Annotated in this window: 94 protein-coding genes, 8 pseudogenes and 1 riboswitch (1 of these 103 running past the window's edge); of the genes and pseudogenes, 66 read left to right on the forward strand and 36 right to left on the reverse strand. The window is 60.9% G+C overall.

Annotated features, from left to right (window positions below; translation table 11 throughout):
- Positions 1–179: the 5' end (the start) of a hypothetical protein gene (locus ACSQ2Z_RS21750; protein WP_436083336.1), read on the reverse strand. The gene continues 319 nt to the left of window position 1, outside the view; the window shows 179 of its 498 coding nt (coding positions 1–179); its start codon is at positions 177–179; its stop codon lies beyond the left edge, outside the window.
- Between the two features lie 84 nt (positions 180–263).
- On the opposite strand from ACSQ2Z_RS21750, the pseudogene ACSQ2Z_RS21755 reads away from it, so the two are divergent.
- Positions 264–508: pseudogene (locus ACSQ2Z_RS21755) on the forward strand (RidA family protein); the annotation flags it as partial.
- 22 nt (positions 509–530) lie between these two features.
- Complete coding sequence (locus ACSQ2Z_RS21760) at positions 531–1,394, forward strand: MurR/RpiR family transcriptional regulator (RefSeq protein WP_436083337.1); 864 nt, start codon at positions 531–533, stop codon at positions 1,392–1,394.
- Positions 1,395–1,523: 129 nt separating this feature from the next.
- Here the strand turns inward: ACSQ2Z_RS21760 and ACSQ2Z_RS21765 are convergent, their stop codons facing one another.
- Entirely contained in the window at positions 1,524–4,154 is a 2,631-nt protein-coding gene (locus tag ACSQ2Z_RS21765; RefSeq protein WP_436083338.1) for an AMP-binding protein, read from the reverse strand.
- Between the two features lie 137 nt (positions 4,155–4,291).
- On the opposite strand from ACSQ2Z_RS21765, the gene ACSQ2Z_RS21770 reads away from it, so the two are divergent.
- The 3 genes from ACSQ2Z_RS21770 to ACSQ2Z_RS21780 all read left to right on the forward strand — a co-directional run bounded on the left by ACSQ2Z_RS21770 (position 4,292) and on the right by ACSQ2Z_RS21780 (position 8,241).
- Positions 4,292–5,347, forward strand: coding sequence for an ABC transporter ATP-binding protein (locus tag ACSQ2Z_RS21770; RefSeq protein ID WP_436083339.1), 1,056 nt, complete (start codon positions 4,292–4,294; stop codon positions 5,345–5,347).
- Between the two features lie 123 nt (positions 5,348–5,470).
- Positions 5,471–6,493, forward strand: a complete 1,023-nt coding sequence (locus ACSQ2Z_RS21775; RefSeq protein WP_436083340.1) for a Fe(3+) ABC transporter substrate-binding protein — start codon at positions 5,471–5,473, stop codon at positions 6,491–6,493.
- Between the two features lie 146 nt (positions 6,494–6,639).
- Positions 6,640–8,241 carry an ABC transporter permease gene (locus ACSQ2Z_RS21780; RefSeq protein WP_436084120.1) on the forward strand — a complete coding sequence of 534 codons (1,602 nt, stop codon included), beginning with the start codon at positions 6,640–6,642 and terminating at the stop codon, positions 8,239–8,241.
- A 174-nt stretch (positions 8,242–8,415) separates the two neighbouring features.
- Here the strand turns inward: ACSQ2Z_RS21780 and ACSQ2Z_RS21785 are convergent, their stop codons facing one another.
- The 4 genes from ACSQ2Z_RS21785 to ACSQ2Z_RS21800 all read right to left on the reverse strand — a co-directional run bounded on the left by ACSQ2Z_RS21785 (position 8,416) and on the right by ACSQ2Z_RS21800 (position 11,292).
- On the reverse strand, positions 8,416–9,213 hold the full coding sequence (locus ACSQ2Z_RS21785; protein ID WP_436083341.1) for an inositol monophosphatase family protein: 798 nt from the start codon (positions 9,211–9,213) through the stop codon (positions 8,416–8,418).
- Positions 9,214–9,468: 255 nt separating this feature from the next.
- Positions 9,469–10,152 carry a DUF2161 domain-containing phosphodiesterase gene (locus ACSQ2Z_RS21790; RefSeq protein ID WP_436083342.1) on the reverse strand — a complete coding sequence of 228 codons (684 nt, stop codon included), beginning with the start codon at positions 10,150–10,152 and terminating at the stop codon, positions 9,469–9,471.
- Positions 10,153–10,254: 102 nt separating this feature from the next.
- Positions 10,255–10,731 (reverse strand): GreA/GreB family elongation factor, encoded by a 477-nt coding sequence (locus ACSQ2Z_RS21795; RefSeq protein WP_436083343.1) that lies wholly within the window; start codon positions 10,729–10,731, stop codon positions 10,255–10,257.
- A 123-nt stretch (positions 10,732–10,854) separates the two neighbouring features.
- Positions 10,855–11,292 carry a low affinity iron permease family protein gene (locus ACSQ2Z_RS21800; protein ID WP_436083344.1) on the reverse strand — a complete coding sequence of 146 codons (438 nt, stop codon included), beginning with the start codon at positions 11,290–11,292 and terminating at the stop codon, positions 10,855–10,857.
- A gap of 430 nt (positions 11,293–11,722) precedes the next feature.
- On the opposite strand from ACSQ2Z_RS21800, the gene ACSQ2Z_RS21805 reads away from it, so the two are divergent.
- The 3 genes from ACSQ2Z_RS21805 to ACSQ2Z_RS21815 are packed head-to-tail and all read left to right on the forward strand — an operon-like array spanning position 11,723 to position 16,694.
- Entirely contained in the window at positions 11,723–12,325 is a 603-nt protein-coding gene (locus tag ACSQ2Z_RS21805) for a TetR family transcriptional regulator (RefSeq protein ID WP_436083345.1), read from the forward strand.
- A gap of 60 nt (positions 12,326–12,385) precedes the next feature.
- Entirely contained in the window at positions 12,386–13,525 is a 1,140-nt protein-coding gene (locus ACSQ2Z_RS21810) for an efflux RND transporter periplasmic adaptor subunit (RefSeq protein WP_436083346.1), read from the forward strand.
- Positions 13,526–13,556: 31 nt separating this feature from the next.
- The gene (locus tag ACSQ2Z_RS21815) at positions 13,557–16,694 is read left to right on the forward strand and encodes an efflux RND transporter permease subunit (protein ID WP_436083347.1); all 3,138 of its coding nucleotides are present in this window, start codon (positions 13,557–13,559) and stop codon (positions 16,692–16,694) included.
- Positions 16,695–17,098: 404 nt separating this feature from the next.
- On the opposite strand, the gene ACSQ2Z_RS21820 is transcribed toward ACSQ2Z_RS21815, so the two are convergent.
- Positions 17,099–20,155, reverse strand: a complete 3,057-nt coding sequence (locus ACSQ2Z_RS21820) for an aminotransferase class III-fold pyridoxal phosphate-dependent enzyme (RefSeq protein WP_436083348.1) — start codon at positions 20,153–20,155, stop codon at positions 17,099–17,101.
- Positions 20,156–20,283: 128 nt separating this feature from the next.
- Here ACSQ2Z_RS21820 and ACSQ2Z_RS21825 point away from each other — a divergent pair, with 128 nt between their 5' ends.
- From ACSQ2Z_RS21825 to ACSQ2Z_RS21850, 6 genes and pseudogenes are all read left to right on the forward strand, one after another.
- Positions 20,284–20,718 (forward strand): Lrp/AsnC family transcriptional regulator, encoded by a 435-nt coding sequence (locus tag ACSQ2Z_RS21825; protein WP_436083349.1) that lies wholly within the window; start codon positions 20,284–20,286, stop codon positions 20,716–20,718.
- Positions 20,719–21,128: 410 nt separating this feature from the next.
- Positions 21,129–22,421: pseudogene (locus ACSQ2Z_RS21830) on the forward strand (NCS2 family permease).
- 200 nt (positions 22,422–22,621) lie between these two features.
- Positions 22,622–22,918, forward strand: coding sequence for a DUF1778 domain-containing protein (locus ACSQ2Z_RS21835; protein ID WP_436083350.1), 297 nt, complete (start codon positions 22,622–22,624; stop codon positions 22,916–22,918).
- 6 nt (positions 22,919–22,924) lie between these two features.
- Positions 22,925–23,449 (forward strand): GNAT family N-acetyltransferase, encoded by a 525-nt coding sequence (locus ACSQ2Z_RS21840; RefSeq protein ID WP_436083351.1) that lies wholly within the window; start codon positions 22,925–22,927, stop codon positions 23,447–23,449.
- A 104-nt stretch (positions 23,450–23,553) separates the two neighbouring features.
- Positions 23,554–23,916, forward strand: a pseudogene (locus ACSQ2Z_RS21845) (amidohydrolase family protein); the annotation flags it as partial.
- Between the two features lie 850 nt (positions 23,917–24,766).
- Positions 24,767–25,792, forward strand: a complete 1,026-nt coding sequence (locus tag ACSQ2Z_RS21850; protein WP_436083352.1) for a glycoside hydrolase family 25 protein — start codon at positions 24,767–24,769, stop codon at positions 25,790–25,792.
- 173 nt (positions 25,793–25,965) lie between these two features.
- Here the strand turns inward: ACSQ2Z_RS21850 and ACSQ2Z_RS21855 are convergent, their stop codons facing one another.
- Positions 25,966–26,823 carry an IclR family transcriptional regulator gene (locus ACSQ2Z_RS21855; RefSeq protein WP_436083353.1) on the reverse strand — a complete coding sequence of 286 codons (858 nt, stop codon included), beginning with the start codon at positions 26,821–26,823 and terminating at the stop codon, positions 25,966–25,968.
- A gap of 505 nt (positions 26,824–27,328) precedes the next feature.
- On the opposite strand from ACSQ2Z_RS21855, the gene gcl reads away from it, so the two are divergent.
- The 5 genes and pseudogenes from gcl (at position 27,329) to ACSQ2Z_RS21880 (ending at position 32,670) form a co-directional block, all read left to right on the forward strand.
- Positions 27,329–29,116 (forward strand): glyoxylate carboligase, encoded by a 1,788-nt coding sequence (gene gcl / locus ACSQ2Z_RS21860; RefSeq protein ID WP_436083354.1) that lies wholly within the window; start codon positions 27,329–27,331, stop codon positions 29,114–29,116.
- 21 nt (positions 29,117–29,137) lie between these two features.
- Positions 29,138–29,953: a hydroxypyruvate isomerase gene (hyi, locus tag ACSQ2Z_RS21865; RefSeq protein ID WP_436083355.1), complete on the forward strand. Its 816-nt coding sequence runs from the start codon at positions 29,138–29,140 to the stop codon at positions 29,951–29,953.
- A 5-nt stretch (positions 29,954–29,958) separates the two neighbouring features.
- Positions 29,959–30,843, forward strand: coding sequence for a 2-hydroxy-3-oxopropionate reductase (locus tag ACSQ2Z_RS21870; protein WP_436083356.1), 885 nt, complete (start codon positions 29,959–29,961; stop codon positions 30,841–30,843).
- Between the two features lie 60 nt (positions 30,844–30,903).
- Positions 30,904–32,171, forward strand: a pseudogene (locus ACSQ2Z_RS21875) (glycerate kinase type-2 family protein).
- 85 nt (positions 32,172–32,256) lie between these two features.
- Positions 32,257–32,670 carry a DUF4174 domain-containing protein gene (locus ACSQ2Z_RS21880; RefSeq protein ID WP_436083357.1) on the forward strand — a complete coding sequence of 138 codons (414 nt, stop codon included), beginning with the start codon at positions 32,257–32,259 and terminating at the stop codon, positions 32,668–32,670.
- A 4-nt stretch (positions 32,671–32,674) separates the two neighbouring features.
- Here ACSQ2Z_RS21880 and ACSQ2Z_RS21885 read toward each other — a convergent pair whose 3' ends face one another.
- Complete coding sequence (locus ACSQ2Z_RS21885; protein WP_436083358.1) at positions 32,675–33,886, reverse strand: TIGR03862 family flavoprotein; 1,212 nt, start codon at positions 33,884–33,886, stop codon at positions 32,675–32,677.
- 360 nt (positions 33,887–34,246) lie between these two features.
- Here ACSQ2Z_RS21885 and ACSQ2Z_RS21890 point away from each other — a divergent pair, with 360 nt between their 5' ends.
- From ACSQ2Z_RS21890 to ACSQ2Z_RS21930, 9 genes are all read left to right on the forward strand, one after another.
- A complete protein-coding gene (locus ACSQ2Z_RS21890) occupies positions 34,247–35,410 on the forward strand; it encodes an isovaleryl-CoA dehydrogenase (RefSeq protein ID WP_436083359.1) in 1,164 nt (387 codons plus the stop codon).
- Between the two features lie 40 nt (positions 35,411–35,450).
- Positions 35,451–37,055, forward strand: a complete 1,605-nt coding sequence (locus ACSQ2Z_RS21895; protein ID WP_436083360.1) for a carboxyl transferase domain-containing protein — start codon at positions 35,451–35,453, stop codon at positions 37,053–37,055.
- Between the two features lie 10 nt (positions 37,056–37,065).
- Positions 37,066–37,449: a RidA family protein gene (locus ACSQ2Z_RS21900; protein WP_436083361.1), complete on the forward strand. Its 384-nt coding sequence runs from the start codon at positions 37,066–37,068 to the stop codon at positions 37,447–37,449.
- Between the two features lie 12 nt (positions 37,450–37,461).
- On the forward strand, positions 37,462–39,447 hold the full coding sequence (locus ACSQ2Z_RS21905; RefSeq protein WP_436083362.1) for an acetyl/propionyl/methylcrotonyl-CoA carboxylase subunit alpha: 1,986 nt from the start codon (positions 37,462–37,464) through the stop codon (positions 39,445–39,447).
- A complete protein-coding gene (locus ACSQ2Z_RS21910; RefSeq protein WP_436083363.1) occupies positions 39,447–40,328 on the forward strand; it encodes a hydroxymethylglutaryl-CoA lyase in 882 nt (293 codons plus the stop codon). Before ACSQ2Z_RS21905 ends, ACSQ2Z_RS21910 begins: the two co-directional genes overlap by 1 nt.
- On the forward strand, positions 40,325–41,116 hold the full coding sequence (locus ACSQ2Z_RS21915) for a crotonase/enoyl-CoA hydratase family protein (protein ID WP_436083364.1): 792 nt from the start codon (positions 40,325–40,327) through the stop codon (positions 41,114–41,116). The genes ACSQ2Z_RS21910 and ACSQ2Z_RS21915 overlap by 4 nt, the downstream gene beginning before the upstream one ends.
- Positions 41,117–41,192: 76 nt before the next feature.
- Positions 41,193–41,564 (forward strand): antitoxin Xre/MbcA/ParS toxin-binding domain-containing protein, encoded by a 372-nt coding sequence (locus ACSQ2Z_RS21920; RefSeq protein ID WP_436083365.1) that lies wholly within the window; start codon positions 41,193–41,195, stop codon positions 41,562–41,564.
- Positions 41,530–42,072 (forward strand): RES family NAD+ phosphorylase, encoded by a 543-nt coding sequence (locus ACSQ2Z_RS21925; RefSeq protein ID WP_436084121.1) that lies wholly within the window; start codon positions 41,530–41,532, stop codon positions 42,070–42,072. Before ACSQ2Z_RS21920 ends, ACSQ2Z_RS21925 begins: the two co-directional genes overlap by 35 nt.
- Positions 42,073–42,121: 49 nt before the next feature.
- On the forward strand, positions 42,122–42,931 hold the full coding sequence (locus tag ACSQ2Z_RS21930; protein ID WP_436083366.1) for a phosphate/phosphite/phosphonate ABC transporter substrate-binding protein: 810 nt from the start codon (positions 42,122–42,124) through the stop codon (positions 42,929–42,931).
- A gap of 244 nt (positions 42,932–43,175) precedes the next feature.
- Here ACSQ2Z_RS21930 and ACSQ2Z_RS21935 read toward each other — a convergent pair whose 3' ends face one another.
- The gene (locus ACSQ2Z_RS21935) at positions 43,176–43,838 is read right to left on the reverse strand and encodes a TetR/AcrR family transcriptional regulator C-terminal domain-containing protein (protein ID WP_436083367.1); all 663 of its coding nucleotides are present in this window, start codon (positions 43,836–43,838) and stop codon (positions 43,176–43,178) included.
- 207 nt (positions 43,839–44,045) lie between these two features.
- On the opposite strand from ACSQ2Z_RS21935, the gene ACSQ2Z_RS21940 reads away from it, so the two are divergent.
- The 6 genes and pseudogenes from ACSQ2Z_RS21940 to ACSQ2Z_RS21965 all read left to right on the forward strand — a co-directional run bounded on the left by ACSQ2Z_RS21940 (position 44,046) and on the right by ACSQ2Z_RS21965 (position 51,915).
- A complete protein-coding gene (locus ACSQ2Z_RS21940; RefSeq protein WP_436083368.1) occupies positions 44,046–45,248 on the forward strand; it encodes a multidrug effflux MFS transporter in 1,203 nt (400 codons plus the stop codon).
- Between the two features lie 170 nt (positions 45,249–45,418).
- Entirely contained in the window at positions 45,419–46,213 is a 795-nt protein-coding gene (locus ACSQ2Z_RS21945; RefSeq protein WP_436083369.1) for an SDR family NAD(P)-dependent oxidoreductase, read from the forward strand.
- 79 nt (positions 46,214–46,292) lie between these two features.
- A riboswitch (cobalamin riboswitch) is annotated at positions 46,293–46,533 on the forward strand.
- Between the two features lie 35 nt (positions 46,534–46,568).
- Positions 46,569–47,630 carry an ABC transporter substrate-binding protein gene (locus ACSQ2Z_RS21950; RefSeq protein ID WP_436083370.1) on the forward strand — a complete coding sequence of 354 codons (1,062 nt, stop codon included), beginning with the start codon at positions 46,569–46,571 and terminating at the stop codon, positions 47,628–47,630.
- A 92-nt stretch (positions 47,631–47,722) separates the two neighbouring features.
- Positions 47,723–48,682, forward strand: a complete 960-nt coding sequence (locus ACSQ2Z_RS21955) for a FecCD family ABC transporter permease (RefSeq protein WP_436084122.1) — start codon at positions 47,723–47,725, stop codon at positions 48,680–48,682.
- A 41-nt stretch (positions 48,683–48,723) separates the two neighbouring features.
- Positions 48,724–49,443, forward strand: a complete 720-nt coding sequence (locus ACSQ2Z_RS21960) for an ABC transporter ATP-binding protein (RefSeq protein WP_436084123.1) — start codon at positions 48,724–48,726, stop codon at positions 49,441–49,443.
- 281 nt (positions 49,444–49,724) lie between these two features.
- A pseudogene (locus ACSQ2Z_RS21965) lies at positions 49,725–51,915 on the forward strand (Ig-like domain-containing protein).
- Between the two features lie 89 nt (positions 51,916–52,004).
- On the opposite strand, the gene ACSQ2Z_RS21970 reads toward ACSQ2Z_RS21965, so the two are convergent.
- The 3 genes and pseudogenes from ACSQ2Z_RS21970 to ACSQ2Z_RS21980 all read right to left on the reverse strand — a co-directional run bounded on the left by ACSQ2Z_RS21970 (position 52,005) and on the right by ACSQ2Z_RS21980 (position 55,059).
- On the reverse strand, positions 52,005–52,958 hold the full coding sequence (locus ACSQ2Z_RS21970) for a glycoside hydrolase family 26 protein (RefSeq protein ID WP_436083371.1): 954 nt from the start codon (positions 52,956–52,958) through the stop codon (positions 52,005–52,007).
- Between the two features lie 119 nt (positions 52,959–53,077).
- A pseudogene (gene galE, locus ACSQ2Z_RS21975) lies at positions 53,078–54,055 on the reverse strand (UDP-glucose 4-epimerase GalE); the annotation flags it as partial.
- Entirely contained in the window at positions 54,055–55,059 is a 1,005-nt protein-coding gene (locus ACSQ2Z_RS21980) for a UDP-glucuronic acid decarboxylase family protein (RefSeq protein ID WP_436084124.1), read from the reverse strand. The pseudogene galE and the gene ACSQ2Z_RS21980, both read right to left, overlap by 1 nt.
- Before the next feature lie 362 nt (positions 55,060–55,421).
- Between ACSQ2Z_RS21980 and ACSQ2Z_RS21985 the strand changes: the two genes are divergently transcribed.
- A complete protein-coding gene (locus tag ACSQ2Z_RS21985) occupies positions 55,422–56,579 on the forward strand; it encodes a helix-turn-helix transcriptional regulator (protein WP_436083372.1) in 1,158 nt (385 codons plus the stop codon).
- Positions 56,580–56,667: 88 nt separating this feature from the next.
- Here ACSQ2Z_RS21985 and ACSQ2Z_RS21990 read toward each other — a convergent pair whose 3' ends face one another.
- Positions 56,668–57,588 carry a helix-turn-helix domain-containing protein gene (locus tag ACSQ2Z_RS21990; protein WP_436083373.1) on the reverse strand — a complete coding sequence of 307 codons (921 nt, stop codon included), beginning with the start codon at positions 57,586–57,588 and terminating at the stop codon, positions 56,668–56,670.
- A 208-nt stretch (positions 57,589–57,796) separates the two neighbouring features.
- Entirely contained in the window at positions 57,797–58,996 is a 1,200-nt protein-coding gene (locus tag ACSQ2Z_RS21995) for a LuxR C-terminal-related transcriptional regulator (protein WP_436083374.1), read from the reverse strand.
- Positions 58,997–60,012: 1,016 nt separating this feature from the next.
- Here ACSQ2Z_RS21995 and ACSQ2Z_RS22000 point away from each other — a divergent pair.
- From ACSQ2Z_RS22000 to nuoG, 14 genes are all read left to right on the forward strand, one after another.
- Positions 60,013–60,513, forward strand: coding sequence for an NADH-quinone oxidoreductase subunit J (locus ACSQ2Z_RS22000; RefSeq protein ID WP_436083375.1), 501 nt, complete (start codon positions 60,013–60,015; stop codon positions 60,511–60,513).
- On the forward strand, positions 60,513–60,815 hold the full coding sequence (gene nuoK, locus ACSQ2Z_RS22005; RefSeq protein WP_436083376.1) for an NADH-quinone oxidoreductase subunit NuoK: 303 nt from the start codon (positions 60,513–60,515) through the stop codon (positions 60,813–60,815). Before ACSQ2Z_RS22000 ends, nuoK begins: the two co-directional genes overlap by 1 nt.
- 5 nt (positions 60,816–60,820) lie before the next feature.
- Positions 60,821–62,284, forward strand: a complete 1,464-nt coding sequence (locus ACSQ2Z_RS22010) for a monovalent cation/H+ antiporter subunit D family protein (RefSeq protein ID WP_436083377.1) — start codon at positions 60,821–60,823, stop codon at positions 62,282–62,284.
- Positions 62,281–62,535 carry a hypothetical protein gene (locus ACSQ2Z_RS22015; RefSeq protein WP_436083378.1) on the forward strand — a complete coding sequence of 85 codons (255 nt, stop codon included), beginning with the start codon at positions 62,281–62,283 and terminating at the stop codon, positions 62,533–62,535. The genes ACSQ2Z_RS22010 and ACSQ2Z_RS22015 overlap by 4 nt, the downstream gene beginning before the upstream one ends.
- Entirely contained in the window at positions 62,528–64,288 is a 1,761-nt protein-coding gene (locus ACSQ2Z_RS22020; RefSeq protein ID WP_436083379.1) for a Na(+)/H(+) antiporter subunit D, read from the forward strand. Before ACSQ2Z_RS22015 ends, ACSQ2Z_RS22020 begins: the two co-directional genes overlap by 8 nt.
- A gap of 8 nt (positions 64,289–64,296) precedes the next feature.
- Positions 64,297–65,772, forward strand: coding sequence for an NADH-quinone oxidoreductase subunit M (locus tag ACSQ2Z_RS22025; protein WP_436083380.1), 1,476 nt, complete (start codon positions 64,297–64,299; stop codon positions 65,770–65,772).
- Complete coding sequence (locus tag ACSQ2Z_RS22030) at positions 65,769–67,208, forward strand: NADH-quinone oxidoreductase subunit N (RefSeq protein ID WP_436083381.1); 1,440 nt, start codon at positions 65,769–65,771, stop codon at positions 67,206–67,208. Before ACSQ2Z_RS22025 ends, ACSQ2Z_RS22030 begins: the two co-directional genes overlap by 4 nt.
- A 155-nt stretch (positions 67,209–67,363) precedes the next feature.
- Positions 67,364–67,729 (forward strand): NADH-quinone oxidoreductase subunit A, encoded by a 366-nt coding sequence (locus ACSQ2Z_RS22035; RefSeq protein WP_436083382.1) that lies wholly within the window; start codon positions 67,364–67,366, stop codon positions 67,727–67,729.
- Positions 67,717–68,220 (forward strand): NuoB/complex I 20 kDa subunit family protein, encoded by a 504-nt coding sequence (locus ACSQ2Z_RS22040; RefSeq protein ID WP_436083383.1) that lies wholly within the window; start codon positions 67,717–67,719, stop codon positions 68,218–68,220. The genes ACSQ2Z_RS22035 and ACSQ2Z_RS22040 overlap by 13 nt, the downstream gene beginning before the upstream one ends.
- Positions 68,217–68,780: an NADH-quinone oxidoreductase subunit C gene (locus ACSQ2Z_RS22045; RefSeq protein ID WP_436083384.1), complete on the forward strand. Its 564-nt coding sequence runs from the start codon at positions 68,217–68,219 to the stop codon at positions 68,778–68,780. The genes ACSQ2Z_RS22040 and ACSQ2Z_RS22045 overlap by 4 nt, the downstream gene beginning before the upstream one ends.
- A gap of 1 nt (position 68,781) precedes the next feature.
- The gene (gene nuoD / locus ACSQ2Z_RS22050; RefSeq protein ID WP_436083385.1) at positions 68,782–69,996 is read left to right on the forward strand and encodes an NADH dehydrogenase (quinone) subunit D; all 1,215 of its coding nucleotides are present in this window, start codon (positions 68,782–68,784) and stop codon (positions 69,994–69,996) included.
- A gap of 16 nt (positions 69,997–70,012) precedes the next feature.
- Positions 70,013–70,525 (forward strand): NADH-quinone oxidoreductase subunit NuoE, encoded by a 513-nt coding sequence (locus tag ACSQ2Z_RS22055; protein ID WP_436083386.1) that lies wholly within the window; start codon positions 70,013–70,015, stop codon positions 70,523–70,525.
- Between the two features lie 4 nt (positions 70,526–70,529).
- Positions 70,530–71,795: an NADH-quinone oxidoreductase subunit NuoF gene (gene nuoF, locus ACSQ2Z_RS22060; protein ID WP_436083387.1), complete on the forward strand. Its 1,266-nt coding sequence runs from the start codon at positions 70,530–70,532 to the stop codon at positions 71,793–71,795.
- Positions 71,796–71,827: 32 nt separating this feature from the next.
- Positions 71,828–74,407, forward strand: a complete 2,580-nt coding sequence (nuoG, locus tag ACSQ2Z_RS22065) for an NADH-quinone oxidoreductase subunit NuoG (protein WP_436083388.1) — start codon at positions 71,828–71,830, stop codon at positions 74,405–74,407.
- Positions 74,408–74,445: 38 nt separating this feature from the next.
- On the opposite strand, the gene ACSQ2Z_RS22070 is transcribed toward nuoG, so the two are convergent.
- The 4 genes from ACSQ2Z_RS22070 to ACSQ2Z_RS22085 all read right to left on the reverse strand — a co-directional run bounded on the left by ACSQ2Z_RS22070 (position 74,446) and on the right by ACSQ2Z_RS22085 (position 77,222).
- Positions 74,446–74,886, reverse strand: a complete 441-nt coding sequence (locus ACSQ2Z_RS22070; protein ID WP_436083389.1) for a CBS domain-containing protein — start codon at positions 74,884–74,886, stop codon at positions 74,446–74,448.
- 45 nt (positions 74,887–74,931) lie between these two features.
- Positions 74,932–75,498, reverse strand: a complete 567-nt coding sequence (locus ACSQ2Z_RS22075) for an NADH-quinone oxidoreductase subunit I (RefSeq protein ID WP_436083390.1) — start codon at positions 75,496–75,498, stop codon at positions 74,932–74,934.
- A gap of 30 nt (positions 75,499–75,528) precedes the next feature.
- Complete coding sequence (gene nuoH / locus ACSQ2Z_RS22080) at positions 75,529–76,515, reverse strand: NADH-quinone oxidoreductase subunit NuoH (RefSeq protein ID WP_436083391.1); 987 nt, start codon at positions 76,513–76,515, stop codon at positions 75,529–75,531.
- 251 nt (positions 76,516–76,766) lie between these two features.
- Positions 76,767–77,222, reverse strand: coding sequence for a pyridoxamine 5'-phosphate oxidase family protein (locus ACSQ2Z_RS22085; RefSeq protein ID WP_436083392.1), 456 nt, complete (start codon positions 77,220–77,222; stop codon positions 76,767–76,769).
- A 503-nt stretch (positions 77,223–77,725) separates the two neighbouring features.
- Between ACSQ2Z_RS22085 and ACSQ2Z_RS22090 the strand changes: the two genes are divergently transcribed.
- Complete coding sequence (locus tag ACSQ2Z_RS22090; protein WP_436083393.1) at positions 77,726–79,180, forward strand: PAS domain S-box protein; 1,455 nt, start codon at positions 77,726–77,728, stop codon at positions 79,178–79,180.
- A 484-nt stretch (positions 79,181–79,664) separates the two neighbouring features.
- Here ACSQ2Z_RS22090 and ACSQ2Z_RS22095 read toward each other — a convergent pair whose 3' ends face one another.
- Positions 79,665–79,904: a hypothetical protein gene (locus tag ACSQ2Z_RS22095; protein ID WP_436083394.1), complete on the reverse strand. Its 240-nt coding sequence runs from the start codon at positions 79,902–79,904 to the stop codon at positions 79,665–79,667.
- A gap of 10 nt (positions 79,905–79,914) precedes the next feature.
- Positions 79,915–80,181 (reverse strand): hypothetical protein, encoded by a 267-nt coding sequence (locus ACSQ2Z_RS22100; protein WP_436083395.1) that lies wholly within the window; start codon positions 80,179–80,181, stop codon positions 79,915–79,917.
- Positions 80,182–80,460: 279 nt separating this feature from the next.
- Between ACSQ2Z_RS22100 and ACSQ2Z_RS22105 the strand changes: the two genes are divergently transcribed.
- On the forward strand, positions 80,461–81,375 hold the full coding sequence (locus ACSQ2Z_RS22105) for a hypothetical protein (RefSeq protein ID WP_436083396.1): 915 nt from the start codon (positions 80,461–80,463) through the stop codon (positions 81,373–81,375).
- A 101-nt stretch (positions 81,376–81,476) separates the two neighbouring features.
- Positions 81,477–82,832, forward strand: a complete 1,356-nt coding sequence (locus ACSQ2Z_RS22110; RefSeq protein ID WP_436083397.1) for a PQQ-dependent sugar dehydrogenase — start codon at positions 81,477–81,479, stop codon at positions 82,830–82,832.
- 480 nt (positions 82,833–83,312) lie between these two features.
- Here the strand turns inward: ACSQ2Z_RS22110 and ACSQ2Z_RS22115 are convergent, their stop codons facing one another.
- Both ACSQ2Z_RS22115 and ACSQ2Z_RS22120 read right to left on the reverse strand, forming a co-directional pair.
- A complete protein-coding gene (locus tag ACSQ2Z_RS22115; protein WP_436083398.1) occupies positions 83,313–83,543 on the reverse strand; it encodes a hypothetical protein in 231 nt (76 codons plus the stop codon).
- Positions 83,540–83,743, reverse strand: a complete 204-nt coding sequence (locus tag ACSQ2Z_RS22120) for a hypothetical protein (protein WP_436083399.1) — start codon at positions 83,741–83,743, stop codon at positions 83,540–83,542. Before ACSQ2Z_RS22120 ends, ACSQ2Z_RS22115 begins: the two co-directional genes overlap by 4 nt.
- 247 nt (positions 83,744–83,990) lie before the next feature.
- Between ACSQ2Z_RS22120 and ACSQ2Z_RS22125 the strand changes: the two genes are divergently transcribed.
- The 12 genes and pseudogenes from ACSQ2Z_RS22125 to ACSQ2Z_RS22180 all read left to right on the forward strand — a co-directional run bounded on the left by ACSQ2Z_RS22125 (position 83,991) and on the right by ACSQ2Z_RS22180 (position 94,500).
- On the forward strand, positions 83,991–84,263 hold the full coding sequence (locus ACSQ2Z_RS22125; RefSeq protein ID WP_436083400.1) for a hypothetical protein: 273 nt from the start codon (positions 83,991–83,993) through the stop codon (positions 84,261–84,263).
- Positions 84,264–84,399: 136 nt separating this feature from the next.
- Positions 84,400–84,501, forward strand: a pseudogene (locus ACSQ2Z_RS22130) (DUF2934 domain-containing protein); the annotation flags it as partial.
- Positions 84,502–84,549: 48 nt separating this feature from the next.
- The gene (locus ACSQ2Z_RS22135; RefSeq protein ID WP_436084125.1) at positions 84,550–84,945 is read left to right on the forward strand and encodes an HD domain-containing protein; all 396 of its coding nucleotides are present in this window, start codon (positions 84,550–84,552) and stop codon (positions 84,943–84,945) included.
- Positions 84,946–85,169: 224 nt separating this feature from the next.
- Complete coding sequence (locus ACSQ2Z_RS22140; RefSeq protein ID WP_436083401.1) at positions 85,170–85,538, forward strand: PRC-barrel domain-containing protein; 369 nt, start codon at positions 85,170–85,172, stop codon at positions 85,536–85,538.
- A 118-nt stretch (positions 85,539–85,656) separates the two neighbouring features.
- Positions 85,657–85,863 carry a CsbD family protein gene (locus ACSQ2Z_RS22145; RefSeq protein ID WP_436083402.1) on the forward strand — a complete coding sequence of 69 codons (207 nt, stop codon included), beginning with the start codon at positions 85,657–85,659 and terminating at the stop codon, positions 85,861–85,863.
- Between the two features lie 403 nt (positions 85,864–86,266).
- A complete protein-coding gene (locus tag ACSQ2Z_RS22150; RefSeq protein WP_436083403.1) occupies positions 86,267–86,464 on the forward strand; it encodes a hypothetical protein in 198 nt (65 codons plus the stop codon).
- Between the two features lie 290 nt (positions 86,465–86,754).
- The gene (locus ACSQ2Z_RS22155) at positions 86,755–89,850 is read left to right on the forward strand and encodes a CheR family methyltransferase (protein WP_436083404.1); all 3,096 of its coding nucleotides are present in this window, start codon (positions 86,755–86,757) and stop codon (positions 89,848–89,850) included.
- A gap of 11 nt (positions 89,851–89,861) precedes the next feature.
- Positions 89,862–90,230 (forward strand): response regulator, encoded by a 369-nt coding sequence (locus ACSQ2Z_RS22160; protein WP_436083405.1) that lies wholly within the window; start codon positions 89,862–89,864, stop codon positions 90,228–90,230.
- A gap of 555 nt (positions 90,231–90,785) precedes the next feature.
- Positions 90,786–92,096 carry an NRAMP family divalent metal transporter gene (locus ACSQ2Z_RS22165; protein WP_436083406.1) on the forward strand — a complete coding sequence of 437 codons (1,311 nt, stop codon included), beginning with the start codon at positions 90,786–90,788 and terminating at the stop codon, positions 92,094–92,096.
- Between the two features lie 331 nt (positions 92,097–92,427).
- Entirely contained in the window at positions 92,428–93,006 is a 579-nt protein-coding gene (locus tag ACSQ2Z_RS22170; RefSeq protein ID WP_436083407.1) for a cysteine hydrolase family protein, read from the forward strand.
- A gap of 133 nt (positions 93,007–93,139) precedes the next feature.
- Positions 93,140–93,725, forward strand: a pseudogene (locus tag ACSQ2Z_RS22175) (catalase HPII); the annotation flags it as partial.
- A 115-nt stretch (positions 93,726–93,840) separates the two neighbouring features.
- Positions 93,841–94,500: a DUF6766 family protein gene (locus tag ACSQ2Z_RS22180; protein ID WP_436083408.1), complete on the forward strand. Its 660-nt coding sequence runs from the start codon at positions 93,841–93,843 to the stop codon at positions 94,498–94,500.
- Between the two features lie 723 nt (positions 94,501–95,223).
- On the opposite strand, the gene ACSQ2Z_RS22185 is transcribed toward ACSQ2Z_RS22180, so the two are convergent.
- Positions 95,224–97,011 carry an APC family permease gene (locus tag ACSQ2Z_RS22185; protein WP_436083409.1) on the reverse strand — a complete coding sequence of 596 codons (1,788 nt, stop codon included), beginning with the start codon at positions 97,009–97,011 and terminating at the stop codon, positions 95,224–95,226.
- Between the two features lie 282 nt (positions 97,012–97,293).
- On the opposite strand from ACSQ2Z_RS22185, the gene ACSQ2Z_RS22190 reads away from it, so the two are divergent.
- Entirely contained in the window at positions 97,294–99,663 is a 2,370-nt protein-coding gene (locus ACSQ2Z_RS22190) for a DUF1989 domain-containing protein (protein WP_436083410.1), read from the forward strand.
- 33 nt (positions 99,664–99,696) lie between these two features.
- On the opposite strand, the gene ACSQ2Z_RS22195 is transcribed toward ACSQ2Z_RS22190, so the two are convergent.
- The 12 genes from ACSQ2Z_RS22195 to ACSQ2Z_RS22250 form a co-directional block, all read right to left on the reverse strand.
- Entirely contained in the window at positions 99,697–100,290 is a 594-nt protein-coding gene (locus ACSQ2Z_RS22195) for a PAS domain-containing protein (protein WP_436083411.1), read from the reverse strand.
- Positions 100,291–100,417: 127 nt separating this feature from the next.
- A complete protein-coding gene (locus ACSQ2Z_RS22200) occupies positions 100,418–101,755 on the reverse strand; it encodes an NAD(P)-binding domain-containing protein (RefSeq protein WP_436083412.1) in 1,338 nt (445 codons plus the stop codon).
- Between the two features lie 179 nt (positions 101,756–101,934).
- Positions 101,935–102,975 (reverse strand): heme-dependent oxidative N-demethylase family protein, encoded by a 1,041-nt coding sequence (locus ACSQ2Z_RS22205; RefSeq protein ID WP_436083413.1) that lies wholly within the window; start codon positions 102,973–102,975, stop codon positions 101,935–101,937.
- Between the two features lie 112 nt (positions 102,976–103,087).
- Positions 103,088–104,053, reverse strand: coding sequence for a PDR/VanB family oxidoreductase (locus tag ACSQ2Z_RS22210; RefSeq protein WP_436083414.1), 966 nt, complete (start codon positions 104,051–104,053; stop codon positions 103,088–103,090).
- Complete coding sequence (locus ACSQ2Z_RS22215) at positions 104,050–104,655, reverse strand: dimethylamine monooxygenase subunit DmmA family protein (RefSeq protein WP_436083415.1); 606 nt, start codon at positions 104,653–104,655, stop codon at positions 104,050–104,052. The genes ACSQ2Z_RS22210 and ACSQ2Z_RS22215 overlap by 4 nt, the downstream gene beginning before the upstream one ends.
- Positions 104,656–104,665: 10 nt before the next feature.
- Positions 104,666–105,799, reverse strand: a complete 1,134-nt coding sequence (locus ACSQ2Z_RS22220) for an aminomethyltransferase family protein (RefSeq protein ID WP_436084126.1) — start codon at positions 105,797–105,799, stop codon at positions 104,666–104,668.
- A 211-nt stretch (positions 105,800–106,010) separates the two neighbouring features.
- Complete coding sequence (locus ACSQ2Z_RS22225; RefSeq protein WP_436083416.1) at positions 106,011–107,681, reverse strand: GMC oxidoreductase; 1,671 nt, start codon at positions 107,679–107,681, stop codon at positions 106,011–106,013.
- Positions 107,682–107,765: 84 nt separating this feature from the next.
- Complete coding sequence (locus ACSQ2Z_RS22230) at positions 107,766–108,848, reverse strand: ABC transporter ATP-binding protein (protein ID WP_436083417.1); 1,083 nt, start codon at positions 108,846–108,848, stop codon at positions 107,766–107,768.
- 7 nt (positions 108,849–108,855) lie between these two features.
- Positions 108,856–109,740, reverse strand: a complete 885-nt coding sequence (locus ACSQ2Z_RS22235; RefSeq protein WP_436083418.1) for a carbohydrate ABC transporter permease — start codon at positions 109,738–109,740, stop codon at positions 108,856–108,858.
- Positions 109,740–110,627 carry a carbohydrate ABC transporter permease gene (locus tag ACSQ2Z_RS22240; protein WP_436083419.1) on the reverse strand — a complete coding sequence of 296 codons (888 nt, stop codon included), beginning with the start codon at positions 110,625–110,627 and terminating at the stop codon, positions 109,740–109,742. The genes ACSQ2Z_RS22235 and ACSQ2Z_RS22240 overlap by 1 nt, the downstream gene beginning before the upstream one ends.
- A gap of 103 nt (positions 110,628–110,730) precedes the next feature.
- Complete coding sequence (locus ACSQ2Z_RS22245) at positions 110,731–111,963, reverse strand: ABC transporter substrate-binding protein (RefSeq protein WP_436083420.1); 1,233 nt, start codon at positions 111,961–111,963, stop codon at positions 110,731–110,733.
- A 56-nt stretch (positions 111,964–112,019) separates the two neighbouring features.
- Positions 112,020–112,973, reverse strand: coding sequence for a sugar phosphate isomerase/epimerase family protein (locus ACSQ2Z_RS22250; protein WP_436083421.1), 954 nt, complete (start codon positions 112,971–112,973; stop codon positions 112,020–112,022).
- 221 nt (positions 112,974–113,194) lie between these two features.
- Between ACSQ2Z_RS22250 and ACSQ2Z_RS22255 the strand changes: the two genes are divergently transcribed.
- Positions 113,195–114,271, forward strand: coding sequence for a LacI family DNA-binding transcriptional regulator (locus ACSQ2Z_RS22255; RefSeq protein WP_436083422.1), 1,077 nt, complete (start codon positions 113,195–113,197; stop codon positions 114,269–114,271).
- Positions 114,272–114,283: the final 12 nt, after the last annotated feature.

Raw genomic sequence — 114,283 nt, forward strand, 5'->3', positions numbered from 1 at the left:
TCTCGCTTTCCGTCGATGCCGATGAAACCCTCTTCGACGAAATCCCCGGCAACTTTCGACCAGTCGGCGGCGAGGAAGGCATTGATGTCGCGTTCGACCAGTATTTGCCAGATCGCGTGGCGATCTGCGTCGGACGAAGAGAATGGATTGCGGAAAGGATCGCGCACGTTTGCTCCCATATTGAAATTATTTTCATAATGATTGCTTTTCGCTAGTAAAATTCCGCTTTCTATGGTCCGTTGTCAACGGATCAAGAAAATAATTTGCAAGGCGAAGAAACGCCCATCAATCGTTACGGGGCCGAACAGACCGGTGCTGGCGGCAAGTCGCTTCCGTTTGCTTGCGCGGTAAAGGCGAATGGCTGGCTTCGTTTCCGGTCAGGTTGCAATGGACGATGGCGGTATCATCCCGCAGAACACAAGACCATCGCGGATCTGGATTCGATTCTTGCCGAGGCGGTTATGGACCCGAGCACCTCCGTATTGGGGTCTGGCTGGGCGATCGGCGATCTCATGAAAGGTGCACTTTAAATGGACATTTTCTCAACGCTTCAGGAAGAGAAAGCCAAGCTCTCCCAAGCCGAAGGCCGTATCGCCGAGATCCTGCTCACCGATTTCGAATTTGCCGTGAATGCCTCGATCATCGAGCTCGCCGGCAAGGCCGATGTCTCGCCGCCCACCGTCACGCGCTTTTGCCGCCGCCTCGGCTGCGAGAGCTTTTCCGATTTCAAGGTGCAGCTGGCGCGCACCGCCTATGTCGGCATGCGCTACCTGAAGCCAGAGCCGAAAAGCCAGGAGCCTGCCGATGTGGCACAGGATATCGTCACCAAGGCGCAGAACGCGCTTTTCCTGCTGCATCGCAATCTCGATCTTGCGGTGATCGAACAGGCAACCGCGCGGCTTGCCGCGGCAGATATGATCTATGCCTTCGGCTCCGGTGGTAATTCCTCGATGATCGCCAGCGAAATGCAGAACCGGCTTTTTCGCCTCGGATTGCGCGTCACTGCGAGTTCCGACCACAGCATGCAATTGATGATGGCGGCGGCGGCAAAGCCCACCGACGTCCTGATCGGCTCGTCGTTTTCCGGGCGCAACGCCGAGCTCGTACGTTCCTTTACGCTGGCGCGCGAGCAGAAGGTGGCGACAATTGCGTTGACCCAGAGCGGCAGTCCGGTGTCCCGCGCCGCCGATATCACCGTGGCAGTCGATCTGCCGGAAGGCAACAACATCTACCGGCCGACCTCGACCCGCATCGCCTATCTCGCGCTCGTCGACATCATTGCCAGTCTCGTCGCCTACCACATCCGACCGCAGGCGACGGTCACGCTGCGGCGCATCAAGCAACAGCTCGTCACCCATCGCGATGGTGACGACCGCCAACTTCTCGGGGATTGACGTGCATGTTCAGGAGGGAATTGGCATGCAGCATTCGTCGCGATCGTAACGGGAGCCGAGGCGACATCGGCTGGGCCATCGCCCAAGCGATGCCTCGCTGATCCTATCCGCGAAACCCGCCGCCTGCGGTCACCGTCGCCACGCTAATCCGTTTGGCAAAAAGCGCATAGGGTGCCGGCGAAGTGCAGCAGTCGTCATCCCGAGGGGGAGGTCGCGGTGTTTGGAGAGGAATGACAAAACCTGCTTCTGCGTCCACCATGCGATGACCCCCAAGACCACGCCCCCGACAATGGAGAGTATGGAAAAAACCGGCGCCGGAATTTTTCCGGAGAACGGCAGGAGAAGCAGTTCCGGCGTGAAACGGTGGAGGAGATAGATGTGGAAACCCGCCGTGGAGACCGGCAGGACGAGCGCTTTCACCGCGCGCGGCACCGACAGTCTTGGCAGGAACAGGAGCAGCGCCAGGACAGGGATCTGCAGCAAATATTTGACCCTGGTGCCGATCCAGACGCTTTCGTAGAACGCAAAGAAGCAGAAGACGGCCGTGCCCGCCGCCATCAGCAGCAGCCGCTTCGCGGTCGTATCCGCGAAAGCCGCCAGAAAACCGATGGCCGCGAGATAGAGCATCCACGGCAATGTGAAAATCTGCCGGTTTCCAATTTGCCAGAGGTAGGGAATGATCAGGCGGGCAAGCAGCGCGACGCCCAGGAGGACCAGCCCCGACGAGAAGGGTGACCTTGCGGCCATTTTTCGAACGGGCGGAAGGGCAAAGAAACCCGCAAACAGCAAAAGCATCTGGCAGTAAGCTTCGATGAACCAATAGAGGTAGGGAAGCATGGTGTGTCGCTCCGGATCGGCAAAACCGAAATTGCCGGCCATGACAACGGACGCCCACGGCACCTCGCCCCAGGCAACCGCGTAGCCCGCGACGATAAGATAATAGGGGATCACGATCGGAAGCGCGGAGCGGAACAGGCGGACGATATCGAAATCCGTAACGGCTCGCCACTGAAAGCGGGCAATTCCGAAGCCGACAAGCAGAACCATCGCGGCTGAACCGCCCGGAATCGGCCAAAGCGTCTCGTGCTGGACGACAACGAAAAGGATGGCGAGCGCCCGGATGAGAAGGCTAGCCTCCAGTTTTGGCGCCGTTTCAGTGCGCTTGACCCTGCGAGCCAATTCCGAAACGGAAAGCTTTTCCCAATTCGGCGGCGCTTCACCGAGGATGCGCTCCAGCGCGATCGAAAGCTGGACGAAACGCAGCGAATCCCCGCCCAGCGACAGAAAGCTGTCCCGCGGGCCGACCCGGGCCGGGTAGAAGAGCTGCGCGAAAACCTCCTGGACGGTTTCTTGACGGTTGTCGCTTTCGGTGTTCTTCGCGGAAAATTGCGCCGTCAGCCGGCCATAATCGATCTTGCCCGATGAAAGGCGTGGCAGTTTCGCCCGCGACGTGGCGCCGACTTGCAGCAAGGTGAGCCCGCTTGCCGCAGCCAAGATGCGGTTTACCGCAAGTTCTTCGGCAGGACCGGCGCAATAGGCGTGGATTGCCTGGTCATCGCCGACGACGGCAGCGCGAATCCCATGTTTCTCAAGCGCCTCCTCCATCGCGTCATGGCTAATTCTCAGACCCGCGATCTTCGAAATGCGCTTCAGGCGCCCGCAGATGCGAAAAAGCCCCTGATCGTCGAGTTCGGCGAGGTCGCCGGTTTTCAGGCAGTCGAGCTCGCGGCCGTGCGCCAGGTCTCGGCGCGCGCTTGCATATCCCATCATGACGTTCGGGCCGCGATAGACGAGTTCGCCGGGCTGCCGCGGCGACAGGATCGACCGTCCTTCTTCGTCGTCCAGTGTCAGCGCACCGCCGGGGATCGCAATGCCGATCCGATCCTCGTTGCCGTCAAGCTGATCAGGCGGCACGTAGGCCAGCCGCGCCGTGGCTTCGGTCTGTCCGTACATCGCGAAGAATGCGCCGCCGTTCTCGCGCATCAGGCGATTGTAGCGGCGGATGATATCGGGCGAAAGCCGACCGCCGGCGACGGTCATGAACCGCAGGGACGCGGGCAGCTTGTTGCGGAAATCGATGCTTTCCAAAAGCTCATAGGAATAGGGCACCCCGGAGAAATTCGTGCATCCGGCCAGTTCCAGCCGCTCGCAGAACCGCGGATCCGATATCGGAATCTTCGGGAAATAGAGGCTCGCACCGGCGCAAATATGCGAATGCAGCACGGATAGTCCGTAGCAATAATGCAAGGGCAGCACCATGCAGCTGCGGTCGCATGGTGTCAGCCCGAGATACTGCGCAATCGACGCCGCATTCCCATCCAGGTTCTGGTGCGAGAGCCTTACAGCCTTGGCGCGACCCGTGCTTCCGGATGTCATGAGCAGAAGCGCCATGTCGGGATGGGGTGGAACGCCGACCTCGCCGCGGCTGCAGAGCGACCCGGTCATCTCCCACCGCCCGCCTCTCTGGCGCAAGCTGATGTCGGGCGCAAAGGCCTCTTCTATGATTGCACCTTGCGCCCGATCGTCCGGAGGGATCATGACGACGGCGTGGCCGGCCTGAAGCGCTGCGAGATAGCCGATGATGGCATGCTCGGATTGCGCCGCCTCCACCGCGACCAGCATTTTCCCCGGACCGAATGCCGCGGATTTCCGGCTGACGCGATCAGCCAGCTCCCGATAGGTGATCGGGTCGCGGTCTGGGAAAAGCAGTGCCGGCGCATCGCCCCAATTTGCCAGCGCGGACGTAAAGAGCGGTGCCATGGTAAGCGATCAGTACGATAGAGGAAAGGGAGGTGGATTTGCTCCCTATGAAATGCATGAATGCTATTGTCAAGTTATCGGCGGGGGCATAGGTGTTTTTGCAGGACCTTGGCGCATTGAACCGAGACGGAGGAGAGATGGTTGCGGCAGCAAAAGATTTTGCGCTCGAGCTTTGCAATGTAAGCCGCAGGTTTGGAAAGACCGTCGCCCTGGACGACGTATCGTTGACGATCGGGTCCGGCGAGATCATCTGTCTCGTTGGCCGTTCCGGCTGCGGGAAATCGACATTGCTGAGAATGATCGCAGGCGTCGATATGATCGATGCCGGCCGCATCCTGTTGAACGGGGACGAAGTTTCGGGTCCTTCAACCTTCGTGGAGCCGGAGGACCGCAGGATCGGTTTCGTTTTCCAGGACTACGCGCTCTTTCCTCATCTGACCGTCGAGCAGAACATCCTGTTCGGTCTCAGGGGCCGGCCGAAAAAGTCTGCCGCCCATAGGGTCGCCGAAATTCTCGAACATATCGGCATAGAGCATCTGAAGGCCCGCTATCCGCATATGCTGTCCGGCGGCGAACAGCAACGCGCCGCGCTCGCCCGCGCGCTGGCGCCCCAGCCGGATATCCTGCTGATGGACGAGCCGTTTTCCAACCTTGATCGCGGCCTTCGGGACAGGGTTCGCGATGAAACGCTGTCGCTTCTGAGAAACCTCGGCACAACGGTTATCATGGTTACCCATGACCCGGAAGAAGCCCTTTCGGCGGGCGACAGGGTTGTTCTGATGAGGGCCGGACAGATCGTCCAGACCGGGTCGGGCTACGACCTGCATGACAGGCCGGTGAACCCTTATGCCGCTGAGTTCTTCTGCGCCTTCAACAAGGTTCCCGGCGTCTACCGCCAAGGTCATGTCGAAACGGCGATCGGCCGGTTTGCCCAGAGGCTGGATCTTGGCGAAGGCAGCCCCACGACGCTCTACATCCGCCCACAGGGAATTTCGGTGTCGCGGGAGCCCGCAGACGTCAGCGGCCATGTCTACAGCCGTGTTTTTCTTGGCGATGTCGAGCAGCTCGCCGTCAAAGTGGAGGGTCTGGAGCAGCCGCTCCTGGTTCGAACGATGCAGCGTCTGGATGCTGCCACAGACACCGTCGGCTTGGCCATCTTGCCGGAGGGTTGCCTGGCATTTGCCGCTACCTGAGCAGGGGACCATGGAAACCCGATCGAGCCCGAGCGGTCTTTTACCGTAAAACCTGCCTTCTGAACTTGACTTTTTTCCTCCATTAATGCTCGAAAGTGCAGCACGGTTCATCGGGAGGATTAAATGACCACACTGGCCATCGCAAAGTCCGCACTGCTCGCAACCACCTTGCTGTTCAGCACAGGCGCGGTGTCGGCTGCGGAGCTCAATATCTACACAACCCGCGAGCCGGGCCTGATCCAGCCGCTGCTGGACGCCTTCACCGCCGCGACGGGTACCAAGGTCAACACGGTCTTCCTCAAGGATGGCCTGGTCGAGCGCGTCGCGGCCGAAGGCGAGGGTTCGCCGGCCGATATCCTGATGACGGTAGATGCGGGAAATCTCGTCGATCTCGTCGAGAAGGGCGTCACACAGCCGGTCGAGTCGGCTGTTTTGACGCAGTCGATCCCAGAGCAGTTGCGCGATGCGAAAGGCAACTGGTTTGCGCTGTCCATGCGCGCCCGCGTCCTTTATGCCTCAAAGGATCTCGATCTCGCAGCCTTCAACTACGAGGATCTGGCCGATCCGAAATGGAAGGGCAAGGTCTGCATTCGTTCCGGCCAGCATCCGTACAACACCGCGCTTTTTGCCGATTACATCGCCCACTACGGCGTTGAAGAGACGGAAAAATGGCTCTCCGGCGTCAAGGACAACCTGGCTCGCAAGGCAGCCGGCGGTGATCGCGACGGCGCCAAGGACATTCTCGGCGGCATTTGCGATATCGCGGTTGCCAATTCCTACTATGTTGGTCTGATGCGCTCGGGCAAGGGCGGCGAAGAGCAGGTTGCCTGGGGCAACGCCATCAAGGTCATCCTGCCGACCTTCAAGGATGGTGGAACGCAGGTCAACGTCAGCGGCGCTGCCGTCGCAAAACATGCGCCGAACAAGGCCGAAGCCGTAAAGCTCCTGGAATACCTCGTCTCCGACGAGGCCCAGAAGATCTACGCCGAAGCGAATTTCGAATATCCGGTGAAGGCGGGTGCTGCGGCCGACCCGATCATTGCATCCTTCGGTGAATTGAAGATCGATCCGAAACCTTTGACGGAAATCGTCAGCTATCGTAAGCAGGCAAGCGAACTGGTCGACAAGGTCGGCTTCGACAACTAAAAACGAGAAGGCGCCCGCCGTGAATGCGGGCGCCTTCTCGCTGACGAAATGGATTTGCCTTGATGACCAGCGCCGCAGGAAGCCGGCACCGGCGCTCCACTGGGTCCAGGTGGCTGGTCTGCGCGGGCGCGATCGCCGGTTTCGTCATGCTGCCGTTCGTGGCGCTCTTGCTGCAGGCGGTGCAGGGATCCGCAGGCCTGTGGTCGCACCTCATCTCGACCGTCCTGCCCGTCGCCCTCATGGATACGATCATTCTCCTCCTTGGTGTGGGCTTGATCACCGCCATTATCGGCACGACGACGGCCTGGCTGGTCACGGCCTATACCTTTCCGGGCCGCCGGCTGCTCGAATGGGCACTGTTGCTGCCGCTTGCCGTGCCGACCTACATCATCGCCTATGCCTATCTCGACATCCTGCATCCGATCGGGCCGGTTCAGGGGGCGGTGCGATGGCTGCTCGGCTATTCCAGCCCAAGGCAGTTTCGCCTGCCGGATCTGCGCTCGATGACGGGTGCTATCCTGCTTCTGGGTTTCGTGCTCTATCCTTACGTCTATGTTCCGGTACGGGCGATGTTCCTGACGCAATCCGCCAATCTGATCGAGGCTGCTCGAACACTCGGCATTTCCCGGCGCGCGATCTTCTGGCACGTTGCTCTGCCGCTGGCGCGGCCAGCGGTTGCCGTCGGCGTCAGTCTCGCGCTGATGGAAACGCTCAACGATATTGGCGCGTCCGAGTTTCTCGGCGTGCGGACATTGACCGTCTCCATCTACACCACCTGGGTCACCCGGTCCGATCTGCCGGGGGCCGCGCAGATCGCCTTGGCCTTGCTTGCGATTGTCGTGGCCCTGGTGGGGTGGGAAAGATGGGCGAGGGGAAAGCAACGCTACTCTTCCAGCGCGCAGCGCAACCGCGCTTTCGAACCCCGACGCGTTTCCCTGGCAAAAGGCTTGTTCCTGTTTTTCACCGGGCTTTTGCCCATCCTTGCAGGCTTCGCTGCACCGGCGGCCTATCTCGTCGTCGAAGCCTTGAAAAGGGTGGAGTTTGCCGGGCTTTCGCCTCGGTTCCTCACCGAAGCCGTCAACACCATAGGCCTGGCGGCCTTTGCAACGGTCATGACGGTTCTTTTCGGCCTGCTTGTCGCCTATGCCGGCCGTCTGCGCCCTGGTGCCGCGTCATCTTGGTTTCACCGTCTCTCGACGCTCGGCTATGCCGCTCCCGGTACGGTCGTCGCGATCGGAATTCTGATCGTGCTGGGAACATTTGACCGCTTTGTGGACCGCACGGCGATCGCCTGGTTCGGCATTTCAACAGGCTTGCTGGTCATGGGGTCGAGTGCAGCGCTGCTCTATGCCTATACGGTGCGATTTCTTGCCATCTCGGCCGGCGGCATAGAGGCGGGGTTGACACGCATCCCCATCTCCTTCGATCACGCCGCCCGGACCTTGGGTCAATCGAAGGCGGGTACCTTCCGATATGTCCATCTGCCGCTGTCGAAGGCGGCGATCACCGCCGCCGGCTTGCTGGTGTTCGTGGATTGCGTCAAGGAACTTCCTGCGACGCTGCTGCTGCGCCCGCTCAATGTCGAAACCTTCGCGACGCATCTCTATGGCGAAGCGGCGAGGGGCACCTATGAGGAGGCGTCGATCGCCGCTCTCGCCATTGTCGCCATCGGCATCCTGCCCGTCATCCTGTTGTCCAGAATGGGGCGCGTTTCTACCCGGCATCATGGTGGCGCGCGTCAAATATGATGCGCAAAGGGCGCTATAATACTTTGCAACTGCTGCACAATTTCATCCTTAAATCGATTCCGATTGAAGGAAGGACGAAGGGCCGGCAGGCAACTCGCGATGGCGGCAGCACGAAGCTGACGCTCACAGCGGGAAACGGCGATGAGTCAGGATCAGATGCGGCGGTGTGGCTGTTTACACTCCAGCAATTGCCTTCAGATCATCGATCGCTCCAGGTGCGGCAGCAAGCACCGGCGCACCCTTGGTCAGGTGCTCGTCGTCGACGGGGAAGGGGTGAACCCAGCCGCCGGCTTCCCTGACGAGACAATAGCCGGCAAGGCAGTCCCAGGCGTGCATGTAGGGCTCGTAGTAGCCAACCAGGCGTCCGGCGGCGACATAGGCGAGCATCAGCGCGCCGGAGCCGTTGCGGATGAAGTTGCCGCCTGCCTCAAGCAGCTTTTCGACCGTCTTCGCAACGAAGGCCGGCGTCACGTAGGTGTTCGCACCGATGCCTGTAACGGCGTTGCGAATGGTGCGGGATGGATCGAGCTTGAGCAAATTGCCGTTGAGAGTCGCGCCCCTGCCGAAAGCGCCGGCATAGAGTTCGTCATGGCAAGGTGCGCAGATGACGCCGATCACCGGTTCGCCGTCGTGCAGTATCGCGATCGAAACACACCAGTTCGGCATGCCGTTGACGAAGGGGCTGGTGCCGTCGATCGGATCGACTACCCAGGTGTAACCGGAATGCCCCGCGACAAGACCGAACTCCTCTCCGAGGAAGCCATCGCCGGCATGAACCTCCGCGACCCGCGCCCGGATCAGGCTCTCCACTTCGCGGTCGGCAATCGAGACGACGTCCTGCAGGTCACGCTTGGTTTCAACCACCAGCGTTTCGCGCTGGTTGAAATAGCCGAGCGCGACGGCGCCTGCTTCCTTGGCGATGGCCTGCGCCAGCGCGAACCGCGCGTCGAGCTCGGATATCTGCGATGTCATGGGTATGGCCCTTCCGATTGCCGCAGGGATGTCTGTTTCATAGTCGAGGTTGTCGGAAATTCTCTGACGTCAACGCCGTCTCCATATCAGCGCTCTGCAATCGCGTGCAATTTCCGTTCGAAGCAATTTAGCGGCCCTCGAACAGGGGCCGCTAAAGATATCAGGCCCCAACGATGACGCAGCTTGGGCGCCTGAATTTTCCGAGAAGCCGAGAATTTGCGGTTCGCCTACTGGACCTCAAGAGCCGCATCTCGACTACTCTGCCGCGGCCTTGACACCCTCTGTCGCCGGCAATATCGGCCAGCGGATCAGTGCTTCGGTGCCCGCAGCGGTCAGTCCATATATACCGCGGTCAATGCGTGTGAACCAGCCATAGACATTGTCGCGCAGAATATTCGCTGCCCTGGGCGCGATGGCCTTCAAGTCCTTCGGGCGCAGAGGTCCGTCCTGCAGGGCGCCGGCGCAGATAAGCGCCTGCTGCCGGTAGGCCGTCATGATCGGCGCCCTTGTGCTGCCGCCAATGGCCGGATCGCCTTTCCGGCGCCTGTGCTCGTCGACGAGGCGGGATCGTTTACGCGCATTCTTGCGCGGCATCAGCGCGATCGGACTGACGATGACATCGACCGTGCCGTTGTCGGAAACGCCGAGCATGCCGAAGCCGAGGCGGCGGCAGAGATCGCGATAGCGGCGGTCGCTTTCGCGTCCCTTTCCCCTGGCCGAAACCCGGGCGGCAATCCACACTTCGTCGCTGGCCGATGCCCTGTCGACGGCCTGCAGGATGAGTTCGAGATTGAAGCTGAGCTTGAGTTCGCAAATGACGACGACTGGCGGTTCATCCGGGCTCAAGCCCACGACATCGCAGCCGGCGATTTCGCCCTTGACGCTGTAGCCGGCAGCCTCGAGAAAGCGCTTGATCGGCAAATAGAGCGTGGTTTCCAAATCATGTCCCCGATTGTCCGGCGCCACGGTCTTTGCGCATTTTCCGGATCAAATCAACGAAGGCGCAGCTTTACCGGCACATTCCGTCGCCCAGTAGGTCCCTCATCGCGAAGCTCCGGTTACGGACAGGACGACGATTTCCTCTTGGCGTCCGGCCGCTTCGAACTCGACGACATCGCCGGCACTTGCGCCCTCCAGCGCTCGCGCAAGCGGCGATGTCCAGGCAATTGCGCCGGCTGCCGGATCGGCCTCATCCTCGCCGACGATGTGAAGCGGTTTGGTCTTGCCGCCGCGTTTGATGGTGACATGTGTTCCGAACATGACGACCGCCGGCGTTCTGCTAGGCTCGACGATCTCCATACTGGCATGGCGTGCATGCCAGTATCGCAGGTCGCGCTTGAGAGCGGCTAGCACATCGCTGTCGCCGCTTGCTTCGATTTGCTGGCTCAGCGTTGCGATCGCCTGTTCAATCTGACGTGCGCCACTCGGCGTTACGAGATTGCGGGCTGCGCTGATCTGGCGCTCCGGAACGGGCGGGGGAGGTGCGTCGTCGATTTCTCTTGTAAATGCTCGGCTCATGATCTTCTCCTCACATGGGAATGCATATTACGCTTTTGAGTTCGCCTTGGGCTGCGAAAAGGCTGGGGGCAGGAAACGTCCATGAGCCGGACAATTTCAACAGTTGAGCGGTCGCCCTTCCGTTTACCTATACCTCTTTTTCAGCTTGGTCCGGCGATCCCGGATGATGTGATCGACTTTTCCGGCAAGGACGTGATCCGGTTCGCTCTCGGCCGCTTCCCTCAAGAGCCGCGTCAACCGCTTCAGTTCCTCCTCATCGAGATGTTCGATACCCATGAAACGATTTTCCGCGTCGCCGGTGAGGATCAGCTCGTCGAGTTTCGCTTGAACCGCCCTGCTGTCCCGGTTCTGCGAGTTTTGTAATACGAAGACCATCAGAAAGGTGATGATCGTCGTTGCCGTGTTGACGACGAGTTGCCACGTCTCTGAAAAGCCGAAAAATGGACCTGTAACGGCCCAGAGGATAACGCCGGTAAGGGCAATGGCGAACGTTGCCGGCTTGCCGGTCAATTCTGCGACGCTTCCGGAAAATCTGGAAAAGAAGCTGGGCTTCGCGAACATAGTGTTCCTCCCTTGGAATCTGCATGCCAGAAATTCCCAGTGGCCGCGGAAAGTTCCAGTCGTTGCCGTCCATTCAACAAATAGAATCTGCAGCGTGCTTCATCCGCGGCTGTTCTGCAACGCTGTCGATGCCACGACCGGCAGTCATCAGCGCCGTGACCTCGTGCACGGTTGTCCTATCAGGTTGCTCCGCCGATGAGGAGGGACGTCCAATCGTCTGGCCGTCATGTCGTGCATTCCAAAGGCCGGCATATCTCGGCCAAAACGCCGCTTTGCCAGCGTTCTGGTGGTTGGGCTGTGCAGCGTCGAGCAAATCCAGCGCAGCCAGCCTCGTAATAGTGATCGTCTCTCCCGTTGACATGGACACGCTTTCGATTTACGACTGACGAAAATCAAAATTCGTCAGTCGTAAATCGAAAGCGTGTCCAAGATGAATGACGTCGCCGACAGCATCGAAGCCAACCGGCAGGAAAACATCACCCGAATCCTCGATTCGGCGGAGCGGCTTTTCCGGCACTATGGCTACTCCAAGACCACCGTCGCCGACGTTGCGCGGGATCTCGGCATGTCGCCGGCCAACATCTACCGCTTCTTTGCCTCCAAGACGGAGATCCATCAGGCCGTGTGCGGGCGTATGCTCGCGGGCAGCTATCAGCAGGCTCTTGAAATCTCCCGTCTGCCGATCAGCGCCGCCGACCGCCTGCGCAAGTATCTGCATACGCAGCATCAGCTTGTTCTGACGGCGATGCTCGATCAGGAAAAAGTGCACGAAATGGTCGTTGTCGCCATCGAGCGCGACTGGCATGTCATCGAAAAACACCTCGACCGGATGCATGGGGTGGTCGAGGGGATTATCTGGCAGGGCATTCAGGCCGGTGAATTTGCCGAGCAGGACGCTGCCGTCGCGGCCCGCTGCCTCGGCGCTGCGACAGTCAACCTGTGCCATCCGCAGATGGTGGCGCAGTGTCTTGCCAAGCAGAACCGGGCGACGCCCGAGGAACTTGTTGAATTTGCAATCAAAGCCTTGAGATGAACGCCGCCGCCCGGCGGCCCCGTTGGTAATTGTTTCTGTTTCTTTATTCAGGAGTGCGAAATGTCTTCGCCCAGCCGTACCCGCCTTCCGATGTCTTCCGTTACCCTTTTTGCTGCCGCGCTCCTCACGCTTGCCGGTTGCGCCGAGGAGAAAGCCGAGACCAAGGAAGCTGTCCGCCCAGTCAAGGTGATCGAGATCGCGCAGGCGAATAACACCCGCATGCTCAACTACTCCGGATCGGTGCGCGCCCGCGTCGAAATGAACCTTGGCTTTAGGATCAACGGCAAGATCAGCGAACGTCTCGTCGATATCGGCGAGAGGGTTAAGGCCGGCGTTTTGCTTGCCCGCATCGACCCTGCCGACTACGAGCTTTCCGTGCGCAGCGCCAAGGCGAGCCTCGATGCGGCCGAGCGGCAAGTCGAGACCACGGAGCTGGCTCGCATCCGTGCCGAACAGCTTTTTGCCAAGAACGTCTCGCCGAAGTCACAGCTGGAACAGGCGGTGCTGAGCTACAATCAGGCGGTTGCCACGCGCGATTCTGCCCGCTCTGTTCTCGATCAGGCAAAGAACCAGGTCAGCTACACCGATTTGAAGTCGGACCGGAACGGCATCGTCACCGCTATCAATGCCGATGTCGGTCAGGTCGTCAGTTCGGGAACGCCGGTTGTCACCGTCGCTGTCGATGGTGAAAAGGAAGTGCTGATCGCTATACCGGAACTGAACATCGCCCAGTTCCAGCCGGGAAAACCGGTGAAAGCCAGCTTCTGGTCGGATGCCGCCCTGACGCTGCAGGGGAGGGTGCGGGAAGTCGCAGGCAGTGCCGATCCGCAGTCGCGCACCTTCGCTGTCCGCGTCAGCCTGCCGAACGATCCCAGGGTGCTGCTGGGTATGACCGCCAATATCGAGGCTGACGCTGACAGCGCGCGCCAACTTGTCTCCGTCCCCTTGAGCGCTCTTGGCAAGAAGGATGATCAGCCGATCGTCTGGACGGTCGATCGCACCGCCGAAACCGTGCATGCCCGCGCGGTCAAGATTGCCGATTTCACCGGAGATGGCGTGCGTATTGCCGAAGGGCTGAAGCCCGGCGACGTCGTCGTTTCCGCCGGCACGCAGTTCATGACCGAAGGCCTCAAGGTGAAGCTCGAAGGTATCGCCAGCCAGCAATCGGCCGCAGCCGATAAAGCCACGCTGACGCGTTGAACCCGGTTTGATCGAGAACGGAACGAAGCCGATGTCCACCGACCAGAAGCAGTCCTTCAACCTCTCCCGCTGGGCGATCGAGCATCCGAGTATTGCGCGCTTCCTGTTCGGCCTGATCCTCATCACCGGTATTCTCGGCCTGATGCGCATGGGCCAGAAGGAAGACCCGGATTTCACCTTCCGGGTGATGGTCGTGCAGGCGATCTGGCCAGGCGCCTCGATAGAGGAGATGGAAGACCAGGTCGTCAACAAGATCGAGCGCAAGCTGCAGGAGACGCCGCATCTCGATTTCGTCCGCTCCTACACCCGCGCCGGCAGCACGATCATCACACTGCAGGTCAAGGGCGACACCAATGCCGAGCAGGTTGCCGACGCCTTCTACCAGGTTCGCAAGAAGGTCGGCGATATCGAAAACGAGCTGCCGCAGGGCCTGCTCGGGCCCTATTTCAACGACGAGTTCGGCGATACGTTCATCACGCTTCACGCGCTGAGCGGCGACGGTTACAGCTATCCCGAGTTGAAGAAATTCGCGGTCCAGGCGCGCGACATGTTGCTGACGACACCCGGCGTCGAGAAGGCCGTGATTATCGGCGACCAGGCGGAGAAGATTTATATCGATATCTCCTCCAAGGTGCTCGCCGAACGTGGGCTGACGCTGACCGACGTGCAGAATGCCATCAAGGGGCAGAACAATGTCGATCCGGCAGGCTCCGTCGATACCGGAAGCCGCTCCGTCCGGATTGCTGTCAACGGCGGCGTCACACGGGTATCGGACATCCGTGAACTGCGGCTTAAGACCGGCGATCAGGTGACCCGTCTTGGTGATATCGCCACCGTTTCCTCCGGGCTCGAAGAGCCCTATCAGCGCAAATACCGCTTCAACGGGGAAGACAGCGTCCAGCTTGGTGTGGTCATGGCCAAGGGCTTCAAGGTGACCGATGTTGGCGCCGCCGTCGAGGAAACCTACAAGCGTTTCGAGACCGCGCTGCCCTACGGCGTCAAGGTCGAGCAAATTTCCAACCAGCCCGAAGTCGTGACCGAGGCGGTCAACGAGTTCATGAAAGCGCTCGGCGAAGCGCTGGTCATCGTGCTGGTCGTCTCCTTCCTGTCGATTGGCTGGCGCTCCGGTCTGGTGATCGCGATCGCCATCCCACTGGTGCTCGCTGCCACCTTCGCCATCATGTACGAGTTCGGCATCGACTTGCAGCGCATCTCGCTCGGCGCCCTGATCATCGCGCTTGGCCTGCTCGTTGACGACGCGATGATCGTCGTCGAGATGATGGAGCGCAAGCTCGAGGAAGGGCTGCACAAGGTCGACGCGGCAAGTTTCGCCTATTCCTCGACGGCTTTCCCGATGCTGACCGGCACGTTGATCACCACCGCCGGTTTCATCCCCGTCGGCTTTGCCGCTTCGACGGCCGGCGAATATGTTCGATCGCTGTTCTATGTCGTCGGCATTGCGCTCGTCGTGTCGTGGTTTGTCGCCGTCTATTTCACGCCATGGCTCGGCTATATGATCCTCAAGCAGCGCCAGCACGCTGGCAACCATCACGACGTCTTCGATACCCGCTTCTATCGCCGCCTGCGCGCCACCGTCGGCTGGGCCGTGCGTCATCGCGTCATCGTTCTCGCTCTGACGCTCGTTACCTTCGCAACCAGCCTCTGGGCGTTCCAGTTCATCCCGAAGAACTTCTTCCCGCAGTCCTCAAGGCCTGAAATCCTTGTCGATCTCTGGCTGCCGGAAGGCGCAAGCATCAGGCAGGTCGAGGCTCAAGCCAAGGCGCTGGAAGCGAAAATGATGGATGATCCGGACAGGAAGTTCATCGCCACCTATATCGGCGAAGGTGCGCCGCGCTTCTTCCTGCCCCTCGACCAACAGTTGCGCAATCCGAACTTCGCCCAGCTTCTCGTCATGGCCAACGACGAACCGGCCCGCGAGCGGCTGATCGTCAAGCTGCGGACCATCCTTGCCGAGGACTTCCCATCGATCCGCAGCAAGGTCGATCGCCTGTTCCTTGGGCCGCCGACCGGCTGGCCGGTCCAGATGCGGGTCATGGGTCCGGATCGCGCGGAGGTCCGCCGGATCGCCGATCAGGTCAAGGCGAAGTTCGCCGAAAACCCTAAGCTCGGCGCCATCCACGACGACTGGCTGGAGCCGGTGCCGGCGATGAAGCTGGTCATCGATCAGGATCGCGCCCGCGCACTCGGTGTAACGTCGCAACGTATCCGCCAGATGCTGCAAGCCGCCATGAGTGGTGCGCCGCTCGATAATTTCCGCAATGGTGAGGAGACCGTTTCCATCGTCGCGCGCGAGCCGGAGGCAAGCCGCCATCTGCTGTCCTCGGTGGATTCGGTCTACATCCCGACGGATTTCGGCGGCTTCGTGCCGCTGTCGCAGGTCGCCAAGGTCGTCCCGGTTCTGGAACAGGGTATCGAATGGCGGCGTAACCGCCTGCCGACGATTACCGTGCGCGGCACATTGCCGGACGGCGTGCAACCAAACGACGTCGCGCTGAAGATGTATGCCGACCTGAAGCCGCTGCGCGATAGTCTGGCACCGGGCTATACGGTCGAGATCCAGGGCGGTGCCGAAGATTCCGCCGAAAGCCAGCAGTCGATCGCCGACAAGGCGCCGGTCATGCTTGCCGTCATCGTCGTGCTGTTGATGATCCAGCTGCAGCATTTCGGCAAGGCAATGCTGGTGCTGGCGACCGGCCCGCTCGGCATCATCGGTGCGGCTGCAGCGCTTTTGATCAGTGGCGCCCCCTTCGGCTTCGTCGCCATCCTCGGCGTCATTGCGCTGCTCGGCATCATCATGCGCAACTCGATCATCCTAGTCGACCAGATCGACCAGGATATCGCAGCCGGCATGGAACGATCGGAGGCAATCATCGGTTCGGCCGTGCGCCGTTTCCGGCCGATCGTGCTGACGGCAATGACTGCAGTGCTGGCGCTGATCCCGATTTCGCGGGGAGTCTTCTGGGGTCCGCTCGCTTTCGCCATGATGGGCGGCATCCTCGTTGCCACGGTGCTGACGATCCTCGTGCTGCCGGCAGGCTATGCCCTGTTCTTCGGCAAGGAGCCGACGAAACATGTCGCCGAGCCTGAGCAGACAAGCGAGGAACAGGAGCAGGAGGCGATCTATCCGGCGTCCCTGGCCGCCGAATAAGTGCTGAAATCGATAAAAACCCGGTTTAGGAGTGTTATTCGTTTTCAGCAATGCTCAATCGATTTATGGGCGGAGGAGCCATCCGCTACGCGCATAGCGCATGGCTGCTCTGCAAAATTCTGCCTACGATTTGAGCGAAATTAGTGTATATTTAAATTATCGAAGCGATGCACCTCCTCCCGCAGAGCTTCGATTGCAAGTGTCCTTACTCCTCCTCCCAGAGGGCACTTGCGGAATGGCGACACTCCTCCTCCCAGTCGCCGTTCGGTTCTATTTGAAAGCCTGCCGCACCTCCTCCCGCGGCAGGCTTTTTCGTTTTGAGCGCGTTCTTCTCTGTTTGTGCTCCGTCCCGCTGCGCGGCGCAGCAGGTTGGCGAAAGCTCCAGTTTTGGTCTTTGTCCGTGGTTAGCCACGCGCGCCGGTGACTGCCTCGAATGTTTCCCCAAGCACCGCCAGCAGATGGTCCGCGTCCCGCCTCGAGAAAATCATCGGCGGCCGCATCTTGAGCACATTGTCATGCGGTCCCTCAGTGCCCATCAGCACGCCGCGCTGCCGCGCACCGTTCGACACGGCTCGGGCGAACTCCGTGGCGGGCGCCTTGGTCTTTCGATCCGTCACCAATTCGATACCGAGGAACAGCCCCATGCCGCGCACGTCGCCGATCGCTTCATGGCGCTCCTGCATCGCCCGGAAACCGGCCATCAGATAATTGCCGACCTCCAGCGCAGTGCGGCGCAGATCCTCGCCTTCGATCACATCGAGCACGGCAAGGCCGACGGCGCAGGACACCGGGTTGCCGCCGAAGGTGTTGAAATATTCCATGCCGTTGTTGAAACTGTCGGCGATCTCCCGCGTCGTGACGACGGCGGCCAGCGGATGGCCGTCGCCGATCGGCTTGCCCATGGTGACGATGTCGGGCACGACCTGTTGCGTCTCGAAGGCCCACCAATGGCTGCCGACCCGGCCAAAACCGACCTGCACCTCGTCGGCGATGCAGACGCCGCCTGCCTCGCGCACCATGCGGTAGACTTGCCTGAGGTAACCTTCAGGCAGGCAGACCTGACCGGCGACACTGGGAATGGATTCGGCGATGAAGAGGCCGGGACCTTCCCCCTTCGCCTGCATCGCCGCGATCAGCTCCGCGACACTTTCTGCATAGCGCTTGCCGTGTTCTTCGACCGGCCAATCGGCCGGCGCGTGATAGCTGTCGGGAACCGGTGCAACATGGATGTGCGGCATCTGTCCCTTGCCGCCCTTGCGCTGGAACTTGTAGGGGCTGATATCGATCAGTTCCTGCGTCGTGCCGTGATAGGCCCAGTCGAGCACGATGGCGTTTTCGCGACCGGTATGGGTACGCATCAAACGCATCGCCAGGCTATTCGCTTCGGAACCGCTGTTGACGAAACCGGCAACCGTCAATTCCTTCGGCATCGTCGCCGTTAGCCGCTCGGCATAGGCGACGATATTGTCGTGCAGGTAGCGCGTGTTGGTATTGAGTGTCGCGGCCTGTCTCGCCATGGCCTCGACCACCGCCGGGTGCGCATGGCCGATGTGGCAGACATTGTTGAAGCAGTCGAGATAGGCCCGGCCGCGATCGTCGATCAGCCAGACGCCTTCGCCGCGCACGAACTTGATCGGCTTGTCATAGGAGATCGACAAGTTCGGCAAAAGCAGTTCCCCGCGGCGCTTGACGATTTCTTCATGAGACCGGCCCTGCCGCTCGTAGAACTCCGGTGCAATACCGGCAAACGCATTCGCATCGGGGAAAAGTTGAACCCAGACATCAAGATAGCGCTCCTCGCCTACGCCGAGAATTTCCGTCGCCGAAAGGCTGGTGTCGGTGGAAATCTGCAGATGCAGATGTGGGGCCCAGCCGCCGTTTTCGTTGGGAGTCCCCATTTCACCGACGAGCGCTCCAGCCTCCAAACGGTCGCCGGGTTCCAACCTGTCAAGCGCCTCATGGGCAAGATGTCCCCAGAGTGTGACGAAGGCCGGACAACCCTCCGGTTCGTGGCGAAGCGCGATCAGGCAGCCATATCCGAGCAGGTCCTTTTCGATCTCGACGCTGACGACGGTCGCGGCAAGCGGTGTATGCACTTTGGTGCCCGCAGCCATGAAAAGGTCGAGACCGAGATGTCGGGTGCGGCGGGTGTTGTCGATCAGCCTGGAGATGAACATCTCGCCGGCATAGACCATGCGCGCCTCGCCCCAGGGGCCGATGCCCAGATCGATGCCATGTTCGCGGCAATACTTCTCCCATATCGCCTGCGCCTCGTCCGGCTGCTTCCCGGCGGATTTTACCGTCATCGGGTGCGTGGGGTCGCCGTAGGGCACCAGATCGGCCGGATAGGTCGCCACCGGCTTTTCGAGTAGCGCAAGCAGCGACTTGCGATTCTCGGCGATCCACGCCGTGACGGCCTGCGCGCCGGGCGCGGCCTCGAAACCACAGGCGTGGCGCAGGATCGCGGTCGCAAAGCGCGGGTTCATGGCGTCGAGCTTGCGCAGCAGCGTCCACGCCGGTTTCTCGCTGATGGCGAGGTAGGGATTGCCATCGGTATGCGATCGGCGAGAGGCCGAGATCGTCACCGACGTCACCAGCCGCATGGCGATGAGATCAAAGAGGAGGTCGATTTCCTCTTCCAGCAGCGGGTATTCCGTATGGAAACCGCGCGCGATGGCGGCGGCAGCACCGATCGGATCGGCATGATCGAGCGCGGCATAGGCGGCAGCGATGGCGATCTCGGCAATCACAGGTGCATAGAGCGCATCGCCGAAATCGATCACGCCGGCGATGCGGTCATGGTCGGCGCTCTCGACGAGCACATTCCAGTCGTTGGCGTCGTTGTGGACGACCGCCGACCGCAGCTTCGGCAGCCTCGGCGCCACCTTGTCTTCGAAGCGTGCCACAAACCGCTCCAGCAGGGCGCGGTCTTCCGCAACGGCAATATGGTGCAGCCTGTCGGCGGAACGGCAGGCATTGCAAATGTTCCAGTCGAGATCGCGCAGGGCGCCTGGATGCATGAAACCCTTCAGCGCGGTATCGAAGCGGCCGAGCAGGCGGCCGAGCGATTCCAGCGCCGCGTCGCTGCGCGAGGTCTGGGCAAGCGGAACGCCGGGCACCCAGCTGACGAGCCGCAGCAAATGGCGAACGCCACCCGCGCTCGTTACTTCAGTGAGGCTGGCGCCTGAAACGGCCTTGCGGATATGTGGTACAGGCAGTTCCGGCGCGTGCTCGCCGATATGCCCGAGAAGCGCCGTCTGGAAGTCGCTTTCCACCAACGGCTCAGCGGCATTGACGATTTTCAGGATATAGGTGCCGCCGTCGCTGGCCGAGACCTTGAAATTCTGGTCGCGCTCGCTGTCGAGCGGCGAAAGCGCGCCGTCGAGCCCGTAGTGCTCGGCAAGCAACAGCTTTGCCTGTTCGATCGAAAAATCCGGTGTGGTCTTCAGCATGTCGTTCATCGGCGGCCCTCTTCAGTCGATCAGAGTTGCACGAGGAGCGGCTGCGTGCATCCGGCATGATGCCGGTTGCACCGGCATTGTGTTTATAATAACCGTCATCTTGTCGGCACATTCGATGAGCGGAATTCATGCGGGACACAGACGCGATCGACCGGACGATCCTCAGCATCCTGTCGCGGGAGGCACGCATCCCGATGAAATTGCTGGCAGGCCGGATCGGGCTCTCCCGCAGTGCGACGACCGAGCGGGTCAGCCGGCTTGAAAAGGCAGGCATCATCCGCGGCTACCGGGCTGATATAGGGCAGCTGGACGAGGGGCAGATCCATGCTTTCCTGCTTCTGACGCTGAAGCGCACGCCGTCGATCGGCGTGCTTGATCGGCTGGCCGGCTTCTCCTTTGTGCGGAAAGTTTCCTCGGTCAGCGGCCAGCTCGATCTTGTCGTTGAGGTCGAGGTCGGATCGATCAATGCACTCAACGAACTGAGAAACGAAGTGGCCGCACTCGAGAACGTCGAAGACCTGACAACGTCGATCGTCCTTCGGCGCGACATCGAACGAGGCTGAGACCGTTACCTGCGCTTGACTTTGCTGCCATTGCTAACAGATGATCTTCTGGCAGAATGCAGAAAACCCGACGCGTTTGAACACAGAGCTCCGCCATTTTGGCGAAACGGGAAGGATTGTTCCTCCGAAACCGGCCTCCTTCCCCCAATACTGTCCTTAAAAAAATTTGAAAGTCTTTCGCTTTTGCCGTCGAAATGGACGGCTAGCGATCCGGGCCGTGAAAACGCACAATCACAAAACCGTAAATGAGGCATCCGGCGTCCCCTGGTGGGACGCGGGACCCTGATCGGGCAGGAGCCCCGACAAGTCGTGACGATTTGAAGATCGGTACAAATAGGGTGGTCGCCGGAGGAGCAGGCGTTCCGCCAGTAGCATTTGCCGGGCGGATAATTCCGGCCAAGGGAGGAAATATGTTTGAACGGCTCTTCAAGCTGAGTGAGCACAACACCACGGTCCGCACCGAACTGGTCGCCGGCCTCACGACATGTCTCACAATGTCGTACATCATCTTCGTCAATCCGGACATTTTGTCGACGACCGGCATGGACCGCGACGCGATCTTCGTTGCGACCTATATCGCCGCCGCGCTCGGCTCGACGGTCATGGCGCTTGTTGCCAACTGACCGATCGGCATGGCACCGGGCATGGGGCTGAACGCCTTCTTCGCCTTCACCGTGGTCGCCACACTCGGCTTCACCTGGCAACAGGCGCTGGGCGCCGTGTTCATCTCCGGCCTGATCTTCGTCTTCCTGACGGTCACCGGCATCCGCAGCTGGCTGATCGCCGGCATCCCCCACTCGCTGCGCAGCGCGATCGCCACCGGTATCGGCCTTTTCCTCGGCATCATCGCGCTGAAGAACGCCGGCATCGTCGTCGACAATCCGGCAACGCTGGTTGGTCTCGGCACCCTCAAGGCAACCGGCCCGCTGCTCGCCATCTTCGGCTTCTTCGTCATCGCCGTGCTTGATGCGCTGCGCGTTCGCGGTGCCATCCTGATCGGCATTCTGGCGGTCACCGTGCTGTCGTGGGTCACCGGTGTCAGTGAATTCCGCGGAATCATCTCGATGCCGCCGAGCATCGCACCGACTTTCCTGCAACTCGACATCGTCGGTGCCCTGCATGGCGGCCTGATCCATGTCATCCTCGTCTTCGTTCTGGTCGAAGTCTTCGACGCCACGGGAACGCTGATCGGTGTCGCCAAGCGCGCCAAACTCATCGAGGAAGGCAAGCGGAGCCGCCTCGGCCGGGCGCTTCTGGCCGACAGTACCGCAATCGTCGCCGGTTCGCTGATTGGCACGAGCAGCACCACTGCCTATGTCGAAAGCGCCTCCGGCGTGCAGGCCGGCGGACGCACGGGCTTGACGGCTCTCGTCATCGCCGTCCTGTTTCTCGCCTCTCTCTTCATCTCGCCGCTCGCCGGCGCGGTCCCGACCTATGCGACCGCACCGGCACTGCTCTACGTGGCAGGCCTGATGATGCGCGAACTGACGGAAGTCGATTGGGATGATCTGACGGAGGCCGCTCCGGCAGCACTCACGGCGCTTGCCATGCCCTTCCCCTACTCGATCGCCAACGGCCTCGCCTTCGGCTTCATCAGCTACGTCGTGTTGAAGGTCTTCACCGGTAAGTGGAGTGTCATTCACCCGGCAACGCAGATCGTCGCAACACTCTTCGTCGTCCGCTTCGCCTTTTTCGCGGAGTGAGGGAATGGGCGAGGCGGCCCGGACCGCCTCGTTTGCCAATCCTTCAAGGGTCGACCCGGGCCGGACCGTTTCGTTTGCGCTTCGGCCCCTATTGCAGCCACCGATAGGGAAAGACGCTGCCAAGCCGCGGGCCGTGCAGCTTTTGTCGTATTGCAATATGCACTACGATGCTTTATTCGTTTGGGTTAGAGAGGTGCCCTATGGCCGCCAGCGCTAAACGCAATGAACACCCTATCTCAATGCGCCTTCCCGAGGCAGACATTGCGATGATCGATCGCGCAGCCAGTCTGCGAGGCCGGTCACGAACGGACTTCGTGCGCGACGCAGCCGTTCGCGCGGCCGAGGATGTCTTAATGGACTACTGCCTTATCCGCATGAGCCCCGAAAGCTTTGCGGATTTTATGGCTGTGCTGTCTGGACCTGAGACCCCGATAGCCGAAATGGTGGAACTGGCACAGCGTCCTGCTCCTTGGGAGCCAGGCTACGTCGCGAAATGATGAGCCGTGAACCTTTCGGCTCCCGAACCTCTTACTTCGGTCCACGACGTCTCTGAGTTTTCCTGCGGAAAGCCGGTCCTCGACCATTGGCTGAAGACCCGCGCGCGCTCCAATCAAGAGAAAGGCTTCACTGCCGTCTTGGTTGTCCATGAAGGGGGCCGCGTCGTCGGCTACTACGGGCTCGCGCCAACAGCAGTCGTTCCGAATGTACTTCCCCGTTCGATTCGAACCGGCCAACCGCCGGATCCCGTGCCCTGCCTGTTGCTCGGTCAACTCGCGGTTGACGCCAGATGGGTTGGAAGAGGGGTCGGCATAGGGCTTGTAAAGCATGCGTTGCAGCGTTGTGTGACCGCCGCAGGTCTTGTCGGAGGGCGCGCCCTCATCGTCAACGCAGTCGATCCGGAGGCCGCCGCGTTCTGGCGGCGGCGTGGCTTCATTCCCTCAAAGGATGACCCGCTCGTCTTATTCCGCTCGATCGCCGCGATCGCCGCATCAATGACCGAAGCCCGCCTTTCTGGCATCCACGGCTAAGGGACGGCAATGCAGCCGCTCCGCGGAAGAGGCCGGCCGCGATCGATCGGCCCTGCGGGGATCAGCGGATCAGGAACGGCTGCTCGTAAAAATACTCTTCAAGAGCGGGCACGAGCTTCTCAATGCTGGAGACGATGGACGAGGCCTACACGGTGCTGCATCTGCAGGGCGCGCGGCTGTCGCCGCTCAATTCCTTCTACCGCATGACGCTCGGCAATGCCCGGGCGCTCGGCCTTCAGGACCGGATCGGCTCGCTGCATGTGGGCGCCGACGCCGATATCATCATCCTCGATTCCAGCGGCAAATCTGCGATGGAGCTTCGGATGCGCACAGTGAAATCGCTGGTGGAGGAACTGTTCATCCTGCAGACCATGGGCGACGATCGCTGCGTGGCTGAGGTTTATGTGGCCGGCAAGGCGATGAAGGGCCGGAAGGCGGCCGCGAGGCGGGAGCTGGTGGAGGCGTGACGTTTCTTACCCTCCTCTTGAGGGGAGGGTCGGCACGCGGTGCCGGGGTGGGGTGACTATCGCGACACCCAATGGGTCACCCCCACCCGCCGCTTTGCGGCTACCTCCCCTCAAGGGGGAGGTAACGGTGCCGCAAACGCCTTTGGCCACGCCCGGAAAAATCCGCCGTGGTTCTGCTTGGGTCTACTTGGCCGGGGCGCTGGAAAGTGCCGGGAAGAAGTAAATTTATATGACGCCTTCCAGCGCCCCGTTCGATGGTCGTCGTCGGCAACTCCGGTTCTCTACGACCGGCATTTGCGCCAGCCCTCTGTGCCGCACCGGCATGCCCGCAGCAGCAACTCCTGCGGAGGGGAACCATTTTCTGATCGCCCACCGGATGAAGGCTTACGTCCTTCCCCCACCCGGCATAGTCCGCCTCGCCGCGGCGCCTAGCGGGGTAGGGAACGGCATGATCATCGCACAGGTTTGCGGGGCGGGGATGGGCGGGGATTAAAGTTACCGGCTTGCGCAGCCGATTTGGGTATACATGTCGCCATGTCCTTGATCATCCTCGCGTCAAGCCAGGTCAAGCCCGAGGATGACGTAGGGTATGGCAGGCAGTCTTTCACGGCGCCGACGCGCCGTGGCTGGATCCCCGCCACAAGGGCTGACATGACGGGAGTGGCGGCCATCGGGTCTTACTCTCCCCTGAGAGCAGCGGCGCGCGGCGACTCCCGCCGCTTCGCCGCCCGGATCAGCGTCTTCCGCACATGAGAAAGATCGGATTCAATCTTTGTTGGTAATTTTCCATTAGCAATTGATGTCAGCGGGGGCAGATGCCGCCCGTTGTTTGTTTTGCGTGCGGGTTCTTATGCGTCTATCGGCTGTTCCAGCAATCTTCCTTGCCGGCCTTGTTTTGGCGGGCTGCACGTCGAGTTCCGGGCCGGAAAGCCCGTCGGCCGGGCTGCCGTCGAAGGAGACGACCAGTTCGGTCGCTGAAACCGCCGGGCCTGTGCCGACGGCGGCTGTCGGTGAGATAATCGCTGAGCCCGAAGCGCATCCGGAGCAACTGGCCTGGGCCGGCCAGGTGTCGCAGCCGCACGTCTTCGAGGCGGTGACGACCGAGGGCATGGCCGTACCGTCGGAAAGGCCGGTCGAGCTCATCACGCCTGCCGATCCCGATATCGGCGCGACACCGCGCAAACGCGCGCAGATCTACAGCCGCCAGTTCCGCGACGCCAAGCCGATCAATTTCGGCTCCCGCTCGCCGCGCAAGCTCGCCGTGCACGGTGTCGACATTTCCCGCTGGCAGGGCGAGATCGACTGGGCAAGGCTTCGCATGCAAGGGGCGAACTTCGCCTATATCAAGGCGACCGACGGCGGCGACCATCTCGACCCGATGTTCAAGAAGAACTGGCGGCGCGCCAAGGAGGCCGGGCTGAACCGCGGCGCCTATCACTTCTTCTACTGGTGCCGCACCGCCGGCGAACAGGCCGACTGGTTCATCCGCAACGTGCCGCGCGATCCGGGCGCGCTGCCGCCGGTGATTGACGTCGAATATAACGGTGAGTCGAGCTGCAAGCGGCGCGTCTCGCGCGCCAAAGTCCTGGAAAAGATGCAGGTCTTCATGGACAAGCTGGAGCGGCACTACGGCCAGCGCCCGGTGATCTACACCGCGCCCGACTTCTACCGCGACAATCTGAGGGGCGAATTCCCCAACCACCCCTTTTGGCTCCGCTCGGTCGCCGCTCACCCGTCAAAGGTCTATCCGGGGCGGAAGTGGCTGTTCTGGCAGTATTCCGGCTCGGGGCTTTCGCATGGGGTGGAGGGCAGGATCGACCTCAATGTGTTTCATGGGAGCGAGGAGGATTGGCATGGGTGGGTTGCGGGGAGATGAAGGAAGGGCAGGTCGGCTTCGCGCCGCATTCCGGCCCTTGGAAATGAATTCGTCGAGCGACCGCTTTCCACCCATTGCTGCCGTTCGATCTGACGCCGGGGAACGGCAGCAATCGGCGACCAAAAGCTGACCTCCTTAGTTTTGTGGAAGCAGGTAGCGGTTCCCGTCGCCGGTCATGATTTGTGCGTTGAGTCTCCAGCCACCCGCCCCCCCATCGCCCGCGTCACCCCCTCCGCCGCCGCTCGCACCACCGGCCCCAGTTCCGCCAGCCGCGCATCCGGCAGCCTGACTGCCGGTCCCGACACCGAAATCCCCGCGATCGCCTCGCCATATTCGTTGAAGATCGGGGCGGCGAGGCAGCGCATGCCGAGCGTGTGTTCCTCGTCGTCGATGGAGAAGCCGCGGGTGCGGATGGCGACGAGGTCGGTCATGAGCCTGGGTAGGGTGTCGCGGGTGTTGGCGGTGAAGCGAGTAAGCGGGCGCGTCGCAAACAGGCTTTCGATGGCCGGTTCGCCCCAGGTCGAGAGGATGGCCTTGCCGATGCCGGACGCGTGGATCGGGCCGCGCCGGCCGGGGCGGAAGAAGGCGCGCATCGGGGCGTGGCTTTCGACCTGCGAGATGAAGACGACGTCGCCGCCGTCCTCGATGCCGATATTGGCGGTTTCGCCCGAGCGTTCCATCAGCTGCTTCAGGAAGGGGCGGCTGATCGTGCCGAGCTTGCGGAAGCGCAGGAAGGCATTGCCGATCTCGAACGCTTTCAGCCCGATCGTCCAGGCGCCGGTCTCGGCGTCATAGGTGACCATGCGGTGACCCGCAAGCGAGGTGAGCAGCCGGTGGACCGTCGAGGGGGCCATGCCGGACTGGTCGGAGAGGTCGGTGAGTGCTGCGCCATCCGCGCTTGCCACAAGGTCGAGCAGCTTCAGGCTGCGGTCGAGCACCTGGACGGAGGAGGGGGCGGCGTTTTCATTGGCCTTGCGGCCGGGTCTGGCGCGCAATTGATCCTGTCTTGGTGGTTCCGGCTTGTCTGCCATGTGCGCCCCTTTGCCCGTTTTCTCATGACATATTGCATCGTTGCGCAAACCGGAACTGGTTTGGGGAACCATGCGGCGTTTCCCCCCTCTCCCCGCAAGCCAGGAGAGGGGAGGATGGAGTTTGACGCCGGCCTGATCTCCCCTCAGCGGCTTTCGCCCGTTGATTTCCGAGGCTGGCCGCTTGCTCCCGCCTGCTCCTTCTTCCCCCCCGGCGGGAAGAAGTGCGAGCGCATGCGAGGCGATGACAAGGGGTGGGCGGCAAACTCTGAAGTCCATGGCTTCGCCCATCATCCGGCGCTTTGGGCCACCTTCTCCCCGCTGGGAGAAGAGGGAGATCTTGGCCAGGCCCATGAGATCCATGGCCACTTGCGTGCTGCCGGTGACGCCATTCATGCCGGATTCGTTGAAAATGTTTATTTCCATTATATGGGAATGATTTCCACAATTCAATTGCGACCTCGAGAAAAAGGACTACCCTTACTCTTAGACGATGGAGGATCTAGTCATGGCGAAAATGCGCGCTGTCGATGCGGCGGTTCTGGTTCTGGAGCGGGAAGGTGTCGATTGCGCCTTCGGGGTTCCGGGCGCGGCGATCAATCCCTTTTATTCGGCGCTGAAGGCGCGCGGCTCGGTGCGCCATATCCTGGCGCGGCATGTCGAGGGCGCCTCACATATGGCGGAAGGCTATACGCGGGCAAGACACGGCAATATCGGCGTGTGCATCGGCACCTCGGGGCCGGCCGGCACCGACATGATCACCGGCCTCTATTCGGCCCAGGCGGATTCGATCCCGATCCTCTGCATCACCGGCCAGGCGCCGCGCGCCCGGCTCGACAAGGAGGATTTTCAAGCCGTCGATATCGCTAAGATCGCCGGGCCGCTGACCAAATGGGCGGTCACCGTCATGGAGCCGGCGCTGGTGCCGTTCGTCTTCCAGAAGGCGTTCCACCTGATGCGCTCGGGCCGTCCCGGGCCGGTGCTGGTTGACCTGCCGGTCGATGTGCAGCTCGCCGAGATCGAGTTCGATATCGACACCTATGCCTCGCTTCAGCCCTACAAGCCAACGGCGACGCGGGCGCAGGCCGAGAAGGCGATTGCCATGCTGAACACGGCCGAGCGGCCGCTGATTGTCGCCGGCGGCGGCATCATCAATGCGGATGCCTCCGATCTCCTGACGGAATTCGCCGAGATCATCGGCATTCCGGTCATCCCGACGCTGATGGGCTGGGGCGCCATCCCGGACGATCATCCGCTGATGGCCGGCATGTGCGGGCTGCAGACCTCGCATCGCTACGGCAATGCCAATCTGCTCGCCTCCGATTTCGTGCTCGGCGTCGGCAACCGCTGGGCCAACCGCCACACCGGCAACGTGCCGACCTATACCGAAGGGCGCAAGTTCATCCATGTCGATATCGAGCCGACCCAGATCGGCCGCGTCTTCGCGCCGGATTTCGGCATCGTCTCGGATGCGGGCGCAGCGCTGAAGCTGTTTCTCGACGTCGCCACCGAATGGAAGACGGCAGGCAAGTTGCGCGACCGGTCGGACTGGGCGGAAGAATGCCGCGAGCGCAAGCGCACCATGCTGCGCAAGACACATTTCGACCAGACGCCGCTCAAACCGCAGCGGGTCTACGAGGAGATGAACAAGGCCTTCGGCCGCGACACCTGCTACGTCTCGACGATCGGCCTCAGCCAGATCGCCGGGGCGCAGTTCCTGCACGTCTACAAGCCGCGCAATTGGATCAATTGCGGCCAGGCAGGCCCGCTCGGCTGGACGCTGCCGGCAGCGCTCGGTGTGCGCGCTGCCGATCCCAACCGGCCGATCGTGGCGCTGTCGGGCGACTATGATTTCCAGTTCATGATCGAGGAACTGGCGGTCGGCGCCCAGCACAGGCTGCCCTACCTGCATGTGGTCGTGAATAATTCATATCTCGGCCTCATCCGCCAGGCGCAGCGCGGCTTCAATATGGATTTCGAGGTGAGCCTCGCCTTCGATAACATCAATGCCTCCGGCGATGCGGAGAAAGGCTACGGTGTCGATCACGTGGCCGTCGCCGAAGGGCTCGGCTGCAAGGCGATCCGGGTGAGGAGCCCGAACGAGTTCCAGGAGGCTTTCGCGAAGGCAAAGGCATTGATGGACGAACATCAGGTGCCGGTCGTCATCGAATTCATCCTCGAGCGCGTCACCAACATTTCCATGGGCGCGGACATCAACGCGGTCGTCGAGTTCGAGGAGCTGGCCGAACGCGGCGAGGATGCGCCGACGGCGATCATGGCTGCGCTGCTCGACTGATCAGAAAACGGAGGATTGTTCATGCCGAAATTCGCGGCAAACCTGACCATGCTTTTCAACGAGGCGCCGTTCCTCGATCGTTTCGCGCCCGCCGCCAAGGCCGGGTTCGAGGCGGTGGAATATCTCTTTCCCTACGACTTCGACGCCCACGCGCTGAAGGCGGCCCTCGATGCCAATGGCCTGACCCAGGTGCTGCACAACCTACCGGCCGGCAACTGGGCCGGCGGCGAGCGCGGCATCGCCATCCTGCCCGACCGGATCGACGAGTTTCGGCGCGGCGTGGCGTCGGCCATCGATTATGCGACGACGCTCGGCTGCACGAAGATCAACTGCCTGTCGGGCGTCGTGCCGGCCGGGGTTTCGGATGAGGTGTTGCGGGCAACCTTCGTTGCCAACGTTCGACTGGCTGCGGCGGAGCTCGGCAAGCACGGGATCCAGCTTTTGATCGAGCCGATCAACCGCTTCGATATTCCGGGCTTCTACCTCAACACGGTGGATGAGGCGGCCTCGATCATCCGCGAGGTGGGCAGCGACAACCTGTTTATCCAATACGACCTCTACCACCAGCAGCGGACGCAGGGCGAACTGATCGGCACCTACCAAAAGCATAAGGACCACATCGCCCATATCCAGCTCGCCGACAATCCGGGCCGCAACGAGCCGGGCACCGGCGAGATCAACTATCCCTTCGTCTTCGAGGCGCTGGATGCGGCCGGATATGACGGTTTCATCGGCTGCGAATACAAGCCGCGCACGACGACCACCGAAGGGCTCGGCTGGCTGTCCGAGGCGAACCGCCAGCCGCGCAGCGCAGACATCATCATGATCAGGAGCTAAGCATCATGGCCACAATCGGCTTTATAGGACTGGGTATTATGGGCACGCCGATGGCGTGCCACCTGCAGGATGCCGGCCACACCGTCGTCACCTCGAAATTCTTCATCCCGCCGAAACAGGAACTTGTCGACAACGGCCTGATGTTTGCGGAAAATCCGAAGGCGCTGGCCGAAGAGGTCGACATCATCATCCTGATGCTGCCGGACACGCCGGAAGTGAAGGACGTCCTGTTCGACGAAAACGGTGTCGCCTACGGTCTGTCGAAGGGCAAATTGGTCATCGACATGAGCTCGATCTCGCCGATCGAGACCAAGGAGTTCGCCAGAAAGGTCCGCGAGACGGGCGCCGAATATATGGATGCGCCAGTTTCGGGCGGCGAGGTCGGCGCCAAGCAGGCGTCGCTGTCGATCATGGCCGGCGGCACGCAGGCGAGTTTCGACCGGGCGCTGCCGCTGTTCAAGCTGATGGGCAAGAACATCACGCTGGTCGGCGACTGCGGCGACGGGCAGGTGACCAAGGTTGCCAACCAGATCATCGTCGCGCTGACGATCGAGGCGGTGGCGGAAGCGCTGGTCTTCGCCTCCAAGGCAGGGGCCGACCCGGCGCGCGTGCGCGAAGCGCTGATGGGCGGGTTTGCCTCGTCGCGCATTCTCGAAGTGCATGGCGACCGCATGATCAAGCGCACCTTCGATCCCGGGTTCCGGATCTCGCTGCACCAGAAGGACCTGAACCTGGCGCTGCAGGGAGCAAAGTCGCTCGGCATCTCGCTGCCCAATACGGCGGCGACGCAGGAGCTGTTCAACAGCTGTGCTGCCAATGGCGATGCCGGCCTCGATCATTCGGGCCTCGTCAAGGCTCTGGAGCGCATGGCCAACCACGCGGTCGCCTGACGACAGGGCCGGCGGCAAGCAGGAATGCCGCCCGGTCCTTTTGATAGACAAGGATGAAACATGTCACCGATCGTGGACCCCAAGGCTTTTCTCGAAGCGCTCTTTCACGCAGCGGTCGCGGCGGCCGACCGGCCAAGGTGCTGGCGGCAAACCTGCCAGAGAAGCCGAAGGCCAGGACCGTCGTGATCGGTGCTGGCAAGGGTGCGGCGCAGATGGCGCAGGTGTTCGAACGTCTCTGGGACGGCCCGCTCTCGGGCGCTGTCGTAACGCGCTATGGCTACGGCGCACGCTGCGAGCGGATCGACGTGCTGGAGGCATCGCATCCGCTGCCGGATGAAAACGGATTGAAGGCGTCGCATCGGCTGATGCAGGAAGTCAGCGGGTTGAGTGAGGATGATCTTGTCGTCGCGCTGATCTGCGGCGGCGGGTCGGCGCTGCTGCCGATGCCGGCGGGCGACGTGACGCTGGAAGACGAGATTGCCGCCAACCGAACGCTGCTCGCCTGTGGTGCGCCGATCAGCGCAATGAATGCGGTGCGCAAGCATGTCTCGGTAATCAAAGGCGGGCGGCTGGCGGCGGCAGCTTACCCCGCGAAAGTCGTTTCTTTGGTCGTGTCGGACATTCCCGGCGATGACCCAGCGCTGGTTGCTTCGGGGCCGACGATCCCCGATGGCAGTACGCGCGAGGATGCGCTGAGATCTATCGAGCGTTGTCGGCTGGACCTGCCGCAAACGGTCATGGATTTCATCCGCCGCGGGGACTCCGCCGCACCAACACCGTCCGATCCGCGCTTTGTAACCAATACCGTCCGTCTCGTGGCATCAGCCGCGGTTTCGCTGGAGGCAGCCGCGGAGGCGGCGCGCGCGGCCGGTGTCGAGGCGGTCATTCTCTCCGATGCGATGGAAGGGGAGGCGAACGAGGTCGGACGCGTGCATGCCGCGATCGCGCGTGAAGTTGCCGTGCGCAACCGGCCGTTCAGGAAGCCAGTCGTCATTCTGTCCGGCGGCGAGACCACGGTGACGATCAGGGGCGAGGGCAAGGGTGGGCGCAACAGCGAGTTTCTACTGTCTCTGGCCCTCGGTATAGACGGATGCGACGGTGTATCGGCGCTTGCGGCGGATACGGATGGGATCGATGGCTCTGAAGACAATGCCGGGGCGTTTGCCGATGGCACCTCGATTGCTCATCTTGCCGCGAACAATATCGATGCTGCCGCACTTCTCGACCGCAATGACAGCTGGTCCGCCTTCGATGCGATCGGCGATATTTTCAAGCCGGGGCCGACTGGCACGAACGTGAATGATTTTCGGGCGATGCTCGTTCAATAAAGGCATCCTTGAGCCGAAAATCTGGAACCAACCGCCAGCTTGCTGGTTTTTCCTCTCATGGTTCAATAGTACGAGGATCAAGGCAATGCTGAAATCACTGACTGCCGATGTATTTGGCATGGGTGTCGATCCGCAGCATGGCGGAGAAAGTCTTGTCGATTTCGAATGGCGCTACAGGGTTCTCGTGATTTTTCCCGGCGAAGATCGCGGCAGGGCCATGCGCCAAGCCAATATGCTGCTGGCTGACACCGGGGAGTTGGGTAAGCGCGATCTGATCGTGCTGGAAGTCGACCGCGATGATGTGAAGGTGCTGTTCGGCCCCCAGCATGATCTCAATGCCTATGCCATCCGATATGATCTCGATGTCGCCGATGACGCCTTTGCCCTGCTGCTTGTCGGCAAGGATGGATTGGTCAAGCTGCGGTCTGAGGATGTTGTACCTGTTTCCACAATCTTCGAGCTGATCGACCAGGCACCGACGCGCAAAGCTTCCGGCTGAAGCATCACCGGGCTTGCAGCCATTCAATAATGCCGCGGGCAGCTGCCCTGCCGGTGGCGAAACAGGCGGTCAGTAGATAGCCTCCGGTCGGCGCCTCCCAGTCCAGCATTTCTCCTGCGGCGAAGATGCCGGGGAGGGATTTGAGCATATATCGGTCGTCGAGATCGTTAAGGCGGATGCCGCCTGCAGAGGATATCGCTTCGGCGATCGGACGCGGCCTGAGGACAGGGATCGGTAGCGCCTTAATCGACCGCGCAAGTCGTTCCGGATCGGTGAGCGCGGTTTCCGGGAGCAGTTCGCGCAGCAGGGCGGATTTGACACCCTCCAGCCCGGCGCCCTTACGCAGACGGTTGGACAGGCTGGCTTTTCTATCCTGTCGCGAGAGGTCTCTTGCCAGGCGTTCGATGCTTCTTCCCGGTGCGAGATCGACTGACAGCGTGGCCCCGCCATCCCGATTCAGCCTGTCGCGCAAGGCAGCCGCATGCGCGTAGACAAGGCTGCCTTCGATGCCATGGGAGGAGATAACGAATTCACCGGGAAAGGTACCGGCGTCGGAGGTCGTGGTCACGGCTTTCAGAGGTGCGCCGGCGAAACGATTCTTGAAGACGTCGCTCCAGGCAACGTCGAAACCGCAATTGGCGGGCTGAAAGGCGGCCATATCAACGCCCTTGTTTGCCAACAGGGCGACCCAGCCTCCATCCGAGCCCAGACGCGGCCAGCTGGCGCCGCCGAGCGCGAGCAGCGTCGCGTCGCTGTGGATGACCGTTCTTCCATTCGGCGTTTCGAAGACAAGACCGCTGGCGTCAAAACCCATCCAGCGATGGCGCGGCAGCAGCGTCACGCCTTGCGCTACCAACCGGCCGAGCCAGGCGCGCAGGAGCGGCGACGCCTTCATGACCTTCGGGAAAACGCGCCCCGAAGTGCCGACGAAGGTTTCCGTGCCGAGACTTGACGCCCACGCCCGCAGGTCCGCAGGGGCGAAGGCATCGAGCGCGGGACGCAGCCGGTCGGAGGCTGCGCCGAAACGATTGGCGAAGCGCGCGTAATCCTCGGAATGGGTGATGTTGAGGCCAGACTTGCCGGCGAGCAGGAATTTGCGGCCGAAGGTCGGCATGGCGTCATAAACCGTGACGGCATGGCCGGAGAGTGACAGCACCTCCGCTGCCATCAGCCCCGCCGGCCCGCCGCCGATGATCACGATCTGCTTTGCCGTCATGAATTGTCCAGTGTCGAATCTGCTGTGTCGTCTTGAGGCCTACGGCAGTTCCGCGCAAGTGCAATGGCGAGCGGAGCTGGGCGGCATTGCAATCCAAATGACCGATTTCTCATCAAAATTTTTGCAAAACATGCGTCCAAGCGCCTGTCATGGTTCGGAAATTGTTGTGCGGGTATGATAGTCTCGAAATTCGGCATTGGCGAAACGGAAGAGGAGTCCGTTTGGCCGAGATAATTCGGTGGCTGCGCACCCGGGAGGAAAGCAGGTGTCCGCCAAGTGCGCCTCGGTAGAGGCAGCGGTGGATATCGCCTGTGTCTCCCCGATGGTGCGGCAGCGTGAAGGGATAGGGGAGGAGACCCGATGTATTCAGGCGGATTGAGCTTTGCTCTGGGCGAAGACATCGAGGCCCTGCGCGAGACCGTGCGCCGGTTTGCCAGCGAGCGCATCGCGCCGCGGGCGGCCGACATAGACCGGGACAACAGCTTTCCGGCGCCGCTGTGGCGCGAACTTGGCGATCTCGGGCTGCTCGGAATTACCGCGGACGAAGCCTATGGCGGCAGCGGGCTTGGCTATCTCGCCCATTGCGTGGCGATGGAGGAAATCAGCCGGGCCTCGGCGTCGGTGGCCTTAAGCTACGGGGCGCATTCCAATCTCTGCGTCAACCAGATCAACCGCAACGGCTCGGATGCGCAGAAGGCTCGTTACCTGCCGAAGCTCATTTCCGGCGAGCATGTCGGCGCGCTGGCAATGTCCGAACCGGGGGCTGGCTCCGATGTCGTTTCGATGAAGCTCAGGGCCGACAGGCACGGCGACCGCTATGTGCTCAACGGCAACAAGATGTGGATCACCAATGGTCCGGATGCCGATGTGCTGGTGGTCTATGCCAAGACCGATCCGGACGCGGGCGCGCGGGGCATCACGGCATTTCTGATCGAAAACACCTTTGCCGGCTTCTCGACCGGCCAGAAGCTCGACAAGCTCGGCATGCGCGGCTCCAATACCTGCGAGCTGATCTTCACGGATTGCGAAGTGCCGGAGGAGAACGTGCTGGGCGCTGTCGGCGGCGGGGTGCGGATCCTGATGTCGGGGCTCGATTACGAGCGCGTCGTGCTGTCGGCCGGGCCACTTGGCATCATGGCCGCTTGCCTCGACGAAGCTCTCCCCTATCTGCATGAAAGAAAGCAGTTCGGTCAGCCGATCGGAGAATTCCAGCTGATGCAAGGCAAGATCGCCGACATGTATGTGACGCTGAATGCGGCGCGCGCCTATGTCTATGCCGTAGCATCAGCCTGCGACCGGGGCGAGACGGCGCGCAAGGATGCCGCCGGCTGCATCCTCTATGCAGCCGAGCGGGCGACGGCGCTGGCGCTCGAAACCATCCAGGTGCTCGGCGGCAACGGCTATACGAATGACTATCCGGCGGGCCGGTTGCTGAGGGATGCGAAACTCTACGAGATCGGCGCGGGAACCTCGGAGATACGGCGCATGCTGATCGGCAGGGAGCTCTTCAGCGAGACGGCATAGAGGTGGAGGACTTTCAGATGTTGGGTCGATCGGGGGATGAATGGCCGTTCTGAAATCGCAGATTTCGACGTCTTCGGAGACATTCCGCGCCAACAGCGCAGCGATGGCCGAAGCGATGCGCGTGGTGGAAGAGGCGGCTCTGCTGGCGGCAGGCGGCGGCGGCGAGGTGGCGCGCGAGCGCCATGTCAGCCGCGGCAAGATGTTGCCGCGCGACCGGGTGGCCCAGCTGATCGACCCGGCGACGCCGTTCCTCGAACTCGGCATGACCGCTGCGCAGGGGCTCTACAACGGCGATGCGCCGGCCGCCGGCCTGATTACCGGCATCGGGCGCGTTTCTGGCCGCGACTGCATGATCGTCTGCAATGACGCGACCGTCAAAGGCGGCACTTATTATCCGATGACCGTGAAGAAGCATTTACGGGCGCAGGAAATCGCTGCCGAAAACAACCTGCCATGCGTCTATCTGGTCGATTCCGGCGGCGCGAACCTGCCGAACCAGGACGAGGTGTTCCCGGACCGGGACCACTTCGGCCGGATCTTCTACAACCAGGCCAATATGTCGGCTGCTGGCATTCCGCAGATCGCCGTGGTGATGGGGTCGTGTACGGCGGGCGGCGCATATATGCCGGCCATGTCGGACGAGGCAATCATCGTCGAAGGGCAGGGAACCATCTTCCTTGCCGGGCCGCCGCTCGTCCGTGCCGCGACCGGCGAGATCGTCTCGTCGGAGGATCTCGGTGGCGGCGACTTGCATACGCGACTTTCCGGCGTCGCCGACCATCTGGCGCGCGATGATGTGCATGCACTCGCTCTGGCGCGCCGCGCCGTCGCCAATCTCAATCGGCCGGTGATTACCGTCGAGCGGCAGGCGCCGGAGGTGCCGGTCTACGATCCCGGCGACATAGCCGGCATCGTGCCATCCGACCTGCGCACACCCTATGACATCAGAGAGGTGATCGCCCGTGTCGTCGACGGCTCCCGGCTCGACGAGTTCAAGGCGCGCTACGGCACGACGCTGGTCTGCGGCTTTGCCCATGTGCACGGCATTCCTGTCGGCATCATCGCCAACAACGGCGTGCTGTTTTCGGAATCGGCGCTGAAGGGCACGCATTTTGTCGAACTGTGCTCACAGCGCAAGATTCCGCTCGTTTTCCTGCAGAACATCACCGGCTTCATGGTCGGGCGGAAATACGAGGCCGAAGGCATTGCCAAGCACGGCGCCAAGCTGGTGACGGCGGTCGCAACGACGAAGGTGCCGAAGATCACTATGCTGGTCGGCGGCTCCTTCGGCGCCGGCAACTACGGCATGGGCGGCCGGGCCTTCTCGCCACGTTTCCTCTGGACCTGGCCGAACAGCCGGATTTCGGTGATGGGCGGCGAGCAGGCGGCGGGCGTCCTCGCGACCGTGCGGGGCGATGCGCTGAAGCGGGCAGGCACCCCCTGGACCGAAGAGGACGAGGCGAAGTTCAAGCAGCCGGTGCTCAACCTGTTCGAAACCCAGAGCCACCCGCTCTATGCCTCGGCGCGACTTTGGGACGACGGCATCATCGATCCGCGCAAGAGCCGCGACGTGCTGGCGCTCTCCCTTTCGGCAACATTGAATGCACCCATAGACGATACCCGTTTTGGCCTGTTCAGGATGTGAGGAGACGACAATGAAACGCGACGTTTTCAATGCCAAGAATGCCCCTCAACCCCGCGGCGGCTATTCGCAGGCCGTCCGGCTCGAGGACTTCCAGCGGCTGCTCCTCGTCAGCGGCCAGATTCCGGCGGATTCCGACGACGTGGTACCGGCAGGTTTCGAGGCGCAGGCGCGCCAGGTCTGGCTGAACGTTGATGCGCAGCTGAAGGCCGCGGGGATGACGAAGGCGGATATCGTCAAAGTGACGACCTATCTCGCCGATCGGCATCACACCTCAGCCAACCGCGAGGTCCGTAGCGAGTATCTCGGCAACCTGGCGCCGGCAATGACGGTGGTGATCGCCGGGATTTTCGACGGGGCCTGGCTTCTCGAGGTCGAAGTCGTCGCCGCGCAATAGGCCGGATACACAATGTTTTCGAAAATCCTCATTGCCAATCGCGGTGAAATCGCGTGCCGCATCATCCACACGGCGCGGCGGCTCGGCATCCGCACAGCAGCGGTCTATTCCGATGCGGACGCCGGCGCGCTTCACGTCGAAATGGCCGATGAGGCGTTCCGCATCGGCACTGCCGTGGCAGCCGAGAGCTATCTTTCGATCGAGCGTGTCATCGGGGTTGCGCAACGGTGCGGCGCGCAGGCTATCCACCCGGGCTATGGCTTTCTGTCGGAGAATGCGGATTTCGCCGAGGCGGTCGAAGCGGCGGGAATGGCCTTCATCGGGCCTTCGCCGGCCGCTATCCGCGCCATGGGCCTGAAGGATGCGGCCAAGGTGCTGATGGAGCAATCCGGCGTACCGGTGGTTCCCGGCTATCATGGGGACAATCAGGACGCCGCGTTCCTAACTGGGCAGGCTACGGACATCGGCTTCCCGGTGTTGATCAAGGCGCGGGCGGGCGGTGGCGGCAAGGGCATGCGCCGGGTCGACCGGCCGGAAGACTTCGGTGCGGCGCTCGACGCGGCACGGCGCGAGGCGGAAGCGGCCTTCGGCGACGGCGCCGTGCTGATCGAGAAATATCTGCAACGGCCGCGCCACATCGAAATCCAGGTCTTCGGCGACCGCGATGGCAATGTCGTGCATCTGTTCGAGCGTGACTGCTCCTTGCAACGGCGGCACCAGAAGGTCATCGAGGAAGCGCCGGCGCCGGGCATGACGGCGGAAATGCGCATCGCCATGGGCGAGGCGGCCGTTCGGGCGGCGCAGGCGATCGGCTATCAGGGGGCAGGTACGGTCGAATTCATCGTCGATGTTTCCGACGGGCTGCGGCCGGACAGGTTCTTCTTCATGGAAATGAACACGCGGCTGCAGGTGGAGCATCCGGTGACCGAAGCGATCACCGGGCTCGATCTCGTCGAATGGCAGCTGCGGGTAGCAAATGGTGAACCTTTGCCGAAGAGGCAGTCCGAGCTTGCGATCGACGGCTGGGCCTTCGAGGCGCGCATCTATGCCGAGGATCCGGCGCGGGGGTTCCTGCCGTCGACCGGCACGCTGTGGCATTTGAGCTTCCCGGCCGACGGGGCGCGGATCGATGCCGGCGTCCGGCAGGGCGATCGCGTCAGTCCGTACTACGATCCGCTGATTGCCAAACTCACCGTGCACGGCCCGACCCGAGCCGCCGCGCTTGCCAAGTTGACGGAGGGCTTGCGACAGAGCCATATCGGTGGCGTTGCCAACAATCTCGAATTCCTTTACCGCCTGAGCCAGCAGCCGGACTTTGCGGCCGGCCATCCCGACACCGGCCTGATCGACCGGGAGGTCGAGACGCTGACTGTAACCGAGGCGCCCGACGCAGCCGCGGTGGCGCTGGCCGCGGTTCTGTCTCTCGGCATCCTGCGGAAACGGCCGGCCAGCGATCCCTGGCTGTCGCTTGGCCACTGGCAGATCTGGGGACAGGCGACGCGCACGGTGACGCTCGACCACGGCGGCGAGCGGCATGACTTGCGCGTGGCGGCGCGAGGGCTCGATCTGTTTGCGGTTCATATTGGCGGCCGCGTCCTGCCCGTGCGCATTTTCGGCCGCTTCGACGGGGGCTGCCATGCCGAGGTCGACGGCCGGCAGCTTCGTTTGCTGCTGCTCGAGACACCGCACGGCCTGACGCTGCTGCTCGACGGCAAGGCCCATGATTTTCACCTGCCCGATCCGCTCGATGGCGAGGCGGAGAGTGCGGCCGGGACCGATCGCGTTGTCGCGCCCATGCCGGGTCTGGTCAAGCTCGTGCGTGTTCGGGCGGGAGATGCGGTTTCGAAGGGGGACGCATTGATCGTGATGGAGGCGATGAAGATGGAACTGACGCTGTCGGCAAGCCGGGACGGCGTTGTCGAGAGCATGAACGTCGTCGAGGGCGACCAGACGGCCGAGGGCACGGTTCTGTTGTCGCTGAAGCCGGAGGCCGCGTGATGCCAGGAACCGATACAGGCGCTTCTTCGAACCGCCTTTCGATCGTCGAGATGGCGCCGCGGGACGGGCTTCAGAACGAGAAAGTGCTGATCGATACGGCAGACAAGATCAGGCTCGTCGACTTGCTGTCGGCCTGCGGGTTCGATCGGATCGAAGTGACGAGCTTCGTCAGCGCGAAATGGGTGCCGCAACTGGCCGATGCGGCTGAGGTCATGGCCGGGATCGCGCGCAGGCCGGGCGTGCGTTACGCCGTGCTGACGCCCAACATGAAGGGTTTCGAGGCGGCGCTTGCGGCAGAGGCGGACGAGGTCGCGGTCTTTGCCTCTGCGTCCGAGGGGTTTTCGCAGCACAATATCAATTGCTCCATCGCCGAGAGCATCGAGCGGTTTCGCCCGGTGGCAAAGGCTGCCCGGCGGCATGGCATTCCGATGCGCGGTTATGTCAGTTGCGTGGTAGAATGTCCCTATGACGGCGCCATCGCCCCGGCGAGCGCTGCCAACGTTGCCGGACAGCTCATGAAGCTCGGATGTTACGAGATCAGTCTCGGCGACACGATCGGTCGGGGGACGCCGGAGGCAGTCGATCGCATGTTGACGGCCGTGCTGGCGGCGATCCCCGCGGCCAGACTGGCGGGGCATTTTCACGATACGTCGGGCCGGGCGCTCGACAATATCGGCGTCGCGCTGGATCGCGGCGTCCGCGTGTTCGACGCTTCTGTGGGTGGTTTGGGCGGCTGCCCCTATGCGCCGGGCGCAAAGGGCAACGTCGATACGCTGCTGGTCGACCAGTATTTGAAAGCGCGCGGTTTCGAGACCGGGTTAAGCGAGGACGCACTTGCAAGGGCAGCGGATTTCGCGCGCAGTTTGAGGAGTTCCGCATGACTTTCGAGACCATTCACCTCTTTGTAGATGATCGAGGCGTGGCGCGTCTGACGCTTGCCCGCCCGGAAAAACACAATGCTATCTCGGCCGCGATGATCGATGAGCTGACGGACGTGGCAGGACAATTGAGCATCGACCGGTTCATTCGCGTTGTCGAGCTGGCTGGGGACGGCGTAAGCTTCTGCGCCGGTGGTGATCTCAACTGGATGAAGGCGCAGGTCGACGCCGACCGGGCGACGAGGATTGCGGAGGCGCGACGGCTGGCGCGGATGTTCAAGACGCTAAACGACCTGGAAAAACCCGTCATTGCCCGCGTCCACGGCAATGCCTTTGGTGGCGGTATCGGCCTGCTTGCGGTCGCCGACGTTGCCATTGCTGCCGATACGGCAAAATTCGGGCTGACGGAGACACGGCTCGGGCTGATTCCGGCGACCATCAGCCCCTATGTCGTGGCCCGCATCGGCGAGGGTCAGGCGCGGCCGCTGTTCATGTCCGGCAGGATCATCGGCGCGCACGAGGCACATGCGGCCGGATTGGTGACGCGGGTGGTGCCGGCGCCGGTGCTCGACAAGGCGATGGAGGCGGAGATTCAATCCTATCTGCAGGTGGCTCCGGGCGCTGTCGGACGCGCGAAAGTTTTGGCGCGGTCCCTGGGCACGCAGATCACCGATGCTGTCATCGAGGCGACGATCGAGCGTCTGGCCGATGCATGGGAGACGGCGGAGGCGCGGGAAGGCATTTCGGCATTCCTGGAGAAGCGGGAGCCGAGTTGGCGCAAATCGGTTTAATCGCCCCTGCGCTTGAAATGCGCATGGTTTGAGCATATTTTGATACTATTCTTATCAAGATGTGCTAGGAAGAGCCATGACAGCTTTGAGCTTCGATACTGCGGCAAGCCGCTTCGGTGACGGTCATTCGCCGTTTCTGTCGGCGCGGCGCGTCTCGGAACAGCTCGGCGTTACGCTGGCCGAGCTTGCCCGGCTGATCGGCGTTGCCCGCAACACGCTGACGGCGAAGTCGAGCGCGCGCAAGGTGGACAGCGCCTTGAGCCAGGTCGTGCGCATCCTCGCCATGGCGAGCGAAATGGCCGGAGACGAAAACCGTGCAACCATCTGGTTCAAGCATCAGCCGATCCCCGGCTGGGCGGGCAAGACGGCCTATGACCTGGTGAGCGAGGGCAAGTCGGACAAGGTGCTGGCCTATCTCGAGGCGGTGCGGTCCGGCGTCTATGCCTGATAAAAATACGGGCAAGCTGACCCTCTGGCGCGCCTTCGTGCCGCAATGGGCCTTTGCGCCGCTTTCTGGCGAAGGCGCTGCCCGGTTCGGCGGCCGCTGGAACCCGGTTGGCGCGCCGACGATCTATGCGGCGCGCGAACTTTCGACGGCGTGGGCGGAATACAATCAGGGTTTTGTCCAGCATCCGGCACTGATCGCGCAGTTGGAACTCAAAGACGCCTCTCTGGCCGACTTGACCGATGAGGCAACACTTGCAGGACTCGGCAGCTCTGCCGATATTCATCGGTGCGAATGGCGGATGCATCTCGACAAGGGCGAGGTGCCCGAGACCCATCGGCTGCGCGAACGGCTGATCAGCCACGATTTCGACGGGGTGATCTATCCTTCCTTCATGTCGCCGGGTGGAACCTGCGTGGGGCTCTGGCGGTGGAACGGCGACGGCGCGCCGCGTCTGGATGTCGTCGATCCCGACGGGCGGCTACCGAAGACGCCGGCATCATGGATCTGACACCCGGCCGAACGCCATCACCCAAGTTTTCACCTGCGAAAGGTCCGCAATGCGCCGTGCCAGCCTTGCCATGTATGCCAACCCGCCACCGCTCGCTGAAGCAACGGCGGCTTTGTGGCGTTTCCTCAGCGCTGCGCTGACGCGAGCTGGTCTCGAAGACGTTCCCGGTACGCTCGATGCCGCCCTGCGGTACAAAGAGGCCTGGACGGATCCCGAGCTGCTGCTCGCCCAGACTTGCGGCTTTCCCTATGTCAAACAGCTGCGCGGCAAGGTTCGGCTCTTGGCAACGCCGGTCTATGGCCATCCGGGCTGCGACGGACCGTTCAAATGCAGTTTCATCGTCATTCGAGAGAATTCCCGTGCCCGGTCGCTGGAAGACCTGCGCGGCGCAAGGGCGGCGATCAACGAGCCCTTCAGCAATTCCGGCGTCAACCTGTTTCGCGCGGCGATCGCGCCGCTGGCGCGCGATGGGCGGCTCTTTTCCTCCGTCATCGAGACGGGTGGGCATCGCAACAGCATTGCGGCGATCCTCGCCGGCAGGGCGGATGTGGCGGCAATCGACTGCGTCACCTACGGCAATGTGCTGCGTTTCGATCCGCAGAGCCTGGCGGGAGTTCGCGTCTTTGCCGAAACGGTCAAGGCTCCGGGACTGCCGCTTGTCACCCGGGCCGGTGCCCCCGAGGAGGAGGTTTCGCTGCTCAGGCAGGTGCTGCAGCAGGCGATCACAGAACCATCGCTCGCGCCCATGCGGGATGTGCTGGCGCTGAAGGATTTTGCCGTTTTATCAGACGTGGACTATGAACCGCTGGCGGAGCTGGAACGGCAGGCGCAGCGATTGAGATATCCGGTGATTGCCTGAGGTCTGCCGCCGGATGCCGGGGACATACATGCCAGGCCTTCAGACAGCCTGGAGCGTCAGCGTCAGCGTTTCGAACCGCGACGACGAAGCCGTTACAGAGATTGCACCCGCCCCGTCCGTCGTTTCGAGCCAGAAGCCAGCGGTTCCGCCCTGAAAGGCAATTGTCTGTGGTCGTCGGCAGTGGATCGGGAACTGGCAAGCGAACGCATCGCGGGTTCCTTTTGAAAGGGACTATCGGGAACGATCAGGCCGGGGGCGCCGCATAGGCCCGGAGAAACGTGCGCACCGCATTGCGCGCCGCACTTTCCAGTTCTTCCTCCGACGGCGTGGCGCCGAACAACGTACTCATCTGAAGATCGGCATTGACCAGCGCCAGGAACTGCCGGGCGGCGACATCGAAATCGTCGATCTCGAGCAGCCCCTTATGGGCGAGACGGGCGAAGAGAGCGGCGAGCGCCGTACCGATCTTGCCGGGGCCTTGCTGGCGCCAGGATTCGAAAAGATGCGGATAGCGCTCGCCCTCGGACTGCACCAGCTTGCGCAGGAATTTCCCATCCTGATTGCAGATGCAGTTGCGGCTGAGGCGCACAGCAAAGGCTGCAAGATCGTCTTTGAGATTGACCGGATTTTCCGGAAAGGTCGAGAGGATCGAGAAAAGCATGGCGTTCGCCCGGTCCATTACGTCCTCGACGACGGCTGTGAACAGGTTCTCTTTTTCCCGGTAGTGATTGTAGACCGTCTGGCGCGACACGCAGGCTACTGCGGCGATCTCATCGATGCTTGCGCCGGCAAAACCCTGACGGCAGAAGACTTCGGCGGCGGCGTCCAGGATGGAGATGCGCTTGGCGCATTGGCCACGCTGACTGTGCACGGAGGTCTTGGGCACGGGCTCGTTGGAACTTTTCATGCCGCGAAGATAATGCCTATTGACGTTTTAGACAATGGTGTCTAATTTGACATGTGTGTCCAAATTTATTGACGCCCTGGTGGCAAACTAAGCGCGGTCCTCCCAAGCCCGCGATCATCCTGATGACGATCCATTGAACCCTCCTGAGAGCGATGCGGCAAGGCGGTGTCCCGGCTGCGCGCCGCTGTCTTCTGAAAGATGATCACCATGACAACTTCCTTCTTTCGCACCGCGCTGATCCTCGGTCTTTTATCGGCGATCGGCCCCTTCGCCATCGACATGTATCTTCCGGCCTTACCCTCGATCGGACAGGATCTTCAGGCCGAAAACAATGTCGTGCAGCTTAGCCTGCTGGCTTTTTTCATCTCCTTTGCACTCTCCCAGCTCGTCTACGGCCCGCTGTCTGATATGTGGGGCCGCAAGGCGCCGCTCTATCTCGGCATCGGCCTGTTTTCTGCTGCCAGCATCGGCTGTGCACTGGCGACCGATATCGAAACCCTGATCGCCTTCCGCTTCCTGCAGGGGATCGGCGGAGCCGCCGGCATGGTCATTCCGCGTGCCATCGTTCGTGACATGCATACCGGCGTGCAGGCCGCGCGGTTGATGTCGCTGCTGATGCTGGTCTTCAGCATTTCGCCGATCCTCGCACCGCTCGCCGGCAGCGCCGTCATCGAATTCTACGGCTGGCGCGGCGTCTTCTGGGCGGTCATGGCTGCCTCGTTCATCGGCCTGATCCTTCTGGCGACGCAATTGCGGGAGACCCGTCCGAAGGCGCATCGCGCCGAAAGCAGCCTTGGCAGCGCCATGGCGGCCTATGGTGTCCTCCTGAGGGACAGAAACTTCCTGACGCTCACCTTCATCGGCGGACTCGGCATTTCCAGCTTCCTCGTCTACCTGGCGAACTCGCCCTTCGTGCTGATCGACCATTACGGCTTGACGCCGACGCAATACAGCCTCGCCTTCTCGATCAATGCGGTGTCGTTCTTCGGCGTATCGCAGGTGACCGGCTGGTTCGGCGAGCGTTTCGGCCTCGTGCGCGTCATGCGCGTCGCCGTCACCGCATTTGCGCTCACCATGGCAACGATGGCCATCGTCATGAGCCTGGACTTCAGCCAACTGCCCGTATTGGCTGTTTTCCTCTTCATCGGCTATGGCTGCCTCGGTCTCGTCATCCCGACGACGGCGGTTCTGGCGCTGGAGGATCACGGCGAGATCGCCGGCACGGCCTCGTCGCTGATGGGAACGTTGCATTTCGTCACGGCCGCTGTTGCCATGATGGTTGCGTCGGTTTTCTTCGATGGCACCGCGGTGCCGATGGCGATGGGGATAGCGCTGTGCGCAGTTGGCGCCCTGTTGCTGACGCAGGCGACGATCGGTCGCCGCCATGCGGTGAGTGCTGCGGCCGAATAACCGCGGATCATCGATCGCATGGATTGCCAGAGGCCAAGGCGATGTTCCGGGCCTTTTTTTTGCGGGTGAGCCGGTTACGGCGCGGTCATCCGCCGAAGCTGGAAAAATCCGGCCCGAGCGTTATCTCGCTTGCGGGAATGAATGAGTGGACCGGAAACCGAGGGCGACACATGACTGGCCAGCTGAACATATGGCAGGGGATCCAGATCCCCGATCTCGACGGAAAAGCAGTCCTGATCACCGGTGCCTCGACGGGGATCGGCGCCGCGCTGGCGCTGGCGTTTTCTGCCCAGGGCGCTAGCGTCGCGATCCACTACAATGAGAGCCGCCAGGCTGCGACTCAACTGCTGGCGGAGGTCGCGGGTGCGGGCGGCACGGCGGTGCTGGTCCAGGGCGACGTATCCACGGATGGGGTGACCGAACGGGTGGTCGAGGAGGCCGCCAGTCAATTCGGTCGGCTTGATGGGCTGATCAACAATGCCGGTGGCATGCTCGGTCGCGTTGCGACCGCCGAAATGAGCGACGCGCACTACCAGCGCGTGATGGATCTCAATGCCCGTTCGGTGCTTGCCGCGACGCGGGCCGCACATCCCTGGCTGCGCAAACAGGGCGGCTTCATCATCAACACGACGTCGATCGCTGCCCGCAATGGTGGCGGCAATGGGGCGATCCTCTACGCGGCAGCCAAAGGCTTCGTGTCGACCATCACCCGCGGCCACGCCAAGGAATTTGTTGGCGACGGTATCCGCGTCAACGCTGTTGCGCCCGGCATCATCGCGACGCCGTTCCACGAACGCTACACCAGCCCTGAAATGCTCGATGCGCAACGGCGCACCGTGCCGATGGGCCGGGTCGGCACCCCGGAGGATTGCGTCGGCGCCTATCTCTTTCTGGCATCACCCAGTCTGTCCGGCTACATTACCGGCCAGATTATCGAGGTCAACGGCGGCCAGTTGATGCCTTAACCGCACGCCCGTGCTTAAACACTGGTCGATCACTCGGTTGACAGCGACACCGGCCACCTTGACGTGGCGGCCATGCTCGGCCTAAATCACCGCCGACGGTTCCCCGATGGATGACTTCGAGGGGATTAATAGGGAACACGGTGCGGAAGACCCAACAGGGACCAAGACTGTGGCTGCCCCCGCAACTGTAAGCGGATTGCCGATCGTCCTTGTGGCGCCTTTTCAGGCGCCATGCCACTGCGAGCCTCTGGCTTCGCGGGAAGGCAGGCGAAAGACACATATCCGCGAGCCAGGAGACCTGCCGTCGAAAGCAAGATCCACTCACCCGGGCGGGGTTGCCCGGAAAGGAACCGTCATGATCGATTTCGACCGCCCTGCCGGGCGCTTTGTCGCCTTTTCCCGTATTCTCGCGCCGATTTCCGCAGCCGCGGTTGTGTTGGGGAGCCTCTGCACACTGGCCGCGGCTGCACCGACGCGCTATCCCCTGGAAATTTCAAATTGCGGCCAGACCGTAAGCTTCGACAAGCCGCCGCAGAGGATTGTTTCGATCGGCCAGGGCATGACCGAAGTCCTGTTCTCGCTCGGCCTGGCCGGCAAGATTGGCGGGACCGCCGTCTGGGTCGGTCCGGTGCTGAAAGAGTATGAGGCCCAAAACCGGAAGATCAAGCGCCTCGCCGACAACGACCCGAGCTTCGAATCCGTCGTCGGCGAGGCGCCGGATCTCGTCGCCGCCGAATTCGAATGGCATGTCGGCGCGCAAGGATCGGTTGGCAAGCGTGAGCAGTTTTCAGGCCTCGGCATCAACACCTATGTCTCGCCGGCCGACTGCGTCGCCAAGGTCAATACCGATGGCGGCGATGGTCGGCGCAAAGAACTCTTCACGATGGACCTGATCTACCAGGAAATCCGCGAGCTCTCGCAAATCTTCGACATAAAGGATCGCGGCGATGCACTGATCGCAGACCTGAAAAAGCGGGAATCCGACGCCGCTGCTTTGGTCCTTGGCGCCAGGCTCAGCGACATCCCGGTCGTCTTCTGGTTTTCCAGCAAGGAAGTGGAGGGGGATGCCTTCATTGCCGGCAAGAACAGCGCTCCGGCCTATATCCTGAAGGCGCTCGGTGCCAGGAATGTCGTGACGACCGAGGAGGAATGGCCGCTGATCGGCTGGGAAACGATCGCTGCGGCCAATCCCTCCGTCATCGTCATCGCCACCATGGACCGCCGCCGCTATGCGGCTGACGATCCGGCGGTGAAGATCGACTTTCTCGAGAAGGATCCGGTCACCAGCCAGTTGGACGCGGTCAGGAACAAGCGCTTCATCCAGATGGATGCGCAGTCGATGAACCCGACGATCCGCACAATCGACGGCATCGAGACGCTGGCGCAAGGCATCAAGGCGTTCGGATTGTCGCAGTGACACTGGCGGCGATCGAACAACCCGTAACGATCGGCGGCCGGTGGTGGGCGCGCTTGGCGCTTGCCACCCTGACGCTTACAGCACTCGCCTTCATGATCAGCCTTGCCGTCTCGATTGGCGAGATCTCCATCCCGCTCACAACCACCGGCAAGGCCGTGGCCAACCGGATTTTCGGCGCGTCATTCGAACTCAGCCGCATCCATGAAGGCATCGTCTGGGATTATCGGCTGAGCCGCGCCCTGCTTGCCGCGAGTTCCGGGGCAGCGCTTGCACTGTCCGGCGCGATCCTGCAGGCGCTGCTGCGCAATCCGCTGGCCGAACCCTATGTGCTCGGCATCTCCGCCGGCGCTTCGGCCGGTGCGGTTGCGGTGATGATCCTCGGTTTCGGCTACGGCGTCCTGACGCTGTCGGCCGGCGCTTTTCTCGGCGCCGTCCTTGCCTTCGTTCTGGTATCGGCCCTTGCCGCCGGGGCCGGCGGCGGGGCGGACCGGATCATCCTGGCCGGTGTCGCAGGCTCACAGCTTTTCAACGCGCTGACCTCCTACATCGTCACCACGTCGGCCAATGCCGAGCAGGCGCGCGGCGTCATGTTCTGGTTACTCGGCAGCCTTGCCGGCGTGCGCTGGCCTGACGTCTATCTGGCCGCGCCCGTCGCTCTCGCCGGTTTGGCCGTGTCGATGTTCTATGCCCGCGCACTGGACGCCTTTACCTTCGGGATCGATGCAGCGGCAGCGCTGGGCATTGCGGTCAACCGCGTCCGCATGATCCTTCTCGGCGCAACGGCGCTGATGACGGCGGTCATGGTTAGCATTGTCGGCTCCATTGGTTTTGTCGGGTTGGTCATTCCACATGCGGCGCGGTTCCTCGTCGGTCCTTCGCATGGCCGCCTTCTGCCCGCCTCGGCATTGATCGGCGCGACCTTCATGGTTACCGCCGATATTGTATCGCGCATCATCGTTCCGCAGCAGATCCTGCCGATCGGGGTCGTCACCGCGCTGTTTGGCGCGCCGGCCTTCGCGGCCATTCTCTACAAGGCAAGGAGACCGGTTTGAGCATTTCCGTCCGTGACGTCCATTGGTCGACCGGCGGCGCAATGATCGTCGACGGCATCAGCATCGAGGTGGCGCCCGGCAGGACGCTCGGCCTGCTTGGGCCGAACGGGTCTGGCAAATCCAGCCTGTTGCGCCTGATCTGCCGGTTGCGAAACGTCAAGAGCGGCGTCGTTTCGCTTGGAAACACAGATATCGCTGCAATGTCCCGTCTCGACATCGCCCGGCGCGTCGCCTTCGTCGAGCAGCAGGCAACGACCGATGCAGAGGTGAGTGTTCTCGACGCGGTCAGGCTGGGACGCACGCCGCATCGCGGCCCGCTCTCGTCCTGGAGTGCCGCGGACGATGCCGCAGTGCACGCCGCTCTTTGTCATGTCGGCATGCCCGGCAGGGCCGCACAGCTTTGGCATACACTGTCCGGCGGCGAGCGCCAGCGCGTGCACATCGCCCGCGCGCTTGCGCAGACACCGAGCGAACTGCTGCTTGACGAGCCGACGAACCATCTCGATATCCAGCATCAACTGGAAATCCTCAAGCTGGTGGCACGGCTGCCGGTGACCAGCATCATCGCGCTGCACGATCTCAATCTGGCAGCGATGTTCTGCGACAGCCTTGCTATCCTAAACCAGGGCAAGGTCGTGGCGGCCGGGGCGCCGGAGGATATTCTGACAGAAAGGCTTATCGCCGAGGTTTTTGGCGTGCGCGCCCATATCGAACGCTCCGCCTACCATGGCCGCTACCATGTCCAGTACCGGATCGACTGATCGGCATCGCTGTCTTTGTGGCGTTTTGCACGACAATGTTAGACACTTTTGATGCTGTTCGAGAAGGGCCGTTCCACCTGATCAGCTTCGGGCAGTGCGGGGACGTATATGGGTGCCGCCCTATTGAAATAGATTCGGCGAGACGAGGAAGGTTGTCACAACTTCTGACGTATATTCGGCTTCTCCACGTTTAGTGGTGCACATCTTGTTGCATTAGCGCCTTCTTGTGGAACTAAACTTGCCCAATCTCATTGGGAGGAGTGAGGGAGGGATCCGTGGGAATGGCGGGAGAGAGGAAGGGCCTGATACTAATCATCGTGGCCATGCTGGCTGCGACGGGATTAGCTGTAATCGCCTCACGGGACTATACGTCTCCGGCTGTGTCTTGGGTTGTACCTGTGGCAGATGGGGTAGCTGTAGATCCCGGCGCCGCGATCATAGTGACCTTTAGCGAAGACATTGATCCCGCCTCCATCGGCATCAACTCGCTCCGGCTCTCAGCCACGGACGTACCGGTTGAAGCCAGTGTCTCGTATGACAGGTGGACCCGCTCTGCAGTGCTTACGCCAGCCATGCCGCTGAAGAGCGCGACGACGTATACGGCGACCCTTGCTCCTAGTGCTCGCGACAAGGCCGGCAACACGCTGGCGATCGGCCACAGCTGGTCGTTCACGACGCGGGGCGATCTTGCGCACGGTTTTGGTGGGCCCGTCCTGATCGTTACCTCAGGCACTTTGCCCTTCAGCACATATTACAGCGAGATTCTGCGGGCCGAAGGCATCGGCTCGTTCGAAAGCGTCGACCTTTCGCGGCTCAGCGCGGAACTGCTCGACCGGTTCGACTTGGCCCTGCTGGGCGAAATGCCGCTCAGCGAAGCGCAAGCGGCGCTGTTTTCGAGATGGGTCGATACAGGCGGCGATCTGATCACCTTGCGCCCCGACAAGAGGCTGGCCGGTCTTTTGGGGCTGGAGGATCAAGCCGCCCCGCTGACCGAAGGTTATCTGCTGATCGATACGAAGACGGCTCCTGGACACGGCATCGTCGGCGAGACGATCGGGTATCATGGCGCGGCCGATCTATACCGGTTGAAAGCAGGCACGACCGAAATCGCCCGGCTCTACAGCAACACGTCGAGCGTCACGCCGAACCCGGCGATCACAGTGCGCACCGTTGGCAAAGCCGGAGGCCAGGCGGCGGCGTTCACCTACGATCTTGCCCGGTCCGTCGTCTACACGCGACAGGGCAATCCCGCCTGGGCCGGCGACGAGCGTGACGGCAATTCCGTCATCCGGCCCAATGATCTGTTCTTCGGCGCCAAGAAAGGCGACAAGCAATCCGACTGGAACGATTTCGATCGGATCGCCATCCCGGTGGCTGACGAGCAGCAGCGACTGCTCGTCAACCTGATGAATTTCATGCTCGAAGGCAAGGCACCGCTGCCGCGGCTGTGGTACTTCCCCAACGGGCACAAGGCGGTTCTGGTGATGGCGGGCGACGATCACGGCACGCCAAGTGGGACCGAGGATTCGTTCGATCGGCTGTCCAGCGGCAAGAGATTGTGCAACCCCTGTTGACATGAACGCCGATGTCGAAGCCGTCTGCGGCATAGGCACTGGCCTCCGTGGGCGACAAACCGCCATTCGTGTAGATCCACGCGGTGGCGCGATAGCAATCCCACGCGGCGATCGAGCACCCCTGCGGTTCGGCGGCCTTGACTTCGCGAGGATGTTCAGCCGAGACCTTTACGAATTCCGCCTCAAATATCCTGACTTGCCGCCCCAGACGGGAAACCGGACGCATTGTATCGCCTGGAGCGACTGGGCGTCGACGCCCAAGGTGGAGGCGCGTTATGGGGTCCGCATGGACCTGAGCTATTACTATTGGCCCGGCTCGTGGATAAAGAACCGTCCCGGCTTCATGACCGGCTCCGGCCTGCCGATGCGGTTTGCCGATCTCGACGGCAGCATGATCGACGTCTACCAGCTGGCGACGCATCTGGTGAACGAGAGCGGCATGCGCTTTCCGTCAGCCATCGAAACACAACTCGACCGGGCGCTCGGTTCTCAGGGCTTTTATGGCGCCTTCGGGACGCATTACGACTTCAGTGACGATTTCGACAAGCAGTTGACGACCGCGGCGAAGGCCCGCGGCGTGCCGCTGGTTTCGGTACAGCAATTGCTCGATTGGACCGACGGCCGCAACAACTCGCATTTCGCCCAGATCGCCTGGAGCGACACCGCCCTGACGTTCGAGGCGTTCGCCGACAGCCGAACCGGAACGATGCTGCGCGGAATGATCCCGGCACGAACCGGCGGCAAAGAGCTATTGGCGATCAGCCGCGATGGCCTGCGCGTGAGCTACAAGACCGAGACCATCAAAGGGACCGCCTACGCCGTGTTTCCCGTCGAGACCGGCAGATATCGCCTGAGCTATGGCCGGCGCGAAATCAGCGATGAAAGTCATGCCGGGTGACTATCTCTGCCGGGCATCCAATATGTTTCCCGCAGGAATTAGCGCATCACGGTCTCTGCAGTCGACCAGCCCCTCTTGTCGGGTCCCGATCAATTGACGGGTTCTTGGATGATCCGCCAGTCGGGGCGGCCGTAGCCTTGCGGCCACGGATAAATTTCGCGATCGTTGAAGTAGACGACGGCTGTCAGACCAGGGAATTCAGCATGGGGCTTGGCGACGTTTTGGGCCCAATTCCGCACATAGGACTGATCGCCTTCATAGCCGAGTTCTGCGACCATGATCGGCTTACCATAACCCTTCACACGATCATACCCGGGCGCCAGACGCTGCGAAAATGTCCGATCGCCACCGGTCGTGTCGCGATCTTGTTTTTGCAAACCGAACACCGAGAGGCCGACAATGTCCACGAACGCATCGCCTGGATAAAAAGCCTCCAGGCCCTCGTTGCCCTTCGGCGACCACATATATTTCGCCGTCTTAAGATGCGTCCGGCACACTGTTACCATACGTTGGTAGGCCATTATGAAATCTTTGCCCCGCCAATGCGACCAGGAAAACTGGCTGTCGGCCTCGTCCATTTCCTGCCCCCAGCGTATGATGACCGGGCTCTTCAATGTGGCAGCCATCGAGCAAACTGCCGCCATGTTGTTGTCGCGCTGCCCGTTCAGAATGCTGCTGAGAAGTTCTTGCGAAGAAAAGCGCCATTTGGGTGACCAGGACCATGGTTCGACCGTGATCAGCAGGGTCCGTCCGCGTTCCTTAGCGTAGTCGTCAGCGACAGCCAGAGTGGAAAGGTCGACGTCTTCCCAAGGCAGGAACAGATGCTCGATTTCGGAGCTCGAGGGCTCGCTGAAATCGCCATTTGGATCATAGGCGCCGAACCCTATTGATGTGGCGGTCAGCACTGGTCGTTTTGACGACGGCGTCGCCATGGACGGAGAATTCAGGTCGGGTGTGCCGCGCGGGCTGCTTGATGCGATAACCGTGCCGGAGAGCAAAAGTCCGGCGAACGAGAAGGCAAGTGCCTTTGCTTTCCTGTTCACAATGCGTCTCCAATCTCGTTCGCCTTCGTTGACAGACGAGCGTTCTCTTCTCGGGACAACAGAAGCGACTTGCGAGTTGGGTTCGTGTCGCCTGTCTGGTTCATGGCGCAAGGATGCGTCACGTCCAATCCGAAGAAAGGGGCAGCGGTCCGCACGATGGTTTCGAGATCAGAATATTCGGGCAAGAACCCCAGTTTCTTATGGGCAAGGCTGCCGTCCGCATACAGCACCGGTGGATCGCCTTCTCGGCGGGGTCCGATAGCGATCGGGACATTTTGCCCGGTAACCTGGTTGATTGCTCTCAAGACTTCCCTGACGGAAGACGCACGCCCAGTGCTCAAATTGAGAGCCACGTTCTCTCCGCCCCTGTCGATATGCCTGTATGCCAGCACATGGGCGCGCGCGAGGTCGGCGACGTGAACATAGTCGCGCATGCAGGTTCCGTCGGCGGTCTGGTAGTCATCGCCGAATATCTTCAAGCGCGGAAGCTTGCCTGCCGCGGCCAGCAGCGCCCGCGGAATCAAACGGGTTTCCGGTTCGTGCCATTCACCGAGATCTCCCTCCGGATCGGCGCCACAGGCGTTGAAGTAGCGAAGCGCTACGTAGCGCAGACCGAAGGCGGCGGCGTAGTCGGCGAGCATGTGCTCGGCGATCAGTTTTGTTCTGCCGTAAGGGTTGATGGGGATCTGTGGCGTCGCCTCGTTGATGGGCAGCGTCCCCGGCACGCCGTAGGTCGCGCAGCTCGATGAAAAGATGATCTTGTCAAGCCCCGTGTGCCGGCAGGCATCGAGCAGCGACTGCGTTCCGCAGACATTGTTGCGGTAATATTTTGCAGGGTCGGACACGGATTCGCCGGCATAGGCCGAAGCGGCGAAATGGATGACGGCGACCGGCTTGTACTGCTCGACGATCTGGATCAGGTGGGGCGTGTCGAGGACATCTCCCCGAACGAACGGCCCCCAGCGCACCGACGAAAGATTTCCGGTTGTCAGGTTGTCATAGACAACCGGTTCAAGGCCCTCCAAACGCAGCAGTTTTGCCGTGTGACTGCCGATGTAGCCGGCACCACCGGTGACGAGGAGACGCGGCGTAACCATCAGGCAACCTCCTTCAGAGCCCGGTGCGCCCGGGTAAGCAGACCATCGAAATGGCGGATCGTTCGGGTAAGGCCGGCCGACAAATTCACCGTCGGGCACCAGTTCAGTTCCCGCATCGCGAGCGAAATGTCCGGGCGGCGGCGACGTGGGTCATCGATGAGCAATGGGCGATAAGTGATCTTCGATCGCGAACCGGTGAGTTGAACCACCTCGTCGGCCAACGCGGCGATCGTGAATTCTGCGGGATTACCAAGATTGATCGGGCCCGTCACGGACGGCCGGGAGGCCATCGTGCGAACGAAACCATCGATCAGGTCATCGACGAAACAGAACGAGCGGGTCTGCGACCCGTCGCCGTATATGGTGATGTCTTCGCCCTTCAATGCCTGGACGATGAAGTTCGATACGACCCGGCCATCGTCCGGGCGCATGCGAGGGCCGTATGTATTGAAGATGCGAACGATCTTGATTTCGACCTGATGCGTCTTGTGGAAGTCAAAAAATAATGCTTCCGCGCAGCGCTTGCCCTCGTCATAGCAGGCGCGCGGGCCAAACGGATTGACGTTGCCCCAATAGCTTTCTACCTGAGGATGGACATTTGGGTCGCCATAGACTTCCGACGTGGACGCCTGGACGATCCGCGCGCGGCGGCGCACGGCCAACTCCAGTAAATTGAGCGAGCCCAGCACACAGGTTTTCGTCGTATGGATCGGATCGGCTTGATAGTGCGGTGGCGATGCCGGGCAGGCGAGGTTGTAGATTTCGTCGACCTCAAGGTCGATCGGCTCGATAATGTCATGGGCAATGACACTGAAGGCGTCGGAGCGCTTCAGTTGCCTGATGTTGCGCCGCAACCCGGTCGAGAAATTATCGAGGCAAATGACCTGATGCCCCGCGCCAAGAAGCCGCTCGCAAAGATGCGATCCGAGAAAACCTGCGCCACCGGCGACAAGAATTCGTTTCCGATCTTCTCGTCGCCGGGGCACAGGACTGTCACCCTGGATTGCCCCTGGTGAATAGTTATCGCCACTCTTACTCAGAAAAATCACGACAACCTCCACCAATCCTTAGAGTGACCTGCCTTCCGCCCTGAAGGCAGATATAAATAGCTAATCAAAAACGTACTATGTTAATAAGTCTTTCAATAATTGAATATATTCTTCAGAAGTGACCACGCTTTATTTAATACAAACATCAGGCGCGAATGTCGTTATCCTCCCATCCGGATATTTATCGTCCCGTGCATTTCTACTCCAAATAGAGTACAACTAGGCCGTGATGAGGGCGTGGGCCGGACGCCGCCGCGCCAGAACAACGCGTCGTCGCCAATTCTTCCTGGCTTGGCGATCGTGGGCTGGAGGATTGTATGAGTGATCGTTCAACCGAGTCCGAACCAGACAAGCACCCTGCGGAGGTGCCCGGGAAGCAACCGACCTTGGAGCGGCGCCGTTGGCCGCGTCAATTCGACGTACAGGCAACATCCCCTTCGTCAGCTCCGCCCGCACTGACGGCCCTGCGTTTTTCGACACGCGAGCTGACGCCAGCGGAACAGTTCCACGCGTGGCGGGCACATATGGCTCCCTTGGTCGAGGTCACTTTGCCGGACGACAAATCTCTGGACGACGGTTTCCTGGCAAATCAGACAGCATGGTATCTAGGCAAGCTACTTATCGTTCAACAGCGCGTGCCGGCTCACAGCTATACACGCTCTCGTGCAATGTTGCGTTTGAGCCCGATCGATCACTGGTATGTGGAACTGCCCCGAATTGGTCGGGCCTGGACGGAAGTCGATCGCCGGGTTGCTGAAAGCGGGCCGGACAAGCTCGCGTTCAGATCGCTTGGCTATCCTTATCGCGGGCGGACAACCGATTCGGACGCCATCCTTCTTTTCATGCCTTACGATTTGTTGGCCGACGATGCCGGTCTCCTGGAGGCGGCCAACAATTCGACGCTGTCGGGCAATCTGGCCACGTTGTTGATCAACTATGTCCACGGCATCGAGTCGAATCTCTCCAGACTCACTGCCGAAGAGTTGCCAAGGATCGTGCACACGATACGCGACATGGTCGTTGCCTGTGTCTCATCGTCGGTGGCGCCGGCGACAGCGACGCTGCCGAATATGGGCATGATGGAGCGGGCACACCGATATATTCACAGCAACCTCCAGTCGGATACGCTCACGCCTGACAGCATATGCCGGGCGCTCGGGATCTCGCGTACCCGGCTCTATCAGCTGTTTGGCGCAAGTGGCGGTGTTCTCAACTACATTCGCAAGCGGCGGCTTCTGGCGGCTTATGCGGACCTCAGCGATCCTACGAACAATCGGCCGATATCGGAAATAGCAGAAGCCGCAGGTTTTGATCTGGCTGCCAACTTCACGCGCGCATTTAGTCACGAATTCGGTTTCAGTCCCCGTGAGATCCGAAAGGCCGGCGCCGCAGAGCATCCTGTCCCGCCGGCCGCTCCGCCCGAGCGCCGCCTCGGAGGAACGTTCGGAGATTGGCTCAACGCGCTTGGAAACTGAAGCGGAACGGCGAGAAAGACGGGCGATCGAGGGTCGCGATGCCGTGATTTCGCCAGCAGTGTTGGCGTCTGAGCACGCATTTTCGAGCCTATCTCAAGCCGACCTCTCGACGAGGTCTGACGCCATAGTATTTCCTGTAGTTTCGGTAGAACGTCGAAGGCGTTGAAAATCCATAATCGGATATAATGCTGGAAACTTTTTCAGATCCTGCATCTATCTCGTTTTTAATCATTGCCAATCGTCTTGATACTATGGTCTCGTGTAGGAGAATTCCATTTTGTTTGAATATTTCGTAGATTTTCCGTTTTGAAATTCCGAAATGTCGACCAATAAGATCGCAGTCCAGTAATTCGTTCTTCAGATTGGAATCGATAAAATTCAATATTGCTTCAAGATATATTAAATCAATGCCATCAGTTTCGTTGGGTTGCGCATATTTCCTTTGAAATATTATTCGGAATATTGATTTAAGTTTACTTGCGTTTAACTCCTTCACATTGTGTATATGCGCGGAAATGGATTTCAATACATGAGAGCTATTGATAAAGCGCATTTGTTTTATGTTTGCGTTCGGACCGAAAATTCGGTCAGAACTCTGAATGCAGTACAATTTTCCCGGCGTTGACTCGTTCGCACTGACGGATAAGTGAAAATCTCTTGCGTCCGGCGGAATCACAATCACGCCGGCGCAGGTGCCCAGCCGGGTTTCGTTGTGCTGCCACCGGCAATCACCCTCAACCGCCAGGATCAGCACCTTCCCGGCCTTGCGAATAGGCAGGTCATCCTGAAGGAGAAGCGTGCCCGTGCTAAATTCCAGTTGGAGGAGCTTTGCTTCTTCAAACAGACCGATTTTTGCCTCCGCTGTAAACGGCCCTTGTTTTTCACTCTCGAACCGTGCGTTGAGCTGTAGGCCGCAAAGCTCTTCTCGAAAAGCGTCTGCTCTGCCTTCGTATGAAACCGTCAAGTGAGCGGATTTACTGCGTGAACATGTGTCAAAAATTCTCAACATTTTGCCCTGCTTTGGCGAACAACGAGAAATTTCGGCTATAGGCCGCCAAGTTCTCTTCGTGACGTCAAAAGCCGAGCCAGGCGTCTATCGTTTGATAGAGGCAGTGCCGCCTATCCCAATCTTGACGACGGGACAGCAGTCCAAAGGCGTTGTAAGGTTCAGCGAGCGCTCCCATTGAAGGACCGCACATCCGGCTGTCCATGAGTTCTCAAGCGGTCAGATGCCTCATCGCCAGCAACAGCCTCGCAAGTTCGGCCTGTCGATTTGTATTTGTCTTGGCAAAGACGCGCACGAGGTGGGTCTTGACGGTTCCGATTCCGATCCCTAGCCGTTCTGCTGCAGCCTGGACCCCAGTTCCCATGACGATTTCCAAGGCTACGATAGCCTCCGTGCGGGTAAAGCCGAATTGTTGCTGCAATTGTCCGGGGCCTGGCAACGCGATCCGATAAGGGTCGACTATCGAGATCATTATCAAAGGCTCGTTCGCATTGATCATTGCTGCTGGTGCCGGTTTGACCAGCAGCGACAGGGCCATTCGATCCCACCCCCGTGACACTGTCAGATAGCCCGGGCTGCTTGTCGTCTCACCTTTTCCACAACGGGCAACCAATCTATGGAGGCTTATAGTGTCCTGAGGCCCGCCAGCCCATAGCACGCCGTTTCGCAGTCGCAAGTCGCCTTCCGCGATGACAGCTTCGGCTGTTTCGTTCGCATAGACAACGCGGGCGTTCGCATCGACGAAAACAACGCCTTCACGCAATTCCGAAAAGAAGCTTCCGGAAAATTCAAGCCGCAGCTTGGCAAGGTGCTCCCCATGGTTTGTCTCCATGGCGTCAACCAGATCGCGAGCAACAGCGATTGCAATGGCGTGGATAAGGTTCTTTGCCTTCAGTTTTGTCAAAACGGCATCGATGATTTGTTCCAGCCGATGTTTGGAGCAGCCACGCCTTATTGAGATCTCATCGGTGGCAATTCCATTGGCAAGCAGAAACAGCACCTCCCGTTCCTCGATGCTGAGTTGCTGAGTGCCGCGTGCTCCAGCCGGGAAGCTTCCCTTTATGTTGATGATGGCGAGCGCGTGTCTGACATTGCGAAACCGGGGCTTCACCGGCAGAATGAGACGATCGTACGCTGTGATCCTGTCGAGAACACGACCGCTCGTTGTGGAGATCTGAATCAGGCCGGTATCCCGTGCTGCGGCATACCGCGGGACGACTTCGCGCTGGTAAAACTGGGGATCGGGGTAGGCCCCAAGGGTTGAGATCAGAGGACCGGTGACGCCAAAGGGATTGCGGACACCGGCTGGTTTCTTGAGAATTTGAAGTCTGAAGTCGAATGGATCATTTGGGCTGAGATCCATCGCCTGCATATTGAAACCGACGTCGATGGTCCGAAGTTCATCGGCCACCCGCATCATCTCCTCCTGTGTGGATGGATTTCTCGATCTCCACATGTCAACGATAAATGAGAATAGTTTCTCGGATTGTTGCATTAAGTTTCTTTGATTTTGATCGCCCGCCGCATAAGCGCCGCCAATGAAATCTGTATCCAGGCATGGGTGCGCTCGCCTGTGTTCAACAAAACATGCAGATGTTGAGCTATTGACCAGCTGAACGGACCTCGCGACTAAAGAGGTGGCAACGGCCCATCAGCAGTTCATTCGGCGAAAGAGATGATCTTGACTGAAAATCACGGGGCTGGATTTAGAAAATGCTGCATTGCATCGCTTTTCGAGCCAATGCCCCTTGGAACCATGATTCCGGAAAAACAGAGAGGCTTCCCCCGTCAGCCTTGCCGCCAGACTAAGAATAAAGTTCACGCATGGGATGCATGAAATCTGAAGCAAAATGCGCGACCGGTGATTATATTCACATTAAGTATTAAAGTCTAAATGAAGCATATTGGATCGATGGGAGCTTGTGAATATACTGAATATCGCAATCTGGTGCTTTTTTGTGGCGGAGCGCGCAAGAAGGGTTGTGTTTCGGGCACGCAAAATTGAGCCGTTTAGCGGGTAATCGGCATCCAATTTTCGCTCACGGGGCTGTCGCCCTGCCGGAACCGTTGCCAGCCGCGACACCGCCCTGAGGGCATGCCGCGGACCGGGTCGGAGAGATGGGCGAAACCAGTGACCAATGCCGATCGGCGGCGACGCCTTCGAGTATGTCGAGAAGCGCTCCGATGCGCAGCATCGGGTCGCGATTGGAAGGGACGGGCTGCGCCGGATCAGCGTTGAGTCGGAGACACGCGCGCTCTTAAGCGGTCTTTGCCACATCCGGATTGGCCGGGCTTTGCGCCGCCGATGACAATAATCTTGTGAAAAATCCGATACTAGGGCACAATTTGTGAACGCATCTGAAGTGCGGCGCTATCTCAGATCCGCCCGTCTCGCGCCGAGTGACAGTTCGCGTTGGAGGGGCGTCGATGGGTCAGGGGTTCTTTCTTCTGTTCGCCACGGTGGCTGTGATTACGGCCCTGACGGTAGTCCTGGTGCGGAATCCGATTCACAGCGCATTGGCGCTGATGGCGTGTTTCCTGCAGATCTCAGCAATCTTCGTCCTGCTCGAGGCGCCGTTACTCGCAGTCATCCAGATATTCGTCTATGTCGGCGCGATCATGGTCCTGTTTCTATTCGTGATCATGATGATCGATGTGCGCGAAGCGGTATTGCAGCGGTTCGTGCCGGGTGGCAACCTGCCGGCAATGGTGCTGCTCGTCCTGCTTGGAGTCGAGATGCTTGTGCTGGTGCTCTGGAGCGACCGCTTTTCGGTCACGGAGCCCGTCGCGGTGCGCGGCGGTGACCAGATTAGGCAGCTCGGCACGACACTTTTTGCCGACTATCTCCTGCCGTTTGAAGCCGCCTCCGTAATCCTGCTGGCGGCCCTGGTCGGCGCCATCGTGCTGGCGCGGAAGGAGTGGGAGTGATGGTTCCGCTCTGGTGGTATATTTTGCTCGGAGTGGTCCTATTCGTGATCGGAGCGGCGGGTGTGCTGCTCAGGCGCAATATTCTGGTCGTGCTGATGTCGCTGGAGCTGCTGCTCAACTCGGTCAACATCAATTTCATCGCTTTCGGGCATTACTACGGCGATCTCCGCGGGCAAATCTTCGCGATCTTCGTCATCGCAATCACCGCGGCAGAGGTTGCCGTCGCTCTCGGCATCCTGGTCGCCCTCGTGAGGAACAAGTCCACCCTCAAGGTCGATGACGTGACCATGATGAAAGGATAGCGGTTTTGGACCCGGTTATATCGATCCGGCCGCTGCTAGCCGTCGCCGTCGCAGGTCTGGCGGCCGTTGCAGTTCTCCTTCTGAACAACCGCGAGAAACTCCGCGATGTCGTCTCGCCGTTGGCCGCGATCGCCATGTTCGCTATTGTCGCCTCGATGGCGCCCACGGTGCTGGCGGGCGGGACGGTCGATTTGCCCCTGTTCGAGATTCTGCCGGGGATTGACTTCGCGTTCCGGGTCGACGCGCTCGGTATGGTGTTTGCCACTGTCTCGTCGCTGCTGTGGATCGTGGCGGCGATCTATTCCATCGGCTATATGCGGCACTTGAACGAGCATGCACAGACCCGATTCTTCGCCTGTTTCGCCACCAGCCTGGCGGCGGCCGCCGGGGGCGCCTTTTCCGCCAATCTGTTCACGCTGGTAATCTTCTACGAGGTGCTCAGCCTCGTTACCTATCCTCTCGTCTACCACCACGAGGACGAAGAGGGTTGGGCGGGCAGCCGCAAGTACCTCGTCTATCTGATGGGCGCGTCGAAAAGCCTGCTTCTCGCCGCGCTGGCGCTGACCTACCAGATTGCGGGGTCGCTCGACTTTGTAGCGGGGGGGCTGCTCTCGGGGGTCGACGCCTCGGCGCCGATGTTGACGGCCGTCTATTTCTGCTACCTTTTCGGCTTCGCCAAGGCTGCGGTCATGCCGATGCATGCCTGGCTGCCTGCCGCGATGGTGGCGCCGACACCGGTCAGCGCGCTCTTGCATGCGGTGGCCGTGGTCAAGATGGGCGTGTTCTGCGTGCTGCGGGTGGTGTTCCATGTCTTCGGCGTCAGGCTTGTCGGGGACCTGGGTCTCGGCATCGCCACGGCCTATCTGGTTTCGTTCACGATCCTGATGGCGTCGATCTACGCCCTGACGCGGGACGACCTGAAGGCCAGGCTCGCCTATTCGACGGTCAGCCAGCTCTCCTACATCGTGCTGGGCGCGGTTCTGTTATCGCCAGTCGCGATGATCGGCGGTATCATCCACATCGCGGCCCACGCCTTCTCCAAGATCACGCTGTTTTTCTGTGCCGGCTCGATTTATTGCGCGTCCGGCAAAAGGAACATCAGCGACATGGCCGGTATCGGCCGCAGGCTGCCCTGGACGATGGGGGCATTTTTCGTCGCTTCGCTGAGCATGATCGGGGTGCCGCCGACCGCTGGCTTTGTCAGCAAGTGGTATTTGGCGCGGGGGTCGGTGGAGGCGGGAGAAATTGCATTCCTGATCGTACTCCTGGCGAGCTCGATCCTGAACGCCGCCTATTTCCTGCCGGTCAGCTACGTCGCCTTTTTCGGCACGGAGGCAAGCCCGGTGCCGGCGACTGTCCGCGAAATTCCGATGGTGACGATCCCGCTGGTCGCGACCGCCACCCTGTCGGTGTTGATGGGCATCTTCCCCGGCTATTTTCTTACCCTGGCGGACGGAGTGGTCAGATGATCAAGCGTGTCGTCGACTTCTTTGGTGACGAAGAATATGCGAGGCAGCGCCGCGGCCTGTTCTATCTGGTGCTCGTTCTGATCGTCGTCGCCGACTTTGTGGTCTATCGCGAACACGCCGAATACCTGTGGGACCGCCTGCCTGGCTGGTCGGCCGCCTACGGCTTCTTATCCTGCGTGCTGCTGATCTTCGTGTCCAAGTTCCTCGGTCATCAAGGCGGGTTGATGCGGCGCGAGGACTATTATGACTGATTTCGTCCATCCCGCCCTCGTCTTCATTCTCGGCGCTCTGCCGATTCCTTTCCTCAACGGATCGATCCGCAAGGCCTATCTGCTTCTGATCCCGGCGCTGGCGATCATCGCCGTGCTCACAATCACCCCGGGCAGCTACGGCGGGACATCGTTCATCGGGCAGGAAATCCTGATCGCCAAGGTCGACAGACTGAGCATCGTCTTCGCCACCGTTTTCACCATCATGGCGCTGATCGGAACGGTCTATGCGCTGCACCTGCCTCGCCCCGGCCAGCATGTCGCGGCGTTCGTCTATGTCGGCAGCGCGCTCGGCGTGGTGTTCGCCGGCGACTACCTGACGCTCTACCTGTTCTGGGAAGGCATGGCGTTTGCCTCTGCGTATCTGGTTTTCGCCCAGGGCGGCCGCCAGGCGGTTGCCGCCGGCTTCCGCTATCTCATGGTCCATATCACCGGCGGCGTCGTCCTGCTTGGCGGCGTCATTCTCTACGGTCTCTCGACAGGCTCGCTGCTTTTCGGCCCGATCGCGGGGGAGATGGGCGTCGGCGCCTACCTGATCCTTGCCGGGTTCATGCTTAATGCCGCGGTGCCGCCGCTCAACGCCTGGCTGACCGATGCTTACCCGGAGGCGACCGTTACCGGAGCGGTGTTCATGAGCGCCTTCACCACCAAGACAGCCGTCTACGTATTGGCGCGAGCCTTTCCGGGGACCGAGCTTCTGGTCTGGCTCGGCACGGCGATGGCGCTCTACGGCGTCATCTACGCGGTGCTGGAGAACGACTGTCGGCGGCTGCTTGCCTATCACATCGTCAGTCAGGTGGGCTACATGGTGGCGGGCGTCGGCATCGGGACCGAGATGGCAGTCAACGGCGCCACCAGCCATGCCTTCGCGCATATCCTCTACAAGGCGCTGCTATTCATGGGCGCGGGGGCGGTGATCCACGTCACCGGGCGGCGCAAGCTCACCGAGCTCGGCGGGCTCTACAAGACCATGCCGCTGACCGTTGCGCTCTACATGGTAGGCGCCTTCGCGATCTCGGCATTTCCATTCTTCTCTGGCTTCGTCACCAAGTCGATGGTGGTGGCGGCTGCTGGACAGGATCATCGGGCGATGGTGGTGCTGGCGCTGACGATGGCGTCGTCGGGGACGTTCCTGCACACCGGGCTCAAGCTCCCATATTACATGTTTTTCGGCACCGACAGGAAACTGGAGGCGCGGGAGCCGCCGCGCAACATGCTGGTTGCGATGGGTATGGCGGCGGTGCTCTGCATTGCGATCGGGGTGTTCCCCCAGCCGCTTTACGCATTGCTGCCCTATCCGGTCGATTTCGAACCCTACACCAGTGTCCATGTCACCGAGAGCCTCGGCGTGCTGATGTTCACCGCCTTGGGCTTTGTCATATTCCTCAGGGCGCTCGACCCCGAGAACACGATCAGCATCGACACCGACTGGTTCTACCGCAAGGGCGCGCGGCTCTTCATGTGGCTCGCCGAAAAACCGCTGGCCCGCTACGAGAAAGCGGTAAGCGACGTGTCCGAGACCGCGGCGCTACCCTTCCTGCATGGTGCGGCACGGGCGGGACTGAGGGTCGATCTTGCCGGCGTGGACGCCGTGGTGAACGGCGTTGCCCACTCGATCCTGCGCGGCGGCGGGGCGCTGCGGCGGCTCCAGACCGGCGTCGTGACCCATTACGCGCTGGCGATGATCGTCGGTGTGGTCGCAGCCACCGTCGTCTTCGCCGTGGTGTGGCGGTAGGGGGCGCAATGGGATTCCCGCTCCTTAGCCTTATCGTATTCACGCCTGCCGCCGGGGCAGCGGTTCTGATGTTTCTCCGCAGCGACGATGCGGTGCGCTGGAGTGCGCTCAGTGTCACCGTCCTCGACCTCGCTCTCTGCGTCGCTATGTTGGCCAGCTTTGACACTACGACCCACGAGATGCAGTTTATCGAGACGCGCACATGGGTGCCCGCGCTCGGGATCACTTATGCGCTTGGCATCGACGGAATCAGCGCGCTCTTCGTTTTCCTGACCGCGCTGTTGGGCTCGACCTGCGTGCTCGCCTCGTGGGTCGCGATCGACCACAAGGTGAAGGCGTTCATGGTCAGTCTGCTCACCATGCAGGCGCTGATGCTGGGAGTGTTCTGCGCGCTCGACCTATTCTTGTTCTACGTCTTCTGGGAGGCAATGCTGATCCCGATGTACCTGATCATCGGCGTCTGGGGCGGTGACGGTCGGGTCTATGCAGCGTTCAAGTTCTTTCTCTACACCCTGACGGGCAGCGTCCTGTTTCTGATCGGCGTCATCGTACTTTATTTCAACGGCGGTGAGACCTTTGACATCCTAGCCCTCACAGCGCACGATTTGCCGTTCCGGGTCCAGTCCTGGCTGTTCTTCGCCTTCCTGGTCGCGTTTGCGGTCAAGGTGCCGATGGTCCCTGTCCATACCTGGCTGCCCGACGCCCATGTGCAGGCACCGACGGCCGGCAGCATCATCCTCGCCGGAGTGCTCCTGAAGATGGGCGCTTACGGATTCCTGCGGTTCTCGCTGCCGATGCTGCCGGAGGCGTCGGTGTATTATTCGCCGCTGATGCTTTCGCTTTCGACGCTTGCGATCGTCTACGGCGGGTTGCTTGCGCTGGCGCAGGACGACCTGAAGAAGCTGGTGGCCTATTCCAGCATCAGCCACATGGGCTTTGTGACGCTGGGGATTTTTGCGCTGAACCTCCGCGGACTCGAGGGCGGCATCCTGCAAATGTTCAATCATGGTGTAACGACGGGCGCGCTATTCCTGTTCGTCGGCCTGATCTACGAGCGGACACATACGCGCAGCATAGGGGATTATGGCGGGTTGATGAAGGCGGCGCCGGTCTACACCACGTTTCTTGCGCTGTTCACCCTGTCGTCGATGGCGCTGCCGGGAACGAATTCGTTCGTGGGCGAGTTGCTGGTCCTGTCGGGCGGGTTTGCGGCCAACCTGGCTGCCGGCGCGGCCGCCGTGTTTGGCGCATTGCTGGGCGCGGCCTATCTGCTTGGCATGTATAGAAGGGTCGCGCTTGGTCCGGCAAGCGCCGGCGCCCGGTTCAAGATACACGACGTGAACGCCCGCGAGATGGCTGCGATCGTCCCGCTGGCCGTCTTCGTGCTTTGGGTCGGGCTCTATCCGAAACCTTTTCTCAATATTATTGACGCCTCGGTGAAGCATTTGCTGGCGCACGTGCACAGCAAGGGGAGCGGCCAATGACTGGCGCCGTGCTTTTCCAATCGGCTCTTGCAAGCCTGCCCGAGATCGTAGTGATCACTGGGGCCTGCATCCTGCTGATCCTCGGACAGTTTGTGCGCAAGGGGCAGGAACACGTCCTTGTCGGGGCTTCTGTCGCCATCGTGCTGATTGCCGCCTTGGCGACATTCACGCTGGCGGGCGAGGTGCGGCCGGCCTACACGGGCATGTTCATCGCCGACCGCTTCGCGGTCTTCTTCAAGTTCGTGTTCTACCTGGCCACCATCCTGACGTTCCTCCTTTCGCGAAAATACGCCGAGATCGAGGGGATCGGGAGCAGCGAATATTATGTCCTACTGCTCTTCGCGCTGTCTGGAATGATGATCATGGCGTCGGCGACCGATCTCCTGTCGATCTATGTGGGCCTCGAGCTGATGGTGCTTTGCACCTATGTGCTGACCGGCTTCCTGCGACAGGAGCGGCGGTCGAACGAAGCGGCGCTGAAATATGTGATCCTTGGCGCGGTCTCGACCGGAATTTTCCTCTACGGCGTTTCGCTGGTCTACGGGCTCACCGGCACGACGCAATTGGACGCGATGGCTGCGGCGGTGACCGGCGATCCGCGCGATCCCGGATTGCTGCTGGCGGTGATCTTCATCGTCGCGGGGCTGGTCTTCAAGGTAGGCGCGGTTCCGTTCCACATGTGGGTGCCGGACGTCTATGAAGGCGCGCCGACGACGATCACCGCCTTCATGTCGGTTGGCCCCAAGGCGGCGGGGTTTGCGGTGATCCTCAGGGTTTTCCCCAACCCTCTGATCGCAGCCTCGGACGTTTGGATCATCGTTGCGGTCATTGCCGTGGTGACGATGGCGCTAGGCAGTTTCGTGGCCCTGGTGCAGGATAATTTCAAGCGCCTGCTCGCCTATTCCAGCATTGCCCATGCCGGGTTCGCCACGTTCGGCGTGGTGGCCGGTGGTGCGGACGGGATCGCCAGCGTGATGCTCTACCTGCTGATCTACTCTTTGATGAATCTCGGCATTTTCGGCACAGTCATCATGATGCGGAACGGCGATTTCTCGGGCGAGGTCATCGAAGACTATGCGGGCCTCGCCAGGTCTCATCCTGGGCTGTCGCTTCTGATGCTGCTCTATCTGTTCTCGCTGGCCGGCATTCCGCCGACGGCCGGGTTCTTCGCCAAGTTCTACGTGCTGGTCGCGCTCGTCGAGCAAGGGTTCGTCATGCTGGCTGTGATCGCAGTGCTCTTGAGCGCGGTCGCCGCCTACTTTTACATTCGCATCGTCATGGTGATCTACATGCGCGAGCCGGAGAGGGTGTTCGAGCCGGCGCTGACGCCCATGGTGCGCGCCACGCTCGCCCTTACCGCAGCCGGCACCATCGGCATCGGCCTATTTCCGGCGTGGTTTCTGAGGCTTGCCCAACATTCGGGTTTTGGCGGCTGATCTATTGGATTTGCAATGATTCCGTCGACGGAATAGACTGATAATCAAAGAAAGGAGCGCCCAAGTCACTTACTGGGGCGACCGCATCGCCGGTCTCGAATGGGGTCGGTCGCGGCCTGAGCAAGGCTCTCGGTGGGTGACCGGGGAAATGCGACATGACTGCAATGGAATTCCTGCCAGTTCTTTTCATGGTCGCCGGGATTGTTCTGGTGGCGGTGGTGACGCTTTTTGTCTCCTCGCTATTGCGCCCGTCCAATCCCTATCCCGAGAAGAACATGCCCTATGAATGCGGCATGGACCCAGCGGGCGAGGCCGCCGCGGGCCGGTTCAGGGTGCCGTTCTTTATCCTTGCGATCCTGCTGGTCGTCTTCGATGTCGAGGCAATGTTCCTCTTTCCCTGGGCTGTCGTCCTGAAGGAGATCGGGCTCATTGGTTATGTCGAGATGTTCGTCTTCATGTTGCTGCTTCTCGTGGGCTTCGCCTACGCCTGGCTGAAGGGAGCGCTGGAATGGGAGGAGTAAACAACGCGATCCGCGACAGCGTGCTGTTCACCACGGCTGACAGCGTCATCAGCTGGAGCCGAAGGTCGGCGTTGTGGCCTGAGACCTTCGGAATTGCCTGCTGCGCCATCGAGATGATCTCGGCCGGTTGCGCGCGGTATGATCTCGACCGGTTCGGTGTGGTGTTCCGGCCATCGCCCCGCCAGTCTGACGTGATGATCATCGCCGGCACCATAACGCGGAAATTCGCGCCTGTGGTACGCCGGCTCTATGACCAGATGCCGGAGCCTCGCTGGGTCATCGCCATGGGCACCTGCGCCATCTCCGGCGGGGTCTACAATACCTATGCCGTGGTGCAGGGGGCGGAAACCTTCGTGCCGGTGGACGTACATGTGCCCGGCTGCCCGCCGCGGCCGGAGGCGCTGATGCACGGCATTCTTCTGCTTCAGGAGAAGATAAAAAAATCCCGAGCGCTGGCCGGGACCCCTCTGGAACGGGTCGCGCTGCGATGAGCAAGGAGACGCCTCTCAACCGCGCCCTGATCACGACGCGTTTCGGCGAGGCAATCGACGACCTTGGCTTCGCGCACGGTGTTCATGCCTTTGCCGCTCCGCCTGACATGATCGTCGAGCTGTGCCGGTTTCTAAAGGAACACCAGGCGTTGCAGTTCAATTTCCTGTCCGACATCTGCGGGGTCGATCATTACCCCGAGGCACCGCGCTACGAGGTTGTGTATCACCTCTATTCGCTGCCGAACAAATGGCGCATTCGGATCAAGTGCCGCCTCGGCGATCCGCCCCAGGTGCCCTCGGTGACGGTGGTCTGGCGCACCGCCAACTGGCATGAGCGCGAAGCCTGGGACATGTACGGGATCAGGTTCGAGGGTCACCCCGACCTGCGCAGGATCTACATGTGGGAAGGGTTCGAGGGCTTTCCGCAGCGCAAGGACTTTCCGCTTCGGGGCTACAAGGACACGCTAAACCCCCTCGGTGCCGAGGGGCCGCCGCCAACGCAGCCGGACCTTGCCACCAGGGATATTCCATCGGGAGGCCGTGCCACGCCGGAGAATTGAGATGACCGAAGTCACCGAGCTCAGCAGGTCGGAAGGCGAAGCGCTCAATACGAGGGAAGTGCTTCTCAATCTCGGCCCTCAGCATCCCAGCACGCATGGGGTGCTGAGGCTCGTGCTCGAACTGGACGGCGAATATGTCACGCGCGTGGATCCGCATATCGGCTACCTCCACCGCGGCACAGAAAAACTGGCCGAGAGCTTCACCTACACCCAGATCATCCCGCTGACCGACCGGCTCGACTATCTCTGCCCGCCGTCGAACAACCTGGCTTTCGCGCTGGCAGTGGAGAAGCTCCTGGGCATCGAAGCGCCGATCCGCGCCCAATATATCCGCGTGCTGATGGCCGAACTTGCGCGGATATCAGGTCATCTCCTGATCACCGGCGCGCTGCCGCTGGACCTAGGCGCCATGACCGCGTTGCTCTACGTGATGCGCGAGCGCGAAATGATCATGGACCTGTTGGAGATGATCAGCGGGGCGCGGATGCACACTTCCTTCTGCCGGGTCGGCGGTGTGCGCGAGGATCTGCCCGACGGGTTCTTCCCGAAGATCCGGGAGTTTTGTGACATCTTCCCGAAGCGCATCGGCGACTATGAACGACTGCTCGATAACAACCGGGTGTTTTTGAAGCGCACCCAGGGGATCGGCGTGATCTCCGCCGAGGATGGTATCGATCTCGGTCTGAGTGGTCCGAACCTGCGCGCCTCGGGCGTCGATTGGGACATCCGCCGCGACGAGCCCTATGAAATCTACGATCAGCTCAACTTCAACGTCATTACCCGCAAAGAGGGCGACTGCTTTGCGCGCTGGCAGTGCCGGGTCGAGGAGATGCGCGAAAGCGTCCGGATTATCGAGCAATGTCTCGACCAGATGCCCGAGGGGCCGTTCCAGATCGACATGCCGACGATCGCCTTCCCGCTGGACAAGGATCGGGTGCACTGCTCGATGGAGGCGCTGATCCAGCATTTCGACTTGTCGGCCTATGGCTTCAAGGTGCCGAAGGGCGAGGTCTATTCGGCGATCGAGGCGCCAAAGGGAGAGCTCGGCTTCTACATCATCAGCGACGGGTCACCAAAACCGTTCCGTATGAAGGTCCGGGCACCCTCGTTCGTCAACCTCCAGGCGCTCTTCGGGGTCACCAACGCCCACTACCTGGCGGACATGATCGCCGTACTCGGCAGCCTCGATCCGGTCATGGCGGAGGTGGACAAGTAACAGGGATTTGGACACTATGACCATGCGCGAAAAAATCGAAGAGGTAGCGGCGCGGTATCCCGACCAGCGCTCGGCGATCATGCCCGCGTTGGTGATCGCGCAGAGGCAACATGGCCATCTGCCCGGCCCAGTGTTGGAAGAGGTCGCCGATATCCTCGGTGTCGAGCGAATCTGGGTCTATGAACTGGCGACCTTCTACACCCTATTCCATACCGAGCCGGTGGGGATGTTCCACCTGCAGCTCTGCGACAACCTCTCCTGTATGCTGCGCCGATCCGAGGACCTGCTGATGCATCTGGAGGAGGTTCTCGGGGTCAAGAAGGGCGGCACGACCCCCGACGGGCTGTTCACGCTCTCGACCGTCGAATGCCTCGGCGCTTGCGAGATGGCCCCTGTGATGCAGGTCGGCGACGATTATCACGGCGACCTCGACATCGCACGGGTCGACATGCTTCTGGACAGGCTGCGGGCGGAGGTGGGGCAAGCGACTGGTGCCGATCTCGCCGCTGCAGCGCCGCCGGGAGAATAGCGTCATGTTCGAACCGGTTCTCCTCAAGAATATCGATGTTTTGGATGGCCATCTGCTCTCCACCTACGAATCCGGCGGCGGCTACCAGGCTCTGGCCAAGGCGCTGCGCGAGTCCACGCCTGACGAGGTCGTCGAACTCGTCAAACAATCCAACCTGCGCGGCCGTGGCGGAGCCGGTTTCCCGACGGGCATGAAATGGAGTTTCGTGCCGAAGCGGGCCGGCAAGCCGAAATATCTCTGCTGCAACGCCGACGAGGGCGAACCGGGCACCTTCAAGGACCGGATCATCATGGAGCGTGACCCGCATCAGTTGATCGAGGGCATGGCCATCAGTGGCTACGCTATTGGGGCTGAAACGGCCTATGTCTACATCCGCGGGGAATACGTGGCGGCGATCCGGCGGCTGGAGCAGGCGATCGCTGAAGCTCATGCGAAGGGTTACCTCGGAAAACGGATTCTGGGCTCGGATTTCAATTTCATCGTGCACATCCATTGCGGTGCCGGCGCCTATATCTGCGGCGAGGAGACGGCGATGCTCGACTCGCTCGAAGGCAAGCGGGCGCAGCCGCGTCTGAAACCGCCGTTTCCAGCCGTCGAAGGGCTCTACGCCAGCCCCACCGTGATCAACAACGTCGAGACGCTGGTCTGCGTGCCGCACATCGTGGCGCGAGGGCCGCACTGGTTTCGGGGTATCGGCCCGGATAAGAGCCCCGGTCCGAAGCTCTACTGCCTCAGCGGACAGGTGCGCAAACCAGGCCTCTACGAATTGCCAATGGGCATACCGTTGCGCGAATTGGTCGAAGAACACGCCGGCGGGCCGCTGCCGGGACGCAGGATCAAGGCAGTGATCCCCGGCGGCGTGTCGGCGCCAGTGATCCCGGAGCGCGGTCTGGACGTTGGGATGGACTTCGACTCGCTGGCCGCTGTCGGCTCGATGCTCGGCTCGGCCGGGGTGATCGTGGTCGACGACTTAACCTGCATGGTCAAGGTGACCACCCGGATCATCGAGTTCTTCCATCACGAGTCCTGCGGCAAGTGCACGCCATGCCGGGAAGGATTGAACTGGGCCGTGAAGGTCCTGCGCCGGATTGAGGCCGGGGAGGGCGCACCCGGCGATCTGGAGCAGCTGGAGATGCTCTGCAAAGGCATTTTCGGCAATACGTTTTGTGCCTTGGGTGACGGCGCAGCGATGGGATTGCGGGCGGCACTTAAGCATTTCCGCGACGAGTTCGTCGCCCATATCGAGGAGCGGAGTTGCCCGTTTCACTGAAGGAGTGCGCTGGGACAGGACTGCGAGGAACAATGGTTAGCTTTACGATCGACGGACAAACGCTGGAGGTTGAGGCCGGCTCGACAGTGCTGCAGGCCGCCCAGCGTTTGGGCATCGACATCCCGACCTTCTGCTATCTGAAGCGGTTGCCGCCGCTGGCTTCATGCCGAATGTGCCTGGTGGAAATCGAGGGCCTGCGGCGGTTGCAGCCCTCGTGCGCCACCGTGGTCACCGATGGCATGATCGTGCGGACGAACACGCCGCTGATCGAGGAAACGCGGTCTTCCATGCTCGACATGCTCCTTGCCAACCACCCGCTTGACTGTCCGATCTGCGACAAAGGCGGCGAGTGCGAGCTTCAGGACATGGTGATGGCCTACGGGCCTAGCCGAAGCGAGTTCCGCGATCCCAAACGCGTGTTCCACTCCGAGGACATCCGCCTCAGCCCGGTCATCATCATGAACGTCAACCGCTGCATTCAGTGCCAGCGCTGCGTGCGGATGTGCGAGGAGGTGGTTGGTGCCGTCGCCTTGGGCACCGTCGAAAAAGGCATGGATACCGCGGTCACCGGCTTCGAGGGCAGTCTCGCAAGTTGCGACCAATGCGGCAATTGCATCGAGGTTTGCCCTGTCGGCGCGCTGATGAGCTTCCCTTATCGCTACAAGGCGCGGCCCTGGGATCTGGTCGAGACCGACACGGTCTGCCCGCATTGTGGCACCGGTTGCCAACTGACGGTGGGCACGCGCAAGGGCGAGTTCATGCGGGTGCGCTCGAAGTGGGACGAGGGGGTCAACCGCGAAACGCTCTGCGTGCGGGGACGCTTCGGGCTCGATTTCGTCACGAGCCGGGACCGGATCAAGCGGCCGATGATCCGCCGTGATGGCGTCCTGGCTCCGGTCTCCTGGGACGAAGCGGGGGACTATCTGCGCCGGCGGCTGTCGGCCGTCGAGAGCAAGGCTGCCGGCGGGCTGGCGTCGCCGCGCCTGCCCAACGAGGTGCTTTATCAGTTCCAGAAGCTGATGCGGACAGTGTTCCACACCAACAACATCGACTGCTCGTCGCGCTGGTCCACGCCCTTCGATACGCTCGGTCCGCTTGTGGCAGGCTTTTACAGCCGCGCACCGCTGGACGACGTGATTGCCAACGACTGCGTGCTCGTCGTCGGCGGCAACGTGACCGAGGAGAACCCGGTCACCGAATACCTGCTGCGGGACGGCGCGCGTCGGCGGCACACCGGATTGCTCATGCTCTCGGCGCGGCCATCCCGTCTGGACGCCGATGCCCGGGTGGTGGTTCGCGTGTCGCCGGGCGGAGAAGCGGCGAACATCGCGGCGGTCGTAGCCGGGCTCGTGGCGGCGGCTGGCCAGGCTATGCCGGGCGACCCTTTTGCAAACATCGAAGCGACAATCGGCAGGCTGGCGGTGAATGCCGGCGGTGACGGGCCGGGTCGTCTGGCCACTGCGCTCAAGGAGGGTCGAAGCGTCACCGTGCTTGTCAGCGTCGAGCTCCTGAGATCACCCGAAGCGCGCGCGACGCTGCAGCAGCTCAACAACCTGCTGCAGGTTCTGCGCCTACTCGGCAAAGGTCCGGCTATGCAGTTCCTTTTCGATCGTGCCAACCAGATGGGCGCCTGGGACATGGGCGTTCTGCCGGCGGCTCTGCCGGGACTGAAGGCGGTCGCCGATGACGCTGCGCGCATAACTTTTGCACGGAACTGGGGTGCCGAAATCCCGTCTGAACCCGGCGCGGATCTCGATGCCATGCTGGAGCTCTGCGCCAGCGGGCGGATGGGTGCGCTCTACATCGCCGGGACCGACCCTCTGATCGCCTATCCCGACAGGGAGTTTGTGAGGCGGGCGCTTGGGGGCGCCGATCTCCTGATCGTGCAGGACACCTTCCTCACGGATACGGCAGGCTTGGCCGAGGTCGTCCTGCCCGCAGCGGGTTACGGCGAGGAATCCGGCACGTTCACCAACAATGAGGGCCGGACCCAGAAGGTCCGCAAATTCCGCGAACCCGCCTTCGAGGCGCGAGACAACCTGGCGATCTTCGACTTCGTCGCGGCGCTCCGCAATCAAGTGCTGCAGCCATCGACGCGAGGCGAAATTTTCGACGAGATTGTCCGGCTGGTTCCGGCTTATCGGGGGTTGACGCAGGACGAGCTTGGCCCCGACGGTGCATTCACCAACGTGGCGCCGGCGCTGCCGGCCGGTAAGTTCTTCGCGGCGCCGCCTGCCCCGGCAGCAGCCGATGGGCTCACGCTGATCACCGGCGACTGCCTTTTCCATAACGGATATCTTTCCGAACGATCGGAGATCCTGAATACGGTCGCCAACGACCCTTATGTCGCGATGAGCACGCAGGATGCCGCACGGCTTTGTCTTTCGGATGGCGATCAGGTGGTTGTGCGTTCCGCCAGGGGTGAACTGACAGCGCAACTCAAGATCAACAGGCAGTTTCCCAAGGGCCTTGTCTTTGTGCCGGAAAACTACAGGACCTTGCGTCTCAACAGCCTGATGCGGCGGGGCGAGTACCCATGCCCGGTGGAGGTCGAGAAGGCGCACCCCACCCTTGAGGTCAGTCGCACAAGGCGGATCTGGCGTGGGGTCTGAAGATTTCCCCGGCAAGCTGCCCTGGCCAGCGTCTGCACTCAGTGATACCTGTTTCCGCAGATGTAATCCTGCAGGTCCTGCTCCGTGCGCTGCGCTTCGTCGAGCCTGTGTTTAACCACATCGCCGATGCTGACCACGCCGACAACGTCGTCCTCATCCATGACCAGCACATGGCGCGTACGCCGTTGCGTCATGATCCCCATCGCGACGGGCAGCAAATCTCGTGTCGAACAGGTCGCCACATTGCGGTTCATAATGTTCGCGACCCGCATCGTCGCAGCCTCGGCGCCGTATTCCGCCACTGCGTTGCAGCAATCCCGCTCCGACAACGTACCCAGGTATTCGCCGTTCGATTGGCTGACGACGACGAAGCCGATATTGTTGTCGCGAAACAGCCTCAGGACTTCCACCATCGTCTGCTCAGGAGCGACTGCGATGACACCGACACCCTTGTTCTTCACGATTTCACCGACAAACATCTGAGCCTCCTGCTCGATCGCTTCGGTTTGACAGCTGGCGCGCGTTCACGTTCGCCGGATATTCCGCCACCAGTTGTAGCCCTGCGTCTCTTTCGTCTCGACTAGCACGTCCTTCTTCGTATTCAGGCGCGCGGCAACCACGCCGCCACCGGTTGCCGCCTTGCCCGGCTTGGCGAGCAAATCGTCGCGCCCGATCACCAAATCACGCGAGGAAAAGCTCGAAAACTCATATTGTTGGCCGAGCGCGATCGCGTCTGCGGGGCAGGCGTCTTCGCACAGCCCGCAGAACAGACAGCGGGCCGTGTCAATCTCGAATTTTGCCGGGCGGCGGTTACCCTTCTCGTCCTCGTAGGGGACGACTTCGATGCAGTCGCAGGGACAAATCCGGGCGCAGAGTTCACAGGCCACGCATTTGATCTCACCCTCTTCGTCGCGCTTCAGGAAGTGATGCCCGCGGTAACGCGAGTAGGGTAACCATTTTTCCTTGTCGGGATACTGCATGGTCACGGATCTGGAGAACATGTAGCCGAAGGTCAGAGCCAAGGCTTTCGCCAGATCGGCGAAGAACCCCCAGCCGATCCATACTCCGATTGTGTCTCGTGCGCGCGACATCGCCGCCCCGCTGTGGAGCCTCTGCGGCTCCTAAAAGAAAATAACACCAGTTATAATTATGTTCGCCATTGATAGAGGAAGCAAGACTTTCCATCCGATCGCCATCAGCTGGTCATAGCGATAGCGGGGGAAAGTGAAGCGGAACCAGATAAACAAATAGACGAAGAACGCGACCTTGAGCAGAAACCAGAGGAGCGGTGGCAAGGGGACCAGCACGCCGTTCCAGCCGCCGAAGAACAGGATCACCACCAGAACCGACACCAGCAACACGATGGCATATTCGCTGATCATGAAGAACGCAAAGCGGATACCACTGTATTCGGTGTGGAACCCTGCCCCGAGATCACCTTCCGCTTCCGCCAGGTCGAAGGGAATGCGTTGCGCTTCGGCCAGTCCGGCGACGAAGAACACAAAGAAGCCGACCGGTTGGTAGACGATGTTCCAGACGTCGGCTTGCGCCCGCACGATATCGAGCAGGCTCATGGACTGCGCCAACATGACCACGCCGATGACCGCGAACCCCATCGGGATCTCGTAGCTGATCATCTGCGCGCAGGTCCTGAGGCTGCCCAGGACTGCGTATTTGCTGTTGGCCGCCCAGCCGCCGAAGATGACGCCATAGACCTCGATCCCGATCACCGCGAAGACGAAAAGGAGCGCCACGTTCATGTTGGAGACGTAGAGCGTGATCTCGGTGCCCAGGACCGAGACGGTTTCACCGAAGGGGATCGCGACGAACACAACAAAGGGCGGGGCGAGTGCCAGGATTGGCGCCAGCTTGAACAGGAAGCGGTCGGCCTCGGCGGGGATGTGGTCCTCCTTGGATAAGAGCTTGATACCGTCCGCCAACGGCTGCAGCAGCCCGTGCCAGCCGACGCGCATCGGTCCCATCCGCTGCTGCATGTGTCCGGCGATCTTGCGCTCCAGCCAGGTCAGCGGCAAGGGCAGCAGCAGCAGGATCGCTATCAGCAACGCGACTTTGAAGACGATCAGGCCAAGGGCGACGATAAGTTCCATGATCCGCCGCTACTTATTCAACGGGTTGAAACACGTGACCGGACTTTGGCTCCGGCGATACATTGAGCACTTTGCGCACTGCTACACGGTACAACGGCGACGCACCACTGACAATGCCATCACAGTCACGCGCCGAGCATTCCCGTGCTGATGGTCCATTGATCCGAATTCCACCAAGATGCCTGGCCGGTCTCGCAACCGGCCCGGCAATTTGATCGGCATCGGCGGTACAAGATCAGCCGACTGCTGGGCTAAACATCCTCGTCGACTGCCATCCGTCCAGTTACTTCGATTATGTCAATCCCATAAAACAGGTGAGGCGAAGCGCTCACAATCGCTTGCGGTGCCGGCTTCAATGCTCCTGGCTCCCACCAATTTTTGTGCTGTTCAAGAATTGACCATGCATGAATGCGCTCGTGGTGCCATTGGTCGGTGTCGGGAAACTCCTGATACTTCCCGTAGATGACGGCGCTTCTCCAGCCGCGGCCATCCGAGATCTCGTCGATCTCCACGCAAACGTGAGGATTCTCGCGCATCCAGTCGATCTTTTGTCCCGGCATGGAGAAGCTATAAAGGCAATTGCCGTCGAGGGCATAATGAATCGGGACGATATACGGCCGGTCGTTTCTGGCGCAGGCTAGCCGTCCCAGGCGGGCCGCGGAAATCAGGGCGATGCATTCCGGACGCGTCATTTCCTTGACCATCATCGCATTTGGCTCCCTTTTCGGCGCCAGGCTTGGCTCGGCCCCAGGTTTCACAATGAAAATAATAACAGAAAAAACGTCACTTCATTTTGACGCGGCGCAAGGATCTCCGGGGCCAATCTCCTGAAAATGACAAACCTTCGGGCTCATTTAGGAGCCTAACAGGCACTGCATATTTTCCGTCATGTATATCCCCTGGTCGCGGGACACCCTCCAACTGGCGCCGATTTCGCCCGGAGAATGGGGCGGGCTGCTTCCGGCGGCTTCGTCCGTGCTGGTCGTGATGGAACTCGACAAATGGCGCTGACGCCGGAAGAAAGTTTCGGCCAAAACGCGCGGATGACGAAACTACCTTCGCGCGGGAGATCAATTCGCTTGTCGGGATGGCCAGGAGGACCGCGTGCGGGAAATAACGGGACTTCCGATAAGCGCCCTTGCGGATTATAGTCAAAAACAGTCCGACCTTTCGGCCGCCGGGAGCTGACACTTCCGAACAAGGGAGCCAAATGACCCCTCTTCCGATCCTCGAAAACGTCGATGAAGCTGTCAGGTCCTCTGCCGACAGTTTACACGGCCCGTCACCGGGTGAGGATCCGGGCGTCCAGCGTATTCTCGAGGCGCTTCCCGAGCCGGTCTACACGACGGATGCCAGCGGCCGGATTACGTTTTACAACAGTGCTGCAGCTGCGATGTGGGGCGTCCGTCCCGAACTCGGCAAGAGCGAATTCTGCGGCTCCTGGAAGCTCTACTGGCCCGACGGCAGGCCGTTGCCGCACGACGAATGTCCGATGGCGATAGCGTTGAAGGAAAAACGCGCCAATCGCGGTTTGGAAGCGGTGGCAGAGCGCCCCGATGGCACCCGTATTCCCTTCCTTGCTTTCCCGACGCCGCTGTTTGACGAAGGGGGCAATCTAATCGGCGCCGTCAACATGCTCGTTGATCTTACCGACCTGGCAATCGCCGACGAGGCGGCGCAGCGGTTCGCCGCGATCGTCGAATCCTCAGACGATGCGATCCTTGCCAAAGACCTGAACGGCACCATCATCAGCTGGAATCCCGGTGCTGAACGCCTGTTCGGCTACACCGCCACGGAAGCCGTCGGCAAGCCTGTCGCCATGCTGATCCCGCTTGACCGTCACAATGAGGAGCCGGAGATCCTGAGCCGTATTCGCCGCGGCGAACGCATCGATCACTACGAAACCATCCGGCGACGCAAGGATGGAAGCCTGATTGAAATATCGCTTTGTGTTTCTCCGATCAGAAACCGCGATGGCAGGGTTATTGGCGCCTCGAAGATCGCCCGCGACATTACGGAGCGCAAGCGTGCCGAGGAGCAGCAACATCTTCTCATCCGGGAAATGGATCACCGGATCAAGAATCTGTTCACGGTCGCAAGCAGCGTCGTCTCCCTCAGTGCTCGGTCGGCAGACACGCCAGCCGAACTGGCCTCGGCGGTGCGAGACCGCCTGAACGCACTGGCGCGGGCACATGCGTTGACCATCCCCAGGACCTCTGACGTGAGCGGTAAAACCGAGCGGGCAACGACGACGCTTCACAGTTTGATCGGGACGATCGTGGCGCCCTATGACGGCGATTTGGCCGGCCACCGGCCGCGGGCCAGCGTGGTCGGCGCGGATATTCAGATCGGCGGCTCGGCAATGACCAGCTTCGCCTTGCTGCTGCACGAGTTCGCCACCAATGCGGCCAAATACGGAGCCTTGTCCGTTCCTGACGGCACGATTGACATTTCCTGCCATGAGGACGGGGAGCGGTTCATTCTGACGTGGACCGAACACGGCGGGCCGCCAGTCGAGCGCAGGGGCGATGGCGAAGGATTCGGCACGCTTCTCGGCAAGGCGACGGTCCGAAACCAGTTGGGTGGGGAAATCGTCCGTGATTGGAACCCCGAGGGTCTATCGATCCGCCTTTCCGTAGCGCGGGAGCGGCTCTGCGCACAATAGGCCATGTGCCGGCTTGAGTTGGCTTAGGTTTTCGCAAGCGAATTACCGTCGCGTTTCTCAGCTCAGGCCGGAGAATGAAAGAACGGCGATCACAATAACGACTAGTGCTGCGACCTCAGGCTGTCCGCTTTGGACCGACCTCGGCTGTCTTCATCAGCCGCCAATTGCGCTATTTCCCCAATTGGTTCGAACGCCATGTCGGGCGGGGTCATGTAACCTCGCGTCCCTGTAGGCACGTAGCCGATGTCGAGAGCTTCACGCTTCGGATTCGCCACAACGACCCCCTATATTCCCTCCACAACTCAAAAAAAGATTGAACTTGTTCCACGGGGTTCGTTCCCCCGCACGGCTGTTGCAAAACGTGATGACTGCTCGATGGGCGTGGATTTTTCGCATCAGGCATTTCAACGAGCGATTTCAGGGCGCCGTCGTCAATCCAGTCGACTTGGCCACGGAAAAACTCGTAGTCCTCTCGACCCGGAAATCAGCCCTTATTCGGGGCATCGTCAACCTTCGTCCAGATCAGGGACCATTCGTCGTCACCGCCCTCATTGTAGGTGTAATGACCGTGATCTGAAATTTCGGCGCCCATCGTGACGAATTCGGGCGGCGCGAAGCCCGGCAGGTCGATGATGCGCAGCACGTCGTAGATTCCCGCCAGCGTCGTCACATTCTTGATGTCCTGTCGACCACGGGCCTTGATTGTCCATGCGTAGTGGGTCATTGCACCCCTCCTAACGCGGCACGGAATCGGCGGCTGGCCAGTCATTCGTGGGGTCAGGGTCCGTCTCGCTGACGGCGTCTGCCGGGTCCGGATCTTCGGCATAGGCGACCCTAAGATGCTTCAACACCTCTTCCATCGCGTTGATCGCCTCGATCGTCCCCCAGCCCTTGGTATTCGCGTCAGCAAGGATAGTCTGCATGGCGCGTTCAACTGCCTCCTGGCAGGCGAGTTGGCGATCTGCGTGGCTAACTGGATGTTTTGCTGTGTCTACTGACATCGCGCCCTCCATCGACAAGAACATCATGAATTGCCAATTTGTTCCTGAAGACAGGGCGGACCCGCCTCGCGGCTCGTTCCTCCAGTTCGACCATCCGTCCCATTCCTCAGCGTGCCAAGAGCTCCGCAACGCCATTCGGTGATCCCCGGCTGGACGATGATGACGTCTTCATCTGAATGCTCCTTGCCGCCACGTGAGAGAGACACTGGTGGCGTTGACTTCCCGGACTTGAACTTCTGCATCGATCTTGCGTTGTTCTAGCGGAAAGGGAAGCGGAGTATGGCGAGCAACAACCACACCGACCACAAGCCGCAGCAAGCAGGTGTGGCGGCATCGTTTCCTTATGACCGGCGGACTGTCGAGCGTTTCATGGAGGCGTTTCCACGGGCGCGCTGGAATGACGAGCAAAAGGCGTGGTTTGTCCCCGGAAAGACTGCCGCACGGAGAATCGACCGCTGGCTCGCACAGGAGGCAGCCGATCAGGGTGCATACGGGGACCAGAAGGGACGCGATGCCTTCGAGTTCGATCCAATACGAAGTCCTTACCTCGAGCCAGTGGATGCTGACCTGCGGGTCCGGACGCCGTATTCCCGCACGGTCGTCGAGGAGCTAAGGGCTATTGCTTGGGCGCATTGGGACGAGGATCTGCGCCTCTGGCACGTGCCGTACCGGTCCTACGAGGAGCTGCGGCGCCGGTGGCATACGATTGAACAGGCCGCGCGGCGGAGCGAGCCGGAGGCGAGAAAGCGTCGCCAGCAAGAACGCCGAAATACTGACGCGGGCAGGGTGGCCAGGATGCAGTCGGCGGAGAGGCGTCGCCGTCGCTATCCGGTGCCACCGGAGGAACGGCCGCCCCTCGGAGTCCCGGTATCGACGCTTGCATACGGCATCGTCGTATTCACCGATATCACCGGAGAGTTGGCCGAGGCCAAAGCCCTGAGCGCCTTCTACCCCCACGTTGATGACCGGGACATGGTCTGGGCATCATGGCGAAACCCCGATCTCGATGAACTCGTCGCGACATGGCCGGCACGCACCGATCCTGGATCCGACCAACGCCGCCGAGGCTGGTGGCAGCCGACGATTGGCGAACTGCGGCCAGCGCGGCGCGCTGCCCGAAGGAAGCGGGTGCGTGGTTCCGTGGGCCCGGACGACGGCAAGAGGGGAACGCAGCAGTCAGGGTCCGTGCGCTGACGGCGGAGCCTACCGCTCGGTTGGGCAACAGGGAATAATTCGGGATGCCCTTGCGTCTTACCACACTCAGTCGGCAATCTTCTGCTGGAGGAACGACGATCATGATTTCTCTTAGAGCTCCGTTCCTTACGGGTCTTTCAACCATCGTTCTGTTTGCAGCGGTCGCGGCCGGTTGTGTCGGCCCCTCTGCACAGAGAACGGCAACGACAGCGACGAACGGCGGCTACGGCTCCGATCCGGTGCTGCCCAAACCGAAACCGACGTTGATCCCGACGATCAACATTGCCGAAGCTACGGGATGGCCGGGTGGCGCGAGGCCGAAACCGGCGAAGGGCCTGAAGGTGAGCGCCTTTGCAGGCGGCCTCGACCATCCGCGCTGGATGCATCTGTTGCCGAACGGCGACGTGCTCGTCGCCGAGACGAATGCGCCCGCCAAGAAGGACAGCGGCTTCAGCTTGCGCAAGATCTTCATGGCGCAGGCCATGAAGCAGGCGGGTGCTGCGACGCAGAGCGCCAACCGTATCGCGCTCCTGCGGGACACGGACGGCGATGGTGTCGCCGATTTGCGCACCCCCTTCATCGAGAAACTCAACTCGCCGTTCGGCATGGCGCTCTTCCAGGGAAAGCTCTATGTCGCCAACACCGATGCGATCGTCGCCTATCCCTATTCCTCCGGTCAAACCCGGATATCGGCACCGCCGCAGAAGATCGTCGACCTGCTGGCCGGGGCCATCAATCACCATTGGACCAAGGACCTGATCGCCGGTCGCGGAAGCCGCAAGCTCTACGTCACCGTCGGGTCCAACAGCAATGTCGGCGAAAACGGCATGGCGGCAGAAAAAGACCGCGCCGCAGTGCTGGAAGTCGATCTTAGCAGCCGCCAGACACGGGTTTTTGCTTCCGGCTTGCGAAACCCCAATGGGCTCGCCTGGAACCCGCAAAGCGGCAGGCTCTGGGTGGCCGTCAATGAGCGGGACGAGATCGGCGACGATCTCGTCCCGGATTATATGACGTCGCTGCGCGACGGCGGCTTCTACGGCTGGCCTTACAGCTATTTCGGCCAGAATGTCGATGTTCGTGCCAAGCCGCCGCGGCCGGACCTCGTGGCCAACGCCATCAAGCCCGACTATGCGCTTGGCGCGCACACCGCTTCGCTGGGGCTAACCTTCGATCAGGACTCTTCGCTTCGGCCGCCCTACCGCGGCGGTGCCTTTGTTGGCCAACACGGCTCATGGAACCGAAGCGTGCACAGCGGCTACAAGGTGATCTTCGTGCCATTCCGCGACGGCAAACCGGTAGGCCGGCCGAAAGACATCCTCACCGGCTTCATTGGCGCCGGCGACAAGGCCATGGGCCGCCCGGTCGGCGTCACGTTCGACAAGACGGGCGCCCTGCTGGTCGCTGACGACGTTGGCAACGTCATCTGGCGGGTGACGCCGACCCAGCGCGGCAAATGAACCATCCTTTGGGCGCAGCGACGGAGGTTTTGGGGCCGAGTGCAGCACCGCATCTTGTTCAATCGGCTGTTCAACGGATCAACTCAGCGTCTGTTGTATCTTTTCTTGCCCCCATCAGTGAATGAGGAAGCGCATGTATATCCATTTTTACCATCAACGAGGGGAACGGTGTCGAGCCGAATGGTGCGGGGAATTTCGAGAGCCCCGACGCCCGGCAAAGCGCGAAGCCATACTTGCGTTCGCGCAATCGTTGCAAGAGGACGTTCGTCGCTCAGGCGAGATCCTCCGATCGGTGGCTGGACTTGATGACCAGGGAGTCGCGTTGTTCGTCGTGAGCCATGCGCATTACGATCGAGGAGCTTACCCCAGACGTTTCCCTGATCTGTAATCGGAGGCAACCCCGGCGATACCAGGGCGATGGTGTCGGTCGCAATCGCAGGAATGGGCGGTTTTCTAGCCTCCACGCGACAGTTGGCCGCATCAGCCGTCGGCGTCCACGGCGCGTTCGTCATAGTTGAGGTCCCATTCCTTGTCGACCGGCTTCTGGCCGGGAGGCGTTTTGTGGGCCGTGGCATCGTCGGATCCCGTAATGACACGCGGTTTGGCACTGGCGACGCCATTGTTATCGCTGTGCTTCATCGGCTTTGCGAACTGCCCCTTCGCATCTTGGTGGATTCTCTCGACAGGAGTTTGAGTTTGATCGGCCATCATTTGTCACCCTTGGTCTTGCCCGCGTCCTTCAGCTTATTGCGATCCGGATCGTTGAGATTTTCGCCGACCGCATCACGGTCGTTCTCGGGATTGTCTACCGCGGGCAGATATCCACGAGGCCTTGTTTCTTCAGGCCCTTCCCAGCGCGGCGACTGATCGGTCGTTCCTGCCGGGCCTGGTTTGGACATTTCCCGTCCCATGTCTGCTCTCCTTCTCCATGATAACTTCGGTGGGACGAAGATGTTCCAGGATCCGCGCAGCCTGACATCTTGATGATACAGCCCCGACAACCGCAACACTGGCCAACCGGACCGAAAGCCAGTTTGGGCAAGGACGGCCGCATTCCAGCTCCTCTTTGTCACTTCGCCGAATTTCCTACAGCCGTTGGGTCGTTTTGCGAAGTTGCGCGTTAATCACCGCAGAGACCTAACCCTTCAGGAGACCAGGATGACCAAGGCTTACGATCTGTCCGACTTTTCCGAAGAGGAGCTGACCTCCCTAATCGATGAGGCAACGAGCCGCCTGCGACATATCAGACGCGAGAGCCATGATCCGGAGCGTCCAACAAATGTGGATGGTTCGAAGGGGCAGGATGTGGCGGATCCGGAGCACGGCGTCATCCCCACGCCCACACCACATGAAGTCAAGGACGAAGGTCCGGCACGCGGCGTTCCGGACCCGTTGGCGAGAGGATCCCCGACCCCAAAAACAAGCACCTAATCTGTCACCGCGCGTTCGCCAGGCAGAAGGACGCCGGATCAGCCACGCATGGCATTCGTCGCGGAAGCGGTGGACCGCGATCTACGCGAAAGATTGCGATCCTTCGATCGTTTGGCTCACCATCAGGAGGCCGGAAATGGAAAGCGATTGGATCAAATGGGTGCGCGAGCGCGCCTACAAATTCTGGGAAGAGGAGGGCAGGCCCGACGGGCGACACGAAGACCATTGGCGCCGCGCTGAGGCTGAACTCTCCGAGCGAACGCATCTTCTTCAGTACGCCAAACAAGTGGCGACACAGGCTCATGAGGGCCAGACCGACAAACTGGGGTCTGCCTACATCCGACACTGTGAGCGCGTCGCTGCCGCGGTCTCGACCAATGATGAGAAAATCGTCGCCTATCTCCACGACGTGGCGGAAAAGGGACCCGGGTGGACGCTTGATCGTCTCGAGGAACATGGCTTCCCCACGGCGATCATTGAAGCGGTCGATGCGCTCACCCGCCGACCAAGCGAGGATGATCTGGAATTTGTCAAGCGAGCATGGTCGAACCAATTGGCCCGACCGGTCAAGGAAGCCGATTTGCGCGACAATCTCCACCAGGCGGAACAGGCCGGTTTGGAAACCGCAAAGTATCAGCAGGGACTGGAAGCATTCTGTGAACTCCAATCGAAAGTCGATTGAGTTTAGGACGCTTCTGCGTGACTTGAGAATTTCACAGGCAGCGCAGGCTACGGCAGAAGTGTGAACCGTCAGGAATGCCCAAGTCCAGCCGTCTATGCCCGGGAAAGGCCCTCGGGTTCTGTCCGATACGGATGGCGCGGATTTCGTCGTGACCGTGTTTCTTGATCAAGCCAGGGAACAACTTTCCAATTCGACAGTTGTCCCCGCCCAAGGAGGGAACGACGATGGTAAACCCTGGTCTGCGTCTATCTCATGACCTCATTGCCAGCGACAAGGTGGTGGGGATATACGTCTACGACAGGAACGGCAATCAAGTAGGATCGATCGAAAGGATCATTCTCGAAAAGCGTGGCGGGCGCGTTGCCTATGCTGTGATGAGCTTCGGTGGCTTCCTGGGAATCGGCGATGACCACTATCCCCTGCCGTGGGACGTGCTCGACTACAATACGGATCTCGGCGGCTTCCAGGTCAACATTACCAAGGAGCAGCTCGAGGGTGCCCCAAGGTATCCGGCAGACGAGGACTTTGACTGGAGTGCCGAGAGCGGCCGACGCGTCTACGACTATTATGGAATTCCACCCTATTGGGTGTGAATTACGCAAAGCCGCAAGCAGCGCGCTGACTGATGCGGTTGGGTTTTGTTGACGATAAATCGAACCAATCCGGTTCTCAAAGGTTTCTTCCATACCGCAATAACCGGAGGAAACCGATATGGATTGGAACCGCGTTGAAGGTAACTGGAAGCAGTTCAAGGGTAAGGTCAAGGAACAGTGGGGCAAGCTGACCGACGACGACCTTGACCGGATCGCCGGCAAGCGCGATCAGCTGGAAGGCACGATCCAGGAACGCTACGGCCTCGAAAAGGATCGCGCAAAGGCTGACGTCGACGCCTGGTGCAATCGCCAGACCTGGAACTGATCGTCCATCACGAAACCCCGCTCCTGGCGGGGTTTCTCGTCTCCGAATTGTTGCAACTTGCCTGATAGTCGACGAAGGAGAATTTTTAGTGTGAGCACGCCCGTAACTCATGGCCCGGATGATCAGGGACCACTTCCGCTGGTCCAGCCGATCCGCTACAGCGCAACGAGAAGCGCGGGCGCTCGCCTTTGCTACCGCGAGCCACCTACACCACGTACCGGGACACGATCCAGCCAATCTCCGAGTGGCCACTTTCAAAGGGCGATACCGCGGAGAACAAAGGAAAAGAGCGTTGACGTGAAAGACGGCCGTCCATTTCCAACCCAGCAAGGTTTATTGGGAACATTGGGCGCACGTGATGAGTTTTCCGAGAAGTTCAATCGCGCAAGGAACGAGGTGACCTGTGTTGACCTTTGAAGATGCCCTCATCGTATCCAGCGAGCGCGTAGCAGATTGCCGCGAGGAACTTGTGATCTACATCAATGAAATCTTTGAAACATTCGAACGATCCGGTTTTTCCCGCGCGGAAATCCTCGTTGCTCTTGCTGATCTGACCAGTCAGGAGTTCGCCACGCTTTCAGGCAAGCGAGTGATCCACTAACGGCCGAGGGTCCCCCGCTTACCTGGTGTCTCTGGAGCGTGAGGCCCGGTGCGCGGTTACCTCGCTGAATGAGTATTTCTGGGATTGTGTGTCTTCTAAATTACCGACGGCTTGTGCAGTCCAGAGCCAAACGCCTTTCGTACGATACCGAACATCGAGGCACCCGTCAGCCAAGAGGCGCGATGATGGGCACAGCGGCAATGCTTGCAGCCAACGTGGTCCGGCGCGTAAAATAGACCCGGGTCAAAGAGCGAATTCGCGCGTCAGTATGCTTTGATCCAAAGGATTCCATGGCGACCGCTTCTCGAAACTTCCCCATCGTCGGTGTCGGCGCCTCCGCCGGCGGCATTCCCGCCATGGAGGGCTTCTTCAAGGGTCTCCCGGACAATTGCGGCATGGCGTTCGCCGTCGTCACGCACCTCAGCCCTGAGCGCGAAAGTCTGCTGCATGAGGTGATCGGTCGATATACCGACATGGATGTCAAGGTCGTGGAGGACGACATGCCCGTCGAGCAGGGCCCCGTTTATGTCATGCCGCAAAACGCCATTCTGACAATCGATGATGCCCGGCTGCGCATTCACCGGCCCGATGCCAAAAATCGGGAACGAAAGCCAATCGACATCTTCTTCAGCACCCTGGCCAAGGATCAGGGCGAACGTTCGGTAGGGATCGTCCTCTCCGGCGGCGACTCCGATGGTACGCTGGGCTTAAAGGCCATCAAGGAAAACGGCGGCCTGACAATGGCGCAACTCCCGAATGGATCAGGCCCTCGCAATCCCGATATGCCGCAGAGCGCGATTGCCAGCGGCGTTGTCGACATCGCCATCCCGGCTGAGGAAATGGGCCAGAAGCTGATCGACTTGGCACGCGGATTCGATTTGAGTGGTGATCCGGGCGAGAGCGCGTGGAAGGCAGAAGAAAAAAAGCTCGATGGCGCGCGCGACGCGATCTACGCCGTGCTGCGCGGGCAATCGGGCCATGATTTTTCCGGGTATAAGACCAAGACATTTTTTCGCCGCGTGAGACGGCGCATGCAGCTCGCCCAAATCACATCGGCCGAGACTTACATCGGACGGCTGAGGACGGATCCCGGCGAGGCGCAAAGCCTGTTTCGCGACCTCCTGATCAACGTCACGGCTTTCTTCCGCGACGCCGACGCGTTCAAGGCGCTGGGTGAGATCGTCATACCTCGCCTGTTCGAAGGGCGCACCACCTCCGATACGGTGCGTGTCTGGGTGCCGGGCTGCGCGACCGGCGAGGAAGTCTATTCGATCGGCATTCTTTTACGTGAGTACATGGACACCCTCACTGAGATTCCGCGGGTGCACATTTTCGCGACCGACATCGACGAGCCTGCCATTGCGGTGGCACGCGCAGGGCGTTATCCCGAAGCGTTGCTTGAGGGGGTTTCCGCTGAGCGTCGGCGACGCTTCTTTGACATCGACGGCGCGAGCTATGTTCTAAGCAAGGAGGTCAGGAAACTTTGTATCTTCTCGCCCCACAGCGTGATCCGCGATCCACCCTTCTCGCGGATGGACCTGGTCTCATGCCGAAACCTACTCATCTATTTCGGCCGTGACGTGCAGGAGCGTGTCATCCCAGCCTTCCACTACGCCTTGAAACCAGGCGGCTACCTCTTCCTCGGCTCCTCGGAAAGCATCAGCCAGCACGGCAGCCTGTTCGCCACAGTGGATAAGAAACACCGTCTGTTCCAGGCGCGCGAGCACGCCGCAAACGCACCGCGCCTGCCGCCGATGCTTGCCAGCAGCCTGTCGACCGGCGGCAATGCTCGCTCCGGCGAACGGAGCCCGGCGGCGCGCTTCCCGCTGCGCCAGACGGTGGAAGCCCACGTGCTCGAGCGGTACTCACCCGCGCATGTCGTCGTCAATGCCGAAGGTGATGTGGTGTATTACTCGGCGAAAACCGGTAAATATCTCGAGGCGGCTCAAGGCGCGCCGACGCGTCAGTTGGTGACGCTCGCGCGCCGCGGCCTGCGCCTCGACTTGCGATCGGGGCTGCGCGAAGCAATTGAGACGCGTGCCACCATTGTGCGCGACAACATCGCCATCGATGAGGACGGAGACCGTGTCCAATTCGTGACGCTCACCATCGAACCACTGGCTGATCGCGATCACGGCGAAGCGCTGTTCCTGGTGCTTTTCGAGCCGGTCGGCGCGGCTCGCAATCGGACCGAACTGGAGCGCGAGGAGCAAAGCGCCTGCAGCACGGCCGAACTGGAGCGCGAAGTGCGCGATACGCGCGAGCGCCTGCAATCGACGATCGAGGAATATGAGACCGCGTTGGAAGAGCTGAAATCCTCCAACGAGGAACTGGTCTCTGTCAATGAGGAATCGCAGTCGACCAATGAGGAACTTGAAGCCTCGCGGGAAGAGATGCAGTCGCTTAACGAAGAGCTCAATACGATCAATGCGGAGCTTAGCGGCAAGCTGGAGGAGCTCGACCGGGCGAACAGTGATCTGAAGAACCTTTTCGAAGCCACGCAGATCGCCACAGTCTTTCTCGATCGCAATCTGGTCATCCGCAACTTCACGCCCGCCGCATCGACATTCTTCAACCTGCGCCCCGCTGATGTTGGTCGGCCACTGACCGATCTCGCCACCCAGCTCGATTATCCCGGCTTGAGAATGGATATTGCCGAGGTATTCGGGACGGGAAACACGATCGAGCATCGGCTCCCCCGTGACATCGAAGGCGCTCACTATCTCGTAAGACTGATCCCCTATCGCGACGGTGACAGCCGGATCGAAGGCGTGGTGGCGACCTTCATCGACATCACTCGACTGGGCGAGTCCGAGGAACGCCAACGTCTGTTGATCTCGGAATTGAACCACCGCGTGAAGAATATGTTGTCGGTCGTGATCAGCATCGCCAACCACACGCTGAAGAACGCATCATCACCGGAGGCGTTCAGCGAGGCGCTGGTCGGGCGGCTGCATTCAATGGCGCGCGCCCACGGCCTGCTATCGCGCGAGAACTGGGCCGAGGCGGCGGTGGATGAACTCATCCGACAGGAGATAGAGCCTTACGGCCTTGGCCGATTTGAGATAGCCGGACCAGCGTTGCGGCTGAAACCGCAGCAGGGACTGTCCCTCGGGATGGTGATCCACGAACTGGCGACCAACGCCGCCAAATATGGTGCACTGTCCGTGCCCGAAGGCAGGGTCGCCTTGGAGTGGACGAGCAACGGAACGACGATGGCTCTCAAATGGCGGGAGCGCAACGGACCTCAGATCGATGAGCCGGAGCGAACCGGCTTCGGCTTCGCACTGCTTAAGGGCGAGATAGGTTACCGGCTCGGCGGCACGGTGGGAACTTTTTTCAATGCAGAGGGTTTGGAGGTGCAATTCTCGTTTCCGCTGCAATGAGGCAGACTTCCATGGCTGGGCAGCCACGCGTGCTGATCGTCGAGGACGAGTGGCTGGTCGCCGAGGACTATTCCTCGACGTTGCGGGCGGCAGGTTATGCGATTGTCGGTCCCACGCCCTCGGTCGAAGGCGCACTGGCGCTGATCGCTGACGCCAACACTGAGGTGCGGGCGGCGCTGCTCGACATAAACCTGAACGGAGAAACGTCCTATCCGATTGCAACGCGACTCGCTGAACGCAATGTACCTTTTGCATTTATGACCGGCTACACGACAAGTGACTTGCCGTCCTCGTTTTCCGGTCGGATGATCGTGAGCAAGCCCATATCCGAAGCGGCACTCCTGGCGACGGTTGGCAAGCTGCTGGCAGTGCAAGGATGAAAGGCATCGTTTGGCGGTCATGCCATGGCGGCGTTCTGATTGGCGCTTGATCTGCACAAAATACTCGTGCGGTAGCGTTTTTTTTCAACAGGCGGGCAGTTGCACAACAATGGGGTCTTGAGCCCGAATGGTGGTCTCATCGCTTTCCTTCTGCGCCCCAGCCCGCTGCTCTGCGAACAGCGGGCCCAAAGGTTTACGTTCTGAAATGCCGCATGCGAGACAGGAGCGGCACATGCGCAACATCGAAAATACCGGATTGTTCCGGTGCACAGATCACACTCGATGAAAGACGAACTTTCGTCGTTACCCGATGGGAAAGCGATTGAACCTGTCCGTTTTTTCCGAAGAGAGGGTGAGCTTCCCAATCGATAAAGTAATGAGCCGGCTGCCTGATGCCGGACGCGCGAGCCGTGATCGCGAGCACAACAGGCGCGGATCGTCTGAAAGGACTGCGTTTTATACGGCGAATTGGCTGGTCAGGGTCAAAGCAGGCTTCGATCACGTGCGTGGAGGAACCATACCTCGCCGACGCAGTTAATGGCGCGGGAGGAAGTCATGACCGCGCCTTTTGATTCAGCTGTGTCTCGTGACATCACCGAAAAATCTCACGGACGCGGAGCGCGGCGGATTGCAGTTTTCAAACGGCTCGGCCCCGGTCTGGTCACCGGGGCTGCAGATGACGATCCGAGCGGTATCGCGACCTATGCCCAAGCCGGGGCCCATTTCGGGTACAACATGCTCTGGACGATGCTTCTGACATATCCTTTGATGTCAGCGATACAACTAGTGAGCGCCAGGATTGGACGGGTGACGGGATGTGGGCTTGCAAGCAACATGGGCGCGATCTGGCCAAAGCCTCTGGTGCTTGGTCTCGTGTTCCTTCTGTTCGTCGCTAACACCATCAATATCGGAGCCAACCTGGCAGCCATGGGAGCCTCGGCCGAGCTCGCAACCGGCATGCCCGCTCCGCCTGCCACAGTGTTTTTCGCAGGTTTCTCGCTGACGCTTCAGATGTTGCTTCCCTACGAGCGCTATGCCCGATACCTCAAATGGCTGACACTGCTGCTGCTGTCATATGTGGCGGTCCTCTTCGCCGTTCATGTCGACTGGGCGGCGGCGGCAAAAGGGCTCGTGATGCCTTCGTTTCCCCTGACCGGCGAGAGCTTTACGGTGATCGTCGCGATCCTTGGTACGACTATCAGCCCCTACCTGTTCTTCTGGCAGTCAAGCCAGGAGGTTGAGGAGATCGATAGGAAGGACAGCACGGAGCCGCTCAAATGGGCGCCAGCCCAAGCGCCTGAGGCACTCAGCCGGATCCGCCTGGACACGTTCGGTGGAATGGCGGTCTCGAACATCGTGGCCATCGCGATCATGATCAGCACTGCGGCCACACTTCATGCCACAGGCAAGACGGAAATCGGCACAGCGGCCGATGTTGCCGAGGCACTGAGACCCCTAGCTGGGGAGTTCGCTTTCATAATCTTCAGCCTCGGCATAATCGGAACGGGGCTGCTGTCGATCCCGGTACTTGCGGGATCCGCAGCCTACGCGTTCGGTGAGAGCCAGGGTTGGAAATGTGGACTGGACAACAAACCATGGGAGGCGATTGGGTTCTACAGCGTAATCACCGCTGCCACGCTGATCGGGCTCGGAATTGAGTTCGCATCGATCGACCCCATTAAGGCCCTGTTCTGGAGCGCTGTGATCAATGGCTTCGTCGCAGTACCCACCATGGCGGCGATGATGGTGGTTGTCAGCCGACGGGATCGCATGAAGCAGTTCACGGCATCGCCGGCTATGTGGTTCCTGGGATGGGCAGCAACCGCCTTGATGACATCCGCCGCTATCGCCATGTTGGTCCTGTAGCCAAACCGGCCATTCCGCAATCTGAGGTTTTCCGAGCACAGGAGGACTCGAAATGACATCATTGCCCGTTGACCCGATACCAGGCCCCGGAACGACTGGGCCTATCCCGGGTGGTCCGCCGATCGGCCAGCCCGACCCGCCGATCAAAGAGCCGGATCCCGATCGTTTGCCGGATGAAGAGCCAGTCCCCAACCCTGATGAAACGCCTGATCCACCCCGGCACGTCGGACCTTTTCATGCCATGCGGATTGGCACGTAATCATCGATAGGGAATGGCGGGGATAGCCGCGAGGCACGCGAAGCAGAGAACTTTTGGTCCGGAGACAATGCCATGGAGTGGCGTCATATCTGTGTTGATATGCAACGGATGTTTGCCGAGGACACGCCATGGCACGTTCCCTGGATGCAAACCGTCCTGCCTCAGGTGACGGAGCTTTCGCAACGGCATTCCTTGCGCACGATATTTACCCGGTTTGTCCCGCCTGAGAATCCGGATCTCATGCCCGGAACGTGGCGCGCCTATTATGGCAAATGGTGGATGATGACCGGCGAGCATCTCCCGCAGGAGATGGTGGATGTCGTGCCGGCCTTGAAGAAACTCATTCCGCCGGCCAGATGCTTCGACAAACGCGTTTATTCCCCATGGCTCGATGGACGTCTGCACAATGTTCTCTCAGGCGAGCAAGTCTCGACCCTCGTCATCAGCGGTGGCGAAACTGATGTCTGCGTGCTGGCAACGGTGATGGGTGCGATCGATCTCGGCTATCGGACGATCATTCTGAAAGACGCTGTCTGCAGCGGTGCTGACGAGACCCATGACGCTTCCTTGGAATTGCTAGGCAATAGGTTCTCAGTTCAATTGGAACTCATGGAGACGGAGGAGTTTCTCTCGGGCGCGGGGTGGCAGTGAAGGCTTTCATGAATCTCTGCGATCTCGGGAACCAAAACGGAACTGCACTGTTTTGTGGGCAGTCCCTCCGAGATCTCAGAGATTTCCCATGGCCAAGAAAACATCCCCATCCGTTTCCGCTGCGAATTCAGCGATCAGCAAGGTTAAGACACAAATTATCCGCGAGCGCATGGTGTCGCATCTCTTGAATATCGGTGAGACGCTGGCGACGACGGTCGGCGCAAAGCTCGGTTTCAAGACGATGCCGAAGCCCGCTGACGCCGCAATGCCTACGCGCCAGGACCTTGGGCCTTCACCGGCGCTCAGCATCATCGAAGGACGCCCAAAGCGTTTTGAAGGGCGCAAGCTCGGTATTCTTGCAACCGATGGCGTGGACGCGGGTTTGCTCGATGCTGCGACCGAGGAAATGGCGACCTGAAATCATCGCCCCCAAGGTCTCAGGCGTCACTGCATCCGACGGAAAATGGGTTGAAGCCCACCAGCTGATCGGTGGCGGTCCCTCCGTTCTCTACGATGCCGTTGTCCTTCTTCCGCCTGCGGATGCAGTCGACGATGTCGTACAGGAGGCGGCGGCCATGCCGCTCCTGGAAAAGGCAGGTGTTGCCGGAAATCTTGATGAGGGTGTCATCAGCATCGCAAGCACCGACGATGTCCGGGCCTTCATGGGCCAACTTTGCACGCTGCGGATCTGGGCGCGGGAACCCTCGGTCAGGCTGAGCAAGGCGATACCGTTAAATAACGTCGGTGGCGTTTGGAGGTGGTGCGGTCCGCGCTGTCGGCGAGATCGTAAGACCTGGCAAACGGGCCCTGCGCATTTGGGTAGGGAGTACGAACATGCGGTTCTTGCGTGACAACGGATTGACGATAGTGCTGGGCGTGGCGACTTTGACGATGATTGGCGGGATGCTTCTGACCGGCTGGCAGATTTACAATCAGGAACTTGCCGATCATGGCGCCTCCAGCCTCGGACTCTCGCAGTACGCGATGTCCGGGCATTTCCTGTCCGCGGTGTTCGAGAACTGGGAGAGCGAATTCCTGCAGATGTCGGCCTATGTGGTCCTAACCGCATTTCTTTTTCAGCGCGGATCGGCGGAATCCAAGGATCCGGACGAAGTATTGCCGCAGGACGAAGACCCGGCAATATGTGCCGCTGATCCCGATATGCCCTGGCCCGTGAAGGCGGGCGGCATCGTGGGTAGCATTTATGCCTACTCTCTCGGCCTTGTCCTGATGGCCTTGTTTTTGGCGAGTTTCCTTCTTCATCTGCGTTACAGTGCCTATGCCGCTGACGCCCAGGCGCGGTTACACGGACAAATGCCGATGACGATCACCGAGCACATGGCCAGTACGCAATTCTGGTTTGAATCCTTTCAGAACTGGCAGTCGGAATTTCTCTCGACCGGCGTCCTCGTCGTCTTGTCGATTTTCCTGCGGTTTCGCGGATCGCCGGAATCAAAGCCGGTTTCTGCGCCTCATCGCGAGACCGGCTCCTGACACCGAGCAAGCACGCGGCAACGCTTCCTGCAACGGCCCCCTTGCGTGAGAAACAACACGGAATAATTACACGGAATAATTAAGGGCCAACTCTATTAGACAGGAAACCTGGCGTGAGGCGGAACGCGCGGCATGGTGCCGGACGACAACGGAGAGCTTCCATATCCAGGGCCCCGGCACGACTCCCGGTGCCTCCCGCTGATCGGCATCCCCGATCCGTCGGTCAAGGAGCCGAATTCCGACACCGTACCATCAGTTCAAGGGAATACTCACTGCTGCTGGACTTCCATAATTCTGTTGCGCGTAGGTTGTATTCTTCGCGGACGTACTTGCGCATCCCGACAATGCGAGAATTGAAACGGCTGCGGCAGCTATTAGCGACCTGGATATCATGGTTCTTCCTCCTTCGATGATGTGGCAGATGACATAAAGGCCGTGCTTCGAAAGGCCAGGCCTTAGAGGCGTGGAGACAGGAAAACGTTTAGGGCAAGGTCATGATTGTTACCAGGGCCAAGCATCTCTGTTTTCGTTGTAGGGATAAGGAGTGAGCCTAGCGGAGCACTCCAGCGGCCTCCTGTGCTTCACGGGTCAGCCGCAGCGCATCCGGGGTTACGGCCGGGGCCGGATTAAAAAACAAAACCCGCCGAAAAGGCGACGGGTTGTAGCGGTCTGAGAGCCGCGCATTCTTCAATGCGCGACCTTTTCTTGTTGGTTCCTATCCGATCAGGCCGGAAGCTGGAAGTAGGCGTTTGCGGCGAGCACCACGGCCAGGCCGGCCAACAGTGCGACATAGGGCAGGATACCCGCTTTCCTGACGCCCATGTCCTGGCCGACGAGGCCGAGATCCTCCATGGCGCCCGCCGGGAACTTGCCGCCGTCACGAACATAATGGCGATAGGCGAAGACCGGCAAAATGAGCGCTGCAAAAACGAAGCCGACCCACAGCGCATTGGAATAGCCCCAGACCTTGGCGCCGGCGCCGAGGAAGAGGGCATTGACGAAGGCGAGAGCGGTGTTGAGGCCGATCAGCCAGGTCGGTGCCTTCCACGGGCGGGCGACATGGCCCGAGTCCATCCGGTGAATCCAGCCGGCATTGAGGTTGAGGAAGTTGAAGATGATGTAACCGACATTGGAGACGGCGAGCACGAAAAAGTAGCCGGCGACGTCGGAGGCGATGGCAAGCAGGATGAGGTTGAAGGCGAAGTCGGTCCACATGGCGCGAGTCGGTGCGCCGTGTTCGTTAACGTGGTCGAGATATTTCGGCAGCCAGCCGTCCTTTGCGCCCTGATAGAGCGTCCGCGACGAACCGGCCATCGCCGTCATGATCGCGAGAAACAGCGCCATGATCATCAGGATGACGAGGATCTGCGTGACGATCTTGCCGCCGTGAACGAGGTTGCCGAGTGCTTCCGCCACGCCCGTACCGTCGACGATGCCGGGTGCAAGCATGCCTGCATGACCAAGAACGCCCTGGAACGTTAAGGGGATGAGGAAGAAGAACAGGCAGCACAGGAGACCGGAATAGAAGATCGCCTTGAAAGTATCAGTCTTCGGGTTCTTCAGTTCGCGGGTGTAGCACACGGCCGTTTCGAAGCCGTAGGTAGACCAGGCGGCGATATAGAGGCCGCCGAGGAACAGCGTCCAGCCGCCATTGCTCCAGATCCCATCGAGGCCGGAATAGGCCGCCGTCGGGGGGATCAGGCCGCTGACGTTGGCGCTGTCGATCTGGCCGGAGAAGATCGGATAGAGACCGATGATCAGAAGCGGCAGGAGAACGATGATGGCGAGCCACTTCTGGACGCTTGCCGTTCCCTGGATGCCGCGATGCTGGATCGCGAAGATCACCAGCATCAGGATGCCGCCGATGACGAAGGTGGCGTTCAGGTTTGCCGTGGCAAGGAACGGGATGTCGAAGGTGACGAGCGACCAGGCGCGGATCGCAGGCGTCAACGCAGTGACGGCATCGGTCGACAGAAGGGCCGACATGGCGTCCTGCGGTGTCTTGCCGGCATTGGCCGCAAGCCACTCGGCGACGCGCGGGCTATCGGCCGTCAGCGTTGCCACATTGGCATTGATCCATTCCATGACGGCCGGGGAGTCGGCACCGGGAATGGGGAACAGGGCATTTAGGATATAGCCGGCCGCGATGGCGCAGCCGAGCGACAGGACCGGCGACCAGGCGAACCAGTTGCACCACACCGAAAGCGGTGCGATGAATTTCGAATAGCGCAGCCAGGCAGTAGCACCGTAGATCGACGCGCCGCCGGACTTGTTGCCGAACATGCCGGCGATTTCAGCATAGGTGAAGGATTGCAGGAACCCCATCACCATCGAAATGATCCAGACGACGAAGGCGAGCTTGCCTGTCGTGCCTGCGATGCCGCCGATGGAGAAAAGCACGAGCGGGGGGACGCCGGCGGCGACCCAGAATGCTCCTTTCCAATCCAGCGCGCGGATCAACTCGCTGCTAGGCGCAGCCGCCGACCCCTCGGTCTCAACGATAGTTGCCATAAACAGTCTCCTCGACCAGTTTTGTGTAAAGCGCGGGTGTCGCGCGTCCCCATTATTGACAGCTCTGGCTGCGGCTTTTCTTGCTGGCGGAGCCTGCTTTTGCAGTGTCACCACCGTTCCCGTCTCGTATTTCCGCACCACAGCTTATCTTCATAGTGAATTTTTTTTCTTCTGGGTCAAGTCTCTCTTTACTTTCACGAGCCTCCCATAGGATAGTTTGGCCACATTGCCGGTGCAAAAGCCGGACCGCCGAACCGGTGTGCCTTCGGGTGGGGAGCTGTGATGAGGGATTCCGGAAGATTTGCGGGCGTGCTCGTGCCGCCCAGGCCGAGCACTATACTGAGGCCCGGCATTCCCGCATTGCCTACCGGTGTCGAGCGCTACCGCGTCAAGGGGCGGGGGACGACCGTGATCAAGGTGGCGGCGGGCGACCGAGTGGCCATCAAGGATGTCGAGGGCGGGCAGCTTTGTGAAGTCAGCTTTGTCGATGGCAGGGGGCGGTTCAACGCGGCCGGGCTCGACGTCGGATTTTCGCGTCCCGCACAGGGCCTCCAGGATACGCTTGCCCGCGGCGATGAGAGTGCGCGGCGAACACTTGGCGCTTTACGGCGCCGGAACGTGGATCTTGCCGATGCGCGGGCTTTTGTCCTGTTCGGTGAAAGCTCACCGTCCGGAAACTCGGCCGAGTTGACGATCTCGCTCGACGGTTTGTTGATTGTCGCGGCCCCCGGACCGGCCATGGATGCGGAACTGCAGAACACGGCGACGGCGATCGAGCTGCGTGTTGCGCGCAGCGCGATCGAACGCACTTATGAGGACCTGTTGCCCGAGCCGATGGCCGACCCGGTGCAGGATTTGCGCATTCGTGCAGCCACTGCGTCGGCCTATTTCGTCCGCGCCGGAGAATTCATCCAGATCATTGACGTCAGCGGCAGGCAATGTACGGATTTCCAGGCATTTTCCGCCCGCAAGGTGGACAAGGGGCTGGATCTGGCGCTGGACGCGACGGTGACACGCACGCTGCTCGGGCGCAGTTATCCGACTCCCGGCCTGCCGTCCAAGGCATTCGACCGCGATTTCGAGCCGCTGGTGGAAATCGTGCAGGATACGGTCGGGCGACATGATGCCTTCGCCACGGCCTGCAACGCACGCTATTACGACGACATGGGCTACCCCGGTCACGTCAATTGCACCGACAATTTCAACCATGCGCTGGCGCCTTACGGCATCGCGCCACGCAAGGGCTGGGAAGCGCTCAATTATTTCTACAACACCAATATCGACCACCAGAACCAGCTCTATCTCGACGAGCCGTGGTCGCGGCCGGGCGACTACGTCATGATGCGGGCGCTGACAGATCTCGTCTGCGTTTCGTCGTCCTGTCCGGACGACATCGACGCTGCCAATGGCTGGGATCCGACCGATATCCATGTCCGCACCTATTCGGACAAAGAGAAATTCTCGCGCGCCGTCGCCATCCGAATGACCCCTGATGCAGAGCCCGAAATGACCCAGGAAACAGCCTTCCACCCGCGCCTCTCGGCGCTGACGCGCAACCACGCCGAATATCGCGGCTACTGGCTGCCGAACCGCTTCAACAATGAGGGGCCGATCGAGGAATACTGGGCCTGCCGTGAGAACGCGGTGGTGATCGACCTGTCGCCGCTGCGCAAATTCGAAGTGACAGGGCCGGATGCCGAGGCGCTGCTGCAATATTGCGTCACCCGTGACATCCGCAAGTTGTCGCCGGGGCAGGTGGTCTATACCGCGATGTGCTACGAGAATGGCGGCATGATCGACGACGGCACGGTCTTCCGGCTCGGGCAGAACAATTTCCGCTGGATTGGCGGCGATGATGTGAGCGGCCTCTGGCTGCGCGAGCAGGCGGAGAAGAGGGGCTACAAGGCCTGGGTGCGGTCGTCGACGGACCAGATGCACAATCTGGCTGTCCAGGGGCCGAAGAGCCGGGAGATCATCAAGGAAATCATATGGACCGCGCCGTCGCAGCCCTCGATCGGCGAACTCGAATGGTTCCGCTTCGCCGTTGGCCGCACCGGTCATTTCGAAGGCGCACCGGTGGTCGTCTCACGCACGGGTTATACTGGCGAACTCGGCTATGAAATCTTCTGTCACCCAAAGGATGCGCTCGCCGTGTTCGACGCGGTCTGGGAGGCCGGCCAGAAACACGGGTTGAAGCCGATGGGGCTTGAAGCGCTCGACATGGTGCGGATCGAGGCCGGCCTCGTCTTTGCCCACTATGATTTCTCCGACCAGACCGACCCGTTCGAGGCCGGCATCGGCTTCACCGTGCCGCTGAAATCGAAGACCGATGATTTCATCGGCCGCGAGGCACTGATCAAGCGCAAGGAAAACCCGCGTTACAAGCTCGTCGGGCTCGATATTGACGCCAATGAGACTGTCGGCCATGGCGATACGGTGCATATCGGCCGGGCGCAGGTCGGCGTCGTCACCAGTTCGACCCGTTCGCCGCTCTTGAAGAAGACAATCGCATTGGCGAGGATGGATGTGCTGCATTCGGCCGTCGGCACAGAGGTCGAGATCGGCAAGCTCGATGGGCAGCAGAAGCGACTGCCGGCACGGATCGTGCCGTTTGCCCATTACGATCCGGAGAAGCTGAAGCCGCGGTCGTGATGCCGCGGTTCAGGCAATCGAAAACGCTCGGATCTACTTTCGTTGCGCCGTTGCGATCTGGCGGGCAACGGCTTCGGAGTCATTGGCGAGAGCGCGCATTTCCGAGGCAAGCACGGCAAAGCCGGCACCGGCCGTTCCGGCACGCGCCGCCTCGATGCCGGCGTTGACGGCGAGCAGTTTCAGGTAGCGCAGCGAATGCAGGATTTCGGCTGTCCGAGAAGCCGTCGCCCGCATGTCGGCGGTCTGTTCGTCAATGCGCTGGTAGAGCGATTCGATGTTGACGATGCTGCCTTCGAGATAGAGCAGTTCGCCGTCAGCACCCCAGACGCCGCCGCCGGTTTCCGTGACCCAGAGATAGTGACCCTTGTTATGGCGGATGCGGTATTCGAGTGTCCAGTCGGTACGGCTTTCCAGCGCCTTGCCGACAACCTCGTCCATCGCCGGGACATCTTCCTCGCACATGATGGATGTGAAGGTGCGCACGCGGTTGCCGACGATCTCGTCGGTGGGATAGCCGAAGATCCGCTGGATGCCGTTGGTCATGTCGAGCATCGTATAGTGCTCGTCGGCGCGGCACCGATACAAGAAACCATTCATGCGACCGAGAACACTGCTCAGGAAGTCCATGGCTAATCCGATGATGGCTGAGGGGTGAATTGGAAGAGTATGTTTATGGATAATATTTCGTTATCTCGGAGCTTTTGATCGGAAAGCCGCGAGCGCGGCCTTCCGATATATAGCCTTTATATCTTGGTCAGTTCTTCAGGTAGACTTCCAGCGTATCGTCCATCGCCTCCAGCCACGGTGTATGATGCTTTGGCGCCATCGTGCCGGTCATCAGCGAGCGGTAGGCGTTGTCGCGGAAGCCCATGATGTTCTCGGCCTTGTGGTGTTCCCATTCCATGAAGGTCTGGTTGGTGGCTTTGACGTCGAACTTCGGATAGTCGGTGTGCTCCAGAAGCTCGATGACGTAGTCACCCTGGAACCAGATCATCTGCGCGGCATCTTCGAGCGTTTCCTCGCGGGCACGCCACTTGTCGAAATGCGCCGTCATCTCCTCCTTCGAGGGGAGCTTGATCCGGTCCATGATGACGTCGCGGGCGTACCAGGCCTGGGCGTCGAACATGTTGAAAGTGTAGAACTGGTCCTGCATGCCGATATACATCAGCTGCGGATTGTCCTCGTAGACGACGCCCTTGTAGAGGCTGTCGGACCAGAGGCGGTTAGCGGTCTTCAGGCGCAGGTCGTCGGGCAGAAACGGGAAGTGATGGAGATAGCCGGTGCAAAGGATGAGGGCATCGACTTCCTTGGTCGAGCCGTCGGCGAAATGGGCGGTCTTGTTGACGAGCTTCTGCAACAGCGGGCGTTCTTCGAAGCGCTCCGGCCATTTGAAGCCCATCGGCTTGGAACGATAGCTCGTGGTCACCGATTTGGCGCCGTATTTCCAGCATTGCGAGCCGATATCCTCGGCCGAATAGCTGCGGCCGACGATCAGCACGTCCTTGTCCTTGAATTCCAGCGCATCGCGGAAGTCGTGCGCATGCATGACGCGGCCGTTGAAGGTTTTCACGCCGTCGAAATAGGGAACGTTGGGGGTCGAGAAATGGCCGGAGGCGACGACGACATAGTCGAATTCCTCATCATACATCCGGTCTTCGATGCGGTTGTGGGCGGTGACCGTGAATTTCTTCGTTGCCTTGTCAAACTTCACCATGCGCACCGGGGTCGAGAAGCGCACCCATTTGCGCACATTGGCCTTTTCGACGCGGCCCTTGATATAGTCCCACAGCACGGCGCGGGGCGGATAGGAGGCGATCGGCTTGCCGAAATGCTCCTCGAAGGAATAGTCGGCGAACTCCAGGCATTCCTTGGGGCCGTTCGACCAGAGATAGCGGTACATGCTGCCGTGGACTGGCTCGCCATATTCGTCGAGGCCGGTGCGCCAAGTGTAGTTCCACAGGCCGCCCCAGTCAGCCTGCTTTTCGAAGCAGACCACTTGAGGGATGTCGGCGCCCTTCAGGGCTGCCGACTGGAAGGCTCTCAATTGCGCAAGGCCCGAGGGCCCTGCGCCGATCACGGCTACTCTGGTCATGTGTGTCAGTTCCCTTTTATGTTGTCAGTGTTCTCGGTCATTGCCGATCGTCTAGCTTCAAAGACTGCCCCTAACCCTCTTCCTGCAAGCGTGGAGAGGGGATAAGGGGTTTGCTGCTTCTGCCTTTCCCCGTTTACGGGGAGAAGGTGCCGACAGGGGCGGTTGAGGGGCAGTCGTGTTCAATCCGGAAAAATCCCCGGGCTCGTTGGCGCCCCATCATCGTATTTCGCCAGCCAGTCGAGCATGATCGGCCGGTTGCGGGAGAGGCCCTTGTAGTCGACGATCTCCGGCGGCAGGCTTTTCAACACACGGGGTAGCCGTCGGCCCCATTTCGGGACTGTCACCAGTTCGTTGAAGCTGATGAGATAGCAGCGGATGACGAAGAGGATGGCGTTGGAGCGCGGCAGGCGCCAGAGGCTCTGCAGTTCGACGCGCAGGTGCATCTTCTCGCCGACATTTTCGGGCGTCACCGTCGTGCGGTCCGGCCCCCATTTGTGGTAGTTTTCCGGGCTGGTATCGAGACGTGGATTGACCGTCATCGTCCAGTTGAGGCGGCGTGTCGGCTTGCCCTGCTGGAGGTTGAGCAGGAATTTCAGCGCCCGCTCGAACACACCGATCTGGTGCGCGAGCGGCACTGGCCCGTGCCATTCCATGAAGTTCATGCCGATATCGAAATCGAGCGACCAGTCGGCCTGGGTGGTGACCAAGCCTGCATCCATCCAGAGATTGTTGTCGCGCTGGTCAACGATGCATAAGTCGCCCTGCGCTTGCCTCGTAATGTACTCCATCGGGGGATGGGGCAGGGTGGACGGATCGCCGAAGGTGAAGGTATCGTCGATCCCCATCGGCCGGTTGATCCAGCGCCATCGGTCGCCGTTCTTCTCCAATGTGAAATGTTCGGGATAGTCCTGCGCCTGATGTTCCATCAGGAGTTCCAGTGTGTCCCATTGCGCCGCCATCATGTGTGGCAGAGCCTGGCAGCGCAAAGGATCTTCCTTCAGCACCAAAGCCCGGTCGCCCATCTCGGCGACGTAGTGTTCGTCGACGTCGATCAGGTTTTCAAAGACGCTGTCTTGTCTCCCCCGGACATGCGGTTCCATGTTGACCGAGTACATGTACTCGTCGCGGTCGAAGGGGAAGGGAAAGCGCTTGATGTTGTAGAGGCTGTTGCGGAAGGTGAAGTCGTCGCGGAACGTCTCGTTCCTGAACGTGATGGTCATCTTTCCGGCCCTCCGGTGCTGAAGCAGTTCCAGGAAAAGCGCGGAGCGGTTTTCCGTTCGGAGCTGCGGTAAAACAATGGGATAGAGTGCTTCATCATTCAGAAGATGCGCTCTAGAGTTGAAGAACGAGCTGCTGGCCTTTGAAACGCGAGACGCAAATCATGATCCTTTTGCCGGACGCCCTTTCCTCGTCCGACAGGTAGATATCGTTGTGTTGCAGCACGCCGTCGCACGAGAGCACTTTGGTCTCGCATTGGCCGCAGGCGCCGCCGCGGCACATGTAGGGGGCGTCGCAGCCATGCGCTTCGGCGGCTTCAAGAATGCTTTGATGTTCGCCGACCGTCATGTGAATGTTGGACGCCTCGAGGAAGACCTGGAACGGCAAGCCGGTGGGCGGCGCAAGGAAGCGTTCCGAATGGAGGTTTTCCTTCGGCCATCCGGCTTTGAGCGCCGTCATCAGCACGCCATCGATCATGCCTGCCGGGCCGCAGACATAGACATGCGTGCCGAGCGGCTGGTTCTCGGCTACCTCGGCGACAGGAATGAAGGTCTTTTCCTCGTCGACGTAGATCTTGATCCGGCGCGGACCGTAACGGTCGAGCAGTTGCCGCCAATAGGCGCCGTGCGAACGGGTACGGATGGCGTAGTGCAGTTCGAACGCGATGTTGTCGCGGCTGAACTGCTCCATCATGGCGATGAATGGCGTGATGCCGATGCCGCCGGCAAACAGGATATGCTTACGGCCGCGATGGTCCGGCGCGAAGAGATTGACCGGCTGGCTGACGGTCAGTTGATCGCCGGGCCGGACCTGCTCGTGCATGAAGACCGAGCCGCCGCGCGAATTGGGCACACGCAGCACACTGATTTCATAAGCGCTGTTGTCGTCCGGGTTGGACATCAGCGAATAGGGGTTGCGGCGCAGAATGCCGTTGTCGTTCATCGACACGACGACATGGGCGCCGCCGGAGAAGAACGGCATCGGGTGGTCGTCCAGCCGCTCGAAGCGGAAGCGTTTCACGAGATCGGTCACCTGCGTTACGGCTGCGACCTTGACGGGCATGTCAGTATTGAGGCTCACGGGAACATCTCCTCAGGCGTTGGGGCGGTACCCGGTTCTTCCGCATCGATATTAACGCCCTGGAAGGCGCCGAGGCGTCGGGAGTAATGGTCCCGCACCAGGAGCGGCAGGCTGCAATGGGTGCAGGCAAAGGGGCTTGTCGTCACATTGTCGGTGATACCCTTGCAGTGCACGCACTGGACGCGCCTGGCTGTCGAGCCGCGATGCTCGGTGTGGATCGAATGGAAATCGATGCCGTATTCCATCGCCACCTGCATCACCTGGCCGATGAAGCCCTCGGTGCCGGCGATGTAGAGCCGGTTTCCCATCCGCGCGAGATCGAGACAGGCTCGGAGGCGAAACAGGAGCGGCTGGAGTGTCGACGCCTGCCAGAAGATGTCCGGGGAGAGCGCCGAAATCGTTACGTCATAGGCGTTGGGCGCGGCGCCCGCGGCCAGATAGAGGATTTCCGATTTCGCCAGAAATCCGCTGCCCTTGGCCGTGACTTGATCGATCAGGGCCGCCGCCCCTTCGCCCTCGAGGACGAAGAGGTGGCGTTTGGCGTGGGCATCGATGTCGAGCCCCTTGTATTCCGGTCTGCTTTTGATCCCTGCTACGAGCATGCCAAGATCCTCAGCCCTGCGCCGTCCGCTTTTTCTTCTGCGGATCGTCGAAGGTGATGGTATGGGCGATCGCCGGTGCGTTGACGGTCTTGCCCTTCACCTCGAGCTTGGCGCCCTGGACGGCATAGGGCAGGTCGACCCGCATGATCGCCATCGAGCGGTTGGTGAGCTTGGAATAGGACGGGCAAGTGATGACGCCGACCTTTTTGTCGCCGTCCCAGACCTCGTCGCCGAGGTCGGTCGGGCCGTCTGCCTCGACCAAGAGGCCGAAGATCTTGAAGCGTTCCTTGCCCTTGAGGCGGGCATGTTCCTCGGCGCCGCGGAAGCCGGTCTTGCCGGGGCTGACGGTGAAATCGAGGCCGAGTTCCCACAGGCTGTCGCCCGGCTGCTCGTTGGCAAACGGATACATCTGAGAATTGTCGTAGGGATAGAACAGCAGGTAGCTCTCGACGCGGAGCATATCGAGAACGCTGAAGCAGACGGGAATGATGCCCATCGCCTTGCCTTCATCGACGATGCGGTCCCAGACCATGCCGGCATCCTGGCCGCGCACGAAGATTTCGTAGCCGCGCTCGCCGGTATAGCCGGTGCGCGAGATCATAACGGGCGCGCCAAACAGCGTCGTCTGCATGTGATGGAAATATTTGAGGTCGCGGATGCCCGGCACATACTTTTCGAGATAGTCGACGGCAAGCGGGCCTTGTAGTGAGAGGTCGTGCAGGTCGTCGTCGAAGAGAACGGCGCAGTTGCGGCCCTGCGCCTGCTTGACGATTTCCTCGAATCCGGAGCCTGAACCGTGCACCAGCATCCAGGCGTTCGGGCCTGTGCGGTAGACGATGCAGTCGTCGGTGAAGTGGCCGCGATCATTGAGCATACAGGCGTAGACAGACTTGCCGGGATAGATCTTGGTCATATCGCGGGTGGTGATGTATTCGAGCACGGCGATCGCGTGCGGGCCGACAAGGTGAACCTTCTTCAGACCCGACACATCCATGATGCCCGCCTTGGTGCGAACGGCGATGTGTTCCTCGTAGATGTCCTTGTCGTAGGTCCAGGCAGTTCCCATACCGCTCCAGTCCTCAAGCTTCGATCCCAGCGCCCGATGCCGGTCTGCCAGGGCGGAAAAACGCCAGCTCAATGCCATGATTTGTTCCTTCGTCATTTCACTCTGCGGAAATAATTATTCCTGAGTATATGCACGTTTTTCCGAACAGCAAGTCCCGCGAACGGATTTCTCAAAGGGAATGCGATGTCGCGAAAACGAGGGATCGCGACGTTTTTCAGGCGTGAAAGGCGCTAGGTTTGGCCGAAGGAAGCGATTCATCACGCTTCGCGGAAGGGCTTTAATCTTTCCCTCAGGGTTCGAAACCGCCGACGGGCGTAAAGTTTCGATACTGGTCGACGAGGTTGCGGCAGGCGCGCAGCGTCAGCGCCATGACGGTGAGCGTCGTGCCGGCGACGCCGCTGCCCGGAAAGGCGCTGGCGTCGGTGACGATAAGGTTCGGGGCGTCCCAGAGTTGGTTGAAGGGATTGAGCACCGAATCTTCCGGCGTTTCTCCCATACGCGCGCCGCCTGTCTCGTGGATTGCCGCGCCCATGCACATGGTTTTGCGGAACCATTTGCGAAACATGAAGCGACTGAACGCGTTCGCTTCGGGAAAGGCGCCCATGCCCATTTCCTTGAGACCCATGGGCGAACCGATGAATTCCAGATCGCCACCGACCTCCTTGATAAGGGAGATCAGCGTTTCTTCCTGCAGGCGAAGCAGCGCCCGCTCCTCCTCATGCATAACGCAGCGGATATGCGGAACGGGGATATTCCAAGCGTCCTTGCGTTGAGCATCGAGCGTGATGCGGTTATCGGCATAGGGCAGCATGCGGCCGAAGCCGAAGAAGGCGAGACGCGCGTCGGTTTCCTCGGGGACGGGCGAGCGGCCGATGCTGCCCTGGTAGTCGAAATCACCGCGGCCTACGTCGGGCTCGCCGAAGCGGGGAATGAAGATTCCGCCAGACGGATTGTAGAACGGGTCCGTTGGGGCAGCTTCGTCAAGCGCCCAGCCCTTTGCCTTCGAGAAGGAGCCGAAGGCCAGGCAGGGCAGCTGGTCCATGAAATAGCGGCCGAGCGCACCGGAGCTGTTGCCGAGTCCGCCCGGATGTTTCGCCGAAGCCGAATTGAGTAGAAGTCGCACGCTTTCGATCGGGGAGGCGGCAAGCACCACCGTTGCGGCGTGGGCGGTCGATCTCTTGCCTGTGTTGCGGTCGATGAATTCCGCGCCGGTTGCGCGGCCAGTCTCCTCGTCCGTGGTGATCCGGCGAACGATAGCATCATACTGGATCGTCAACCTTCCGCTCGCCTGGGCTTCCCTCAGAGGTCGCGGCACGCGCTCGGCGTCGGGGGCGATATAGCGCCAGGAAACGACATGACGATCCGGCCAGCGGTCCTCCACCGCCTGCTTGAATACCTGCTCCGCCGGCGTGAGGCTTGCGGGGTTTGTATAGACGCCGTCCGGCAGGGTCGGGACATTGTCCTTGTTTCCGTAGAGACCGAGATAGGTCTCGACTTCGTCATAGAGCGGCGCCAACTCGTCATAGGAGATCGGCCAGTCGACGCCTTTGCCGGTTCGCGAACGGATCTTGAAATCCTCGTCCGTCCAGCGCAGCAGCACCCGGCCGAAACTGTGGAGACGCCCGCCACCCTGGCGGCCGCGGATCCAGAGAAAGGGCGCGTCCTTCGGCGTCGTGTACGGGTTCTTGCGGTCATTGACGAAAAAGTGGCTGAAACGCTCGGTAAAGAAGGCCGCGCGCGCCTGGATCGGCTGGCCTTTGACGGTCGCCCGCGCGCGCTCCCAGATATTGATGCTGCTCGCGGGCGCCTTCTTGCGGGCGGGATCGAAATCCCTCGGCCCGACGGCCGGTCCGGCTTCCAGAAGCAGCACCGACAGGCCTTGCGCCGTCAGTTCTTTTACCGCGAAGGAGCCCGCCGCGCCGGAGCCGATTACCAGTGCATCATAGACGATCTGAGACATGTCTTTCCAAATCCTGTCCTGGAGCAATTCCTCAAAGAAGCGCGAAGCGCGTTCGGAATTGCGAGAAAACAAAGGGATAGCGCGTCACAAGCGCGTCCCGTCGGCGCCGAAGAGGGACGCCTTGGTGATGTCGAGCCCGGGAGCCACGGTGTCGCCGGGTTGCAGGGTGACGTCGCCCATGAGCCGAAGCGAAAGGCTTTGGTCCGCCCAGTCGAACCAGAGAACGGCATCCGAACCCATCGGCTCGACGACGGAGACGCGGCCCGCAATGGTGGGGAGGCTGCTTGCCGCGCCGTCGAGCACCAGATGGTCCGGGCGAAAACCGAGCGTTGCGGGTCCATCCGACGCGGCCGCCTGAAAGGAATAGCCGGAGAGATCGACGGCAAGTCCGTTGCTGATGAAAACCGGTTGCGCCTTGCCACGCTCAATCCGGCCCTCAACGAAATTCATGGCCGGAGCACCGATGAAGCCGGCGACGAAGAGATTGGTCGGGCGGTGATAGATCTCGGCTGGCGATGCGAGCTGCTGGATCACGCCGTCACGCATGATGGCGATGCGGTCGGCAAGGGTCAGGGCCTCGACCTGATCGTGAGTGACGTAGATCATGGTGTTGCCGAGACTCTGGTGCAGCTTCTTGATCTCAACACGGAGTTCATTGCGCAGCTTGGCATCGAGGTTGGAAAGCGGCTCGTCGAAGAGGAAGACGTCCACTTCGCGCACGAGCGCACGCCCGATGGCGACGCGCTGGCGCTGCCCGCCCGAAAGCTCGGCAGGACGCCGGTCGAGCAGTTTGTCGAGATGGAGAAGGGCGGCCGTGCGCGCGACACGCGCCTCGATCTCGGTCTTCGGCAGACCTGCGACGCGCAGCCCGAAGGAAAGGTTCTTCCTCACCGACATGCGCGGATAAAGTGCGTAGGATTGGAAGACCATGCCGATGCCGCGGTCCTTCGGCTCCTCCCAACTGACGTTCTTGCCGGAGATCCATATCTCACCGGTGGTGATGTCCTGAAGGCCGGCGATAGCGTTGAGAAGTGTGGACTTGCCGCAGCCGGACGGGCCGAGCAGGACCAGGAATTCCCGGGGAACGATGTCGATCGACATCTTCTCGATGACCGTATGGTCGCCATAGGCGATCTTCAGATCCTTGACGGAGACAGCAGATTGCATGGAAGCGTTACCCCTTGACTGCGCCGGCGGCGATGCCGCGCACGAACCAGCGGCCGGACAGGAAATAGATGGCGAGCGGAACGATGGCAGTCAGGATCGTCGCTGCCATGTTCACGTTGTAATTGCGCTCGCCCATGGTCGTGTTGACGATGTTGTTGAGCTGCACGGTCATCGGCAGGTTGTCACGCCCGGCGAAGACGAGGCCGAGCAGGAAATCGTTCCAGATGCCGGTGAACTGGAGCATGGAGACCACGACGACCATCGGCACGGCAATCGGCAGCATGATCTCGAAGAAGATGCGCCAGAAGCCGGCGCCATCGACGCGCGCGGCCTTGCAGAGTTCTTCCGGCACGCTGACGAAGTAGTTGCGGAAGAGCAGCGTCACCAGCGGCAGGCCGAAGATGACATGCACGAGGATGATGCCGGCCAGCGAATTGTAGAGGCCGACATTCGCCATCGCCCGGACCATGGGATAGAGGAAGATCTGGTAGGGGATGAGGCCGCCGGCCATGAGCAGGCCGAAGAGCACGTTGGCGCCGCGTGGTCGCCAGAGCGACAGCGCGTAGCCATTGACAGCGCCGATGAAGACTGACAGCCCGACCGCCGGAACAGTGATCGCCACCGAATTCCAGAAGCCGGTGCGGATTCCAACGCAAGTGGTTCCCATGCAGGCGCCGGACCAGGCGGTGACCCAGGCAGAGAAGTCGATCTTGGCCGGCAGGGAAAAGATCTGACCGAGCCGGATCTCGTCCATGGTCTTCAGGGACGTGACAACCATGGTGTAGAGCGGCAGCAGGAAGAAGAGTGCTGCGATGAAAAGGAAGGCATAGAGGCCGATGCCTCCGGCGGTGATCTGTGTCGGCTTCGGACCGTGTGGATAATTACGGGCCATCACGCGGATCCCTTCGTTCCGTTGCGCACGTGCATCGCATAACGGAACGGCGCGACTGCCATGATCACGCCGAGGACGAGCACTGTCGCGCCAGCCGTGGCGAGGCCGAGGTTCTGGCGCCCGAACAGGTTGTCCATGATGAATTTCGCGGGCACCTCGGTCGAATTGCCGGGACCGCCATTGGTCATGGCAACGACGATGTCGTAGGTCTTGATCACGCCCATGGCGAGCAGCATGCCGGCGGCGGCCAGTGCCGGCCCGAGTTGGGGCAGAATGATCGAGACATAGATCCGCCAGACGGGAATGCCGTCTATTCGCGCCGCCTTCCATTGCTCGGCCTCGATGCCGCGCATGCCGGCGAGTGCAATGACCATGACGAGACCGGCGCCCTGCCATACGCCCGCCAGCACCAGCGCATAGATCGCCATGTCGCGATTGACCACCCAATCGAGGACGAAGGTTTCCCAGCCGAGCGAACGCACGCTCGCCTGGATGCCGAGCGTCGGATTGAGCATCCACTGCCAGATCAGGCCCGTTACCACGAAGGACATGGCATACGGATAGAGGAATATGGTCCTGAGGGCGCTTTCGAAACGGATCTTGCGATCGAGGGCAGCCGCAAGCAGGAAACCAAGCAGCAGGCAGCCTCCGACGTAAAGGACGCCGAAGATCAGCACATTTTGCAGCGAAGCGAGCCATTTGGCGGAAGAGAAGAGCTTCGCATATTGGGCGAAGCCGACATAGGTCGACGATGGGAACAGCGTCGAATTGGTGAAGGACAGGCGGATCGACCAGGCCATGGTGCCGATGAAGACCACGATCGCAACGAACCATGTGGGCAGCAGGGCGAAGGTTGCGGAAAGATTAGGCTTGCGTTTGATGGGCATCGGCCGGCTCTTTGAGGGAGGATAAGCGGGGCTCTCGCGCCGCCGGGCAAGGCGGCGGCTGAAAGCCGCGGCGTCGCGATCGGCCGACGCCACGGACGCAATCTTACTCGAAGATGGCGAAGAAGTTTTCGGCTGCGGAGGCCGTATCGTTCGAGCCGCCGCTCCAATATTCGTCGACGAAGTCATCGAGCAGGCCGACCTGCTGGGGCGTAAGTACGATCGCCTGATCCGGTACGATCGCGCCGGCGGTCATCAACTCGAGGCCCTTCTGGGCGCAGACGTCCAGCTTCGACTTGTCGACGTCGGCGCGCATCGGAACCGAGCCCTTCTTCAGCGAGAACTCGACTTGGATGGCCGGGTCCATGACGACTTCGGCCAGCAGCTTCTGGGCCTTGTCGGTCCCGGCATTGCCGGTCTTGGGGAACCAGAGGGAGTCGGCGATGTAGACCATGCCCGGGGATTCCGGAACGATCATGCAGCCATAGTCCTTGCCCGCTTCCTTGCCGGCGACCGTAAATTCGCCCTTGGCCCAGTCGCCCATGAACTGCACGCCGGCCTTGGCGGTAATCAGCATGGCGGTCGCGTCGTTCCAGTTGCGACCGGCCGCGCCCTCATCGACATAGCTACGCAGCTTGCCAAGGATTTCGAGGGTCTTCCTGATGCCTTCAATGGAAGCCTCGCTCTTGTCCTTGTCGACGTAAATCTTCAGGAAGCCGTCGATCCCGACCTGTGAGAGCAGTATCATGTTGAAGACCTTGGTCTGCTGCCAGGGCTGGCCGCCCCAGGCGACCGGAACGATGCCGGCAGCCTTCAGCTTGTCGAGGCCGGTAAAGAACTCATCCCAGGTCTTGGGCTCCTGTGTGATGCCGGCCTTTTCGAAGGCTTCCTTCGAATAGAACACCCAGCTTTCGCCATGGGCGCCGGTCGGTGCGAGATAGACCTGACCATCGTAGGAAATGAGGTCGTAGATCGACTTCGGCAGCGCGCCCGTCCATTTGCCGGCGGCGGCCACGTCGTCGATCGGATTGAACAAGCCCTGGCCTACGAAATCGGCGGCCGCAAGCCCGATGACGCCCTGCTTGGCGCCGGGCGGGTCACCGGCGACGATACGGTTCTGGAACGCCGCATCGGCGGCGCCGAAACCGGCGATCGAGGAGTCCTTCCAGACGCCGCCGCGCTTCTCGAATTCGCTCTTGATGACGTTGAGCGCCGCCGCTTCGCCGCCCGAAGTCCAGGACGACATGATCTCGATCGTCGGCTTGTCCTCGGCATCGGCCGGGGCAAGCATGCCAGCAAATGCAACGCTGGCAAGAAACAGTTTCATCATGCTTTTCATTGTTCCACCTCTTGAAAATATGCCCTCTTTGCGGGGCGTTGTCTTGGGAGTGATTGTCAGCGATAGATCGGCAGGAGCGCTTGCCGGACGAGCGTAAACCCGTTGGCAATGTCGCGGACCGGATCGGGCGCGGCATCGAGTTCGAGGATTGCCCAGCCTTCGTAGGCCCGGTCGCGCAGCAACCGGATCCAGGCCGGCCAGTCGACCCGACCGAGGCCGAAGCCGCAGAAGTAGGGCTGATGGCGATCGTGGATGTGCTCGTCGATCGCGGTATCGGCCGGCATGGGGCCGATCGCATCCTTCCAGTGGGCGATGATCATGCGTTCGTGATGGCGCTCGACGAGCTGAACGGGGTCGGAGCCGGCAACGATGATGTGGGCGGTGTCCGGGCACATGTGCACATAGGCGGGATCGGTGAGCATCATCATCAGGTCCACGTCGCGCGCAGCGGCGAAGATCGAGTGCGCCTCGGTGTGCAACGCCAGCCGCACGCCCCGGGCATAAAGGATCGCGCCCAGCCGGTTGAGGAAATCGGCGATCGCCTTGGCGCGGTCGAAATCGTAAAACCTTACCGGCTGTGCGCCGAGCGTCTGGCGAAGCGGTGCGCCGATCACCATGATGTCGCTGCCGCAGGCCTTCAGGAAGTCGGCATATCGTTCCGCCTTGTCGATCAGTGCGCGCTGAGCTTCGGGTTGCGCGAAATCGCCGGCGGCTTCCAGTTCTGCGAAGAAGCCGCTGCACAACGTCAGGCCGCGTTTCGAAAGCTCTGCCTCGAAGCCGTCGATGGAACCATAAGTCTTGATCGCGTCTTGCCAGTTGAAGGGTGAGAAGGTCAGCTCGACGCCGGTGACGCCGGACGCCTGCACGCTGTCGAGGATCTTGTCCCAGAAGGCGCGTGGTTGGGCGCGCGCGTGCTCCACGATGGCGTCATGGCTGTCGACGCCCCAGAAGCCGGGATGGAAGAAAGTCACGAGATCGACGCCGAAGCGGAGTCTGTCGCCAGTAGTCATAGCCAGTCCCTTCCCGAGGGCACGACCTGCCGTTTGCAGAAGCGTCGCTTCTGCATCAAATAAGCCGTGATCTTTCAATGCGTTAGGCGTTGGCAATCGTTTGCCGTGGCTAGATAATAGCCAAGTCGTTTTTTTGCGCAAGCGATTTTTGGCAAACGTTTGCTATAAGGAATCGGCTGGCCTAGAGTTCTAGGCGAAGCATTCGGAGGAAAGAAAGAAGCGTGAGTAAAAACAAAGATATGCTCGGGGAGGAGCAGTCAGGACCATTGATGGCAGATGTAGCGCGGCTTGCCGGCGTCGCGATTTCCACAGTCAGCCGGGCGCTTGCCAATCCCGGGCGAGTGAACGAGAAGACGCGCGCCAAGATCGACGCGGCTGCCAAGCAACTGGGCTATACCCCGAACGCGATGGCGCGCGGCCTGCGGGTCGGCAAATCCAATATCATCATGATCGTCCTGCCAGGCTCGCTTTATTACGGCGCTTCGCAGGTCATCCCGCAGGTGCTGCAGAGCATCAACAAGTCGCTCATTCAGGACGGCTACAATCTGATGATCGCGAATCTGGGCCGCGACGAGATTTCCGAGCGGCACATTCTCGACCTTGCCTTCGGCGGCACGGTTCGCGGGGCGATCATTCTGTCATCAAAACTACCTGAAGTGGACGGCCGGTCCCTCGCCAATGCCGGTCTGCCGATCGTCTCCATGTTGCTCGATATGAGCGATGCCGGCTTGCCAAGCGTCGTCACCAACGACCGCGAGGCGGTGCGGGACGTCACCGCCGATCTCATCCGCCTTGGTCACAGGCGTTTTCTCTATCTCGCGGGCCCCGAAGGCAACTATCACGACGTGGAGCGTTATGGCGGCGTCGTCGAGGCGTTGGAAGCGGCAGGATTGTCCGAGGCGGCCGTGGTGCGGTCCGGCGGAAAGCTCGACTATCAGCACGGTTTCGACATAGGGCTTAAATCTGCGGACGATTTCGCTGCGCTTACCGAGAAACCGACCGCGGTAATCGCGACCAGTGATGACATGGCGATCTCCTTCATGAGCCAGATGCAGCACATGGGCCTGAAAATTCCCGACGATCTCTCGATCGTTTCCTTCGACGGCTCCCCTGTCTGCGCCTTCTGCTCTCCGCCGCTTTCCACGATCGAGCAGCCAGTTGAGGATATGGGCCAAGCCGCCGTTGCCCTTCTGCTTGCTGCAATCGGGCAGGCCGAAAAACAGTCGGCGGTATGCAAAGTCATCCGTAGCCGACTCATTCTGCGGGAAAGTATGGCCGTTCCTAAGAATGAAGCGTAGGAGTCTACACTG

The sequence above is a fragment of the Pararhizobium sp. LjRoot235 genome (assembly GCF_964254145.1).
Classification (GTDB): Bacteria; Pseudomonadota; Alphaproteobacteria; order Rhizobiales; family Rhizobiaceae; genus Pararhizobium.

Excerpts from the sequence above, each read along its gene's own strand:
- ACSQ2Z_RS21805 (WP_436083345.1), top strand. The coding sequence starts at position 11,723 with ATGAATGACGTCGCCGACAGCATCGAAGCCAACCGGCAGGAAAACATC.
- ACSQ2Z_RS22160 (WP_436083405.1), top strand. The coding sequence starts at position 89,862 with ATGGCTGGGCAGCCACGCGTGCTGATCGTCGAGGACGAGTGGCTGGTC.
- ACSQ2Z_RS21870 (WP_436083356.1), top strand. The coding sequence starts at position 29,959 with ATGGCCACAATCGGCTTTATAGGACTGGGTATTATGGGCACGCCGATG.
- nuoH (WP_436083391.1), bottom strand. The coding sequence starts at position 76,515 with ATGGAACTTATCGTCGCCCTTGGCCTGATCGTCTTCAAAGTCGCGTTG.
- ACSQ2Z_RS22085 (WP_436083392.1), bottom strand. The coding sequence starts at position 77,222 with ATGATGGTCAAGGAAATGACGCGTCCGGAATGCATCGCCCTGATTTCC.
- ACSQ2Z_RS21990 (WP_436083373.1), bottom strand. The coding sequence starts at position 57,588 with ATGTTGAGAATTTTTGACACATGTTCACGCAGTAAATCCGCTCACTTG.
- ACSQ2Z_RS21910 (WP_436083363.1), top strand. The coding sequence starts at position 39,447 with ATGCCAGGAACCGATACAGGCGCTTCTTCGAACCGCCTTTCGATCGTC.
- ACSQ2Z_RS22075 (WP_436083390.1), bottom strand. The coding sequence starts at position 75,498 with ATGTCGCGCGCACGAGACACAATCGGAGTATGGATCGGCTGGGGGTTC.
- ACSQ2Z_RS22205 (WP_436083413.1), bottom strand. The coding sequence starts at position 102,975 with ATGACCATCACGTTCAGGAACGAGACGTTCCGCGACGACTTCACCTTC.
- ACSQ2Z_RS21765 (WP_436083338.1), bottom strand. The coding sequence starts at position 4,154 with ATGGCACCGCTCTTTACGTCCGCGCTGGCAAATTGGGGCGATGCGCCG.
- ACSQ2Z_RS22215 (WP_436083415.1), bottom strand. The coding sequence starts at position 104,655 with ATGCTCGTAGCAGGGATCAAAAGCAGACCGGAATACAAGGGGCTCGAC.
- ACSQ2Z_RS21780 (WP_436084120.1), top strand. The coding sequence starts at position 6,640 with ATGCTGCCGTTCGTGGCGCTCTTGCTGCAGGCGGTGCAGGGATCCGCA.
- nuoD (WP_436083385.1), top strand. The coding sequence starts at position 68,782 with ATGACCGAAGTCACCGAGCTCAGCAGGTCGGAAGGCGAAGCGCTCAAT.
- ACSQ2Z_RS21815 (WP_436083347.1), top strand. The coding sequence starts at position 13,557 with ATGTCCACCGACCAGAAGCAGTCCTTCAACCTCTCCCGCTGGGCGATC.
- ACSQ2Z_RS21825 (WP_436083349.1), top strand. The coding sequence starts at position 20,284 with ATGCGGGACACAGACGCGATCGACCGGACGATCCTCAGCATCCTGTCG.
- ACSQ2Z_RS22105 (WP_436083396.1), top strand. The coding sequence starts at position 80,461 with ATGGCGAGCAACAACCACACCGACCACAAGCCGCAGCAAGCAGGTGTG.
- ACSQ2Z_RS22250 (WP_436083421.1), bottom strand. The coding sequence starts at position 112,973 with ATGACTACTGGCGACAGACTCCGCTTCGGCGTCGATCTCGTGACTTTC.
- ACSQ2Z_RS22220 (WP_436084126.1), bottom strand. The coding sequence starts at position 105,799 with ATGGCATTGAGCTGGCGTTTTTCCGCCCTGGCAGACCGGCATCGGGCG.
- ACSQ2Z_RS21810 (WP_436083346.1), top strand. The coding sequence starts at position 12,386 with ATGTCTTCGCCCAGCCGTACCCGCCTTCCGATGTCTTCCGTTACCCTT.
- ACSQ2Z_RS22185 (WP_436083409.1), bottom strand. The coding sequence starts at position 97,011 with ATGGCAACTATCGTTGAGACCGAGGGGTCGGCGGCTGCGCCTAGCAGC.
- ACSQ2Z_RS22200 (WP_436083412.1), bottom strand. The coding sequence starts at position 101,755 with ATGACCAGAGTAGCCGTGATCGGCGCAGGGCCCTCGGGCCTTGCGCAA.
- ACSQ2Z_RS21770 (WP_436083339.1), top strand. The coding sequence starts at position 4,292 with ATGGTTGCGGCAGCAAAAGATTTTGCGCTCGAGCTTTGCAATGTAAGC.
- ACSQ2Z_RS22230 (WP_436083417.1), bottom strand. The coding sequence starts at position 108,848 with ATGCAATCTGCTGTCTCCGTCAAGGATCTGAAGATCGCCTATGGCGAC.
- ACSQ2Z_RS21855 (WP_436083353.1), bottom strand. The coding sequence starts at position 26,823 with ATGGCAGACAAGCCGGAACCACCAAGACAGGATCAATTGCGCGCCAGA.
- ACSQ2Z_RS22070 (WP_436083389.1), bottom strand. The coding sequence starts at position 74,886 with ATGTTTGTCGGTGAAATCGTGAAGAACAAGGGTGTCGGTGTCATCGCA.
- ACSQ2Z_RS22125 (WP_436083400.1), top strand. The coding sequence starts at position 83,991 with ATGACCAAGGCTTACGATCTGTCCGACTTTTCCGAAGAGGAGCTGACC.
- ACSQ2Z_RS21960 (WP_436084123.1), top strand. The coding sequence starts at position 48,724 with ATGATCGTCGACGGCATCAGCATCGAGGTGGCGCCCGGCAGGACGCTC.
- ACSQ2Z_RS21820 (WP_436083348.1), bottom strand. The coding sequence starts at position 20,155 with ATGAACGACATGCTGAAGACCACACCGGATTTTTCGATCGAACAGGCA.
- ACSQ2Z_RS22225 (WP_436083416.1), bottom strand. The coding sequence starts at position 107,681 with ATGTCTCAGATCGTCTATGATGCACTGGTAATCGGCTCCGGCGCGGCG.
- ACSQ2Z_RS22115 (WP_436083398.1), bottom strand. The coding sequence starts at position 83,543 with ATGATGGCCGATCAAACTCAAACTCCTGTCGAGAGAATCCACCAAGAT.
- ACSQ2Z_RS22040 (WP_436083383.1), top strand. The coding sequence starts at position 67,717 with ATGGGAGGAGTAAACAACGCGATCCGCGACAGCGTGCTGTTCACCACG.
- gcl (WP_436083354.1), top strand. The coding sequence starts at position 27,329 with ATGGCGAAAATGCGCGCTGTCGATGCGGCGGTTCTGGTTCTGGAGCGG.
- ACSQ2Z_RS22110 (WP_436083397.1), top strand. The coding sequence starts at position 81,477 with ATGATTTCTCTTAGAGCTCCGTTCCTTACGGGTCTTTCAACCATCGTT.
- ACSQ2Z_RS21880 (WP_436083357.1), top strand. The coding sequence starts at position 32,257 with ATGCTGAAATCACTGACTGCCGATGTATTTGGCATGGGTGTCGATCCG.
- ACSQ2Z_RS22245 (WP_436083420.1), bottom strand. The coding sequence starts at position 111,963 with ATGAAAAGCATGATGAAACTGTTTCTTGCCAGCGTTGCATTTGCTGGC.
- ACSQ2Z_RS21905 (WP_436083362.1), top strand. The coding sequence starts at position 37,462 with ATGTTTTCGAAAATCCTCATTGCCAATCGCGGTGAAATCGCGTGCCGC.
- ACSQ2Z_RS21895 (WP_436083360.1), top strand. The coding sequence starts at position 35,451 with ATGGCCGTTCTGAAATCGCAGATTTCGACGTCTTCGGAGACATTCCGC.
- ACSQ2Z_RS21885 (WP_436083358.1), bottom strand. The coding sequence starts at position 33,886 with ATGACGGCAAAGCAGATCGTGATCATCGGCGGCGGGCCGGCGGGGCTG.
- ACSQ2Z_RS22140 (WP_436083401.1), top strand. The coding sequence starts at position 85,170 with ATGGTAAACCCTGGTCTGCGTCTATCTCATGACCTCATTGCCAGCGAC.
- ACSQ2Z_RS22045 (WP_436083384.1), top strand. The coding sequence starts at position 68,217 with ATGAGCAAGGAGACGCCTCTCAACCGCGCCCTGATCACGACGCGTTTC.
- ACSQ2Z_RS22000 (WP_436083375.1), top strand. The coding sequence starts at position 60,013 with ATGGGTCAGGGGTTCTTTCTTCTGTTCGCCACGGTGGCTGTGATTACG.
- ACSQ2Z_RS21950 (WP_436083370.1), top strand. The coding sequence starts at position 46,569 with ATGATCGATTTCGACCGCCCTGCCGGGCGCTTTGTCGCCTTTTCCCGT.
- ACSQ2Z_RS22090 (WP_436083393.1), top strand. The coding sequence starts at position 77,726 with ATGACCCCTCTTCCGATCCTCGAAAACGTCGATGAAGCTGTCAGGTCC.
- hyi (WP_436083355.1), top strand. The coding sequence starts at position 29,138 with ATGCCGAAATTCGCGGCAAACCTGACCATGCTTTTCAACGAGGCGCCG.
- ACSQ2Z_RS22055 (WP_436083386.1), top strand. The coding sequence starts at position 70,013 with ATGACCATGCGCGAAAAAATCGAAGAGGTAGCGGCGCGGTATCCCGAC.
- ACSQ2Z_RS22145 (WP_436083402.1), top strand. The coding sequence starts at position 85,657 with ATGGATTGGAACCGCGTTGAAGGTAACTGGAAGCAGTTCAAGGGTAAG.
- ACSQ2Z_RS22025 (WP_436083380.1), top strand. The coding sequence starts at position 64,297 with ATGGGATTCCCGCTCCTTAGCCTTATCGTATTCACGCCTGCCGCCGGG.
- ACSQ2Z_RS21935 (WP_436083367.1), bottom strand. The coding sequence starts at position 43,838 with ATGAAAAGTTCCAACGAGCCCGTGCCCAAGACCTCCGTGCACAGTCAG.
- ACSQ2Z_RS21940 (WP_436083368.1), top strand. The coding sequence starts at position 44,046 with ATGACAACTTCCTTCTTTCGCACCGCGCTGATCCTCGGTCTTTTATCG.
- nuoF (WP_436083387.1), top strand. The coding sequence starts at position 70,530 with ATGTTCGAACCGGTTCTCCTCAAGAATATCGATGTTTTGGATGGCCAT.
- ACSQ2Z_RS22015 (WP_436083378.1), top strand. The coding sequence starts at position 62,281 with ATGATCAAGCGTGTCGTCGACTTCTTTGGTGACGAAGAATATGCGAGG.
- ACSQ2Z_RS21800 (WP_436083344.1), bottom strand. The coding sequence starts at position 11,292 with ATGTTCGCGAAGCCCAGCTTCTTTTCCAGATTTTCCGGAAGCGTCGCA.
- ACSQ2Z_RS22100 (WP_436083395.1), bottom strand. The coding sequence starts at position 80,181 with ATGTCAGTAGACACAGCAAAACATCCAGTTAGCCACGCAGATCGCCAA.
- ACSQ2Z_RS21850 (WP_436083352.1), top strand. The coding sequence starts at position 24,767 with ATGCGTCTATCGGCTGTTCCAGCAATCTTCCTTGCCGGCCTTGTTTTG.
- ACSQ2Z_RS21985 (WP_436083372.1), top strand. The coding sequence starts at position 55,422 with ATGAGTGATCGTTCAACCGAGTCCGAACCAGACAAGCACCCTGCGGAG.
- ACSQ2Z_RS21945 (WP_436083369.1), top strand. The coding sequence starts at position 45,419 with ATGACTGGCCAGCTGAACATATGGCAGGGGATCCAGATCCCCGATCTC.
- ACSQ2Z_RS21795 (WP_436083343.1), bottom strand. The coding sequence starts at position 10,731 with ATGAGCCGAGCATTTACAAGAGAAATCGACGACGCACCTCCCCCGCCC.
- ACSQ2Z_RS22190 (WP_436083410.1), top strand. The coding sequence starts at position 97,294 with ATGAGGGATTCCGGAAGATTTGCGGGCGTGCTCGTGCCGCCCAGGCCG.
- ACSQ2Z_RS21785 (WP_436083341.1), bottom strand. The coding sequence starts at position 9,213 with ATGACATCGCAGATATCCGAGCTCGACGCGCGGTTCGCGCTGGCGCAG.
- ACSQ2Z_RS21955 (WP_436084122.1), top strand. The coding sequence starts at position 47,723 with ATGATCAGCCTTGCCGTCTCGATTGGCGAGATCTCCATCCCGCTCACA.
- ACSQ2Z_RS22240 (WP_436083419.1), bottom strand. The coding sequence starts at position 110,627 with ATGCCCATCAAACGCAAGCCTAATCTTTCCGCAACCTTCGCCCTGCTG.
- ACSQ2Z_RS22170 (WP_436083407.1), top strand. The coding sequence starts at position 92,428 with ATGGAGTGGCGTCATATCTGTGTTGATATGCAACGGATGTTTGCCGAG.
- ACSQ2Z_RS21920 (WP_436083365.1), top strand. The coding sequence starts at position 41,193 with ATGACAGCTTTGAGCTTCGATACTGCGGCAAGCCGCTTCGGTGACGGT.
- ACSQ2Z_RS22035 (WP_436083382.1), top strand. The coding sequence starts at position 67,364 with ATGACTGCAATGGAATTCCTGCCAGTTCTTTTCATGGTCGCCGGGATT.
- ACSQ2Z_RS21775 (WP_436083340.1), top strand. The coding sequence starts at position 5,471 with ATGACCACACTGGCCATCGCAAAGTCCGCACTGCTCGCAACCACCTTG.
- ACSQ2Z_RS21930 (WP_436083366.1), top strand. The coding sequence starts at position 42,122 with ATGCGCCGTGCCAGCCTTGCCATGTATGCCAACCCGCCACCGCTCGCT.
- ACSQ2Z_RS21915 (WP_436083364.1), top strand. The coding sequence starts at position 40,325 with ATGACTTTCGAGACCATTCACCTCTTTGTAGATGATCGAGGCGTGGCG.
- ACSQ2Z_RS22165 (WP_436083406.1), top strand. The coding sequence starts at position 90,786 with ATGACCGCGCCTTTTGATTCAGCTGTGTCTCGTGACATCACCGAAAAA.
- ACSQ2Z_RS21760 (WP_436083337.1), top strand. The coding sequence starts at position 531 with ATGGACATTTTCTCAACGCTTCAGGAAGAGAAAGCCAAGCTCTCCCAA.
- ACSQ2Z_RS21900 (WP_436083361.1), top strand. The coding sequence starts at position 37,066 with ATGAAACGCGACGTTTTCAATGCCAAGAATGCCCCTCAACCCCGCGGC.
- ACSQ2Z_RS22155 (WP_436083404.1), top strand. The coding sequence starts at position 86,755 with ATGGCGACCGCTTCTCGAAACTTCCCCATCGTCGGTGTCGGCGCCTCC.
- ACSQ2Z_RS21835 (WP_436083350.1), top strand. The coding sequence starts at position 22,622 with ATGGCCGCCAGCGCTAAACGCAATGAACACCCTATCTCAATGCGCCTT.
- ACSQ2Z_RS22095 (WP_436083394.1), bottom strand. The coding sequence starts at position 79,904 with ATGACCCACTACGCATGGACAATCAAGGCCCGTGGTCGACAGGACATC.
- ACSQ2Z_RS22020 (WP_436083379.1), top strand. The coding sequence starts at position 62,528 with ATGACTGATTTCGTCCATCCCGCCCTCGTCTTCATTCTCGGCGCTCTG.
- ACSQ2Z_RS22120 (WP_436083399.1), bottom strand. The coding sequence starts at position 83,743 with ATGGGACGGGAAATGTCCAAACCAGGCCCGGCAGGAACGACCGATCAG.
- ACSQ2Z_RS22235 (WP_436083418.1), bottom strand. The coding sequence starts at position 109,740 with ATGGCCCGTAATTATCCACACGGTCCGAAGCCGACACAGATCACCGCC.
- ACSQ2Z_RS22180 (WP_436083408.1), top strand. The coding sequence starts at position 93,841 with ATGCGGTTCTTGCGTGACAACGGATTGACGATAGTGCTGGGCGTGGCG.
- nuoK (WP_436083376.1), top strand. The coding sequence starts at position 60,513 with ATGGTTCCGCTCTGGTGGTATATTTTGCTCGGAGTGGTCCTATTCGTG.
- nuoG (WP_436083388.1), top strand. The coding sequence starts at position 71,828 with ATGGTTAGCTTTACGATCGACGGACAAACGCTGGAGGTTGAGGCCGGC.
- ACSQ2Z_RS22030 (WP_436083381.1), top strand. The coding sequence starts at position 65,769 with ATGACTGGCGCCGTGCTTTTCCAATCGGCTCTTGCAAGCCTGCCCGAG.
- ACSQ2Z_RS22195 (WP_436083411.1), bottom strand. The coding sequence starts at position 100,290 with ATGGACTTCCTGAGCAGTGTTCTCGGTCGCATGAATGGTTTCTTGTAT.
- ACSQ2Z_RS21890 (WP_436083359.1), top strand. The coding sequence starts at position 34,247 with ATGTATTCAGGCGGATTGAGCTTTGCTCTGGGCGAAGACATCGAGGCC.